This window comes from Erwinia sp. BNK-24-b, assembly GCF_047456155.1.
Taxonomy (GTDB): domain Bacteria; phylum Pseudomonadota; class Gammaproteobacteria; order Enterobacterales; family Enterobacteriaceae; genus Erwinia; species Erwinia phyllosphaerae.
On sequence record NZ_CP179901.1, the window covers coordinates 1,492,265 to 1,607,607 of the forward strand.

The window sequence follows — 115,343 nt, forward strand, 5'->3', positions numbered from 1 at the left end:
TATAAAAAAGATAAGGAAGCGACTAACAGGCCGAGGTATGTCCAGATGCGTAACGGGAAGGTAGAGAAAGACGTAATACCTTCTAAAGCCAGATTCCATAACTTCCAGCCATTGAATTTAGTCGTGCCGGCAACTCTTTCATCACGAATATATTCAACAATATCTGTTTTTCCGCCAACCCAGCTAAGGATCCCTTTCATAAACAGGTTGCGTTCTTCCAGCAGCTTAATATTTTCTACGACTTCTCGTGAAATGAGGCGAAAGTCTCCTACGTTCTCTTCAATTTTTGGCGTACTTATTTTATTATGTAAATGATAAAACCATTCGGCTGTCTTTCTTTTAACATGACCGTCAGAGCTACGATCGATTCTTTTAGCAAGCACCACATCCGCGCCGTTTTGCCATTTTTCAATAAGCTGTGGAATCACCTCTACAGGATCCTGCAAATCAACATCTATCGGAATAACAACATCCCCTGTAGCATGTTCAAGGCCTGCAAAAAGCGCGGGTTCTTTGCCAAAATTGCGAGTGAAATTTATCAGCTGAACAGCATTGTCCTGCTTCATCAAATCCGCAGCAATATCGGCCGTTTTATCTACACTACCATCATTAATAAAAATGATTTCCAGAGTATATTGCGCCAGCTCTTTCTTTACCGCCGTATAAAAAACAGGAATGGCATCTTCTTCATTATAGACGGGTACAATTAGCGATATTTTCATCAAATAGCTTCCCTGAAAACAACCAGTTTTGAGTATATAAAGCCAGCAATCAGGCTAATCACTGAAAAAGCCACCAGCGTGACGATAAATGGATAATGTAATCGATCGGCAATGTATCCCGTCAGCCAGGCAAGAGACCCCATGAAAATGACAAACAGGAAATAACGGTTTTTTGTCGCCTGCTTTTTAAACGTCCATTTTGCGTTGATAATAAAACTAAAAGTGACAGCAATAAGAAACGCCACCAGATTGGCAAAGGATTGTGGGCATGCCAGCGCATACACAAGCAATGAAAAGGTCAGCCAGTGAAGCAGCGTGTTAAGCACGCCTACCGATACATATCTTGTAAATAACTGCCACATAACATATCCTTTTGCGAAATTTTAACGATCCTATCATTTCCAGCGGTTGAGGAAAATATAGGTTTGTATCAACCTTAGAAAAACAAATAGATTCGATTAGTAGTCAGATATGCATGCACAATATGCAACAATACATTGGGTATATAGTTAAACCCCCAGCCGATCCCTTAACGCATACCAGGCCGCGCCGAGGGCCGTTAAAGGTACGCGTAAGCGGCGGCCGCCGGGGAAGGGCGCATGCGGCAGGCGGGCAAAAGCGTCAAAGCGCTTTGGCTCGCCTTTTAACGCTTCACAAACCAGCTTGCCTGCCAGATGTGTCCAGGTCACGCCGTGACCACTGTCCCCTTGCATATAGAACACGCCGTTTTCCAGGCGGCCTACCTGCGGCATTCGTGACAGCGTCAGCAGGAAATTGCCGCTCCAGGCATAGTCAAATTTGATGCCGTCCAGCTGCGGAAACGTTTTTAGCAGCTTTGGACGAATCAGCCCGTCTATGTCGCCAGGCGTACGCGCGCCATAGGTGACGCCGCCGCCGTATAGCAGCCTTCTGTCAGCGGTAAGCCGGTAATAATCGAGCAGATAGTTACAGTCTTCCACGCAGTGATTATCGGGCAGTAAAGAGAGCGCTTTATCCGCAGAAAGTGGTTCAGTCGCGATAATTTGTGAACCGCAGGGCAGGCTTTTACGCGCCAGCCTGGGTTCCAGGTGCGGCGCAAGGTAGGCGTTACCGGCAAAAATCACGTACTTCGCCGCAACGCTGCCTTTAAGAGTACGGATAAGATGAGGCACGCCATAGCGAACGGCCGTCACTTCGGACTCTTCATAAATGCGGCCACCATGACGGCGAATCGCTTCTGCTTCGCCCAGCGCCAGGTTCAGCGGATGCAGATGACCGCCGCTGTAATCCAGCAGGCCGCCGACATAGCGCTCGCTGGCGATCTTCCGCCGGATGCCCAGCTCATCAAGCAGTTCAAGCTGATGGTTGCCATACTGCTGCCAGCGCTTGTGCTGCTGCTTTAAATGAGCAAGCTGGCGACGGTTGAGCGCGGCAAAAATAGCGCCGTGACGATAATCACAGCTAATAGCGTAGCGATCGATCCTGTCGCGGATAACCGCCGCGCCTTCAAACATCATGCCGCCCAGCAGTTGCGCACTCTCTTTACCGTAGCGCTTCTCAATAACGTCGATATCGCGGCTGTAAGAGTTCACCACCTGGCCGCCATTACGCCCGCTGGCGCCGAAACCAATTTTTGCGGCTTCCAGCACAACCACGTCATAACCCGCTTCGGTCAGCAAAAGCGCCGAAGAGAGCCCGGTAAAGCCGCCGCCGATAATGCAAACATCGCACTGAATATCGTCGTTAAGCTGAGGCCAGGCATCGTGTGGATTGACGGTAGCGGCGTAATAACTCGGCACATGTTCCATAAATCCCTCTCGCCGCTATAGCGTGGCTGGCGTATGCGCGCTGACAATGCGGCACGGCTGGGTGGACGTATTGGTAAAGCTGTGAGGATGTCCGGTATCAATAACGTAGCTCTGACCCGCATGAAGGTGATAGCTTTGCCCATCAACGGTCAGCGTGATTTCGCCCTCCAGCAGCGTACCGGTTTCCTCACCCGGATGACGAACCTTTTCCCCGGTTGTTGCGCCAGGTTGATAAGTTTCCAGCAGCATTGCCAGCGTGCGATCGGGCCTGCCGTTATGGATCAACCGTAGCGACACGCCCTGGCTGCCTATGTCAATCAGCTCGTCAGCCTCAATCACCACTTTCGGCTGTGTCACCTTCACCGGATCGGAGAAAAATTCGGACAGCGAAAGGTTATATACCTTTAATAGCTTTTGCAGCGTACTTACCGCCGGGCTGACCTTATCCTGTTCAATTGTACTGATAGCGCTGTGCGTCAGGCCGGAGAGTTCGGCGACGCGCCGCTGCGACAATCCCAGTTGCTGCCGGATCTCTGCCAGCCGACGTCCGGGAGCCAGGGAAACTTCATTCATAGCCTTAATTCCTTGTGATGCCTGTAGCAGGCTAAAAAAAATCCGTTAAGCGGTCGACGGGCTGCCGACAGCCGTTGCCACAATAGTACGTCAATCAATGGGTTGTTCGAAATAATGCCCGGCCGGCCTGTTCAATATATCAACCAGAAAAGCCGTCAGGAGGGCAGTCGCGTGCAATATATTGTCAATCTGACAGCGCATGCAACAATATGCAAAAGATTTTGCCGCAAAAATAATCTTTCTCATAACATTTGCCGCGCTTAAATGTTAGCGCTATGTTAGAAGAGTGGCGGTTATTTTGAGCAATGCTCAACAACTCAATACAGGCGGGCGGCATCATGACCAATATCGTCGAAGTAGAAGATTTTACCAGGCACACCGAAGAGAAACGAACCAGCGCGTTCCAGCATGAAGTAGAAGCCTATCTGGAACGCTATCCTGAAACGCAAAATGTCGATGTTCTGCTTAACGATTTAAATGGTGTTTTCCGCGGTAAGCGCATTCCTGTCGCTAACCTGTTCAGGCTGGAAAAAGGCTGTTATTTTCCCGCCTCTGTCTTTGCAATGGATATTCTGGGCAACACGGTAGAAGAGGCGGGCCTTGGCCAGGCGCTCGGCGAACCGGATAACCTCTGCGTCCCGGTTGAAGGCACGCTCACTCCCTCAGCAGCCGACCCGCAACATCTGGCGCAGGTTTTATTGACCATGCGTAATCAAGATGGTACTCCCTTTGACGTTGAACCCCGAAATGTCCTGAATCACCTTTGGCAGCAGTTGCGCAATCGGGGATTATTTCCGGTGGTAGCGGTAGAGCTGGAGTTCTATCTGGTGGATAAAAAGCGTGATGCCGAAGGCTATATCCAGCCGCCGTGCTCGCCGGGCAGCGAAGAGCGCAACCGGCAAAGCCAGGTCTATTCAGTCGATAACCTTGACTGCTTCTCTGAAGTATTAAACGACGTCGACAGGCTCGCTAAACAGCAGGGCATCCCGACCGATGGCGCGCTGGCTGAGGCCTCGCCAGGCCAGTTTGAAATCAATCTGCATCACACCCGCAACGTTCTTAGCGCCTGCGATCACGCTATACAGCTTAAGCGCCTGATCCGCCAGACCGCAGAAAATCACGGGATGAACGCGACTTTTATGGCCAAGCCATACGAGGAATATGCCGGAAGCGGTATGCACGTGCACGTTAGCCTGCTGGACGCCGCCGACCATAACGCGTTTATTACCGACGACGGAAGCGATTCGCCGCTGCTCAAGCGCGCGCTGGCAGGCATGATCGACCTGATGCCGGCCTCGATGGCGCTACTGGCACCGAATGTTAATGCCTATCGTCGTTTCCTGCCCGAAGCTTTTGTGCCGCTGCAGGCTTCATGGGGACATAATAACCGTACCGTTGCGCTGCGCATTCCCTGTGCCGAAGCGGAAAATCATCGGGTGGAATATCGTGTTGCGGGGGCGGATGCTAACCCTTATCTGGTGGTTGCGGCGGTGCTGGCGGGTATCCTGCACGGTATCGATAACCAGCTGCCGCTACCGCCAGCGGTAACGGGCAATGGCCATCAGGCGGAAGGCCTGCCCCTGCCGGTGCGGCAAAGCGACGCGCTGTATGAATTTGCGCAAAGCTATCCGTTGCAGAAGATGTTAGGTGAACGTTTCGGTTTTGTCTGGCACAGCTGCAAGCACCATGAACTGATGCATTTTGAACGCCTTATCACCGCGACGGAAATTGACTGGATGTTGAAAAACGCCTGAAAGCGTCAGCAAAGAAATGGCCAGCAAGGGGCCAAAAAACTTGTATTCTGTTTTACAGCCAGGCAAAATATGTCCCCTGTAATTGATAACCGGCGTTCAACGCGTCGGTTATTTTTTTTTGCACGAAAATTTTTAAAGAGGCCGGTTCAATACCGGACAGATACACGCTTACAGCGTCATTTTGAGGAAAGTAAAGATGGGTCAACATTTCATTACCCCGGCCGCAGCCGGTAAACATCTGCGCGACGACTACGGCGCAGCGGCAGCGAATCCCTTCACTCCTGCCTGTTTTACCCTCTCTACAATGAAAAGCGCTCGCATAAAGCGAAGTTTCCCTGTGGTTCAGCCCAGAAAGGTTGATGCTATGGGGAGGCTGAATCATGTCGCATAATCCAGCTTCTGCGCCGCAGTCACGCGCGCACCTGAAAAAAACGCTGACTCTGATGCCTGTAGTGATGATGGGCCTGGCTTATATGCAGCCAATGACCCTGTTCGATACCTTTGGCATTGTTTCCGGCCTGACCGATGGTCATGTAGCGACCGCCTACGCCTTCGCGTTGATCGCGATCCTGTTTACTGCGCTGAGCTATGGCAAGCTGGTTCGCCGCTTCCCGTCTGCCGGCTCGGCCTATACCTATGCCCAGAAAGCTATCAGCCCACACGTTGGCTTTATGGTTGGCTGGTCATCGCTGCTGGATTATCTGATCATGCCGATGATCAATATTCTGCTGGCGAAAATTTATTTTGAAGCGCTGGTGCCGGGAATTCCTTCATGGATTTTCGTGGTGCTGCTGGTTGGTTTTATGACGCTTTCTAACCTGAAAGGCATTAAAACCGTTGCCAACTTTAACAGCGTTATTGTGATACTGCAGATGGTAGTGATGGTGGCTATCACCGGTATGGTGATTTATGGCGTGGCGCACGGTGAAGGCACCGGCACGCTGGTCAGCAGCAAGCCATTCTGGTCTGAGCAGGCTCATGTTGTGCCGATGATTACCGGCGCGACGATCCTGTGCTTCTCGTTCCTTGGTTTTGACGGCATCAGCTCGCTGTCTGAAGAAACCAAAGATGCAGGCCGTGTTATCCCGAAAGCGATCTTTTTGACTGCCCTGATTGGCGGCGTGATCTTTATCGTGGTTTCCTACTTCCTGCAGCTCTATTTCCCGGACATTTCGCGCTTTAAAGACCCGGACGCGTCGCAGCCGGAAATCATGCTTTATGTGGCGGGTAAAACCTTCCAGTTCGGCATCCTGATTTTCTCCTGCATTACCGTGCTGGCTTCCGGTATGGCTGCACACGCTGGCGTTTCTCGCCTGATGTATGTAATGGGTCGTGACGGGGTGTTCCCGGAGCGTTTCTTCGGCTATATCCATCCAAAATGGCGTACTCCGGCGCTGAACGTGTTGCTGGTTGGCGTGGTGGCCCTCTCTGCTATTACCTTCGATCTGGTAACGGCGACGGCGCTGATTAACTTCGGCGCGCTGGTGGCGTTTACCTTTGTGAACCTGTCAGTGATTTCGCAGTTCTGGATCCGCGAAGGCCGTAACAAGACGCTGAAGGATAATATTAACTTCCTGATACTGCCGCTGTGCGGCGCGTTAACGGTAGGGGCGCTGTGGATTAACCTGGAAGAAAGTTCCATGATCCTGGGCCTGGTGTGGGGCGCGATTGGTCTGCTCTATCTGGCCGCCGTTACCCATCGCTTCCGCAAACCGGTACCGCAGTGGACTGAAGAGCCGATGTAATCGGCCAGTAATTTGAAAGGGCGCTTCGGCGCCCTTTTTCTTATCGTATGCCAGCGGCCGTACTGAGAAAGGGTGCTTCGGCGCCCTTTGTTATTTATCTACGCGTCAGGAGACCAGCTCGCGTGCATAGTCAAACAGCGCTTTCAGCTGCGCCATCTTCGCCTTATCACCTTCATATTGATTGAACAGCATCTCCAGCTCCTGAATATAATTCTGTACCCGCTCAGGATCCAGCGCCTCACGGCGATGCTGAAGCCAGCGCTTTTGTTCAGCTTCATCCAGCGTGCCGGGGAAATTGCGCGCGCGATAACGGAACAGCAGTTTTTCAATGCGCTTGTCGTTAAAGGTTAAGTCCAGCGCGGGCAGGTTTTCCGGTGTAGTTTGCCGGATAATATTCATCGCGCTGCGATCGGCATCGCTGAAAAAGCCGTCGTAGAGTTGAGCATCTACGTCTTCCGAAGCGGTAAAAGGTTCCGCTTCTGCAAACAGCGCGACTACTTTTTCGCGGATTTCAGGATGCTGACGCAGCAATGCCAGATTATCAAGGCATAGCTGGCGATCGATTCCCAGACGTTCGGCATCTTCCGCGCGCAGCGTGTTTGCAGGCGCTACCACAGGACATTTATTAATATGCACCAGCTTTAGTGGAACAGGAGAAGCTTCACCCAGATCTTCCCGGCGCGTATAGAGCCTTTCACGCATCGCATCCGCGTCCAGCTCCAGCAGCGGTGAGATATCCTGTGCCAGATCGCAGGTAATCAGCGCATTTTTATTAACAGGATGCCAGGCGAGCGGAGCAATCCAGCTGGTATTACCGCGAAATGCGCCAAACATGCCGGAAATATGCATCAGCGGCTTCATCTGCGGAATATCGATCAGCGTCATGATCTTTTGCTTATTACGATGGCTGAACAGGAAATCATACAGGCGCGGCTGTTTCTCTTTCACCAGCTTAGCCATGGCAATAGTGGCATAAACGTCGGACATGGCGTCGTGCGCGTTTTCATGGGCGACGCCATTGGCTTTGGTCAGATGTTCCAGACGGAAGCTGGGGAAACCGTCATCGTTTTCCGGCCATGCAATGCCTTCCGGCCTTAAGGCGTAGCAGGCGCGCATCACGTCCAGCAGGTCCCAGCGGCTGTTGCCGTTCTGCCAGCTCCAGCCGTAAGGATCGTAAAAGTTACGATAGAGCAGGTTGCGCGTAACCTCATCGTCAAAGCGAATATTGTTGTAGCCAACAATGCAGGTGTTTGGCTCGCTAAATAGCTGGTGGATACGTTGAGTAAACGCCGCCTCGCTTAACCCTTTCGCCTGCGCCAGCTGCGGCGTTATTCCGGTGATCATCACGGCTTCCGGCTGCGGCAGATAGTCATCGGCAGGCTTGCAGTAGAACACTTCCGGTTCGCCGATAATGTTGAAATCCATATCCGTACGGATACCGGCAAACTGTGCAGGCCGGTCCAGCGACGGACTTTTGCCGAAGGTTTCGTAGTCGTGGAAAAGGAAGGTGGGTTGCGAAGCATCGTGTTTCACTGACAGGCATCCAATTAGAAAATATTTTTCTAATGGTAGAGCAATTTGCAGGTGGGCTGAAGCCTTTGTCGTAAAGCTGAGGGGTAATCTTTTTTATCCAGCAACTGGCACAAGCACTGAATCTGCACCAGGTTCAAACTTCTTTATCACGATACTTGCAAGCTTACATACTCAAGCGGAGCTAAATAGTCAGGGTAATCTTAATATTTTCTTGCAATTTTTTAACGCGTTACAGCATGAAATCCCGTACAACAGGCAGGTTTTTTTTCACTGCAGATATCGAGGATTTTCCGTTGAAGAAGCGTCAGCTTGCAAGTATCAGCCTGGTTCTGGCCGTTGTTGCCGTGGCCCATGCTGAAGATAACCCCTTAGCTTTTCCCCTGACTCCGCCAGCTATCGACGCCGCTTCCTGGGTTTTGATGGATGCCACAACGGGTCAGGTGCTGACGCAGGGCAATGCCGATGAGCGCCGCAACCCGGCCAGCCTGACTAAACTGATGACCGGCTACGTGGTTGACCGCGCCATCGACAGTAAGCGCATCACGCGTGATGACATGGTCACCGTGGGCAAAGATGCCTGGGCGGCCGGTAATCCGGTTTTTAAAGGCTCGTCGCTGATGTTCCTGAAGCCGGGCGAAAAAGTGTCGGTACGCGACCTTAGCCGCGGCGTGATTATCGATTCCGGCAATGATGCCTGTGTGGCGCTGGCGGACTACGTTGCGGGCAGCCAGGCCGCTTTCGTCGATCAGATGAACCAGTATGTTCAGAAACTGGGCCTGACCAATACCCATTTTGAAACGGTACACGGTCTGGATGCGCCGGGTCAGTATACGACCGCAGGCGATCTGGCAAAGCTTTCGCGCGCGATTATCTATGGCGAGCCAGATTTCTATCAGATGTATGGTGAAAAATCGCTGACCTGGAACGGTATTACCCAGCAGAATCGTAACGGATTATTATGGGATAAAACGCTACACGTTGACGGACTGAAAACCGGCCACACCGAAAGCGCAGGTTTTAATATCATCGCTTCAAGCGTTGACGGCCAGCGCCGTTTAATCGCGGTCATTATGGGTGGCAAAAGCTCTAAAGGCCGTGAAGAGCAGGCAAGAAAACTGCTGATCTGGGGCCAGAATAACTTTGACACCATTCAGCTGTTCCATGCCGGTAAAGAAATTGGTCATGAAAACGTCTGGTACGGCAATCCGCATCAGGTGTCCGTAGGCAGCGATAAAGACGTCTATCTCTCTCTTCCGCGTGAAGACGTGAAGAAGGTTAAGGCGAAGTACGTTATCGATCGCAAAGATCTGGAAGCGCCGCTGAAACTACATGAGCAGGTCGGGACAATTCAACTGGTGGATGGCGATAAGGAACTGGCTTCCTATCCGCTGGTCACCCTGCAGCCGGTGGAAAAAGCTGGAATCATTACGCGTATTACTGATTATATTAAGCGTAAACTGTAAGCAATACCGGCGGTTCTTTGCAGGGCCGCCGATATTAATACGCTTTGTTTAAGCCGCGCTTATCATTACCCGCCATAAGATAAAAGTGACGAGCGTGGCTCGTTGTAAACAGCGAGTTAACACTAAAGGCGAAGACGGTAAAAGTTACGCTATTTCACTTAAGATCTCCCTGACTTCAGGTATGATGCCGGGCAATTAGTCACCGCCTGGAGAGTCTTGTGCGTCCCGACAAGCCGTTATCGGCCTTTGAATTCACCCTTTATCGTAACTATCGCACGGTGCACGGCATCCGCATTGCGCTGGCGTTTGTTCTGACCTTTTTGCTGATACGGCTGTTCGCTATTCCGGAAGGCAGCTGGCCGCTGATTACGTTAGTGGTGGTGATGGGGCCGATCTCTTCCTGGGGCAACGTTTTTCCTCGTGCTATTCAGCGCATTGGCGGGACCATTTTTGGATCGGTCTCGGGGTTTATCGCGTTACGACTGGAACTCTGGTCGATGCCGGTGATGCTCGCCTGGTGCACGCTGGTCATGTTTTTATGTGGTTTTCTGACGCTCGGCAAACATCCCTATATGGCGTTGCTGATTGGCATTACGCTGGCGGTTATCTGCGGTGGCGCACCGGGCGATATGACGATGGCGCTGTGGCGCGGCGGCGATGTGATCCTCGGATCGCTTCTGGCGCTGCTGTTTACCAGCATCTATCCGCAAAAAGCCTATACCCACTGGCGCATTAAGCTTTCCGACTCCTTACTGGAAACCGCAAAAATCTATCATGCCGGCTTCTCGCCTAACCTGGTGGATAAACCGCGACTGACTCGCCCTTTACAGCGACTGCTTACCGGCGTGGTTAAAATGCGTTCGTTAATTGATCCCGCCAGCAAAGAAACCCGCATACCTCGCTCGGTGTTTGAGGGTATTCAAACCCTGAACCGCAATATGGTGTGCACGCTGGAGCTACAGCTGAACGCCTGGTGGTCATCGCGTGAAAGCCATCTGATTATGCTGAATGCGCCAGCGCTAAAGCGTACGCAACAGATGACGGAAGATACGCTGCGCGCGCTGTCGACGGCGATTGTGGAAGGCAGCACGGAAAAAATTGCCGCCAACAGCGGAGAGCTGGCAGAAATTACCCGTGAGCTACGGCAGCTGATCGCGGAATCCAACAGTGACGAGCTGGTGGAAACGCCGATTCACGGTTACGTCTGGCTAAGCCTGGAGATGGCGGCCCAGCTGACAAGGCTCTCCGAACTGATGCGGCTGGTGCTGCGTAAATAAGCGATTAATAACAACTTACTGCGAAAAACGTCGGTTCGCGCTAAGATAACGCCAGTCCGACTCTACAAATTGAAAATTGCCCTCGGCCGCGGCGTGCCGCTAAGCTGAGCGCTATGATAATAATGCCTGCCACGCAGGCCTGAACAGAAGGTGTTTCCATGGAAAATGCAAAGCAATCCTTTCAGGACGTACTGGAGTTTGTGCGGATGTTCCGTCGTAAGAACAAGCTGCAGCGTGAAATTCACGATATCGAAAAGAAAATCCGCGACAACCAGAAACGTGTCCTGCTGCTGGATAACCTCAGCGAGTACATCAAGCCGGGTATGAGCGTCGAAGCCATTCAGGAAATCATCGGCAGCATGCGTAGCGACTATGAAGACCGCGTGGATGACTACATCATTAAAAACGCCGATCTTTCCAAAGAACGCCGCGAGCTGTCGAAAAAACTGAAGGCGATGGGCGTGCCTAAAGGTCAGTAAATAGCAGCGTTGATGAAAGGGCGATCGTCGATCGCCTTTTTTTATTGCTGCAAAAAGCGTTTATTCGCCCCCGATAAGCGCTGGCAAATTTTTGTGACAACCGACCTGTAAAAATTCACCCTTTTGTCAGAAAAAGATTTTGCATATCAGGCAGCCTTTAACCATCATCAGTAGAGTCTTCTCCCTTTCTGGCAGGCATTATCTTGCAAATCTTCAGAGTTTCCCCGTTACAGGCGGTCCGGCGTACGCCGTGGTATCCAAAAAGACGTTCATATCGGGTACTTTTCTGGCGAGAGATTACGCCGCTGGCGGTGCCGATTTTTTTCGAAAACCTCTGTGTTTTGCTGATGGGCGTGCTCAGCACCTTTCTGGTCAGCTGGCTGGGTAAGGAAGCGATGGCGGGCGTCGGGCTGGCCGACAGCTTTAACATGGTGATCATCTCTTTTTTCGCCGCCATCGATTTGGGTACGACGGTGGTGGTGGCGTTCAGCCTTGGTAAACTTAACCGCGAACGCGCGCAGGCGGCGGCTCGCCAGTCGCTGGTGCTGATGACCATTTTTGCCGTGCTGCTGGCGATCGGCATCGAATTTTATGGCGAATGGATTATCGATCTGATAGCGGGTAGCGCAGAACCGCAGGTTAAAGCGCTGGCGCAAACTTACCTTAATATCACCGCCTGGAGCTATCCAGCCGCGGCAATTGCGCTGATTGGCTGCGGCGCTCTGCGTGGGGCGGGCAACACGAAAATCCCCATGCTGATCAACGGCGGCATGAACATCCTGAATATTATTATCAGTACCGTCCTGATTTACGGCTGCTTTTCCTGGAAAGGCATGGGCTTTGTCGGGGCAGGGCTGGGATTGACTATCGCGCGCTATATTGGCGCAATCGCGGTAATTTACGTGCTGGCTATCGGCTTTAATCCACGGCTAAAAATCACGCTCAAAAGCTACTTTAGCAAGCTTAACACCAATATTCTGATGGAGGTGTTGGGCATCGGCGTGCCGGCCAGTATCGAATCTGTATTGTTTAACGGCGGCAAACTGCTGACTCAGGTTTTTGTCGCCGGGATGGGCACCGATGTTATCGCCGGGAATTTTATCGCCTTTTCTATCGCCTCAATGATTAACCTGCCGGGCAACTCGCTGGGCTCCGCCTCCACTATTATCGTTGGCACGCGGTTGGGAAAAGGGCAGCTCGGGCAGCCGGAAAGGCAGCTGCGGCACATTTTTTGGCTCTCAACCATTGGTCTTTGCGCGCTGGCCGCGCTGACGGTGCCTTTTGCCGGGATTCTGGCTTCGTTCTATACCCGTGATGCAGATGTTATCCATGTGGTGAAAGTTTTAATCTGGCTGAACGCGCTGTTTATGCCGTTCTGGGCCGCTTCCTGGGTGCTGCCTGCCGGGTTAAAAGGCGCGCGCGACGCCCGGTTCACCATGTGGGTTTCGCTACTGGGGATGTGGGGATGCCGCATCGTCGCCGGTTATGGGCTGGGCGTGGTGCTGGGCTTTGGCGTCGTCGGGATTTGGCTGGGCATGTTTCTTGACTGGATTGTGCGTGGTATCTTCTTTTACCGTCGCATGACCAGCGGCCGCTGGCTGTGGAAATATGCCCCGCAGCAGGCGTCACCTGCGCAAGATCTGGCGCTGTCAAAAAAATAAAAAATCAGGAAATGCTATGCAATCGCCCGCTTCCGGGGAAACAGAATCGCTGTTTCACCATCGTTCTTTTGTCGCTTTCTGGCTGGCGCGCACCAGCTCCAGCTTTGGTTTTCAGATGCTTTCTATCGCGGTGGGCTGGCAGATCTACGCCATCACCGGTCGCGCTTTCGATCTTGGCTTAATCGGGCTGGCACAGTTTCTGCCTGCGGTGCTGCTGGCGCTGCCTGCCGGACACGTCGCCGACCAGTTCGATCGTCGTCTGGTCACGCTGCTGGGACAGTTAACCGAGCTGCTGGCCATTGCCGCGCTCGCTGTACTAACGCTGCTGCATCTCACCAACGAGCTGGTGATTCTGGGGTTGATTTTTATCCTGTCGATTGCCAGAACGCTGGAAGCGCCTTCGCTACAGTCCATGCTGCCTGCGCTGGTGCCGCCCGGCATCCTGGCGCGAGCGACGGCAGCTAATGCGGCCTCAATGCAAACGGCCTCGATGCTTGGCCCGGCGCTGGGCGGCTTTCTTTATGTTGCAGGGCCAGCAGCCGTCTACGTCACCACCGGCGTGCTTTATCTGATTTCCGTTGTGATGGTGAGCCGGCTGCGTTACGACCATGCGCCACCGCCGCGCCAGCCGGCTACCTTTGCCAGCGTCTTTGCTGGCGTCAAGTTTATCCGCAATCGGCCAGACGTACTTGGCGTAATCTCGCTGGATCTGTTTGCCGTATTGCTGGGCGGCGCTACGGCGCTGCTGCCCATTTTTGCCAAAGATATTCTGCATACCGGGCCGTGGGGATTAGGCTTGCTGCGCGGCGCGCCTGCAGTCGGCGGCCTGCTGGTGGGCTTTTGGCTTAGCCGTAATTCGCTTGAACGCAACGTTGGCCGCATTATGTTTGCTTCCGTGGCGGGTTTTGGCGCAGCCACGCTGGTTTTTGCCTTGTCGAAAGAGCTGTGGCTTTCGCTGCTGGCGCTGTTTGCGCTGGGCGGTTTCGATATGGTCAGCATGGTTATTCGCGGCGCGCTGGTACAGCTGGATACGCCAGACGAGATGCGAGGACGCGTCAGCGCGGTAAACTCTATTTTTATTAACACTTCTAACCAGCTCGGCGAATTCGAATCCGGCATGCTGGCTGCGTGGATGGGCGCGGCCCCGGCGGCAGCGCTGGGCGGTATCGGCACGCTGATAGTGGTGGGGCTATGGATGGCCTGGTTCCCTGGCCTGCGCCAGCGTCAGCGCCTGCACGATCCGGCTGCGGAGCAAAACTAACCCAGCAATAAACCTCGCACCGTCGGTGCGAGGTAAAGTGCCAGCCGTACTTTAACTTTTCTGCAATCCAGCGTCGCCAGCTATCAACGGCGCTTATCTTTTTTACTGCCCTTATTTTTTCCTTTCCTGTTTCTTAAGGTCGCCTTACCCCCTGCTTTACCGCTATTCAGGCCAGATCATAGCCGCCTTTCCTTGCTAATCCCTTGAATTTATATGGCTTATGTTAAAGCCGTCCGTGGCGCCAACTCACCGGTTCGTCACCTTTTCTTATTGCAAATGAAAATTATTATCAATAAAATTGACGCCGTTCCGGTTTTACCTCTTATATAAGGCAATGATATGGCTGGCAGTTTAGAAAGCGATCCTGTTGTAGCCTGGCCGCAAAAGCCTGGCCTGGTTTCGCCTTCAATCGTGACGGAGGGCGATATTTGCACCGTGACGTTTTACTGGCAGGACCCGGCCGGTGGGGAGCTGACTTCACCGGTTAAATGGGTCTGGATCTATATAACCGGCGTGACCGATCACCATCAGCCGCGCGCGCCGCAAAGCTTACAGCGTATTGACGGCAGCGACGTCTGGCAGTGGCAGGTTCGCCTGAACGCCAGCTGGCGCGGCAGCTACTGTTTGATTCCTTCCACCAGCGAAAACGACTTTTCCGCCGCCGCGCTGCAACAGCCGCCGGATCGCACGGCGCTGCGCGAAGGCTGGCGCAAATTGTTGCCGCAGGCCATTGCCGATCCGCTTAATCCCAACAGCTGGCAGGGGGGACGTGGTCATCCCGCCTCCGCGCTGCATTTACCGCAGGCACCCGCGCAGCCGGGCTGGGACAAAAATGAAACCGAATTTACCGCGCCTCGCTGCATCCAGTGGCAAAGCCAGCGCCTGGGCAATCAGCGCCGGGTATGGCTTTTCACCACCGGCGAAAGCCCGCAGCCGCTGCCGCTCGCCATTTTGCTGGACGGCAAATTCTGGGCAGAACAGATGCCGGTATGGCCAGCGCTACAGGCGGAAACCAACTGCGGCCATTTGCCGCCAGCGGTCTATCTGCTCATCGACGCGATTGATACGCAGCATCGCGGTCAGGAACTTACCTGTAATCCCGATTTCTGGCTGGCCGTCCAGGAAGAGCTGCTGCCGCTGCTGTCCACGCAGGTTAGCTGGCGCGACGATGCCACGACAACGGTGGTTGCCGGGCAGAGTTTTGGCGGCCTTTCCGCGCTTTACGCTGGCCTGCACTGGCCGCAGCGCTTCGGCTGCGTGCTGAGCCAGTCCGGCTCGTTCTGGTGGCCGCATCGTCAAAAGACGGGCGAACCTGGCTGGCTGGCAGAGCAGCTTACCAAAGGTTTAGGCAAGGGTAGCCCGCTGCGCATTTATCTGGAAGCTGGCCTGCGTGAGCCGGTTATTTTACGGGCTAATCAACATATTTATCCGCTACTGCAAAGGGCACATCCCTCGCTGCACTATCGCCTTTTCGACGGCGGGCACGATGCGCTTTGCTGGCGCGGCGGTTTGATCAACGGCCTGACCACGCTGTGGCAACCTTTTCACTTATCCGGAGTTTTCGATGGAACAGAGTAATCCTTTCGATCGCCCAGAGGGCCCGTTTTTCATTTTGCAAAACGGCAAGCGTTACAGCCTCTGGCCTGAACACTGTACGTTGCCGGCAGGCTGGCAGCGGGTGTATGGCCCGGCTACGCAGCAGACCTGCAACGACTGGCTGGCTGGCCGCTGGCAGAACCTGACCCCGGATTGCGCCGCAGCGGAGAAAACATCATGACTATTGAAACAGGCGAAACGCTGGTGAAGAAAATAAAACAGCAGGTAATGCCGCTGGTTGCCGCGCAGCCAGGCATCTGGATGGCGGAGCAGCTTTCGCCGCAGGTCAACGCCTGGAGCGTGGCGCACTACGTCGAGCTGAACGGCGAACTGAACGAGCCGCTGCTTTGTCAGGCGGTAGTCAGCGGCATGCAGGAGGCCGACACGCTCCGCATGCGTTTTGATGAGCAGGATGGCGTGCCGGTGCAGTGGGTTGATAACAACGCTGTTTTCGCCGCGCCGCGCTGTGTCGATCTCCGTCAGGAGGCCGATCCGGTTGCTTCGGCGCTGGCCGCAATGCAGCAGGATCTCGATCAGGATTTACGCATCAGCAGCGGCAGCCCGGTTTATTGCCATATCATTTTCCGCTTAAGCGACACGCGCTGGTACTGGTATCAACGTTTCCATCATCTGGTGGTCGACGGCTTCAGTTTTACCGCGATTACCCGCCGTATCGCGGAAATTTATACGGCGCTTTGCGCAGGGACGCCGCCGCAACCAACGCCGTTTGTGCCTTTTAGCGAAGTAGTGGAAGAGTACGATCGCTACAACGCCTCGGCGACCAGGCAGCGCGATGCCGCTTTCTGGCAGGAGCAGGCCAGCCAGTTACCGATGCCGGCCAGCCTCTCGGTGCTGCCGCTGGACGGGCAAAGCGCCACCACGCGGCTAATCCGCCAGCACTTACGGCTCGACAGCAAAGATTTTCAGACGCTGCTGGCGCAGAGCAGCCTTAACGCGGCGGAACTGGCGCTGGCGCTGGTAACGGTGTGGCTTGCGCGCCTTAGCGGAAGGAGTGAATACAGCGCCGGATTTATTTTTATGCGCCGTCTGGGATCGGCGGCGTTAAGCGCGACCGGACCGGTACTGAACGTCCTGCCGATGGCGGTGCGCATTGAGCCCCACACCACGCTGCCGCAGCTGGCCGAGCGGCTCCAGCAGCAGCTGAAAAAGGTGCGTCGCCACCAGCGTTACGATGCCGAGCAGATCCAGCGCGATATTGGCCAGCTTAGCCCGCTGTTCGGGCCGGTGATCAACCTGAAGATGTTTGATTACCGCCTCGATTTTGCCGGGATGGAAGGCGTGACGCATCAGCTGGCATCCGGGCCGGTTCGCGATCTGGAAATCGCGCTTTATCTTGACGAGCAGGGCAACGTATCGCTGGAAGTGCTGGCGAACGCCGAACGCTATCAGGCACAAACGCTGCGCGCGCATCTGGACAGGCTGCCGTTGCTGCTTAACCAGTTTGCGCTCAATCCGCAGATGGACTGTGGCCGCGCAGACCTGCTGCATCCTGGTGAGAAACAGCTCTTGCAGCAGGTTAACGATACGGCAGTTGACGTTAAGGTGACGACGCTGAGCAGCCTGATTATCGAACAGGCGCGGCGCACGCCAGACGCGTCGGCCCTGGCCGATGAACACTATCATTTTACCTATCGTGAAATGCGCGAGCAGGTCACGGCGCTGGCGCATGAGCTGAAGAAAAAAGGCGTTCAGGCGGGGGATATTGTGGCCGTGGCGCTGCCGCGCTCAGTATTTCTGTCACTCTCGCTGCAGGCGATTGTCGAGCTGGGCGCCGCCTGGCTCCCGCTGGACACCGGTTATCCGACAGACCGACTGAATATGATGCTGGAAGATGCCGCGCCGCGCCTGCTGATTACCACTGAAGAGCAGCGAAGCCGCTTTGATGCTGGCGTGCAGAGCTTCTGCTATCACGCGCCGCTTGCTTTATCCGCTGGCTCCATCGAGCAGGATCTGTCGCGTCCGCACCATACCGCCTACGTCATCTATACCTCTGGCTCAACCGGCAGGCCAAAAGGCGTCATGGTCGGGCAGAAAGCGATTGTTAACCGACTGCTGTGGATGCAAAACCACTATCCGCTGGGCGCAGATGATGTCGTCCTGCAAAAAACGCCGTGCAGCTTTGACGTGTCGGTCTGGGAGTTTTTCTGGCCGTTCCTGACCGGTGCGCAGCTGGTGATGGCGCCACCGGAAGCGCATCGCGATCCGCAGGCGCTACAGGCGCTGTTTAGCCGCTATCGCGTTACGACCACGCACTTTGTTCCCTCAATGCTGGCGGCTTTCGTGGCGGCGTTGCAGGATGACGGCGCGTGCGCCTCTCTACGTCGCGTTTTCTGTAGCGGCGAAGCGCTGCCGACCGATCTCTGCCGTCAGTGGCAGGCCAAAACCGGCGTGCCGCTGCACAACCTGTACGGCCCGACCGAGGCGGCGGTGGACGTCAGCTGGTATCCGGCTTACGGCGAAGCGCTGCAAAAGGTGACCGGCTCCAGCGTGCCGATTGGCTATCCGGTATGGAACACGGGGCTGCGCATTCTCGACGGCAACATGCAGCCGGTTCCGCCAGGGATCGCAGGCGATCTTTACCTGACCGGCGTGCAGCTGGCCCAGGGTTATCTGGCGCGTCCGGATCTGACCGCCAGCCGCTTTATTGCCGATCCGCAAAGCGACGGTGAAATAATGTACCGCACCGGCGACGTGGCGCGCTGGCTCAGCGATGGCGCGGTGGAATATCTGGGCCGCAGCGACGATCAGCTTAAGATCCGTGGGCAAAGGATCGAGCTGGGTGAGATCGATCAGGCGCTGCTGTCGCTGGATAACGTAGCGCAGGCGGTGACCAACGCGTGCGTGCTGGGTAACGCCAGCGCAGGCGGCGATCAGCGCCAGCTGGTCGGCTATGTGGTTTCCGCAGCGGGCGGGCTTGATCTGGCCGTGCTGCGTGAACAGCTGAGCGAACGTCTGCCCGCGCACATGGTGCCGGTGGTGCTGGTGCAGCTGGAGGCTTTCCCACTCAGCGCTAACGGCAAGCTGGATCGCAAAGCGCTGCCGCTGCCGCAGCTGGCAAGTGCAGAAGGGCGTGCGCCAGCGGAGGGCGTGGAAACCATAGTGGCCGACGCTTTCGCCCGCCTGCTGGAATGCGAGGTGCGTTCGGTTAACGACGATTTCTTCGCGCTCGGCGGCCATTCGCTGCTGGCAATGCGGCTGGCGGTCGATCTGCGCCGCCGCCTCGATCGTCCGGTGACGGTCGGGCAGGTGATGGTTGCTTCAACCGTCGGCGCGCTGGCCGCTCAGCTCGCGCAGCAGCAAACGGAAGAGGAAGCGAGCCGTGCAGGTATGGAAACGATTTTACCGCTGCGCCGTACGGACGGCCCCACGCTGTTCTGCTTCCATCCCGCTTCTGGTTTCGCCTGGCAGTTCAGCATCCTGCAACGCTATCTGGATGCGCGCTGGTCGCTAATCGGCATTCAGTCGCCGCGTCCACGCGGGCCAATGCAGCAGGCAGATAATCTGGATGAGGTATGCGACCACCATCTGGCCACGCTGCGCCAACAGCAGCCGCATGGGCCTTATTATCTGATGGGCTACTCGCTTGGCGGCACGCTGGCGCACGCCATTGCCGCACGTTTGCAGGCCGCAGGGGAACAAGTGGCGTTCCTTGGTTTGCTGGATACCTGGCCGCCTGAAACGCAAAGCTGGGGAAGTACGGAGCAGCTGGACGAAGAGGTGCTGGCGGAAATCAATCGCGAGCGCGAAGCCTTTATGGCGGCGCAACAGGGGCTGCGTCAGTCGCTGGAAGCGGCGGCGAGCAACGATTTGTTCAGCACTATCGAAGGCAACTATGGCGACGCCGTACGACTGCTGGCCACCGCAAAAAGCCGTCATTTTGCGGGCGAGGCAACGCTTTTTGTGGCGCAAAAAACGCTTAAGCCCGGTCAGGATGCGCAGACGGCCTGGGCGCCCTGGCTGGACAGCCTGCAAACCTGGCCAGTTGAGTGCGCCCACGTCGATATTATTTCGGCGGAAGCGTTCACCCATATTGGCCCACGCCTCAACCAACTTCTTAACCAGGCGACCGGATGAAAAAACACGCTTTTATGCTCAGCCTTAGCCTGCTGAAAACGCATCCTGCTTTTCGGGCGGTATTTATCGCCCGCTTTATCTCGATCCTGGCGCTGGGCCTGCTGGGCGTCGGCGTGCCGGTACAGATCCAGGCGCTGACCGGTTCTTCGTTGCAGGTTAGCCTTGCGGTCACGCTGACCGGCCTGGCGCTGTTTACCGGCCTGATGTACGGCGGCGTGCTGGCAGATCGTCACGAGCGCCGCCGCCTGATCCTGTTCGCCCGTTCTACCTGTGGGCTGGGCTTTATTGGGCTGTGCATCAATGCCGCGCTGCCGTCGCCTTCACTGACGGTGATTTATCTGCTGGGGCTGTGGGACGGCTTCTTCGGCGCGATTGGCGTAACGGCGCTGCTTGCCGCCACGCCCGCGCTGGTGGGGCGCGAAAACCTGATGCAGGCTGGTGCTATCACTATGCTGACGGTCAGGCTGGGCGCGGTAATTTCGCCCATGGTGGGCGGCGTGCTGCTGGCTTCCGGCGGCGTCTTCTGGGACTTTGCGCTGGCGGCGGCGGGTAGCTTTATTACGCTAATCCCGCTGCTGCGTTTGCCGCAGCTCCCGCCGCCGCCGCAGTCGCACGCCAAACCGCTGCATGCGCTGCTGGAAGGCCTGAAATTTTTGTTCAGGCATCCACTGATTGGCGGCGTGGCGCTGGTGGGCGCTTTGCTGACTATGGCGACGGCGGTGCGGGTGCTCTATCCGGCGCTGGCAGTGCGTTGGGATTTGAGCGCGCAGCAAATTGGCTTTCTCTACGCGGCTATCCCTTTAGGTGCGGCAGCCGGGGCGTTAACCAGCGGTAGTCTGGCACAGCATCCACGCCCCGGGCTGGTGATGCTGCTGAGCGCTATTGTGGCTTTTGCGGCGGTAGGGCTATGCGGGCTGATGCCTTACTGGCAGGCGGGCGCGCTGTGCCTGATGCTGTTCGGCTATCTGAGCGCGCTAAGCGCATTGCTGCAATACACGCTGATCCAGAATCTGACGCCGGACGCCATGCTGGGCCGCATCAACGGCCTGTGGACGGCGCAAAACGTGATGGGTGATTCTCTGGGGGCGCTGCTGCTGGGTGCCATGACCACCGTCATGCTACCTGCCGCCGCTGCCAGCAGCAGCGGGCTGGGACTGGCGCTTATCGGCGTCGTACTGGCCTGTGCTTTCGGCTCCCTCAGGCGCTATCGCCAGCCGGTTCCCGAGCCGGTAGAAAGCGTCGCAAAATAATCTTGCCCTGCCAGCTTCTGCGGGCAGGGTACACGCTTAGTTTAAAGGCGCTAATACTGCGCCAGGTCGCGGCGTGAGGTTTTCCGCTTCTTTAAACTGTGATACGGCGCTTGACATCACAAAATATTTACTTAAAGTTACGCGTTGATAATGCAAATGATAATCATTATTAACCTTATTATCGCTGTGGCTGGAGGCCGATATGGAGACGCTTTGTGCTGATGACGTTAAAACATCAGTTCCTCTCTCAACCGAGAGCTTTTTCTTCGGATCCGCGTGGAAAAGCTTAATCACTCAGGGTCGCTTCGCCGAAGTCACCTGTCCTGCCGCCGACGGCGACAATTTGCAGGGCGCGTTTCAGCAACAGGTGCGTAGCGCCTTTGCAGCGGCAAAAGAGAAGGGGATCGCGCGTCCGATACTGGTTGGCGCTATTCCGTTCGATACGCGGCAGCCTTCCGCTCTGTTTATCCCCGAACGCGCGGAAACCTTTTCGCGCCAGCAGCAGATTGCCGCAGCCCAACGGGCCAGCGCTACGCCAAATCCGGTTATTACAGGCCGCCGGGCCATTCCCGAGCAGGCAGAGTTTCAGGAGATGGTGGCGCGAGCGGCAGAAGCGACCGCTCAGCCAGGTTTAGACAAGGTGGTGCTATCGCGCCTGATCGATATCACGACGGAAGAGCCGGTCAACGCCGCCGCGCTGATGAACAGGCTGGTGGCGCTCAATCCCACCAGCTATCACTTTCACGTTCCGCTGGCGGATGGCAGTACGCTGCTGGGTGCCAGCCCGGAGCTGCTGCTGCGTAAATCTGGCGAGGCCTACTTTTCGCTGCCGCTGGCCGGTTCCGCACGCCGCGACCACGGCGACAAAGAGCGGGACCTGGCCGTTGGCGAACAGCTGATGTTTTCACAGAAAGATCGCTATGAACACCGCCTGGTCACCAGCGCGATGCACGACGTGCTGAAGCCGCGCAGCAGTCACCTGAACGTGCCGGACAAGCCTGAGCTGATTACCACCTCAACGCTGTGGCATCTGGCGACCGCGATTGAAGGCAAAACCAGCTCGGCGCAGGAAACGGCGCTTTCGCTGGCCTGCCTGCTGCATCCTACGCCTGCGCTCAGCGGCTATCCGCACGTTGCGGCCCGCCAGTGGATTGAAAAGCTGGAGCCGTTCGATCGTCAGCTGTTCGGCGGCATCGTTGGCTGGTGTGACGACGAAGGCAACGGCGAATGGGTGGTGACCATCCGCTGCGGCACCCTGGCCGGAAAAAATATCCGCCTGTTCGCCGGGGCGGGCATTGTTCCGGCCTCGTCGCCAGAGTCGGAGTGGCGCGAAACCGGCGTCAAGCTCAGCACCATGCTGCACGTATTTGGACTGCAATAAGGACATTTCCATGACGATTTCCTATTCCCGCTGGCCAGCCGATTTTGCTGCCCGCTACCGTGAAAAAGGCTACTGGCTGGATCTGCCGCTGACGGACATTTTGTCGCGTCAGGCAGATAATTCCTGCACGGCGCTGATTGAAGGCGACCGCGAATACAGCTATCAGCAGCTTGAAGCGGCCAGCAGCCGTCTCGCTGCTGCCTTACAGCGTCGCGGCCTGAAGTGTGGCGATACCGCGCTGGTGCAGTTAGGCAACGTGGCGGAATTTTATATCGTGCTGTTTGCGCTGCTGAAAATCGGCGTAGCGCCGGTCAACGCGCTGTTCAGCCACCAGCGCCAGGAGCTGGATGCCTACGCCAGCCAGATTGAACCCGCCTTGCTGATCGTCGATCGGCAGCATGCGCTGTTTGCCAGCGACGACTATCTACAGCCGCTGCGCCAGCGCTATCCCTCGCTGCGCGAAGTGGTGCTGCGTAATGCCCGCGAGGATGATATCTCGCTGGAAGCGTTGATCGCTGAAGCGCAGGGCGATTTTGTTGCCGCCCCTTCAAAGGCTGACGAAGTGGCATTTTTCCAGCTTTCCGGCGGCAGTACCGGGACGCCAAAGCTGATCCCACGTACGCACAACGACTACTATTACAGTATCCGTCGCAGCGTGGAAGTTTGCCGGTTTAACGAAAAAACTCGCTATCTCTGCGCGCTACCGGCAGCGCATAACTATCCGCTCAGCTCGCCCGGCTCTTTAGGCGTGTTTTACGGCGGCGGCTGCGTCGTGCTGGCGAGCGATCCAAGCGCCAACCTCTGCTTTCCGCTCATTGAAAAACATCAGATTTCGGTTACGGCGCTGGTGCCGCCAGCGGTCAGCCTCTGGCTACAGGCGATTCAGGAGTGGGGCACCAGTCGTGCGCTCAGCTCGCTGCAGCTGCTGCAGGTTGGCGGGGCGCGGTTAAGCGAAGCGCTGGCAGCGCGTATTCCGGCGGAAATCGGCTGTCAGCTTCAGCAGGTGTTTGGCATGGCGGAAGGGCTGGTCAACTACACGCAGCTGAACGACGACGCCTGGCATATTTGCTCAACCCAGGGCAAGCCAATGAGCCCGGATGACGAAGTCTGGGTCGCGGACGAGCAGGGCAATCCGCTGCCGCCGGGCGAAACCGGACGGTTGATGACGCGCGGCCCGTACACGTTTCGCGGCTACTATCGCAGCCCGGAGCACAACGCCAGCGCCTTTGACGCCAACGGCTTCTACTGCTCTGGCGATCTGATTTCCATTACGCCGGACGGCTATATCTGCGTGCAGGGTCGCGAGAAAGATCAGATCAATCGCGGCGGTGAAAAAATAGCGGCGGAAGAGATCGAAAACTTACTGCTGCGCCACGAAGCGATTCTGCACGTCGCGCTGGTCTCCATGGAAGACAGCCTGCTAGGTGAGAAAAGCTGCGCCTTTATTGTCGGCAAGCGCCCCGTGCGCGCCGTAGAGATCCGCCGCTATCTGCGCGAGCTGGGCGTTGCGGATTACAAATTGCCCGACCGCATCGAAACGGTTGACGAGCTGCCGCTGACGCCCGTTGGCAAAGTGGATAAGAAACTGCTGCGTCACCAGCTGGCCGCGCAAACTAACTGAATTCTGGAGAAAACATGTCTATTCCTGCACTAAAAGCCTATGCACTGCCGACCGCAGCCGATCTGCCTGAAAACAAGGTGAAGTGGGCGTTTGACCCTTCGCGCGGTGCGCTGCTTATTCACGATATGCAGAACTACTTCATCAATTTCTGGGGCGAAGATTGCCCGATGATCAAACAGGTCATCAGCAACATCGCGGCGCTGCGCAGCTACTGCCGTCAGAACAATATTCCGGTTTACTACACGGCGCAGCCGAACCATCAGAGCGATAAAGACCGCGCGCTGCTGAACGATATGTGGGGGCCGGGCCTGAACAAGCATCCGGAGCAGCAGAAGGTAGTCGCCGAACTGGCGCCGGAAGAGGGCGACGAAGTGCTGGTAAAATGGCGTTATAGCGCCTTCCACCGTTCGCCGCTGGAGCAGCATCTGAAGGAAACCGGCCGCGACCAGCTGATTATCTGCGGCGTGTATGCCCATATCGGCTGCCTGACCACCGCTATCGATGCCTTTATGCGCGACGTGCAGCCTTTTATGGTGGCGGATGCGCTGGCCGACTTCAGCCGCGACGAGCATTTGATGGCGCTGAAATACACCGCCGGGCGTGCCGGGAAAGTCGTCATGACCGAAGATCTGCTGCCGGTGCCGCAGAGCATTGAACAGCTGCGCGCGCTGGTACAGCCGATGCTGGACGAGGACGAAACGCCGGAAGATGACGAAAACCTGATCGACTACGGTCTGGATTCGGTACGCATGATGGCGCTGGCGGCACGCTGGCGCAAAGCGTTCGACGATATCGACTTTGTCATGCTGGCTAAAGAGCCCACGCTGGCGGCCTGGTGGCGTCTGCTGACGCGGGAGCGCGCATGAGTTTCGATTTTACGGACAAACACGTATGGGTAACCGGTGCCGGAAAAGGCATCGGTTATGTTACCGCGCAGGCTTTTCACAATGCGGGCGCAAAGGTAATCGGGCTGGATCTGGCGTTTCCGCAGGCTGACTATCCGTTCCAGACGCACGAGCTGAACGTGGCCGATGCGCAGCAGGTCAAAGATGTTTGCCAGCGGCTGCTGCTGGAAACGCCACGGCTGGATGTGCTGGTGAACGGCGCAGGTATTTTGCGCATGGGAGCCACCGACGAGCTGGACGTGGCTGACTGGCAGGCGGTGATGGCAGTTAACGTCGGCGGTGCGTTTAACCTGTTTCAGCAGACGATGCCGGTATTTCGCGCCCAGCGCGGCGGCGCTATCGTCACTGTTGCATCAGATGCGGCACACTGCCCGCGCATTGGCATGTCTGCCTATGGCGCTTCCAAGGCGGCGTTGCGCAGCCTTAGTTTGACCGTTGGCCTGGAGCTGGCGGGTTACGGCGTGCGCTGCAACCTGGTATCGCCTGGCTCTACCGATACGGATATGCAACGCACGCTGTGGCACAGCCCCGATGCGAAGCAGCAGCGTATTCGCGGCTTTGCGGAACAGTTTAAGGTCGGTATCCCGCTGGGCAAAATCGCCCGGCCGCAGGAGATCGCCAGCACTATTCTGTTTCTTGCGTCCGATCAAGCCAGCCATATCACCATGCAGGATATCGTGATTGACGGTGGAAGTACGCTGGGGGCGTAATGCAAAAATCAATCTGGAAACGCCAGCTGAGCCTGGACGAGCTGAATCGCATGGGGGACGGATCGATGGTCGCCCATCTTGGCATGATTTTCACGCGGCTGGATGAGGTGGAACTGGAGGCATCGATGCCGGTCGATGCCCGCACGCAGCAGCCGTTTGGCCTGCTGCACGGTGGCGCTTCGGTGGCGCTGGCGGAAACGCTGGGCTCGATGGCGGGTTTTCTGACCAGTCAGGAAGGACAGTGCGTGGTTGGCACCGAGATTAACGCCAGCCACCATCGTGCCGTGACCGGCGGCACCGTTCGCGGCGTCTGCCAGCCCTTGCATCTGGGGCGCAGCCAGCAGGTCTGGGAAATCGCTATTTTTGACGAGCGGGATCGGCGTTGCTGCACCGCGCGGCTGACAACAGCCATCTTAGGATAAGCATTCGCGGCTGCTGTAGCTTCTGCGGCCGTCCGCCGTTTTCATAACGTTAATTACATGGAGAGAATATGAATTTTAATTTCAGCCGCGGAAAAGGGTATCTTCTGACGCTGGCGATGTTTGCTGCCGCGCTGCCGGCCCACAGTGAAACCACCGATCCGCTACGCCAGCCGGTAGGCAAAGGCGCTTACGAAATGGCTTACAGCCCGTCTCAGCAGGCGCTTTATGTCTCTACCTCGCAAAGCCGCCAGCTGGACAAGGGCGGCATCGTTTATCGCCTGAACCCGCAGACGCTGGCGATTACCCAGGCCATTCACAATGACCTGAAGCCTTTCGGCACCGCTATCAATACCAAAACCGACACGCTGTTTATTGGTAATACGCTGAACAGCGCAATAACGGCTATTGATGCAAAAAGCGGCGACGTTAAAGGACGTCTGGTGCTGGATAAGCGTCCGCGCAGCGAGACCTTCCGTCCGCTTGCGCCGCGCGAGCTGGTGGTAGATGAAAGTACCAATACCGTTTACGTCAGCGGCGTGGGCGAAGAAAGCCAGATTTGGGCGGTGGACGGCGACGCGTTGACGCTGCGCCATACCTTTACCGGCTTAGGCAAGCGTTCTACCGGTCTGGCGCTGGACGCGCAGGCGCACCGACTGTATGCCACGGGCGGTGATAACGAGCTGTTTACCTTCGACACCACCAGCAACAAGCTGTTATCGAAGGTAAAACTGGCCGAAGGCGAGCATTTCTTCCTGAACATCAGCCTGGATACGGCTGCGCATCGTGCTTTTATCACCGACTCTAAGCAGGCTGAGCTGCTGGTGGTAGATACCCGCGACGGTAAGGTTATGCAGAAAGTCGCCGTGCCAGAATCGCTGGCGGTCTTGTTTAACCCGCAGCGCAACGAGATCTACGTGACCCACCGCGACGCGGGCGAGGTCAGCATTATTGACGGCAAAACCTATAAGGTGCTGAAAACCCTTAAAGCGCCGACGCATCCAAATAGCCTGGCGCTGTCGCCGGACGGCCAGACCCTCTATATCACCATCAAGCAGGCTTCTTCCCGCAAGCAGGAAGCCACCGCACCTGACGACGTTATGCGCGTCGCGCTGTAACCCTTTCCCGGAGGCCTGGCTTCCGGGATTTTTCTTTCCGCGTAGTGAACAGCTCCTGTCAGCTATTGTTCCCTCGCCGTATTAGTTCCTGTTAGCGCTGCCGCTTTTGCTTTAAAATCCTCCGGTGCTTCAATCAATTGCTGTTAAAACCTGCCGTTTTAAAAAGGATGAATGCAATGAAAGAAAGGTTTCCGCAAGGCTTTATGTGGGGCGGAGCGACCGCCGCGAATCAGGTTGAGGGCGCTTATGATGAGGAAGGTAAAGGACTCTCAATCGTCGATGCCATTCCCGGCGGCAAAGAACGCCTGGCTATCGTGTCCTCTCCCGACTTTGATTTCACCGTTGATCCCTCTCGCTATACCTATCCCAACCATAAAGGCATCGATCACTATCATCGCTTCCGCGAAGATATTGCGCTATTTAAAGAGATGGGTTTCAAATGCTATCGCTTCTCAATTGCCTGGACACGCATCTATCCCAATGGCGTAGAGTTGCAGCCTAACGAAGCGGGCCTGCGTCATTATGACGAGGTTATTGACACCTGCATCGCGCACGGCATCGAGCCGGTTATCACTATCTCGCATTATGAGATGCCGCTGCATCTGGCCACCGAATTTGGCGGCTGGAAAAACCGCGACGTTATCGGCCACTTTGAGCGCTTTGCCCGCACGGTGCTGGAGCGCTACGGCCAGAAAGTAAAATACTGGATGACCTTTAACGAGATCAACAGCGCGGCGCATTTCCCGATGATGAGCCAGAGCATGACGGTAAAAACCGGCGCGCTGGATCCGCAGGCGAAGTTTCAGGCGTGGCACAACCAGTTTGTCGCCAGCAGCCTGGCGGTAAAAATTGCCCACGAGACCAATCCCGCTATTCAGATTGGCTGTATGGTGATTTTCGCTACCGCCTATGCGTATGACTGTAACCCGCTGAACCAGCTGGCCACGCTCCAGGAAATGCAGTCGTTTAACTACTACTGCGCCGACGTGCAGGTTACCGGCAAATATCCTTACTACGCCAAAAGCCTCTGGCAAAAGCTTGGCGTGAAGCTGGATATCCAGCCGGGCGATCTGGCGTTAATTAAACAGCACACGGTGGACTACATCGGCTTCAGCTATTACATGTCTACCACCATCAACAAAACGCATACCGACGCGGCTGGCACCCAGGGAAATCTGCTGGGCGGCGCGCGCAATCCGTTCCTTGAAGCCAGCGACTGGGGCTGGGAAATCGATCCGGTTGGCCTGCGTATTGGGCTGAATCTGCTGTACGATCGCTATCAAAAGCCGCTGTTTATTGTCGAAAACGGCCTGGGCGCGGTGGATAAGCCGGATGAACATTTCAACGTCGAGGATGACTATCGCATTAACTATCTGCGCCAGCATATTGAAGCGATGGCAGAGGCGATTGAGGATGGCGTAGAGCTGATGGGATATACGCCGTGGGGCTGTATCGACCTGGTCAGTATGTCCACCGGCGAGATGAGCAAGCGCTACGGCTTTATCTATGTCGATCTGGACGACACCATTTCCGGCACCGGTAACCGCTACAGGAAAAAATCGTTTTACTGGTATCAGAAAGTGATTGCCGGTAACGGCAGCGACCTGAGCTAAGACCTTTTCCTTTATTCAGCCTGCCCGGCAGGCTGAAATCGTCTTATGGCTTCGTTCAGGTCTTATAGCTTGTCGGGGCGGAAATAAATTAAGGCCTTAGCTTTCTTTTTGCTGGTCGCTGACCTTGTCCAGCGGCCAGGAGTCAAACAGATAGCCGTCAAAATCGATGTCGTCCACGTCAGAAAACTGCAGCAGGCGGCGCTTTACGTTTTCCAGATGCTGCCACATGGCAAGCTTTGCCGCGCGGGCATCTTTTTTAATCAGCGCGACCAGAATTTTTTTATGATCGCTCAGCCACTCTTTACGGTAGTGCGTATTGGCCAGATGCCGATGCAGCTGGCTCCACATGGTATTGTTCTCGCGCCACTGCCAGGACTGTTTAAACAGCTCCACCAGCATGCTGTTATGCGTCGCCTGCGCTATCGCCAGGTGAAAGTTCATATCGCCGTTTTCGGTTTCATTAACCGCGCCGGAAGCCAGCTCTCTCTCTTCCAGCTCCAGCGCCTGCCGCATTTTACGGATATCGTCACGCGTCGCCTGAATGGCGGCGAATTCGGCGATGTTGCTTTCCAGCAGCTGGCGCGCCTGTAGCATTTCAAAAGGGCCGGCATCGTTGCAGCTGCTTGCTTCATGGGCAACAGGCTCCGGCGTCATACGCTCGCCGAGGACAAAGATCCCCGCGCCGCGCCTGACCTCAATTAATCCTTCCAGCTCCAGCATGATCAGCGCTTCGCGTACCAGAGTGCGGGTTACGTTCAGCTTCTCGGCGATTTCGCGTTCAGGCGGCAGACGCTCCCCGATAGCGTAAGGTTTTTGCGCAATCAGCTTGCGCAGCATTTCGCCAACTTCCTGATAGGGACGCTGTTGAGAAGAGTTTAATTTCATCATGTTCTTATGCTGGTTAACCTGCCGGGTGCCGCTATGTAAAAGCGGACTATAACATACCGGTACGAAGTATCGGACCTGTTGCTGGCCGCGCCTTTTCTCCGGAGCGGCCGAATCAGGCTAAGATGCCGCGGCAAAATAGCGCTGCGCATTATTAAAACAGATATCCTGCACCATGCTTCCCAGGAGCTTCCTGTCATCAGGCACGCTGCCTTCCATGACCCATTCGCCCAGCATATTACAGAGAATACGGCGAAAATATTCATGGCGAGTATAGGAGAGAAAGCTGCGAGAGTCGGTCAACATGCCGACAAACTGGCTGAGCAGACCCATCTGCGCCGTCTGCTCCAGCTGGCGCAGCATGCCGTCTTTCTGGTCGTTAAACCACCAGGCGGCACCAAACTGAACCTTTCCGGCCACGCCTTCCTGCATAAAATTACCGCTCATGGTCGCCAGCACTTCGTTATCTCTGGGATTCAGGCAGTAGAGAATAGTTTTCGGTAGCTGGTTGTTGACGTCCATGCAGTCAAGCAGGCGAGCCAGCGGCAGGGCGATAAGGCCGTCGCCAACAGAATCAAAGCCGCAGTCCGCGCCAAGCTGACGGAACATCCGGGTATTGGTGTTGCGCAGCGCGCCAAGGTGATACTGCATTACCCAGCCGCGCCGCGCGTATTCACTCCCAAGCCAGACCAGTACCGTGGTGGTAAAACGCGCGATATCCAGCTCTGCCAGCGGTTCGTTGCGTCGGCGCTTCGCCAGGATGGCATCCAGCGTGGCGTCATCTACCGGCTGGGCAAAACGTAACGTTTCAATACCGTGATCGGCAGCCCGGCAGCCGTGCGCGGAAAAATGGTCGAGACGACGGAGCAGGGCGCGGCGCAGCGCGTCAAAGCTGTCGATAGCCACGTCCGCTGCGGCTTCCAGCTTTGTCAGATAGGCGGTGAATCCGTCGAGTTCAATTTTAAACACTTTGTCCGGCCGCCAGCTCGGCGCGACGTCGATATCAAAGCTATCGTCTTCGGCAATCTGGCGATGTGAGGCCAGCGAATCAACAGGATCGTCAGTGGTGCCAACCATCCGCACGTTCATCTGTCGCATAATGCCGCGCACCGAAAATTCCGGCGTCGCCAGCTTTTCCCGGCAGCTGTCCCAGATAGCCTTAGCGGTATCCGGCCCCAGCAGCGTATCGGTAATGCCAAAGGGACGGCGCAGCTCCAGATGCGTCCAGTGATACAGCGGATTACCCAGGGTTTTGGGCACGGTATGCGCCCACGCCAGGTATTTTTCGTAGTCCGTGCTGTTTTTCCCGGTGATTAACGCTTCGCTCACGCCCGCGGCACGCATCGCCCGCCACTTATAGTGATCGCCATCCAGCCAGAGCTGACCGGGATTATCAAAGCGGCGATCGCAGGCGATCTCCTGCGGATTTAAATGGCAGTGAAAATCATAAATGGGCATAGCCGCCGCGTAATCGTGATAGAGCTGGCGGGCGGGCTCGCTTTTTAACAGGAAATCGGCGTCCATAAATTTGTGCATCGTAAGGCTCTTGCGTTAAGGATTAAAAGAAAGCGCGATGGATGGCCAGTTCAACGCCGCGCACTTCCGCCAGGCCCTTCAGGCGACCAATAGCCGAATAGCCGGGGTTGGTCTTTTTCTGCAGATCGTCCAGCATCTGATGACCGTGATCGGGCCGCATCGGGATAAGATCTTCTTGTCCGGCGGCTTTACGGCGATACTCTTCGCTGGCAATCGCCTTGACGACCGCAAACATATCGACGTCGCCCGCCAGATGCGCAGCTTCATGAAAACTATTAGGATTTTCCTCGCGTTGGGTTGCTCGCAGGTGGGCAAAGTAGATTCGTGGCCCGAACCGTTCAACCATAGCGGCCAGATCGTTGTCGGCGCGGACGCCCAGCGAACCGGTACAGAAGGTAAAGCCGTTCGCCATGCTTTTGACCGTATCGATCATCCACTGCATATCGTCGGCGGTAGAAACGATGCGCGACAGGCCCAGAATAGGGCGCGGCGGATCGTCCGGATGCACCGCCATGCGCACGCCCACTTCTTCCGCTACCGGAATAATGCCGTGCAGGAAATGGCTGAAGTTTTCGCGCAGTCTGGCTTTGTCGATATCGGCATAACGGCGTAGCTGTTCGCGCAGCTGGTCAAGGGTATAGCCTTCTTCAGCGCCCGGCAGGCCAGCAATAATGTTGTTAATCAGCCGCGTTTTTTCTGCTTCGCTCATGTGGGTAAAGCGCTGTTGGGCCTGGGCGATCTCTTCGTCCGTATAGTCGGCTTCTGCGCCGGGACGCCGTAAAAGATGCAGCTCAAACACGGCAAAAGCAATCTGATCGAAGCGGAGCGCCTTTGCACCATCCGGCAGTTCCCACGCCAGATCGGTGCGCGTCCAGTCAAGGATCGGCATAAAGTTGTAGCAAACGGTTTTGATACCGCACGCCGCCAGGTTACGCAGCGTCTGCTGATAGTTTTCGATCCATAACTCACACTGCCCGCTGCGGGTTTTAATCTCTTCATGAATCGGCACGCTTTCCACCACCGACCACACCAGGCCGGCGGCTTCAATTATCGCCTTGCGTTCGCGGATGGCTTCCTGCGACCAGACTTCGCCATTAGGGATCGAATGCAGCGCCGTGACAATGCCGGTTGCGCCAGCCTGCCTTGCATCGGCAAGAGAAACGGGGTCGTTGGGGCCATACCAGCGCCAGGTTTGTTCCATTTTTTAACCTCCAGAGAGAGCGAAGCGGCGGCTAATTGCCAGCGCTCGTCGCCAGTAGAGGCAGAATCGGACACCGCCGGAAATAAGTCAACCAGAACACGTAATTTGGTTAACCACGTCACAAATGTAAAACGACGCTGGCGACCCGAAAACGGAACTGTGTTTCACTCCTGCTCGTGATGCCAGTGCTGTTTCGCTGATGTAAGTCCCTGCGACAGCTTATCCTTACGGACTGTGGGCGCATCCTTGTCCTGTCTTTTTCGATGGTGAAACGATAAATAATGACGATAGCCCTGGCTTTAAATTGGTTGACCAATTTAATCTGACCGACATGCCGGACGCCAGGCGGGGCACGCTCGTGAACATGGAGACACAGATGAACCGCAGTTTAGAAAGACAAATAAGCGCCACAGGCAGTAAACGTATTTTCCTTAACCTGCGATGGTGGGTACTGATCCTGTTTTTAACCGGCGTTACGGTTAACTATATCACCCGTAACTCGCTGGCGATTCTGGCGCCCGAGCTGAAAACCAGCCTGGGGATCACCACGGAACACTACTCCTGGATAGTGGGCGCTTTTCAGCTTGCCTATACCCTGTTCCAGCCGATTTGCGGCTGGCTGATTGACGTCATCGGCCTGAAGATCGGCTTTATGATCTGCGCGACGATCTGGGCGCTAACCTGCCTGCTGCATGCGGGCGCCGGAAGCTGGCTACAGTTAGCCATTCTGCGTTTTATCATGGGCGGCGCGGAGGCCGCGGCAACGCCAGCTAATGCCAAAGTGCTAGGCGAATGGTTTCCTAAAAAAGAGCGGCCGATAGCGGCAGGCTGGGCCGGGGTAGGCTTTTCCATCGGCGCGATGCTGGCTCCGCCCATTATCTATTTTGCCCACGCCTCATTTGGCTGGCAGGGCGCTTTCCTGTTTACCGGTTTTCTGGCGATGTCCTGGGTCGGCCTCTGGGCGCTTTTCTATCACAATCCGGCGACGCATCCCAACCTGGGCGCGCAGGAGCTGGCGCTGATCCAGCAGGATAATGAGCCGCCAGCCGTCAAGCAGAGCTTCTTCCGCGCGCTCAAATCGGTGGCAAAAAACAAACGCTTCTACGGTATTGCGATCCCCGCTTTTATGGCTGAGCCAGCCTGGGGCGTTTTAAGCTTCTGGGTACCGCTTTATCTGGCCAACGAGCTGGGGATGGATTTAAAACAGATTGCCATGTTCGCCTGGCTACCGTTTCTGGCCGCCGATCTGGGCAGCGTTGCCAGCGGCTATCTGACACGTCTTTATACCCGGCTGTTTGGCTGTACCCAGGTAAACAGCGTCGTGGCCAGTTCGATTACCGGCGCATTTTTAATGCTGTCGCTGGCGCTGGTTGCCGTAACCAAAGACCCTTATGTCGCCATTGCCTTAATCTCCGTTGGCGGCTTTGGGCACCAGATTATCTCCTGCATGCTGAGTGCGCTGGTGGTAGAGAAATTCGATAAAGGAGAAATGGCGACCGTCAACGGCATGCGCGGCTCCTTCGCGTGGATATCCAGCTTTCTTTTTTCCCTGCTTATCGGCATCACGGCGGACAAAATTGGCTTCAATCCGTTGTTTATCGCGATGGGCTTTTTCGACCTGATCGGCGCACTGTTTCTGATTGCTTTTATTGCTGAACGCCGCGCCATGCGCGCCTGAAGAGAAGATAACGATGAAAACGCTTAAGCACTGGACCTTAAACGCCTCGGACAACAATAGTATTGAACTGCTGGTGGATAACCGCCATTTGCTCACTCTGGCCGTGCTGGAACAGCAGTTGATACGGGTGACGCTTAAACGTCACGGCGAGCTGGCGCTGGACCGTACCTGGAGCATCGCGCCGAAAGAGGATGTGCCGTGGGAGGGGCGTCCGCGTGCGAGCCTGGCCGGTTTTTCCCTGCCTGGCTACTCGCTTAGTGAACAGGATGACCGGCTGGTTATCGCCACGGCGCGGCTCAGGGTCACGGTGCATCAGCCGCTGTGGCTGGAATGGCACTATCGTAACAATGACGGTGAATGGACGTTGCTGGCCAGCGATCGTCCCAGCGGTGCCTATCTGGTCAACGCACACGGCGATGGCGTTGCCCACTATCAGCGCCGGATGAGTGACGAACGCTACTATGGCCTGGGCGAAAAAGCCGGTGATTTGCAGCGCAACGGCAAGCGTTATGAAATGCGTAACCTGGACGCGATGGGCTATAACGCCGAGTCAACCGATCCGCTTTATAAGCACATTCCGTTTACGCTGACCCACCGGGGCGAAGCCAGCTTCGGCGTTTTTTACGACAACCTGAGCAGCAGCTGGTTTGATTTGGGTAACGAGCTGGATAACTATCATCAGCCTTATCGCCGCTGGCAGGCGGAAAGCGGTGATATCGACTACTACTTTTTTGCCGCTGCGCGCATTGTTGACGTGACCAAAGCTTTTGTCCGACTGACCGGGAAAACCTTTTTTGGACCGAAATGGAGCCTGGGCTACAGCGGCTCTACCATGCATTATACGGACGCGCCAGACGCCCAGGCGCAGCTGCTGAATTTTATCAGCCTGTGCCAGCAGCACGCGATCCCCTGTGACTCTTTCCAGCTCTCCTCCGGCTATACCTCGATTAACGACAAGCGCTACGTGTTTCACTGGAACAGTGAAAAGGTGCCGCAGCCGGAAGCGATGAGCCAGGCTTTCCACGAGGCCGGTCTGCGGCTGGCGGCAAATATCAAGCCCTGCCTGTTGCAGGATCATCCTCGTTACCAGGAGGTGGCCGAACAGGGGCTGTTTATTCAGGATTCAGAAAGCGACGCGCCGGAACGTTCTGTGTTCTGGGATGATGAAGGTTCCCATCTGGATTTTACCCATCCTGGCGCGATAGCCTGGTGGCAGGAAAACCTCACCAGCCAGCTGCTGGCAAAAGGAATTGATGCCAGCTGGAACGACAATAACGAGTATGAGGTCTGGGACGGTGAAGCGCGCTGCCACGGCTTCGGCAAGCCGCTGGCGATTAAAAATATTCGCCCGGTAATGCCGCTGTTGATGATGCGCGCCTCAATGGAAGCGCAGCAGCGTTTCGCGCCGGAAAAACGACCTTTTTTAATCTCCCGTTCTGGCTGTGCCGGGATGCAACGCTATGTGCAGACGTGGAGCGGCGATAACCGTACCAGCTGGCACTCGCTGCGCTATAACATTCGTATGGGATTAGGCATGAGCCTTTCCGGGCTATACAACGTGGGGCACGACGTTGGCGGTTTTTCCGGCGACAGGCCGGACGCGGAGCTCTTTGTGCGCTGGGTACAAAACGGCGTTATGCATCCTCGTTTTACTATCCATTCCTGGAACGATGACGGCACCGTTAACGAACCCTGGATGTATCCCGCCGTGACGCCTGCCGTACGCGAGGCTATTGCGTTACGCTATCGTTTGCTGCCCTACCTTTATACGCTGCTCTGGCAGGCTTATTGTGACGATGAGCCAATGCTGCGCCCGACCTTTCTTGACCATGAGCACGATGCCCAGACCTTTAATGAATGCGACGAGTTTATGCTGGGTCGCGATCTGCTGGTGGCAAGTGTGGTAGAGCCGGGACAGCGCGAGCGTCGCCTGTGGCTGCCGGATAACCAGAGCGGCTGGTATGACTTTTATAGCGGTCAGTGGTACGGCGGCGGACAGTGGATCTCACTGCCCGCGCCGCTGGAAAGGCTGCCGCTGCTGGTCCGTGCCGGAGCCGGACTGCCGATAAGCCAGCGTCTGCAACACGTTGACGTCAGCGCCGATAATTACCGCGAGCTGCGACTGTTTCCGCTACAGGGTGCCGGAACGGCCAGCGGGTCGCTCTTTGAAGATGATGGTGAATCCTGGGGCTACAAAGAGGGCAATGCGCTGCTGGTTGACTGGGAAATGCAGTGCGACGCCGACGCGGTACGATTAACACTCTCTCGTAAAGGGCATTTTAAACCGGCCTGGCAACAGCTGGCCGTTCTGCTGCCCAAAGGGGAACGGCGTCGCCTGTTTATTAACGGCGTAGAACAGGCCGCCGGGGCTGCGGCTATCGTGGCAGAACTGCCAGAAAAAGCGTGGGAAGCAGAGTAAGTTCGCTACAGAGTAAAATCGCCACGGACTTTATAAGTTCGTGGCGTTATTTTAACTATGCGGGACAGGAACGACTTCTTCCATTATCTTAGCTAAAAATAAAAGCTGGCACTGAAGCCAGCTTTTTTGTGTTCCTCAACATCCGGCGGCGATAAAGTCGCCGTTAGCGCTGACCGGGATAACGGTGGTAAATAACACCAGCGCAAACAGGATCAGGATAAGCCCGCCCAGCGTCATCGTCAGTTTTGTCAGCGCGGTCGCATACCGCGTTGCCCATTCTGCATTGGCAGTCAGTACCCATTCTCTGGCGTGATGAACAACGGTTGCCAGAATCGTAATCGATAGCGCGGTTCCCAACGACATGACCAGTACCGCAGCCACGCCCCAGCTAAACATGCCGATTGCGTTGGCAAACAGCAAAATCATCAGCGCTCCGCTACAGGGTCTGATACCAATAGTGGCAATCACCCAGAGCGCGTTGCGCCAGCCGCCGGTTAGCTCGTCGGCCGTCGGTTGATGCTTATGGCTACATCCGCACTCCGCATGATGATCCGAATGCGCACGTCGGCGCAGTAGCGATAACGGGTTAATGCCTGCCGCGCGAAAAAGTAAGGCCAGACCGAAAACCGCGATGAGCAAAGCGCTGGCTTTCTCTATCCAGTAACGGCTGCGGCTGAGATCGCCCGTTGACAGGTTAAACAGTATTGCCAGCACCACGATAAAAACGATGGCGACAACGCCCTGCATCAGGCTGCCCAGTAAGGTGATCGCTCTGCTTATTTTAAGGTGCTGGCGATGGGTAGCCAGATAGGTCGTGATAACAAATTTACCGTGTCCTGGTCCGACAGAATGCAAAAAGCCATAAACGAAGCTGCCAAAGATCAGCATCAGTCCGCCGCTTATCTGGTGATCGCGCTGTTGCAGCATGTAGAGCACCAGATAACGGTGCAGGGTGATTTGCAGCGCCAGGCAATACTGCACAACGTCGCCCCAATGACGGGCAAACAGATAAAGCAGCGCAAGACAAAGCGCGCCGCCAGCGCTGAGCAAGGCTATTTGCGGTGGCTTATTAAGAGAGTGTGCCTTCATCTTTTCCTGCTTAGCGGCTTTATGACAGCTGCGTGAAACCAATAAAAGCGGGGGCACGAGGATTGCCCCCGTTACTTCTGCCAAATTTAAACAATGAGTTTTAATAAGCTGAAATTCAAAAACATTGTTCCAGGTGTTATTCCGCCTGGCTGTTATCGGTAAAATTAATGCATAGACGGCAAGAAGCCCGTTTAAACTTCCTTAAACGGGCTTCTTAAATTCGATTGTACCGAACAGTGCGGCCCTCGTCGGTAAGCTAATCATCTAACTACCCTCTGTCAAGGCTCCTGAAACGGCCATCGTTCAGGGCCAGTGAAAAGTATATATGGCTAAAGAATTTTGGAGAAGGCTATGTCAGGCTTACAGGATAACTATCCTGCTGGTATACGCATTCAGAAAGCAAAAAGAAGAGTTATATTCGGCAGTAAAATTTATTACGCCCGCAAATAAACTATTGGATAATCATAATCTTTGCTTAATATAAGCATGCTTTTTTTTACCCTATGTGATTACGCAAAGTAATATTTGTCGGCAGAGGCCGAATGCTCTACTGTTTGATTGTACGTATGTATGCGTACTATTTAACTGAGGGTTACTTATGTTCAACGCAAACCAATCCCAATCAGTCCGACGTGGATGTCTGGCGCTTCTGGCCTTTGCTCAACTTATCATTTCACTTGATATCAATATCGTTTTTGTTGCGTTACCAGAAATAGGAAAAGGCCTCCATTTTTCCGGACAGTCGCTTCAATGGGTAGTTAGCGCCTACACGGTTTTTTGCGGGGGTTTTCTATTGCTGGGAGGCCGGGCTGCTGACCAGATTGGCCAAAAGAGAATGTTTATTTTTGCACTGTTTCTTTATGCCGCTTCATCTTTAATGGGGGCGATTGCATGGACACCGGAGATGATAATCGTCGCTCGCGCGGTTCAGGGCACAGGCGGCGCGTTCCTTTTTCCGGCTACGCTTTCTTTACTGAACCGGTTATTCACAGAGGGCTCAGAAAGAAACCGTGCCTTAGCTATCTGGGGAGGCGCAGGCGCCAGCGGGCTGACGCTGGGTTCGCTTTCTGGAGGAATACTGACGGAATATGCCGGTTGGGCATCCGTTTTCTATATCAACGTCCTGCTGGCTGGTATAGCAATTATTCTTGCCGTTGCTCTTCTGCCCGCTGATAAGAAAAGAGCGGTCAGACAAGGTTTCGATATGCCGGGAGCATTGACGGTGACGGCCGCTTCAACTTTACTGGTTTTTTCTCTGGTACAAGGGCCTGAAGAGGGGTGGCGATCGGTGACGGTTCCGTTTACCTTATCCGTGCTCAGCCTTATCCTTTTTGTCGTCATTGAGCTTAAAAGCCGGACACCTCTGATGCCGCTGACGCTATTAAAGAATCGTTATCTTCTGTCAGGTGTAGTTATCACTTTTATTTATATGGGCACGTTTGGCGCGCTGCCTTATTTTGAAACTATCCTGTTCCAGGACGTGTTGAAATATTCAGCTTTAAAAACGGGGCTCGCTTTTATCGTGCCATCCGTATTTATTTTTGCCGGTACGCAAGCAGGTGCCAGGCTGACCGGAAGCTTCGGAACGCGTAGCGCTATGATGGCAGGATGCCTGACGGGTATCGCCGGAACCTTGATGATGATGTATGGAGCAACGGTCACCGGAACATACCTGATGCTGCTGCCGGGATTGATCGTTTCAGGTATTGGACAGGGGATTGTCTGGACGACCATGTGGATCTCAGCAGCAACGGGTGTACGGCATGATGAGCAGGGGATTGCATCCGGCATGGCATCGACAACGCTAAATGTAGGCAACGCCATCGGGCTGGCGATTTTGATTGCCGTGGCGACTTCACTTTCCCGGCATAGCGGCGAAGTTCATGACGCTTTCTTTCTGGCCACCATGGCAAAATACGCATTTATGTTAGCGGCGGCGGGCATGTTTATGGCGTTTTTGATAGCCTGTTTTCTTCCTTCAAATACCCCATCTGCGCTGGACAACAAGACGTTAACGCCAGCTGACTGAGTAGAGATCCAGAGTTAAATAAGCGCCTGACGGCGCTTACCTGCTTACTTTACTCGGCACAATAGGTGGCAATTATCGAACTGGTCTGCTCATCCTGCGTAGCAGCCTTAAGAAACGAATCAAGAAGTCCAGGGAATCGCGAATCCAGATCTTCGCGCCTCAGGCTAAGAAGGTTTTCTCTTCCTGAAGGGATCTGCCAGATAATGCCGCCGTCACGGAGAGTGCGCCAGTGATGGGTAAGCGTAGATTTGGAAATACCTTTCAGCAGTGAGCCACAGGTATGTTCCTTTCCGTCTGCCAATACTTTCACCACGCTCATTCGGACAGGATGCCCAAGAGCGGCCAGAATGCTGTCCAGCCGTAGCTGTTCACGGTTTGGATGATGCTTCATCATAGAAAAATAACCTTATTAAAAGGTATACAAACAATCGTACAATCATACTATAGATTTCATGATCCGCAGTTATTCGTCATGGTGTTATTGCATCGTTTTCAAATCTGTTAGCGCTGACGCAATCGTAAAATTAACTTTCGCTCCAGTATCATCCAGCTATCAGGAAGCTTTGAAACAGATGTCAGGATAAATCTTGATAATCGTCATAATTCAAGCCAGCTTCTGCTGCTTCATAAAGGGATACAGAAGGTTTGCTCTCCTGATTCCAGGAAAAAAGAACCAGATGCCAAAGACCTGGCGCTTTTCGGGAAGGGTCTATTAATCCGTTTATGCCATATGATTCCAGACGATTACGGACTCTCCATGACTCGGGGATACTGCCCTGACTTACAGTTTCCTGCCATGGGGCAAGCGCATCGTTGATATCAATATTGGCTGCCTGCAATCCAGCTAAATTTCGTAAATCAAAAATTTTATCAGCGATAACGCTGACCTTGATAATTTCAAGCCTGTCACGCCTGGCGCCGTTATGGGCTTTCAATGCCGCCTCTACGCCTTCTGGTGATGAACTAAGATACAGCGTGGGCTGATTGCTGTCTGAATAGCGGCCCGGAACCCTTGAGCCTGATAAAGCAACATCCCGATAAAGCGGATCTATTGCCCGATAAAAAATCCCCTTAACATTGATTAAATAGTTGGTTATTTCCATGAAGCCTCTGGACTCTGTTCTCAATAATTCAATGCTTAACAATAGTTGATTATTACTCAGGTCTGCCAGTAATCTGGCGAATGATGAAAACCATCATCCACGCGTAAAACGCGCTTTATAAGCATAAATAATTACGATGTTTCGTAGGGTCGATAACGGCGCTTTATAAGCACTGATAATTACAATGTTTCGTAGGATTGATAACGGCACTTTATAAGCACAGATAATTACAATGTTTCGTAGGATTGATACCGACGCAGCAACGCTAAGATGACTCTGGCAGACTTTTCGCCTCAATCTTTTACAACAGGTAAATAAAATGACGGGATGTTACGACATCAGCAGGACCAGCTCTCAGCCATAAAATCAATAAAACAGCGTATCCGTGGAGAAAGGTAGCGGCTCGTTGGCCACAGCGCTGAAAAACTGCCTGTTTTTATGCAGTGACCGGCTAACACTTCCTGCAACGCTCCCTGATTAAAAGCTTCCCGTACCACAAAATCAGGAACGTAACTTATCCCCAGTCCTGCGGTGCTGATATGGATTACCGCTTCAATGTTATTGGCCGTTAGTACAGAGACGGGATTAAAATCGCCTGTAATACGCATCCCCTGTAGTTCCCATGGCTGAACAAGCCCCGTTGAAGGAAAACGAAAGAGAACACATTTGTGATTTTTCAGATCTTCTGGGGAGTCAGGGGAGCCGTATTCGTTCAGATAAGCGGGACTCGCGCAAAGGACAAAGCTAAAATTCCCGAGCGTTTTCGATGTTAGCCTGGAGTCGGCGATCTCTCCGCTTCGTATAGCTACATCAAACCCTTCATCAATAAGGTTTACCAGTCGATCGCTGAAGTCCAGTTCCAGTTCGATAGCCGGATAGCGGCGAGTGAACGATGGAAGAAGAGGGAGCAGCAAGCGATAGCCTATTACCGGCAGTGAAACTCTGAGTTTTCCGGCAGGCTGTTCTACGGTGCGGGTTAATTCTGCTTCGGCTTCTCTCAGCTGCTCAAAAATATGCTGACAGCGTGCCAGTAACGTGATCCCTTCTGCGGTCAGGCTGACGTTTCGCGTACTGCGGTTAAAAAGTCTTATGCCCAGCTTATTTTCAAGTCTGGCAACGTTCTTACCCACGGCGGATGCGGAAATACCCAGGGATCTTGCTGCCTGTACAAAGCTGAGTGTTTCCGCCGTCCGTACAAAAGAAGTTAACAGAGTAAAACTGTCCATAGATTATAAACTTTTTGTCGCGTCAGAAGGTATAGCCAGTCTATTTATCTTATTAAATATCCGCAATAGGATGGGCAGACATTGTTTTTAACTTCTTAAAAAAGCCGAATATCAAAGGTAATCTAATGACCTTCACCATTGCATCTCCTTCACGGTATGCCAGAGCTATTGCCGCTCTCTCAATTTTCCTGGCGGCCATGCTGTTACCGCTAAGCTTTACCGGTGGCGTGATTACCACTCCGGCTATCAGTCATGCGCTGGGTGGCTCTCCAGCAGTTCTCGCCTGGCTAACAAATGGATTTATGCTGACTTTTGGCAGTTTTCTACTAACAGCCGGCGTTACTGCTGATATTACCGGCCGAAAGCGTATATTTATTGCTGGCTTAATTACCTTTTGCTTTAGCAACTTGCTTATTGTTGTTTCTGAAAGTACTGGCGTAATCGGGCTATTGAGGGGGATTCAGGGTATCGCAGCAGCAATGACGCTGGCTGGAGGCAGTGCGGCACTGGCCCAGCTCTATGACGGAAATGCACGAACCAGGGTATTCAGTATGCTCGGCACCATGTTTGGCGCCGGATTAGCTTTCGGGCCTCTCCTGATTGGGCTGATTACCGACGCTTTCGGCTGGCGCTGGGTTTACGCTGCAATGGCAATACTTGCAGGTATCCTGATGCTAACGGGCATGGCATTTCTACCACCTTCAAAAAAGCAATCGCAACAGAAAATGGATATACCGGGCATAGTGCTTTTTACCGTGGCGCTTGTCCTGTTTACTCTGGCAGTTATGCTTATGCCAGGATGTGGGTGGTTATCATTTCCTGTGCTGGCTTTATTTATTGCCTCCATGCTGCTTATTCGACTATTTCTGACTCGCTGTCGGAAAGTAGAACATCCTGTTTTTGACCTCTCTCTTTTGCGCTATCCACGTTTTACTGGCGTGTTGTTATTACCGATAGCGACCTGCTATTGCTACGTTGTCCTGCTGATTATTATTCCGCTGCATTTTATGGGTGGGGAAGGGTTGAACGAGACGCAAAGCGCCGTTTATCTTATGGCTTTGACCGGTCCGATGCTGATATTTCCCTCGCTTGCTGCCGTACTCACCCGCTGGTTTAAACTGGGGACAGTATCAGCAGCGGGGCTAATCCTGTCTGCCGTAGGATTACTGATGGCCGGGCAGGCATTACAAAGCAGCAGCCTTAGCTTGCTTATGGTATCAATGCTTATCACTGGTACAGGTGCAGCGCTTCCGTGGGGGCTGATGGACGGGCTGGCCGTCTCTGCTGTGCCGCTGGAAAAAGCTGGCATGGCAGCCGGTTTGTTTAATACGGTGCGCGTGGCCGGTGAGGGGATTGCTTTAGCGATAGTTACAACATTTTTAGTAGAAATAAACAAACTGAATCTTGAAAAGGCAGCTTCTGCTTATAAACCCGATCTAATTAAGCAGGCTGCTACCTGGCTGGGAGGAGGGAATCTTAATCAGGCAGCAAAGGTTTTACCCAACCTTCCGCGAACGCTACTCCGTGAAAGTTACGATGATGCCTATACATTCTTATTTCAGGCTCTGGCGGTCATTACTGTTTTGTGCGCGTTTCTGGTGTGGATGACGTTAAGTAACAGCGAGGTGAGATCTCAAACCTTACCTGAATGATGACTGTTTTTGCATAGCGAGAAAAAAGTAAAAGACGGCAGGAAAGTAAAGAATAGAAGCCAATGCCCATTTAAAAATGGATATTGGCTTTCTGGTTAAAATTCATATTTTATGCTGCCGCTTCGTGTGCGGATTATTGACATGATAATATTCTTATTAATACAGTTTTCAGGTGGTTTCATGTCTGAAAAACAGCGTCTGTCTTCTTTTCCTTCTTCTTTATATCCGTCACCAAAAGCATAGATACTAATTAAAAAAGGGCTATTCTTACCTGATGGGATGTTATACTTTTCCATGATACTTTCTTTATTTTTAACCCAACATGCAATTTTATCAGATTCCAGAAAGGGCAATCCATCAACAATAATCTGTGCAGTGCTGCCGTCATAATGGGCATTAATAACAGAGACATCTTGCTTTTTGATAACCAAATAGCTAAAGAAGCATAGCAGTAACACAAGTGTTGAAATCACAAATCTACGCATTATCTTTTTCCTTCTAAATTAATTGTAGCTTCCATATTGGTCAGGAATGGCCGAAAACCAAATCTGTTAAACCTTTGAAAAATAAACCCTATTTTGAAAAACTGGAACTGATTAAACTTCTGCTTACGTATATCGCTAACGTCTAAACCAAAATGATCCTGGCCTGTAAACCTGATACTTGCTTTCCAGCCATACTCATTAACGTCAAGGCGAAGAACTTCAATTTTTGTTGCATAAACGTCATGAACGGTAATTCCCATCCCGTTGATTCTATCAAGCAGTAAGGAATCAAATTTTGGCAGGATAGAATCTTAAATGGCGCTTGTAAGATCTTTTAAGTTATTGTGAGGAAAGCCTTTGTTATTATAGTCAATAAAAAGACCAATATTCTCATGCAAAACTGTTTTTGTCTGTCTCGTAGCATAGTTTGAATACAACTTCTCACGATAAGCCGTATTCAACTGGGGATCGTGAAAGGCTGAACCTCGTGAAAACTGAAAATACCTCAGCATCCGATTGATTAAATGCCTGTGCGGGCCGATGAAAGAATAGGGTAGAGAAGTTACCTGCATTTCCTCAAACAAGAGTTGGGTACATTGCTGCACGCTTAGCTTGCCGCCACGGCTAATGCTGCCATACGCCCCGGCGAACCTTGATTGTGGATTATCAAACGTTGTTAATCGGGTTAAGGCATAGGGATCAACCATATTTGATATGTTGACCAGTCCAAACTCACTTTTTAACCTGTCCTCTGATATATCGCCATAACGCATATCATCGGTGGAAAAATCGTTAAAGCGCTTCTGCGTCGCGAAAATCATCGCTGGAAACTGAGCGTTGCTCATAGATAGTACTCCCTTACTTAGATCCATCCTTATTGAAATGCCAGACTGTCCATTTAGCGCAGTATATCGTAAAAATTTATCGTTGATAGTTATATCATACCGCCAGCAAGCACTGAGGGAACGCTTGATTGAAAGATAGAATGATGAAACGACAGCACTTCCGCTGCTGGTAATCCAGAAAACTATTTCCAATCGAGCATAGTCGTTTTGTTTATCTGAATAGCAATAATCTTTTGCACCGCAAAAGCGTGCTCACTATTCGCCTGAAGAACTGCCGGCCAGGCGGGAGGCCGTTCTTATCTGATATTTTAATATTCTGACCGGGCGCAATAATTTCTCTCACGCACGACACGCTATTGTCGGGTAGCCCAACAGCAAAAAGCCCGCTTCAGTTTCCTGAAGCGGGCTTCTCTAAATATGGCTCCTCTGACTGGACTCGAACCAGTGACATACGGATTAACAGTCCGCCGTTCTACCGACTGAACTACAGAGGAATCGTTTGAACGGGGCGCATAGTATCGAGAGTGCATGGGGAAGTCAAAGCCTGTTTGGTGTTTTTGCATCGACTGCTGAATAAAGCAGCATGCTGTTCCGTTTTTAGCAAAATAAACGGATGCTGACATCAGGGCCGAGGCGAGTACTGACAGTTACACCAGCCCCGCTTTGCGTAACATCTCGCAATTCGCTGATGTATGGCTTTTTGGCGTACAGCAACTTTCGTCAGAACGATCACGTTTGTTTCATTTTGATATTGTTTATGCTGATTTCGAAATATAAATTCCAATCAGATGCCTCATTCACCTGCAAGGAATCTCTATGAAAAAGATCAGAATCGGCTTGATTGGTACAGGTTATATCGGACGCTGCCATGCTATTGCCTATGCGCAAGCCCCTACCGTATTTGCTTTAAAGGGCGAAATAGTGCGCGAAATGGTGGCGGAAATAAATTCGGAAACGGCAAAAGCGCAGGCTGCGGCGCTGGGTTTTTTGCGTTCGACAGGCAACTGGCGCGAACTGGTGGCCGATCCTGCTATCGATGTGGTTGATATCTGCGCCCCTAATTTTTTGCATAAGGAAATGGCGCTGGAAGCGATCCGCCACGGTAAGCACGTTTATTCCGAGAAACCGCTGGCGCTCAACGTTGCTGATGCAGAAGAGATGACGCATGCGGCGCAGCAGGCCGGGGTGAAAACGCTGGTGGGCTTTAACTATATGAAAAACCCGACCAGCCAGCTGGCAAAGGAAATTATCGCCAGCGGTGAGATCGGTGAAGTGGTGCACTTTTATGGCACGCATAATGAGGACTATCTGGCCGATCCGCTGACGCCGCTGGACTGGCACTGTCAAAAAGCGCTGGCTGGCCTGGGCGCCTTAGGAGATTTAGGTGCGCATATTGTCAATATGGCGCATTACCTGGTGGGGGATATTAGCGAAGTCTCCGGTGATATGCAGACGGTGATTAAGCGGCGCCCGGATGCCAAAAATCCGGCTTTACTACGCGAGGTTGAAAACGAAGATCGAGCCAGCGCGCTATTGCGCTTTACCAGCGGCGCACAGGGCGTCATTGAAACTTCACGCATCGCCTGCGGCAGCAAGATGGGACTAACCTACGTGGTCACCGGAACTAAAGGCGCGCTCCGCTATACGCAGGAAAGAATGGCGGAGCTGGCGCTTTATCAACACGGCGATACAGTCGGACGGCAAGGGTTTAAAACAATTCTTACCGGCCCGGCGCATCCTGACTATGCGGCCTTTTGTATTTCTGCCGGACACGGCATCGGCTTTAACGATCAAAAAACGGTGGAGGTACGCGATCTTATTAACGGTATTGCTGCCAACGACCGCATGTGGCCAGATTTTGCCGAAGGGCTACAGGTATCAAAAGTGCTGGAGGCAATAGCCATTTCGGCTCTGGAACGCCGCTGGGTGGGTATCTAATGATGGGGAGGAAAAGGGTAGCAATACTGTAACCTTTGAGGTTTTTCCATCAGGATATTACTGGTTAAATGTGACAAACATCACTTTTCTGCCAGGCTTAAGGAAGGCTAATCAAAAGGGAAAAAATGATGAGTATCAGAGGCATTGAGCATATTGGCATTACGGTTTCTAACCTTGCAGAGGCAGAAAAGTTTTTTATTAACGCGCTGGATGCCAGCGTGCTGTACCGTCTGGTGCCACCAGAAGATCCTGATGCAACCATGGAGGGCAAAGATATCCATTCGGTTAACGGCTTTCCGCCAGAGATGAAGGTGACGGGCGTGGCAATGCTGCGGTTAGCCAACGGCTGCAACGTGGAGCTGTTTCAAACCAGCCCGGAAACGGCAAATGGTCGCCAGGATATCAGTCATGCGGGCGTTAATCATTTCTCCATGTACGTGGATGATATTCATGCAGCAGGTGAGAGAATGAAAAAGCATGGCGCAGAAATGTATGATGGCCCAAATGATGCGTTTTCGCAGGAAGAGGGTAAGGGCAACCAAACCTGGTTCTGTCGCGCGCCTTTTGGTGCGCTGATTGAGCTGATTACGCTGCCTTCTCCTTTGCATTACGACGCTGAAGCGACCGAAAAACGCTGGATCCCGGCGAAGTCATCGTAAAAATTACTCAGGCGTAGAAAATAGCGGTAGCAAGGCAACAGTCGGCCGCCTTGCTACCGCCTGCCACCTTAACGGAAAGGCGGCTCGTTAAAAGTTCTTAATTTACGTGAATGCAGCTTGTCGCCTTCTGCGCGCAGCAGGTCGATGGCGCAAATACCAATCTGCAAATGCTCAGAGATAGCGCCTTCGTAAAAACGGTTCGCCTGTCCGGGTAATTTAATCTCGCCATGAATCGGCTTGTCGGAAACGCATAACAGCGTGCCGTAAGGTACGCGGAAACGATAGCCCTGCGCGGCGATGGTGGCGCTTTCCATATCGACAGCCACGGCGCGGCTAAGGTTAAAACGTAGCGCGGAAGCAGAGTAGCGCAGCTCCCAGTTACGATCGTCCGTGGTAACCACCGTGCCGGTACGCAACCGCTGTTTTACCTCTTCGCCCGGCATACCGCTGACCTGTTTGGTCGCGTCGAACAGCGCGCGCTGTACCTCGGCAATGCTTGGCACCGGAATATCCGGCGGCAATACCGCATCCAGCACGTGATCGTCACGCAGATAGGCATGCGCCAGTACATAATCGCCGATGGTCTGGCTTTCGCGCAGGCCGCCGCAGTGGCCAATCATCAGCCAGGCGTGCGGACGCAGTACGGCGAGATGATCGCAGATGGTTTTTGCATTGGAGGGGCCAACGCCGATATTGACCAGCGTAATGCCCTGGCCTTCTTTCGCGATTAAATGCCAGGCCGGCATCTGGTGATTTTTCCACGCCAGGCCAGAAATGGTTTCCTGAGGATCGGGCGTGTCGGCGGTAATATAAATGCTCCCCGCGCAGGAAAGGGCTTCGTAAGGCGAATCAGGATCGGCAATCTGCTCGCAGCTCCAGCGCACGAACTCATCCACGTAGCGGGTATAGTTGGTAAACAGTACCCACGACTGGAAATGTTCCACCGGCGTGCCGGTGTAGTGACGCAGGCGGGCCAGTGAAAAATCGGTGCGCAGTGCATCAAAATGCGACAGCGGAAACTTTTCGCCAGGCTGATAAAGTCCGTCGGCGTTTTCATCGCCGATTTGCGCCAGCTCGGTAGTGGGAAAATGCTGCGCCAGACCAGCGCTCATGCTGCGATCCAGCCCCAGGCTGGTGCCGTCAATCACATAGGGAAACGGGATCTCCTGCTGTGAAGGCCGTACTTCCAGCGTAACGGGGTATTCGTTGCACAGCATCGTGAGCTGCTCGGTAAGATAATGACGAAACAGCGCGGGACGAGTAATGGTCGTTGCGTAGCTGCCGGGCCGGGTAAAACGGCCAAAGGCGCGTGACAGCTTGTGTTGTGCCGCATCGCCTTGCCAGCTAACGCGCAGCTCAGGATAAACAAACAGGCCGTCGGCGCGGCTGGCGGCGTCCGGCAGCGTACCTTCGTTAACATAGGTAGTGATGGCCTGTCGCAGTGCGCTGACTGCCGCCTCATACAATGAGTCCAGCTTGTCCAGCGCCTCGCTGACAGATAATCCTTGGGGGGCAGAAGGCTGCGTCATGGTCTCTCCTCGGGCGGTTATTGTTTTCTTAACAGCATGTTAGCTGAAATCGCGCGTACGTGCTCAGATGCGGGAGGAATTCTTACAACCTTCATCATTTTGCGCTACGCTGATAACCTGAAAGTCACTAAGGTAAACAATATGGACAAGACAGAGCCCAGGGAAAAAACGGTAGGCGTATTAATTATCGCTGCCGGTGTAGGGCAGCGTTTCAAGGCTGCGGGTGGCGCAACCGACAAGCTGCAGGCGGAATTTACGGATACTGAAGGACGGCGAAGGTCGGTATTCGCCCATAGCTTTTTCGCCGCGCTACAGAGTGGTCTGCCGATATGCGTGGTGACCAGACCTGAACAACAGGCCATTCGCCAGCTTTGCCAGCAGCACCACGTAACCACCGTGCTGGTGGAAAACACGCGCATGGGGGAGTCAATCGCTGCGGGCGTTCGGCAGATGGCCGCCTGGGACGGCTGGCTGATCCACCTTGCGGATATGCCGTTTATCACCGGCGCAACGCTGCGGCTGGTTGCAGATAAAGTGGTAGAGGACGGTATTGTCCGCCCGGTCTGGCAGGCTCGCCAGGGGCATCCGGTCGGCTTTGGCCGCCAGACCTTTAAGGCGCTCAGCACGCTGACGGATGAACAGGGCGCGCGCGGCCTGGCGCTGCATTTTCCTTTATATACGATTGAGCTGGAGGACGAAGCGGTCCTGCGGGATATCGATCTGCCTTCACAGCTGCCAGCGGGAGAAAAACATGCAGTCGCTAAATAGTCGCGTCATCAGCCAGGCGCTTGGCTGGATTGAACAGCAGCCCGTCTGGCTCTGCACCGTCATTAAAACCTGGGGTTCTGCCCCCAGGGCAGTGGGTTCGCTGCTGGTGGCTAATCAGCACGGCAACGTATGCGGCTCGCTATCCGGCGGCTGTGTGGAAGAAGATTTTTTGGCTCGCCTTCAGGCCGGGCAATATCGTCAGGCCAGCCAGGTTATCCGTTACGGTGATGGGGGCTTAGCGCCAGATCGGCCGCTGCCCTGCGGTGGTTCGCTCGAGGTGTTGATTGAATATCTGCCGTCGGACGCACAAAGCCTGGCTTATCTTCAGCGCCATGCCGCCGCGCTTGCAGACGGCAGTGCTTTAAGTAAAGGGCTAACGCTGCCCAATCGCTGCCGCATGCTGGCTGTCAGCGAAGATTCCGTCGCGACCGTTATGCGTGATGGCGACCAGCTGACGCTGACGTTTGCCGCTGCGCCTGGCGTGCTGATTGCCGGACTCTCCGCTGTCGCACTCTGCTGTAGCGAATTTGCGGTGGCGCTCGGTTTTGAAGTTACCGTCTGTGAAAACCGACCCGAAGTGCTGCGCGATTACGCCAGCAGCCTTAACGCGGCTGTCCAGCTTATCGAGCAGTTTCCGGCAAAATTTATCGAAACTCACGGCTGTCGACGTCACTGCGCGGTAGTTTCGCTGACGCACGACCCGCGTATTGACGATCTGACGCTGATGGAAGCCATTCATACCGACGCTTTTTATATCGGCGTTATCGGGTCACATCGCAGCAGCGATAAGCGGCGCGAGCGCCTGAGAACGATTGCAGAATTTACTGAAGAACAGTTGAACAGGGTGCATGCGCCGATAGGCCTGGCGATTGGCAGTAAAACGCCAGCCGAAATAGCGCTGGCGGTGATGGCAGATATTGTGATGCATAAGAACCGCGGGCCGCAGACCAGCCCGCAGGTGCTTACAGCAGTTTGTCCTGGGTAATCGGTAAGTCGCGAATACGTTTGCCGGTGGCGTGCCATACCGCGTTGGAAATGGCCGCCGCCACGCCGACAATGCCTAGTTCGCCCACTGCTTTGCCGCCCAGCACGGTTGCCAGATAATCGGGCTTGCCGACGTCGATAGTAGTCAGCTCAGGAATGTCTGCATTAACCGCCACCAGATAATCGGCCAGGTTAGCGTTGGTGATGCGGCCGTCCCTGTCGTCAATGGCGCCTTCTTCCAGCAGCGCCTGGCCAATACCCATTACCATGCCGCCAATCCACTGGCTTTCCGTCAGTTTTGGATTGTAGATACGGCCCGAGTCAAATGCGCCCACCATTCTTTTTACCCGCACTGTACCAAAATCTTCATCAACCGCGACCTCGACAAAAATGGCGCTCCAGCTGTGGGCAGAAACGCCACCTTCCGTCGGCGGCACCATCATCGAAGAGGTGCTGTCAGCTTTGTTGCGATCGTCCTCGCTGGCCGTTGTTGCAAAGGTGTCCTGATGGGCGATCAGTTTATCGTTACCGCTCAGCCTTAACAGCTCGCTAAAGCTGACGCGCAGATTGGGTTTGTCGCTTAGCCAGAGAAAACCGTCCGCCAGCGCTACCGCTGCCGGAGATTGCTGCCATAACGGCGATTTCTCGGTGCTGACGGCCAGCGTAATCAGCATATCCCTCAGCGCCAGCGCCGTTTTATGTACCGCACCGGTCAGCAGGTTGGCCAGCTGGGAACCGCCCGCGACGGGCGCTCGCGGCAGCAGCGTATCGCCAAGCAAAACGGTAATACTTTCCGGCGCGACCAGCAGCACATCCGCCGCCGTTTGCGCCAGAATGGTATAGGTGCCGGTACCGATATCCACGCCGCTGCTTTGCACTTCAAGACGCCCGTCGGCATACAATACTATCTGCGCTTCGCCAGGCGTGCGGCGCACCGGATAGGTGCCGGAGGCCATTCCCCAGCCAATCAGCTGGCGTCCTTCGCGCAGGCTGCGCGGTTCCAGAGGACGCTTGCTCCAGCCAAACGCGTCGGCACCCTGCTGGTAAGCCTCGCGCAGCTGGCGAGAGCTCCAGGGAATTTTGGCCTGCGGATCCTGCTCCGCGTAGTTTTTTAATCGCAGCGCCAGCGGATCCATTTTCAGCGCCCAGGCCAGTTCGTCCATCGCAACTTCCAGTGCAAAAGCGCTGGGATTCTCGCCCGGCGCGCGCATCCAGCTCGGGTTAACGGTATTAAGATGAATCAGCTTGTGGTGCGAAAGAAAATTTGGCGACGCGTACATTAGCGGCGTAACGGCGTTGCAAGGCTCTTTATGCACATCGTTTAGCGCGGTTTCGTTCCAGCTGTCATGCACAATGGATTGCAGCGTGCCATCCCGGCTGGCACCCAGCGCCAGCTGCTGGTGAGTGCGCGGTCTGCCACCAAACGCGGTAAAGGTTTGCGGGCGGGTTAGCGCCAGCTTCACCGGACGTTTAAGCTCGCGTGCCGCCACGCAGGCCAGCGCGCTGTGTGGCTGAATACCGCCTTTACAGCCGAAGCCGCCGCCAACGTAAGGCGAAATCACCCGAACCTTTTCGCGATCGATAGCCATCCATTCAGAAACAACCTGGCGCGCACCGCCTACCCACTGACTGGGTTCCCACAGCGTCAGGCTGCCGTCCTGCCAGTGCGCGATGCAGCCGTGCGGTTCTATTGGCGAGTTATATTCTCTGGGCGTGGTATAAACGCCGCCGATCTGCACCTCGGCCTGAGCCAGCGCCGGGACCGCATCACCCCATTCAATGGTTAAAGCATCTACCGTTTCGGGCCTGGCGTCAGGATTATCGGGATGGACAATGGCGGCCTGCTGTTCGTATTCGGTTTCGATCAGCGCGGCCGCTTCGGTGGCCTGCTCCAGTGTTTCAGCCACCACCAGCGCAATATGCTGACCGTTCCACAAAACCTTGTCGTCCTGTAATGGCAAAAAGGCCTGAGCGGCCGCGCCGCCCTGACCAAAGGTCTTTGCCGGGTGAATAATCAGGCCGCTATGATGGTTATAGACGGCAAGAACGCCAGGGGACTGGCGCGCCCGTTCAATATTCATGCTGCGGATGCGGCCATAAGGAATGGTCGACTGCACCACCACCGCATAAGCCATATTCTCCAGCGATTTTTCAATCGCATAGGTAGCCAGCCCCTGAATTTTCAGGCGGCCATCGGCGCGATCTAACGGGCTACCCAGCGCCTGTTTTCGGGTTGCAGTCTGCGCTTCTGTCATGCTCATGCCAGGCCTCCCACGGTCATTAACGCTCTGGCGACCACGCGCGGAGCAAGAATAATTTTGTGGCCGTTGTGCTGGCGAGCGATAGCGCCCTCGGTCACTTTTTCAGCCGCTTTACGTAACGTTGCTTCATCCAGCCGCTGTCCGCGTAAAGCCTGTTCAACCTGATAAGCACGCCAGGGTTTTGTCGCCACGCCACCCAGCGCAACGCGGGCTTCTTTGATCGTCAGGTTATCGTCTTCCAGCTCCAGGCCAACGGCGGCGCTGGCGGCGGCGAACTCGTAGGAGCTGCGGTCGCGGACCTTAAGATAGTGCGAGCGAGCTAAAGCCGCGCTGCGTGGCAGCGTCAGGCTCACGATCATTTCGCCATAAGCGAGCTGGTGCTCAAGATCGGGACGATCTTCCGGCAGGCGGAAAAAATCCGTTACCGTGACGGAACGCTGTTCGCCGCGGGCGTTTTGCAGATTTAACACGGCATCAAAAGCGGTCAGCGCCACGGCAAAATCGCCGGGGTAAAGCGCAATACAGCTGTCGCTGGTGCCCAGAACCGCGTGGTTATGATTCAGACCATCCAGCGCGGCGCAGCCAGAGCCGGGCTGGCGTTTATTGCAGGCGGAATAGGCCAGCGGATCGCGGAAATAGCTACAGCGGGTACGCTGCAGGATATTGCCGCCCAGCGAAGCCATATTGCGTAACTGCGCCGAAGCGGCCAGCGACAGGCTTTCCGCCAGCGCCGGAGCAAAGGTTTTTACCGTTTTGCTGTCGGCCGCCTGGCTCATTTTTACCAGCGTGCCCAGCGTCAGCGTGCTGTCGCTTAAGGTGATATCGTTCAGGCCGGGCAGGTGGGTGATATCTACCAGGGCAGCGGGGCGCTCCACGCCGCACTTCATCAGATCTAACTGCGTCGTACCTCCGGCAAGAAAGCGGGTTTCAGGCTGACTGCCCAGCGCGGTAGCGTTGGCAACGTCAGCGGCGCGTTGATAGCTAAATTCTCTCACGATACGATCTCCTGCCTGACTCGCGCGGCGGCATCCTTAACGGCCTTCACGATATTGGGATAAGCGCCGCAGCGGCACAGGTTGCCGCTCATATATTCACGAATTTCATCATCGGAATGCGCATGACCTTCTTTGATACAGGCGACGGCCGACATAATCTGGCCAGAAGTGCAGTAGCCGCACTGGAAAGCGTCGTGTTGCAAAAAAGCAGCCTGCACCGCATGCAGCGTGCCGTCTGCTTCCGCCAGCCCTTCGATGGTGGTAATTTCCCTGCCTTCCGCCTGGGCCGCCAGCGTCAGACAGCTCAGCACGCGCTCGCCGTCAATATGTACCGTACAGGCGCCGCACTGGCCCTGGTCGCACCCTTTTTTAGAGCCGGTTAAGCCAATATGTTCCCGCAGCGCGTCCAGCAAGGTAGTACGTGGATCGATCGTCAGAAGGCGAGTCTCGCCGTTCACGATTAACTGCATGGCGTGATGGTGTGTCATTGTCGTCTCCAGATTGGGGAGGTCACCGACAGCATGCGCAGCGCTATGCCAGCGACACTGTCACATTGCTTTAAAAACAGGTAAGCCTGTAAAGGGGGAACACAAGCGATCGCTTTTTTAGATGAGCGTATCGGAAAGATAAGGATAGTCAGGAACGGCAAAAAAAAGTGAAAGCGGCGTGCTTTAAGCTCGCGTTTAAAAAAGTTTCCCGCGCGTTATAAGTCCAACAAGCGGACGCATAAGCCAAAATCACGCCTGCGCTGACGAATAAATTTTTTCGGCACGCTGAATAAACCGATCTGGCAGCATGCTGACCATCAGACTAAAAAAGGGCGAAAGGGCGAGCTTCAGAAGACGACCAGAGAAGCGATACGTCACGCGGAAAGTGACGATACAGCCAGCCCCCTCGCTGCAAGGCGCAAAAAACCAGTCGCCGGAAAAGGCGGCAAGGAACGATCCGGAAACCAGCCGCAGATGCAGCGATGTATGAGGATGGAAAGTGGCCCGCGTGGTCAGGCTCAGCTGGGGAAGCTGCTGGTAGCGCAAGCCAATGCGTACCAGCTGGCTGTCATCCTGCTGGTTTAAGATTTCGACCTGGCTGCACCAGGGTAAAAACTCAGGATAGGCCGCGACATCGGCAACCAGCTCATACATCTGGCGCTGGCTAAAACTAACCTGGATACGTTTCTCAAAAGTGGTCATTTTTTTAAACCTTTCTGTTGCGACCGGAGCCAGCAGGCATCATTGGCTGATGCTAAGGAGTAACATCCGCAGGCTTATTGATCCGTCGCAACAAATTCATCATGCATCGCCGAAGGTTTTAGGCGGATATTTGCGAGCTACTTTCCACATTAGCCTTAGCGCTTTGTCACATTCATAGAATTTTCGGAAGATATTTCCAGCTTCTTTATAAAGCGAGATGCGTATCGAAAGCAGCAAGCGCATTATCCTGCACTATAGGTTTGCATCTATATAGCCTGGAAGCTATAGTGACAGGGAGTAAAGTATGTGGAAGATTAAAACAACCGATCGGTTTGACTGGTGGTACAGCGCATTGCAGGACAAGGAGCGAGCCTGCGTACTGGCAGCGCTAATGGTGCTGAGAGAAAAGGGACCTGCTGTGCGCGGCCAGAAAAGCAGGGAACGAAAAGCGTTTTTATGACGATCGCTATTGCGGATCGGGAACTGACCGATTATCTCAATAAAACACGAGGTTTATGATGAGAACACTGGAGCATATCCTGGCGGAGGAAAAGCCAGACGTTGTTGCCGAAGCGGAAGTACTGGCAGCCGAACTACGTTTGAATATCCATCTGGCAGAACTGCGCGAACGCGTACAAAAAACCCAAACTGAAATGGCGCAGGCGCTGGGAGTAAAACAGCCCACGGTAGCAGGGATGGAAAAACCGGGACGCGATATCAAGCTTTCTACGCTAAAACGCTATATTGAGGCGGCAGGTGGCAAATTGCAGCTGCGCATAGACCTGCCGGACGGGTCACACTATGGCTTTGTGCTGTAAGAATAGCGTTAATACCAGGTTTAGTCCTGGCCGTTGTGCTGAAGGGTTGCGGGTACCCGCGCTGTGTCCGTGACCCCGAATTTTTCAATAGGGTACCTTGCCCGCAAGAAGTTCCGAATCGTTAACCTGGCAGTTTTTTTATGACAAATACTGTTTGATAAACAATCCTTATATCTGCTGAATCCAGCAGCCTGTTTCTCTGAAGTGTTTAAAAACCCATCGGTTAGCGGAGCAGGAGGCAACCATGATGATTTTCAACGTTTTTGGCCGAACAATGGGGATAAAAGCGATAAATTCTGGCTGGGCGCTATATCGGGTAGATCTTAACGAAAACAAATTTTCCCGTTTATATGATTACTCTGTCCCGGCTGATTTAAGCTCCGACGAGCTGGTACAGTGGCTGGATGATATTTTCCATGAAGCGGCTACGGCAAAAAATCCTGTCGTAAAACGACTGGCCTGACGCTTTTGCCTTTACTGCCTGATTCAGGCCGTTAAACCGCCCCCGCTGACCCGCCGCCATAAAGTGTAAAAAGCTCTGCAATATCATAACGGGCTGTCTGCCCGACCACCAGGCTGGTCTTCTGCCAGCGGCATCTTGTTCATTACCGTCAGCCCGCCGTTTCTGTACCAGAAAATTCACAAAAATAACCCTAATGACGTGATCTGGCGCAAATTACCTGACATTAAATCGTTAACTTCAGAGTAACGATCGGCGTCAGGGGTTGTTTGATGGATACCCCTGCAAGGCTCATACTTTCTGCGTTCGTTATCATGCGAAACGTTAATTCAGGAGGTTAATCATGCCATCAGATCAACAAACGGCGCGCGTCTGGAACAGGCGACGCACGGAAAAGCAGCGGCGAATAGCGTCGGTTCCGGTACAGGGAAAAGTCCTCCCTACAGACGGGATGGTCGAAATGCTGGAGCGGTTGATTTCACCAGAAGATCGCGTAGTGCTGGAAGGGAACAACCAGAAACAGGCCGACTTTCTTTCCCGCATGCTGGCGCAGGTTAATCCGCAAAAAGTTCACGACCTGCATATGATTATGCCCAGCGTCGGGCGCAGTGAACACCTTGATATCTTTGAAAAAGGGATAGCGCGCAAGCTTGATTTTTCCTTCTCCGGCCCGCAAAGCCTGCGCATTTCGCAGCTGCTGGAAGATGACCAGCTCGAAATCGGCGCCATCCATACCTATATCGAACTCTACGCCCGCCTGTATGTTGATCTGGCGCCCAACGTCGCGCTGGTGGCCGGTTATAAAGCCGACCGCAAAGGCAATCTTTATACCGGGCCGGGAACGGAAGATACGCCCGCGCTGGTCGAAGCGGCGGCGTTTCACGACGGCATCGTTATTGCTCAGGTTAACGAACTGGTAGAAGACGAGTGCGACCTGCCGCGCGTTGATATCCCCGGTTCCTGGATTGATTACGTGGTGGTTGCTGATAAACCTTTCTTTATTGAGCCGCTGTTCACCCGCGATCCGCGCCTGATCAAGCAGGAACATATCCTGATGGCGATGATGGCCATTAAAGGCATTTACGCAGAGCACCAGGTCCAGTCGCTCAATCACGGCATTGGTTTTAACACCGCCGCCATCGAACTGCTGTTGCCCACCTATGGCGAACAGCTCGGCCTGAAAGGCAAAATCTGCAAGCACTGGACGCTGAACCCGCATCCGACGCTGATACCGGCTATCGAAAGCGGCTGGGTAGAGAGCGTGCACTGCTTTGGCGGCGAGCTGGGAATGGAAGAGTATGTCCGCGCGCGTCCCGATATCTTTTTTACCGGCGCAGACGGCTCGATGCGCTCCAACCGTGCTATGTGCCAGCTTGCCGGCCAGTACGCTGTGGACATGTTTATTGGTTCAACACTGCAAATTGATGGTCTCGGCAACTCCTCTACCGTCACGCGCGGTCGCCTTTCCGGCTTCGGTGGCGCGCCAAATATGGGCCACGATCCGCATGGTCGCCGTCACGCTACTCCTGCCTGGCTGGCCATGAAAAACGGCCCGGATTTGATGGCGCGTGGCCGCAAGCTGGTGGTGCAGATGGTTGAAACCTTCCAGGCGGGCGTCAAACCCTCTTTTGTCGAAAAACTGGATGCCATCGAAGTGGCGAAAAACGCCAGTATGCCGCTTGCGCCGGTGATGATTTATGGCGATGACGTCACCCACGTCCTGACGGAAGAAGGTATCGCCTATCTCTACCGTGCCGAAAGCCTGGAAGAGCGCCGCGCGATGGTCGCAGCGGTGGCAGGCATCACCGACGTTGGCCTGGGCGTAGATGCGAAGCGCGTAACCGACCTGCGCCGCAGCGGCAAGGTAGTCTTCCCGGAAGACCTCGGAATTCGCCGTGCTGACGCAACGCGCTCGCTGCTGGCTGCCGGTAGCGTTGCCGATTTAGTCGAATGGTCCGACGGACTTTATAACCCACCGGCCAAATTCCGGAGCTGGTAATGAAACGACTCGCGCCGCAATCGGTAGAAACCCGTCTGCAACAGCTGGCGCAGTGCGCGACCGATTGCCTGATTACAGAAGTGAACCTGACGCCGAAGCCGGGACTGGTGGATCGTCGCGGGAGCGGCGCGCATCGGGATCTGACGCTGGCGCTGATGGAGCGCTCTGCCCACAGCCTGACGCCAACGTTTTATGCGCTTGCCCAGCAAAGCTGGCGGCGTCCGGCCGACGTGGCGCTGCGAGAAACCGTAGGTCGTCTTGGCCGTGAAGGTGAGCGCCAGATGATGGCCGCCACGGCGGGCGTCAATACCCATCGTGGCGCGATTTGGGCGCTGGGCCTGCTGGTCAGCGCGGCCGCCATGCTGGACGGCAATGCCGGAAGCCAGCAGCTGTGCGATACCGCCGCCGCGCTGGCTCGTCTGCCCGACCAGGCCGCGCCAAAAACTTTTAGTAAAGGGCTGCGTGCGGTGCATCGTTTTCAGGTGCCGGGCGCACGCGAAGAGGCGCAGCAGGGCTTTCCGCATATTACCCGGCTTGCGCTGCCGCAGCTGCGGCGCAGCCGTCGTGCCGGGGCAGACGAAACCGCCGCCCAACTCGATGCGCTGATGGCGATCATGACTTCGCTAACCGATACCTGCGTACTGAATCGTGCAGGGCTTGCGGGCATGCAGGCGATGCGCACCGGTGCACAAGCGGTGCTGGACGCAGGCGGTTATGCGCAGGCGGCGGGTCGTCAGGCGCTGGAACAGCTGGATAACAGGATGCTGGCGCTGAATGCGTCGCCGGGCGGCGCGGCCGATTTACTGGCCGCCACGCTCTTTATCGACAGGCTGGCATCGCCACTCATTTAAGAGGTTGCTATGGAAAATATAACGTTGTCTTACCCGGCCCGCCGCAAGCTCAGCGGTAAAGCGCTGGCTGGCGTAGTAGGTTCAGGCGATATGGAAGTGTTATACACCGCGGACAGCGGCGCGGCGCTTAACGTGGCTATCACCACCTCGGTGGATAACAGCCAGTCACGCTGGGATGCGCTGTTCAGCCGCCTGGCAGAATTAAGCGACTTGCCTGCCGGAAAGCTGGTTATCCACGACTTTGGCGCGACGCCCGGCGTGGCGCGTATCCGTATCGAACAGGTGTTTGAGGAGGTAAACCATGCGTGATGACAGCAGCTTTATCGAACTGCGCGCCCGTCAGCGTGCCATGACATTGCTGGATGAAGGCAGCGCGCGCGAACTGCTCGATCCCTTTGATGGCGTCATGTCGCCGTGGCTGGAAAAGCAGGGCATTGTGCCGCAGGCCGACGACGGCATGGTGGTAATGAAAGGCACGCTTAACGGCAAGCCCACGGTGGTTATCGCCATCGAAGGTACCTTCCAGGGCGGCAGCATGGGCGAAGTTTCCGGTGCCAAAATGGCGGGCGCGCTGGAGCTGGCGGCGGAAGATAACCGCAACGGCGTGCCGACCCAGGCGATATTGTGCCTTGAAACCGGCGGCGTACGCCTGCAGGAAGCCAACCTCGGCCTGGCTGCGATCGCCGATATTCATGCGGCGATTGTCGATTTGCGCCAGTACACGCCGGTTATCGGCATTGTTGCCGGCACCGTCGGCTGCTTTGGCGGCATGTCGATTGCGGCCGCGCTGTGCAGCCATCTGATTGTAACCCGCGAAGCGCGTCTTGGCCTGAACGGGCCGCAGGTTATCGAGCAGGAAGCGGGTATCGATGAATACGACTCGCGCAACCGGCCCTTTATCTGGAGCATGACCGGCGGTGAAATCCGCTATCAGAGCGGGCTGGTGGATGCGCTGGTGAAGGATGGCGTACAGGCGATAAAAACAGCGGTGAACGATGCGCTGGCGCAAGGCGTTCCGGCACAGCATCGCAGCGAAAATTACGCTTTCTATCTGGAAAGGCTAAGCCGTTTTGATACCGCTCAACAGGCCAGCACCGACACCATTCATCAACTCTTTGCTACGGAGGAAAAATCATGAGCGCATCCAACAGCCGCGGCGATCTGTGGCTTACCAGATTAACCGCCGGTGCCGCACGTCATGATGGCCTTTGCCCTTCGGTACAGGTAGCCGACAGCGAGCTGAATGGCGAAATCGCCCGCTTTATCGCCGTGGTGCCTGATGCACACAATCGCTATCCGCGAGCGGCGCAAGGTGAAGTTGGCCTGCTGGAAGGCTGGACGCTGGCAAAAGTGGTGCAGGAAACCATTGCTGAAGATGCTGACCGTGCGGTTAAGCGCCCGATTGTCGCGGTTATCGACGTGCCAAGCCAGGCATATGGCCGTCGTGAAGAGGGATTCGGCATCCACCAGGCGCTGGCGGGCGCGGCGGGCGCCTATGCCCAGGCGCGTCTGGCCGGGCATCCGGTGATTGGCCTGATCGTCGGCAAAGCGATGTCCGGCGCGTTTCTGGCGCATGGTTATCAGGCCAACCGACTGATTGCTTTTAACGATCCGGCCGTACAGGTGCACGCAATGGGGAAAGCCTCGGCGGCGCGCATTACATTGCGCACCGTTGAAGCGCTGGAAAAGCTGGCCGCCAGCGTGCCGCCGATGGCCTATGACATTGGCAATTACGCGACCTTCGGCCTGCTGTCGTCGCTATTGGATATCGCTAATCCCGATGCGCCAGCCGATGAAGACGTGCAGCGGGTTCAGACAACCTTAGCCAACGCTGTCCGCGATGCTCGTCAAAAACCGGGCCGGAGTGCGCAAACCGCGCCCGAACGCCACGGCTCGACGCTGGTGCGTGAACGTCTTCGCGCCAGCTGGTAACCCTTAAAAAATAATTCAACCTGCCGGCTGTCAGTATGCCGGACGCTCACGGCGTCCGGCCTCTGCGGCAACTGAAAAAATTCGATACATCGCGTCTGCTTTCACTCTTTTAATAACAAACAGGTGATTTATGACTTACGTGATTCTGCACGCGCTTGCCCCGATTTTTATTATCATGCTGCTGGGGTTCTGGGCTGGCAAAGCAAAAATGGTTGATAACAAGAACGTCTCTCTACTCAATATCTTTGTGATGGATTTTGCCTTGCCCGCCGCGCTGTTCAGCGCGACGGTGCAGACGCCGTGGAGCGGCATAGTGGCGCAGACGCCGCTGATAGCGGTACTGACGTTGGCGATGTGGATCGCCTATGCGGTGCTCTATTTTGTGGCTACCGGCATCTTTAAAAAATCACCGCAGGATGCGGCAGTGCTGACCTTGACGGTGGCGCTGCCTAACTACGCCGCGCTCGGTTTGCCTATTCTTGGCAGCGTGGTGGGCGAAGGCTCGGCGACCTCGCTCTCCGTCGCGGTCTCTATCGCCTGCGGTTCAGTGCTGATGACGCCGTTTTGCCTGCTGATTCTGGAACGCGAAAAAGCGCGCGCCGCCGGAGAAACGCAGCGCTCTACGCTGGCAATGCTGCCGGTACTGATGTGGCGCTCGGTTAAAAAACCGATTGTCTGGGGCCCGCTGCTGGGCGTCGTGCTGTCGGCTATCGGCATTAAAATGCCGGATCTGGTACTGACCGCCATTAAGCCGCTTGGCCTGGCGGCAACTGCGGCGGCGCTGTTCCTTACAGGCGTTATCCTCTCTGCGCGCCAGCTTAAAATTAACAGCATGGTGCTCAGCTCTACCGTGACCAAGCTGTTGATTCAGCCCGCGCTGGCCTGGGGCCTTGTGCTGCTGTTTGGCCTGCACGGTACGGTGGCGATTACCGCTATTCTGATGATTGCGCTGTCGGCAGGTTTCTTTGGCGTGGTGTTCGGCAACCGCTTTGGCGTGCAGTCGCCGGATGCGGAAGCGGTATTGCTGCTAAGCTCGCTGTTATCCATTTTATCGCTGCCGCTGTTTATCTCGTTAACCGCAGGAATGTAAATGACCCTTCATCCGCACGATTTACTCTGGCTACGCGCTGGCGCAACGCTCATTAATATCCAGGAGAGCTGGGTGGCGCAGCAGTGGGACAGTCGGCAGCCCGTGGTGGTGCGGAGGGATGTGACAGATAACGGCAAAATCCCGATTGGCGTGCGCGGCAGGGCGCGGCATCAGCGCGCGGCGGGCTGGGTACTGGCGCAGGATATTGAGCGTGTGACAACACCAGAGGAACTGCTTGATACAGCGTTGCCGCAGGATTTTCAGGCGCACGCCACCGTGCAGGCACTGAATACCCTGACGCAGCAGCGTTGGCCATGGCGCTGGGGCGTGACCGGCAGCACCGGTTTCGCGCTGGCGACCTCGCTGCCGGTACTGCATGCCCAAAGCGATCTCGATCTGCTGATCCGCGCACCTCAACCGCTGGTGCCGGATGATTTCATACTGTGGCAGCAGCAGCTGAGCGCTTTACCGTGCCGCGCGGATACGCAGATTGAAACGCCGTCTGGCGGCTTTGCGCTTAACGAGTGGCTTCGCGGCAAAAGCGTGCTGCTTAAAACCGCACGTGGCCCACGCCTTACCGCTTTTCCCTGGGCAGAGGAGAACAGATGAAAACGATGCTTACCTTTCCCGGTCAGGGCACGCAGCGGCCCGGCATGCTGCAGGCGCTGGCTAAGGATGCAACCTGGCAGACCGCCCGCGAAGTGCTGGGCGATGAGATTAGCCAGCTTGATTCCGCCGAAGCGCTCGAGCATACCCGCGCGGTACAGCTGGCGCTGCTGATTAGCGGCGTCTCGGCGGCGCGCCGTTTGCAGGCTGACGGCGTTCAACCCGATATGGTCTGCGGCCTGTCGATAGGCGCCTTTGCGGCGGCGGTCACCTCTGGCGCGCTGGATTTTGCCGATGCGCTGCGGCTGGTGGCGCTACGCGGCGACCTGATGGAGCAGGCGTATCCGCACGGCTACGGCTTAACGGCGATTAGCGGCCTGACGCTGGCGCAGATCGAAGCGCTGGTGGATGAAAAGAACAGCTTTATTGCCAACATCAACGCCGAAACGCAGATTGTGATCGCCGGTAGCGATGCGGCGATGGAGGAGGTGGCTCGCCAGGCGCTACGCCATGGCGCACAGCGCGCGCGGCGGCTGGCGATCAGCGTGCCGTCACACTGTGCATTATTGGCGCAACCGGCACAGCAGTTGAAAACAGCCTTTGAAAACATAACGCTTCAGCGACCGCAGATTGCGTATTTGAGCGCCAGCAGCGCGCGCGTTATCTGGCAGCCTGAGCGTATTGCAGAGGATTTAGCCATGAATATGGCCCGCAGCGTGCGCTGGCACGAGTCGATGGAGGCGGCAAAAGAGCGCGAAGTGCGGCTGGTAATAGAAATGCCGCCCGGTGAAGTGTTGACCGGCCTGACGCGAAGCGTGCAGAGCCAGGGTGAATGTATTGCGCTGGAGCGCAGCGGCGTCGAACTGGCGCAGCGGCTGTTTCAGCGGCTTGCCCACGACTAAGCCATTTTGCTATTAACGCGAACCGCTTTTAGCGGCTGATCACGAGCGCTGAACTTTACCCATGATGTGAACCGCTTTTAACGGCTTGCCAGCGCGCGCTGAGCTTTTTCCTGCAGGCTTAGCGCAAACATACGTCCTTCGGCCACCAGCGCCAGCAGGTTAGGATCGAATTCGCGGTTGCGCGGAAAGACGATAGCAATCTGCTGACGCATCTGGTACGGCTCGGCCAGCCGCAGAAAAAAGAGGTCGTTCTCATACTGCTTACGCATTCTGCCCGGCACCAGCGAATAACCCATCCCCGCCTGCACCAGGCTCAGCATTGAAAAGATATCGTTGACGCGCGTAACGATATTGGGCTCAAACCCCGCAACGTGGCAGGCTTCCTGAAAACCGGCAAAGGTGGCAAACCCTTCCGCCAGTGACACAAAAGGCTGATTGCTGTAGTCGCGCAAATCCACGTTTTCTTCACCGCTCGCGCCGTCGCCATGCGGCACCGCCAGAAAAATATCATCCTGAAACAGCGCTACCTGCTCAAATACTTTGTCATCGATCTCCGCTTCGCTAACCGAAATAATAATCGCATCCAGCTGGCTGTTTTTCAGCGCGTTCAACAACAGCTCGTTAGAACCCATCGTGAGGTTCAGCTCCAGCTCCGGACGGCGTAGCTTCATCTTCATGATCAGCCGCGGCACGGTTTCCAGCGACAGGGAGTACAGCGTGCCGATACGCAGATTGCCCAGCCCAAGACCCGCCGTACGCAGGGCTTCATCAATGCCCTGGCTCAGCGTAGCCAACGCTTCGCGGCTGTACTCCAGCAGCGTTACGGCGGCGGGTAGCGGCACCAGATTGCGGCCTTTGTGCTCAAACAGCGGGCAACGCAGACTGTCTTCCAGCGTATGCAGCGCGCGGTGCACGCTGACGGTGCTGATACCCAGCGTTTCCGCCGCTCTGGCCAGGTTTCCTGTTTCCATATAGCAGCTAAAAATCAGCAACTTGCGTACGGTCAGGTCGTTATCGATAGTCAGTTTCATCGTTATCCGGCTGTCAAATAAGCGTTAAAAAGAGTGAAAGGATAAGACAACACACCAGACGCCGTACTGCATTTTTTGCGGCGTTGCGTTTCGCCATCTTATCGCACAGCTACAGAATGCCAAAACGGCCTGACTCCCCCCTTACGGTACTCCGCCAGGCGGAATTGTCTTGCCTTGTCGCCGGGGTTACGTTATTTATTTAGGAAGCGATCACTCAACAATTGGACGGGTAACGTCATGACAGAGTCTGTTCAGGTTTCACCTCGCGGTCGTCCAAGGCGCTTCAACGAAGAGCAGGTGCTGGATCGCGCGATTGAATTATTCAGTACTGCCGGTTATTCGGCCGTCGGCATCAACGATCTAGCGCGCGTCACCGGTCTTAAGGTCGGCAGCATCTATAAGGCCTGGCAAAGCAAAGAGAATTTCTTTGCCAAAGCGCTCCAGCGCTATATCGCGCTGCGCGAAACGCAGATTTGCCACTCTCCGACCAAGGATAACAATGCGCGAGCGCGTATTGCCGGGCTTCTGCATCTGTATGTTCGCCTGAGCCAGGGTAAGGATGGGGCGCTGGGCTGCATGATGGTGACCGGCATTACGGAGATCCCCAATTTTTCTTTCACTGGCGACATTCTGCGTCAGCAAATCGCCAGCCGTCGGCAATTACTCAGCGACCTGGTGGCGCTGGGCCAGCATGACGGATCTATTACCTGTACCACTCCGCCTGCCATCGTTGCGGACATTCTGATCGCGCTGCTTTACGGCATGCGGGTGTTGGGCAAAGCGGAATCCTTTATTAACGCCAGTGACGCCGATGTTTACGTCGCGGCAGCGCTCAGGATTCTGGACCAATAACGACAACACATTAAGGAAACAGCCTGTGGAAAAATTTGATCTGCCGCCTGCGCCAGCAGGATTCGAGCACCGGTTTGTTCGCGCCGATGGCCTGAGATTTCACTACGTTATTGGGGGAGCAAACGTACCGGAAACGATTGTGCTTTTCGCCGGTTTTCCTGAAACCTGGTATGCCTGGCGGCACGTCATGCCCGCGCTTGGCGAGCGGTTTCGCGTTATCGCCATCGATCTGCCTGGCCAGGGCGACAGCGACAAGCCCTTAGACGGATACGATACGCAAACGGTGGCGGAACGTCTGCATGCAGCGCTCGCGGCAGCGGGCGTAACGCGCTATCACCTTGTCGCCCACGATGTCGGTGCCTGGGTCGCGCTACCGTACGCTTTGTTGTTCGGCGATGAAGTCAGCTCGCTGGTGTTAATGGATGCGGGCATACCTGGCGTCACCATGCCGGAGTTTCTCCCGTCCTCGCCCGATAAGTCCTGGAAGACGTGGCACTTTTCCTTCCATGCGCTGCCGGATCTGCCGGAAATCCTGTTGCAGGGCCGCGAGCGGGAATATCTGACCTGGTTTCTGCGGGAAAAAAGCGCCAGTCCCTACTGCTATTCCGATGAAACCATAGAAATTTATCTCCGCGCTTTCACCGCGCCTGGCGGAGTACGGGCTGGCCTGAGCTTTTATCGCGCGGCGGCAAAGTCTGCGCAGCAAAATAAAGCGCTGCTGGCGACAAACAAGCTGGCAATGCCGGTATTAGGGTTAAGTGCAGACCAGGGATCGATCCCTGATATCGCTGCGGCGGTAAAACCTTATGCTGTCGATATCAGGGGAGAGGTGATTGCAAACTGCGGCCACTTTCAGCCTGAAGAGCAGCCGCAGGCGGTAAGCAACGCGGTGCTTAAATTTATTGATGCGGTGAACCGTCTTTAACGGCGTGCTGGAAAAATTTATCTGTCCGGCTGCTTACTGCGGGCAAACCATTCGACTCCTTTAAGCAGCCCACGCCAGTAAAAAACGGGAAGAAACCGCGTCGTTAAAAACCATGCCAGACGGCTGGGATGGCTGGGTTCTAACGGAAAAGTCGGCAGCAACCTGTTGTTATAACCATATTCTGCCAGCACGACTTTGCCTCGCTTAACGGTAAGAGGACAGGAGCCGTAGCCATCGTAATGGCTAGCCGGTTCTTTTCCCTGCATAACGTTACGCAGATTTTCCGCCACTACCACAATCTGTTTCCTGGCCGCCGCCGCCGTTTTTGAGGCCGGGGCTGAGCAGCAGTCCCCTAAGGAAAAGATGTCAGGATATTTTTGATGCTGTAACGTCGTGCTGTGTACGTCGCACCAGCCATCCACATTAGCCAGACCGCTTTTTGCTATAAAATCTGGCGCGGTCTGAGGCGGTACAACGTGCAGCATATCAAAGCGTTGCTCGACGTGGCGATCGGGCTGTCCCGGCTCAGTAATATGGAACGTGGCGAGGCGCTTTTCTCCATCAACTTTAACCAGGGAGGAAGAACAGGTGACCGTTGCCGTATAGCTATCAAGGTAAGATTTTAAGACGGGAATAAAATAAGGGACGCTAAAAATTGCTTCTCCCGCCAGGTTAAACGAAACGTTGATATCATTTAAGCGGCCTGTTTTCTGCCAGTGTTCGCATGACAGATAAAGAGCTTTTTGCGGCGCGCCAGCACATTTGAAAGGGGGTTTAGGCTGGGAAAAAATGGCATTGCCGCTTTTTAACTCTTTGACTAATTCCCAGGTGTAGGCGGCCAGGCCGGGCTGGTAATTAGAGGTCACGCCATTGCGGCCCAGCGTTTCCTCCAGTCCTGCAATACGATCCCAGCGCAGCACTAACCCGCTGGCGATAACCAAATAGTCATAGTCTATTACTCTTCCTGACTGCGTCGTCACGGCGTGTTGCTCGGGAGAAACGCTGGCAACATATTCCTGAATCCACCGTGTTTCGGCAGGAATAACTTTAGCGAGAGGTCGGGCGGTACGACTATTGTGATAAAGCCCTGCGCCTACTAATGTCCATGCAGGCTGATAAAAATGATTTTCATTCGGTTCAATGAGGGTGATATTAAGGTTTTTAACGCGCTTTTTTAAGCTGGCTATCAGGCCAACGCCAGCCGTTCCGCCGCCAATCACGACGAGATGTGCAGGTTTTTTTGCGTTGCCGGGACCCATCGCTTCACTCCTTTAAAGAGACTTTAAAAACTTATCATAGCTGGATGGGAGCATAGCGCATCCTTATTCATCGTTCGCATCCGATAGCGGGAGGTAATAAAAAGCCCCAACAGCTCAGTATTGGGGCGAAGGGAATAGCGTTATCACTTTGGAGAAGGCGGCGTTTTATTCCGCGACTTTTTCACCCGTGCCGACCACAGGTTTTTGCCATTGGGATTCCAGCTCTTCCAGCGATTTCCCCTTGGTTTCCGGTACAAATTTCCACATAAACAGCGCTGCCAGCACGGCCATTACGCCATACAGCCAGTAGGCGAAGCCGTTATTAAAATGAGCATTAAGCGTGCTGTTTTTATCCATCATAGGGAATGTCCACGACACCAGATAATTGGCCAGCCACTGTGCTGCGACGGCGACGGACATCGCTTTGCTGCGGATGCGGTTGGGAAAAATCTCTGCCAGCAGAACCCAGCAGACAGGCCCCCAGGAAATCGCAAAGGAAGCCACATAAAACAGCATTGCCCCCAGCGCCACCACGGCGGACATTTTCCCGTAGAAGGCGGTGCCCAGCGTAAACATTCCTATAGCCATTCCCAGCGCGCCGATAATTTGCAGCGGTTTACGGCCAAAATTGTCTACCGTCATAATAGCAATGGTGGTGAAAATCAGATTAATGACGCCCACAATAATCGTTTGCAGCAGCGCCACATCGGTACTGGACCCCACAGAACGAAAAACTTCCGGCGCGTAATAAAGCACCACATTAATGCCGACAAACTGCTGGAATACGGAAAGCATAATGCCAATAACAATAATGCCGACCCCAAAAGAAAAGAGCGGCGAACGGCTGGTGGTGCCGGCATTAACCGAGTGAAGAATGGTATGCAGTTCTTTCTGGCCCTGTACTTTACCCAATAGTTTTTCCAGCACGGCAGCAGCCTGCGCCTGCATGCCTTTGGCCGCCAGCCAGCGAGGGCTTTCCGGCACGACAAATAACAGCAAAAAGAAAAGCAGTGACGGAACGGCACCGGAAAGAAACATAAAGCGCCAGCCCATCGTATCCAGCCAGTTCGCACTGCCTGAAAGCGCAATGCCGTAATTAACGCAGTAAACCAAAAGCTGGCCCAGAATAATGGCAAACTGATTACAGGCAACCATGCGGCCACGAATATTTGCCGGCGTAATCTCCGCAATATACATAGGGGAAATCATAGAAGCCAGGCCAACGCCAATGCCGCCGATAATACGAAATATAACAAACTCGCTAAGGTAGCCGGAAAGATAATAAGGTACGCCGCCGTCAGCGCTGATAGCGCGATGGCCAATCTCAGGAAAAGCCGAACCTAACGCCGACAGAAAGAACAGGACGGCAGCAATCAGCAGCGTCTTCTTTCGGCCCAGGCGGGCGCTTAACGGGCCGCCCAGCATGCCGCCGATAATACAGCCGATGAGCGCGCTGGCCACACAAAAACCCAGCAGCGAGTTCGCCGCCGATTCGCTTAGTCCTCTTGGGCCGATAAAGACTTTCTCCAGCGAAGAAACGGTACCGGATATTACCGCCGTATCATAACCGAATAATAATCCGCCCAGCGTTGCCACCAGCGTGATAGAAATAATATAGCGATTGTTGGCTTTTATTTCAGTTGCTATTGCCATAACAAACCTCTTGAGAAAGGGAATGCCGGAAAGGCCCGTTTTTATCTTTAATAATTGCAGGCTGATAATTTAACGTCGCGGCCAGGAACTATGTTCGATCGTGAAAATGATTGTCGCGAGACAAAACATAATCTTCCGGATGGGCTAAGGGAATTACAATTTTTTGTAATCAATAGCGGCATTTTGCTTTTCATGATGACGATCACAGGTTGTTGTTTTTCTTCACGGCTGCGGTTAAATGCGGCTTTGTGATCGCCGTCATAGTTGGGATTTTACAGCATGGGCTTGTGAAATTTTATAATTGTCCGGGCGCCTTTGTTATCTGCATAGTGAATCTGCTTTCGTTAATCCATGAAATAAAAAATTAAGGAACGTGCTCATGGCAGATTATTTTGATGGTATCAACAAGATTGCTTATGAAGGCTGCGACAGTCAGAACGACCTGGCCTTTCATTTTTATAATCCGGATGAAATTATCCTGGGTAAAAGCATGAAGGAACATTTGCGGTTTGCTGCCTGTTACTGGCATACCTTCTGCTGGGCGGGCACCGATATGTTCGGCACGGGCGCTTTTGAACGCCCCTGGTTTAAGGGCGGTAACGAGCTGGAACAGGCGAAAGCGAAAGCGGAGATCGCCTTTGAGTTTTTCGACAAGCTTAACGTGCCGTTTTACTGTTTTCACGACGCTGACGTTGCGCCACAGGGTAGCTCCATCAAGGAATACCTCTATAACTTTGCCGTGATGACGGACGTGCTGGCGGAAAAACAGCAGCAGACCGGAGTAAAACTGTTATGGGGGACGGCGAACTGCTTTACGCATCCTCGCTATGGCGCGGGCGCTGCGACCAGCCCGGATCCGGAAATCTTCGCCTGGGCCGCCGTACAGGTTAATGCCGCGATGGCCGCCACGCAAAAACTGGGCGGCGAAAATTATGTGCTGTGGGGCGGCCGGGAAGGTTACGAAACCCTGCTAAATACCGATCTGAAGCAGGAGCGCCAGCAAATTGGCCGGTTTATGCAGATGGTAGTAGAGAATAAACACCGCATCGGCTTTAACGGTACGCTGCTTATCGAGCCAAAGCCGCAGGAGCCGACCAAACATCAGTACGACTACGACGTCGCTACCGTGTACGGCTTTTTGCGGGAATTTGGTCTGGAAAAAGAGATTAAGGTCAACGTAGAGGCAAACCATGCCACGCTTGCCGGCCACTCTTTTCAGCATGAGATCGCCACGGCGGCCGCGCTGGGTATCTTCGGTTCCGTTGACGCTAATCGCGGTGATTTGCAGCTCGGATGGGACACCGATCAGTTCCCGAACAGCGTTGAAGAGAATACCCTGATTATGTATGAAATCCTTAAAGCGGGCGGTTTTACCACCGGCGGGCTGAATTTTGATGCCAAAGTCCGTCGCCAGAGCACCGATCCTTACGATCTCTTTTACGCGCATATCGGGGGGATGGACGTAATGGCACAGAGTTTACGCATTGCCGCTCGTCTGCTTGAAGAAGGCCGGCTGCAACAGGCTTGCGCAGCGCGCTATGCGGGCTGGAAAGGTAAGCTGGGCCAGGAGATCCTTGCCGGAAATTTCTCTTTGCAGGAGCTGGCGCGCTTTGCTGAGGGATCGGCGCTCTTTCCCGAGCACCGCAGCGGCCATCAGGAGCGGCTGGAAAACATTGTTAACCAGGCCATTTATCATAAGTCTTAAGCGGAGCCAGGCCGGAGGAAGCAGCGCATGTATATAGGTATCGATCTTGGTACGTCCGGGGTTAAAGCCGTATTGCTGGATGAAAACAATCAGGTTTTAGCCAGCCATACGGAACAGCTAACGGTTTCCCGACCTCATCCTCTGTGGTCGGAACAGGATCCGGAAGCGTGGTGGCAGGCGACCGACAAGGTCATGCTTGCGCTGGCGGCGCAGCGCTCGCTGCGCCAGGTTCGGGCTATCGGGTTAAGCGGACAGATGCACGGTGCCGTGCTGCTGGGACGCCAGCAGCAGATCCTGCGGCCAGCAATTTTATGGAACGATGGCCGCAGCGCCCGGGCCTGCCAGGAGCTGGAGGAGTGCGTGCCGGATGCCAGAAGCATAACCGGTAACCTGATGATGCCCGGCTTTACCGCGCCGAAGCTGCTATGGGTCAAAGAGCATGAAGCTGATATTTATCGGCAGATAGCGCGCGTTCTGCTGCCGAAAGATTACCTGCGCTGGCGGATGACCGGCGAGTTCGCCAGCGACATGTCGGATGCGGCGGGCACGATGTGGCTGGATGTCGCCAGGCGTGACTGGAGCGACAGGTTGCTGGCCGCCTGTGGTCTCTCGCGTGAGCAAATGCCGACGCTGTTTGAAGGTAATCAGGTGACGGGGCAGGTAGCCGCGGCGCTGTGCCAGCGCTGGTCGCTTCCTGCCGGGCTTGCCGTCGTAGCGGGCGGGGGCGATAACGCAGCCGGGGCGATTGGTGCAGGGATCTGGCAGCCGGGGCAGGCAATGCTGTCGCTGGGGACGTCCGGCGTTTACTTTGCCGTCAGCGAGCGTTTTCTGAGTAATCCCGAGCGTGCGGTACACAGCTTTTGCCATGCGTTGCCCGACAGCTGGCATCTGATGTCGGTAATGCTCAGCGCCGCTGCCTGCCTGGACTGGGCGACGCGGCTCACCGGCCAGCCTTCCGTGGCGGCCTTGCTCGCCCTGGCGGAAAAGGCACGGCTCTCAGATCGCTCGCCCTGTTTTCTGCCCCACCTGTCCGGCGAGCGCACGCCCTATAATAATCCCGCCGCCACCGGCGTCTTCTGGGGGTTTACTCATCAGCACGGGCCGGAAGATTTGGCCATGGCGGTGCTGGAAGGCGTAAGCCTGGGACTGCTGGAAGGTATGGAGGCGCTGCACGCCAGCGGCATCCGGCCTTCTGCCATCACGCTGATCGGCGGCGGCGCGCGCAGCGCTTTCTGGCGACAGCTGCTGGCGGATATATCTGGCGAAGCGATGGATTACCGGACGGGCGGCGACGTCGGCCCCGCGCTGGGTGCCGCCCGGCTCGCCCGCATGAGCTGCTATCCGGGCGTCTCTCCGGCTGAGCTGTTGCCAGAACTGCCGCTGGAATCGCGCTATAGGCCTCGTGCGGGGCAGCTGGATTTTTACCGGCAGCGCCAGGCACTGTTTAAACAGCTTTATCAGCAGACCGCTGCTTTATAAGGAATGCTACCGCGCTGCTGTAAAAATGTCAGGATGCCGTACTGATTGAGTCTGTCAGCAGTCTGGGAAACCGCCCCGCGCGGTTTCTTTTTTTCTCGTTTTGTTGATCGCACCGACAGGCTTGTCTGCTGCTGCCTGCCATCCCTTGTCTTTAAGCAAAATTTCTTCATATTGAATCCATCGCGTCCGTTGCAGAGATTGATATGAAAAAAAACGACTACGCTCCCGCGAAGCGGGCAAGGATTTCGTTGCTGTTTAATGCCAACAAAGCCTATGACCGCCAGATTATTGAAGGGATCGGCGAATATTTCTATGCCTCCCAGTGCGACTGGGACATCTTTATCGAAGAGGATTTCAGCGTGCACGCCCTGAACGCGGATATTCTTTCCAGCAACGGAATTATCGCGGACTTTGATGATGAGCATTTGGCTTCCCGGCTCGGTCAGATCGCCGTGCCCGTGGTGGGCGTGGGCGGCTCTTATCGTCGCCGCGAGGACTATCCTCCGGTCAGCTATGTTGCCACGGACAATGAAGCGCTGGTGGCCAGGGCCTTGCATCATCTGATTGAAAAAGGCATTGAGCGCTTCGCCTTTTTTGGTTTGCCAGCCGGGGCAGGGAAGCGCTGGGCGCAGGAACGTGCCTCGGCATTTTTGCATCTGACCAGCGCAATGTCTTATCCCGGCGTCGTCTACGAAGGCATGGTGACGGACAGCAATACCTGGGAGACCGCCCAGCAAAAGCTGGCCGAGTGGCTAAGTTCGCTACCCGATCACACCGGGATTATTGCCGTGACGGACGCGCGCGCCAGGCACATCCTGCAAACCTGCGACTATCTTGGCATTGCGGTGCCGGAGAGGCTGTGCGTGATAGGTATTGATAATGAAGAGCTGACCCGCTATCTGTCGCGTATTTCGCTCTCGTCGGTGGTGCAGGGCACGCGGAAGATGGGGTTTGCCGCCGCCAGGCTTCTTGACGACAGGCTTTCAGGCCGCCGCGTTACTACCGAGCCGGTGATCGTTCCCCCTGAAAGCGTTATTGCCCGCCAGTCGACCGATTACCGTTCAATTATTGACGCAATGGTGGTGAAGGCGATGTGGTTTATCCGCAAGAACGCCTGCCGGGGAATTACCGTTGAGCACGTGCTTGATGCGGTTGACACTTCCCGCTCGAATCTCGATAAAAAATTTATGGGCGAGCTGGGAACGACCATTCATAAAGTGATTCAGGATGCAAAATTTGCCAGGGCAAAAGAGCTGCTGGAAACGACCACGCTACCGGTTGCCGAAATCAGCCGACTATGCGGCTACAGCACGCCGCAATATTTCTGCACCGTTTCCCGGCAAAACCTGCTGATGTCGCCAGTCAAATATCGCAGCAGCCTGGCAGGTGGACAGCGTAGCGCGGCCGATATGCGTCAGGCAGGCGAGGTTCAGGCTGAGGCAGAGTAAAGGGTATCAGGCAAATGCCGAGCGGTCAGGATCCGTTCTCTGCTTAACGTTATCCAGGTTAGCTTTTTCGACTCTGGCTGCCGGGGAATATAATCGGAAGAGATTTTATTCCGATAAGTCTGGCTGCTTTAATAAATAGCTAAACTCACAATAAATTAAAATAAGCCTGGCGCAAATGGTGAATGTGCTATGGTACTCATCAATAATGGTTAAATTCACTTATCGTTATTGCGGTATGGTGGTACGGTAAGGTTCATGCAGAACTGCAAAAAAATCCTTCTTTAAAAATTACGCTCTCCATATAGTCGCAACATTTAATACTTATGGCCACACTCTTTGTGCGCCAGATAAAACCGTTTGCTATATCATCGCCCTTTTGTTTATAAAAAGAGCCAGAGGTCTGGAATTGCACTATTTGAAAAGCGGCCTATTTAGCAATAAACTCGTTGCCAGACTAACGGGCGCCGTTCATTCTGCCTGGAGAATAACGCCCACCCAGACCCTTGATAAACAAGAAAGCCTCGTTACGCTTCGGGATGCGGATGCGGATGCGGATGCGGATGCGGATGCGCAGCCGGTTAACCGGCTGCCTTTTTTATATCTGGCCGCTATTGTATTTTTCTGGACGCTGCCGGCACTGGTTGGTCACGAGCCATGGAAGCCTGACGAGGCTTACTCATTTGGCTTAATACTCCATATTTATCATACCGGGGACTGGGTTATTCCCACGCTCGCGGGTGAGCCCTTTATGGAAAAGCCGCCAGTCTATTACATCGTGGCCGCTCTGTTTATGCGGCTGTTTTATCCTCTGCTTACCTTGCCTGATGCGGCCAGGCTGACATCGGGATTGTTTATTATCTGGACGTGTTTGATGGTCGCCCTGGCGGCCCGGCATGCGTGCCGTAAAGGCTATGGCCGCTGGGGAATTTTGATTTTTATCTCCTGCGTTGGCCTGGCCGTCCGGTCGCACCAGATGATTACCGATCTGGCGCTTCTTGCAGGCTGCGCAACGGGATTGTACGGCATACTTCTGGCAGAAAAACGCGGCGTGACCGGGGGTTTATTAACGGGAGCCGGTGCCGCGCTGGCCATGCTGGCGAAGGGCCTTCTCGGCCCTGGCCTGTTGTTTGTGAGCGCGGCAATAAGCTTCTGCGTACTCAAAAATTACAGAACGCAAAAGTTTCTGGCGTCCAGCCTGATTGCCACAGCCATATTTACGCTGATGGTTTCCCCCTGGCTTTATTCCCTCTGGCACTTGTCGCCCAGGCTGTTTTATGTCTGGCTATGGGATAACAATCTTGGCCGCTTTTTAGGGCAGAATAAGCTTGGGCCAAAGAACAGCCACTTTTTCTATTTATATACGCTACCGTGGTATGCTTTTCCGGCACTGCCGCTGTCGGTTTTTTTCCTGCTAAAAGGAAAGCTCAATAGCAGCATTCGGGTATGCCTGATTTTTTTTGCGGTGGCTTTTTGCACGCTATCACTTTCCAGCGATTCCCGCGAACTTTACGCGCTTCCTTTACTTCTACCGCTGGCGATTATTGCCGCAGGCGCAGCGCCGTTATCTGTTTTTCCTCGGGTTTCTACCTTCATACAAATTCTGATTGTCGCAATAACGTTAATCCTGCTGTTTGTCGGCATGCTGATCAATGTTCCGGAGCCTTTTCCCCTGTTTAAAGAGGCGATTAACTATTATGTTCCCGGCTATCAGCCTCACTTTCATCCGGGGCTGATAACCCTGGCCTTAGCCAGTTCTTTGGCAACCTTCTGCATTGTGCTGAATATAAAAAAACAGAGAACGCCATCCGTCCTCTATTTTGCCTGTTTGATAACCGTTGTCTGGTCATTAATGATGACGCTGGGCCTGCCGGTCATGGATTATTCTAAACGCTATTCCGATGTGTTTACGCAGCTACGTCCTTATCTCTCTGGTAAAACCTGCATCGTCAGTCAGGGGCTTGGTGAGCCTCAACGGGCGATGCTTCAGTACTATGCGGGCACGGTCACCCTGAGAACGGAAAACGGCTACGCCAGCACACAGTGTCGCTGGTTTCTGGAGCAGCATTCTCATCCCGGTCTCCGGAAAACGGCAGGGAAAGTAATCTGGAGCGGCAGCCGGCCCGGGGATAACGCAGAGTTCTATACGCTGTATGAACAGCCTTTAGATCCGTGACGTGCAGCTATTTCCTGAAACAGCAGTGGCGTAACGCACTACTGTTTCGGGACTTAAATCAGCCAATTGGCAGGGTGATAATAAATTTTGCGCCACCGTGACGGTTTACCTTACAGGCGATGCTGCCGCCATGCGCCTTCACAATAGCCCTGACGACAGAAAGACCGATCCCGGAAGAGGAGACGACATCCGCCGCATTACTGCCGCGTATGAACATATCGAAAATCTTTTCACGTTCGCACTCCGGCACGCCTGGCCCTTCGTCTTCAACGATAATTTCCAGCTTATCTCTGGTTGCCACACTCCTTACGGCAACGGTGCCGGGCACCGAATAAATAAGACTGTTGTTAAGCAGGGCCAGCACAGCCTGTCTGATGCGCACGGCATCTATGAAACAGGCAACGGATCCTCCGTGCAGCATCAGCGCTTTTCCATGCTGGTGGAATACGGGTAGCAAAGGGGTAGTAACCGCTTTCAGTTCCTCGTACAGATCCACCTCTTCACGATAGAGCGCCAGCTGGCCGGAGTCGGCCAGGCTGACCAGCTGCAGATCGTTGATAAGCAAAGAAAGACCTTCAATCTGCTTCATTAGCGCGTCAAGATTGGCCTGGTCTGCGGGCAGGACACCTTCAGCGATAGCCTGCACGCCGCCTTTGAGTACGGTCACGGGTGTTCTGAGCTCGTGAGCGATGGCGGCATTCCACTTTTTCATATTCTTTGATGCCACCTCAAGCCGGGATGCCATCACGTTAAAATCGTCAATCAGCTCTTTTAGGTCAGTAAAATGGATGCCTGAATATTCAGCGCGCGAGGTTAAATTACCTTCTGCTATTTCTCTGGCGCTGTACGCAATGGTTTTCAGCGGCCGGATAAGATTTTGCGCAAAGCGCCAGGAGCAGTACATGGCAAAGCAGAGCGCCAGCAAGATAGAAAATACCAGCTGCAGTATATCGTTGAGGCTGGGAAGCAATGCCTCGTTATCCTGCGTGGAGGGAAAGAGGATGACCGCTACGTAGTAAACCAGTACTGAGAGGATCAGGCTCATAAACGCGATAAAAGCGGTCATATTTGATAGCCTGCGCGTCAGGCTTTTTACCGGTGTCGTTTCCATCTTAATCACCCAGCCGGTAACCAAAGCCCCGGATGCTCTCCGGAACATATTTCAGGCCGACAGCATCCAGTTTTTTTCTGAGCTTGCTGATATGGCTGTCCACCGTCCTGTCATTGACTTCGCCTTCAGGCAGGCAGGCTTCTATCAGCTCCTTGCGGGTAAAAACGCGCTTGGGAAAGCGCACCAGATGGAGAAGAATGCGGTATTCGGTGGTGGTCAGACAAGGCGAAATATCCTGCATTGATTCGCCTATAAAAACCTGGTGCGCCGTGACGTTCAGCTCAATGTTCTTCGTCTTATAGACGGTCAGATTTTCATTAAACTGATGATGGTTCATCCTTTTAAGAATAACCAGCACTCGCGCTACCAGCTCGGATGGATTGAAAGGTTTGATCATATAATCATCAGCGCCCGTACGTAGCGCAAAAACTTTGTCGATGTCGGTATCCACAGCCGTCAGCATAAGTACGGGGACATCACTTACTTTTTTAATGGTGGACAGCACTTCCCAGCCATTTTTCTTCGGCATAGTGATGTCAAGAATTACAAACTCCGGCAGGTGCTGGCTGAAAACTTCCAGAGCCCGCTCGCCATTTTCGGCGGTTAAAACCTTAAAACCTTCTCGCTCCAGATAGGCCGAGACAATTTTCGTGATGGCTGAGTCATCTTCTGCAACCAGAACGGAGAGGGGAGCGTGCGTTTTACCCATAAAGTCAATCCTGAAAAATAATCTGCGTCTTTAATATAAAAGTGGTGCAAAAGTAACCATAAAAGCGACCATTCCAAACCGGCAGGTACGTTTACTTAACCGGGCCTGAGTTCTGGCAATCATTGTAGTGAAAGACCATTTAATCGTGCTTTCAAGATGTGCTTTTGCTGAAGATGAGTTAAACGCTTCGACAACGATTAGCAATAATATTGGTAGAGAGGGGATACAATACGCCAACGGTAGCTTTCAAGCTTTGGGCAGGATCTGCGGGCCCGGGTCGTTATCTGAAGGAGTGTATGGCCATCACGGGACGATAAAGATGAGCCAGATAAAATAATGAGTACGTAGGTTAATCCAGAAAAGTCTATTAAAATTCGCACGGTTTGTTAAATGATTACTTATTGATTTTTTTTGCCTTTAAATTTTTGCAGCGGCCTGAAATTTATGTTGCGAATTTATGGGTTTAGCCGATAAACCGCTGGATTTAAATACCATTGATTATATAATCCGCCCGCTATAAAAAGAAGCTCTCGCAAGTATTAATAAGGGTTATTTCTATTTTATTATTATGGTTTTTAATTAGTAAAAATAAAGTGATATTAAAGGTATCGCCATTAAATAAAACTTTCATCTGTGATTATCCTATTTTACAGGGCCATCTATGACTAAGCTCCCCTCTTTTACCAGAGACCTTTTTGCCCCTCGTTATTGGCTGTACTGGTTAGCCATAGCCATGCTGTGGCTGATAGTATTAATGCCTTACCCGTGTATTACCCGGCTGGGTAATCGGCTGGGAAGAATATCGCTAAAGCTAATGAAAAAAAGAAGGAAAATTGCAGAGAGGAATCTGGAACTTTGCTTTCCAGAACTTACGTCTGCTGAACGCCATAAGCTACTGGTTCGCAATTTTGAATCGGTCGGCATGGGCGTGCTGGAAACAGGCATGGCGTGGTTCTGGCCAGACAGGCGCGTCAGAAAATGGTTCACCGTTACTGGCTATGAGAATATGGAACAGGCGTTGAGCAGTAGCCGAGGCGTATTGCTGATCGGGATGCATTTTCTTACTTTGGAGCTGGGAGCAAGGATATTTGGTATTTTAAATCCCGGCATTGGGGTTTATCGACCGAATAATAATAAACTGCTCGACTGGTTACAAACATGGGGCCGTATGCGCTCTAATAAGTCCATGCTTGACAGGGGCGATCTGAAAGGGATGATTGGAAATCTTAAAAGCGGTGAAATATTATGGTACGCGCCCGACCACGATTATGGCCCGCGCAACAGCGTATTTGTTCCGTTCTTTTCGGTAAGAGAAACAGCGACCACAACGGGTAGTTATATGCTCATGCGCAGCGCCAGGCCAGCAGTTATTCCTTTTGTTCCAAAGCGGCTCGAAGGGAATAAGGGATATGAACTTATTATTCTTCCTGACATTTCAGAGGAAATGCCGGTAGAAAATAAAGAAAACTCTGCCGCCTACGTCAATAAATGTATTGAAGGAGCTATTTTAATGGCGCCAGAGCAATATATGTGGCTGCATCGTCGTTTTAAAACGCGTCCTGAGGGAATAGCGTCCAGATACCAATAGCGTTGGGGATTAAGTTAGCGTTATAAGCAAATTGTAGCGGCAGACGCTGTCGACTGGTGCGATAGAGCGTATCTATCGCAAGATATTATCAAACAATTGGACGCTTTTTTTGTTAATCCATAGGCTAAATAACGTTACCGATAAGTAACTTAAATGTTTAAATCAGGCCTAAGGACGTACTATGTCAAAAATTTTATGTGTACTGTACCCCGATCCGGTTACTGGCTTTCCACCGGTTTATGCTCGCGATACCATCCCGGAAATTCAGGCTTATCCAAACGGCCAGTCTGCACCGACTCCGTCAGGCGAGCTGGGTTTTAAACCCGGCGAGCTGCTTGGCAGTGTTTCTGGTGAACTTGGCCTGCGTAACTATCTGGAAAGCCATGGCCACGAACTGATCGTTATCAGTGATAAAGACGGCGCAGACTCGGCTTTCGATCGCCACCTTCCAGATGCCGAGGTCGTGATTTCGCAACCGTTCTGGCCTGCTTATCTCACTGCCGAGCGTATCGCCAAAGCCCCTAAGCTAAAGCTGGCCTTAACTGCAGGCATCGGCTCTGACCATGTTGATCTGAAAGCCGCTGCCGAGCGTGGCATTACCGTAGCCGAAGTCACCTTTTCTAACTCTATCAGCGTGGCGGAACACGTGGTGATGACCGTGCTGGCACTGGTGCGTAACTATCTGCCATCGCATCAGATAGCGAAAAACGGAGGATGGAATATCGCCGACTGTGTAGCCCGCAGCTACGATATCGAAGGAATGCACTTCGGCACGCTGGGTGCCGGGCGTATTGGACAGGCGGTACTTCGTCGTCTTAAGCCCTTCGATATGCAGCTTCACTACTATGATCCACACCGCCTGCCGGAAGAAGTAGAGCAAGAGCTGGGTCTCACTTACCACGAAACGCCGGAATCGCTGGTTAAAGTGTGCGATGTCGTTAACCTGCAAACGCCGCTTTATCCTTCTACTCAGGGATTCGTTAACGACGAATTTTTAGCTAAGTTCAAACGTGGAGCCTATCTGGTCAATACTGCACGTGGCGCATTATGCGATCGCGATGCGGTCGCCCGGGCATTAGCATCGGGACAGCTTGCTGGTTACGGCGGTGACGTATGGTTCCCGCAGCCCGCGCCGGTGGACCACCCATGGCGCAGCATGCCGCATAATGGTATGACGCCGCATATTTCCGGAACATCTCTCTCGGCGCAGACTCGCTATGCAGCGGGAACGTTGGAAATCCTGCAGAATTTCTTTGAGGGCAAGCCAATCCGTAAAGAGTATCTAATCGTTGACGGCGGTAGCCTGGCGGGAACGGGCGCAAACTCGTATAAGCTCAGCTAAGTTCGCTGCACAATGCGGTGGCAATGGACTGCCGCATTGTGTTTACCAGCAGGCACAACAGCAAAAAGCCCGCTTCAGTTTCCTGAAGCGGGCTTCTCTGAATATGGCTCCTCTGACTGGACTTGAACCAGTGACATACGGATTAACAGTCCGCCGTTCTACCGACTGAACTACAGAGGAATCGTTTGAACGGGGCGCATAATAACGAGGTCGACTCTGGCTGTCAAAGGGGTAATGCAAATTTTCAGTGCAACTGGCTGAAATGTGATCGCTGCCGGTTGCGCCAGCCGTCAGGAGCCTGTCACTGCGTTATTACTGACCTCATTACTGGCCCGTTTGTTGCCGATATTCGCCTGGCGTTACGCCAGCAAAACGTTTGAATGCCCGTCCCAGCGTGATGGCGGAATCGTAACCGACGCGCTCAGCGATGGCGGCAAGCGTTAACCGGGGATCGCGTAGGCATAGCAAACTCTTCAGAATGGACGATAAGTCAGTATAAATATCTTTTTAGTCATTCAGAGTCCAGCTGAAAAAGATTAGGTTAAAAGGGCATCTTTACTAACCGAAAGAGAAATCATTATGCAAAGCTATCGTCTTGAGCATTTCGGCAGCCTTGATGGCTTAAAACGGGTCGAGGAGCCGCAGCCTGTCCCTGGAGCAGATGAGGTTTTAATCAAGGTTCGTGCCTGTAGCCTCAATTACCGGGATTTGGCGATCCTGTACGGTACCGGTACGCTTTCGCCTAAAGAAGGATTGATCCCCATATCTGATGGCGCGGGCGAAGTGGTCGCGACCGGCGAAGCGGTAAGCCTGTTTGCCGTCGGTGACAGGGTAGCGGGAAGCTTTTTCCCTTACTGGTTTGGCGGTGCGCAAAATAGTGCCGCCGGACGTGGCGCATACGGCACGCAGGCCGATGGCTGGCTAACCCAGTATAAAGTGGTCAACCAGGAGGGGCTGGTCGCCATTCCTGATTATTTAAGCTGGGAAGAGGCGGCAACCTTGCCGTGTGCGGGCGTGACGGCATGGAACAGCCTGCAACAGTCCAGACCGATAAGGCCGGGCGAAACGGTACTGACACTGGGCACCGGCGGGGTAGCGCTGTATGCGGTGCAGTTTGCTAAGTTGAGCGGGGCGCGGGTTATTGCGCTGACGTCAAATGATGAAAAAGCGCAGTTGCTAACCACGTTGGGCGCGGATCACATCATTAACTACCGCCAGTATCCTGAATGGTCGGGCAAAGTACGTGAACTGACTGACGGCGAAGGCGTCTCACGAGTTGTCGAAGTTGGCGGGCCGGGTACGCTGCAACAGTCGTTGCTTTCTACCGCGCCGGGCGGAGAAATTGCACTGATAGGATTTGTTGCCGATGGCAATGCACCCATTGATTTTATGTCGTTGCTCAAAAGCAGCGTGACCGTCAGGCCTTTTAGCGTCGGCAGCCGCGCAGATTTTATTGCCATGAACCGCGCATTAAATTTCAGCAAGCTGCGGCCCGTAGTTGGCCAGGTGTTCAGCTTTGAGCAAACGGCGGAAGCCTGGCGATATTTTGACAGCCGTCAGCATGTGGGTAAGGTAGTGATTACGGTTAACGAATAGCTGCCCGGAGCATCTGACCATCATAATCGGTTTGGGCCACGATGGGTTGTGGCCCGACCCTGTTTAACCAGCAAGCGGGAAAATCAAAATAAACTGATATTCACTTAAACGCGGAAGGTATTTACCATTCCCCCTAAAGCGTGTACCTGCTCTGCCAGAGATTGCGAGGCGGTAGTGGATTCTTCCACCAGCGCGGCGTTACTCTGGGTTACCCCATCCATTTGGCCGACTGCCACGCTTATCTGGGAAATGCCCTGCATCTGCTCGTTTGAGGCCAGAGCAATTTCATCCATCGCTGCAGCCAGCTCGCTGACCTTGCCGGTTACGCTCATGATGTTTTCCGCCGTACCGTCGGCTACCGCGACACCCGCGTTAATCTGAGAAACCGCGTTTTCAATCAGGACTTTAATATCCCGTGCGGCCGTGGCGCTGCGCTGCGCCAGCGTACGAACTTCACTGGCTACTACGGCGAATCCTCGGCCTTGTTCTCCGGCCCGTGCAGCTTCAACGGCTGCGTTCAGCGCCAGGATATTAGTCTGGAAAGCGATGCCCTCAATCGTGCCGGTAATATCTTTTATCCTGGTCGCGCTGGAAGAGATGTCAGCCATCGTTTTGGTCATTTGACGAACATTTTTTTCACCGTCACGGACCAGTGCAGCCGTCTCACGGGCCGAGCTGGCCGTAAAGGTGGCACCCGCAGTGTTGCTTTTCACCGTGGCGGTTAACTCTTCCATACTTGCAGCGGTTTCCTGCAGGGCAGATGCCTGCTGCTCGGTACGGGACGACAACTCCGTATTGCCTCGGGCAATTTCATCGGAGGCCAGCGCAACTGAAGTTGAAGCATCTTTAATTTTTGATACCAGCTCACAGAGGTGACTTTGCATCCGGGCCAGTGACGCCAGCATGCTGGTGGTGTCTCCCGGACGGAGCGCTACCTGAGAGGTAAGATCGCCGCCAGCAATCGCTGCCGCCAGCTCCTGCGCCTGCACCGGCTCGCCGCCTAACTGACGCATTAGAATTCGTAAGGTCATAAAACCGGTCCCTGCGGCAATCAGCAGCGATAAGAAAACCAGAACAACCAGCAAAAAGCTGGTCCGACGGCTCTCCTCACTGCTTTTTTCTACGGCATTCTGGACATTGTGCACCTGCACATCCGTCATATCGTTAAGCGCAGCCTGCAATGCCCGTTGCGTTGGACGAGAGACATTCATCAGAAAAGGAACCACTTCAGCCTGTCGGTTCTGAAGACCAAGCTGGCCTGCTTTTTCAAAGTCGGCCATGGCGGGGCCTTCTCTCTCGATAATGGCTTTGAAAGCTTTACGTCCCGCCGGGGTAGAATCAATTTTCATTAGCTGGGCCAGCGCTTCCCGATTTTTGATAAACAAATTCTTCTGGGTTTGAACGCGTTCCCACTCAGGCTGCATCTGTTTTGGATCGGTTAGCAGCGCCAGGTTACGCACCGCGATGGAGAGATCGCGTACGCTGCCCCGCATATCAAGCGCCAGCTTATACTTCTTCATTTTGATGTTTGCCACATCATTCATGCTATCCCTGGCATGGTTCAGAGCATTAACAGCTACGCCAGCACACACGGCCAGCAGCAGCACCATGAGGCCGTAGCCGATAACAATACGCATTGATATTTTCACGATAATTTACCAGGGTAACTAATGAGTGTGTTTACTATCGGCAAAGTGAAGAAATATTTGAGTGTAAGCTGGATTAATTTTGGGCGGACTGAGGAGGGGGAATGGGACAAAAAGGTGTTTCGGATGGTGCTTCCTTTGCCTCAGCCTCACCATCAGCCTGCTGGTTATGCTCCCTGGGGATAATCTCGCCGTAAAGCCATACTGCATACCCGAAAACTAATGGTGTATTAACATTGGGCAGATGATAAAGCGTCGCGCCTGCCAGGTTGACGGAAAAATTATCAGGAACCACCATCGGGCCTTTAATATACTATTAGCGCTCTGAGATAAGAGCGCTAATATCTACTTTTTAAATTTATAGAAAAACCAAAAAAACACTATTCCGGATGATGATGCAATGGCGGCTTTTTGATATTGATATGTCGTGTTAGAACAGTAAGCCATAGCAGCCATTACTACAGATAATAATACAGAGGCTATTATTATCCTCATTACACGAGGAGTTACCACCAACAAGTGCCTCCATATAAGATGCCATTAAGACTTCCCGCCCCAAGTACGCCTGCTAACCATCCGGGGACAAAGCCTGTTCCCGGAACAGCAACGCTCCCGGCGGTTGCCCCTGATAAACCACCGCTTATAGCACCCTTAATAAAATCCCTGGACATGTCGTTCATATTACAGTTTTGCAATCCTGCACCGGATATTATGTTTATTTTATTGGGTTTCAGGGTTTTCATAATATCTCCTTTTTGTTTGCATATCCTTGCGAGACATATTAACTAAATTTACCCCTTCCATTGTGATTAATATCACATAATTAAATTGCTGGTTATTTTTGATCTCTATCAGTATCGTTGCTGTTTCTCAAGTGTAATCCTTTGCCTCTTTGATATTCCGGTAGTGGATAATTATATTGAGAACTCAGGTATCTTTTAAGACGCAATGAGCGCTTTCACAATCTCAAGGCAGGCAAGCAGGTAACTCATCAACAGAATAATGCCCTTTGCGCAATCAATCGTATGCCGGTATCCCCCAGAGTCACTAACCTGTCCGTATGGAGTAAATATCATGGTAGAGGATAATGTTGCTGATAAATTATCCATTTTTTTTTAACTAAAGTGGCCAAATAAGCCCCTTCAAAAATAGTGGGGCTTACTGTCATATATCAGCCAAACCATTCAGCCGGGCACTTCACTTAACCGTTCAAGATTGTCCGGCAGTGGTTTATTGCGGCACTAATGGCCATCAGTTTTACTTTCTATGAGTCCCAGATGGCTCCGTACGCCGCGCGGCCACGTGCCTCACATCCGTCCACCACATAGTCAGTGAGCTTGCGGTTTGCAATGCATACCACCGCTTCCGCCTCTATCCGTTCTGCTTCCTGCCAGGCAAGCTCCAGCAGATCGGGTTTTCCTTTCGCATCGGTGTCCCAGATAATGACGTCCGGTACCACGGCCAGCACCTCGTCCACAAAAGCATCGCCGTAGGTAAGGCGGGGATTGCGCGTTGACCATATCAGGCAGTGGCGCGCCTGGTTAGCCACCAGGTGGGGTAACAGAGGGCCAATCCCGCTGCCCGTGGCGACAAACACCACCGAATGAAACAGCTGATGCACACTGCCAACGCCAGGCGTGGGAATGCCGCGAAACCAGACATGGGTTGGCGGATTATCGATGAACGAACTGGTCCAGTCGCCTGCCCGTGAGACCAGCATCCGACAGCCAGGCCCCTCCAGCACCGGGATGTTAGCAAACGGGTGCCATTCACTTAGCGGATGACGGCTAATAGTCAGCGACGAGCCGGTAAAGGGATCGCGCGGCAAGTGGAAACGCAGCAGTACCGCATGCTCTGAAGGACGGGTAAAGGTCACCGGTATGCGGCGCAGATGGAACCACGGCAACAGCACACTGATGGTGATGGTGAGCAGCCCCCAGAAAGCGGGCAGCAGACAGACCGGATGTTGCGTATCACGGGCAAAACAGCTCACCTGGGCCCATGAAAGAAACAGGGCCAGCCAGCCAACGTAGCGATGAACGTGTTCAAACTGGTTATGATAACGCGCCCGCATTTTTGGCAGAGCCATCAGGCAGATTAACGCCAGCAACAGCCCCAGCATAAGGTTGAGCATGACCAGCCGCAGGGAAACACCCGGCAAATGGTGCATATAGTTCCAGCAAACGCCGGCAGTAAATAGCAGCGTCCATACCGTGGCAAATAATGCACAACCTGAATGTATTCCGCCAAAGTGATAGACTTTTGCCACATGACGTCGCACCCTCAGCGGCCAGCTTTTTGGGGTTTTCCAGACGAGGCGAAACAGCAGATTAATTAAATACTGCTGACGAATAAGCACGGAAGCTAATAAATTACCCAGCGCCATATGCGCCATTGCAGCCAGATTTAACTGCTGAGGTTGCCACCAGTTGCCGATCGTCAGGGCATAATAAAGCCACAGAAGATTAATAGACATCATCAGAATAAACAGGCGCTGATAATGGCTTAATGGATATAACTTGCTGCGCTTCAACCAGAAAATAGTTCGACTGTTGCCTGGCCAGACAGCGATCGTTCGTGACTCTTTCAAAAAATTACCCCACAGGAATGGAAGGACAGGACGCTCTGAATTTTGGATAACGCCCTGACAAACGCGGGTAATATAGGGGGTAAACAGATAAACAGGATTTGAGAATAATCTAAAATGCACGGCTGGCGAAAAACTTAGGGCCAGCCTTAGCCATAATCCATCAGTAGAAAATGCTACATCCGCTTTATGCGCAGCAGCGTGTAGCCGTCGCCGTCAACAGTAGCTGGTTGCTAAGAATACTCTGTATAAAGAACCTCACCGGCTGTTCATAAGCAATGTGCAGCCGGCTGATAAAAATATTTAATATCGGATAAAAATTTTATTTAAGCATAAGGCTATGTCGGAAAGCGCAAATTAAAGCTGGGAAGTAAAAAGTGCTGCAATAAGCAATGATGAAAAATAAACTTTGGCCCTGTCGTGATAACAACAAAATAGCGGTGCCGGATGAACAGGGAAAAAAGAATCACGGGTCTGTCAACTTTGCCCGATCATAAAATATCCTGGCAGGAGGGTGAAATAAGGCCACGCGCTTGCAGACATCGCGGCCTGGGTTTAAAAATCTTTACTCCAGGGGCATTAGCTTCATTGGCTTACCGCCCAGTTTCGGCGCAATACTTTGCTGAACTGCGACAACGGCTGCAAGCGGCCGCCATGCCATAGTTATAGCGTCGATAAGACCCGCATCGTTTAAATGTAGGCGATCCATACCGTCAATGGTGTGATCGCCAAACCTGATAGTAAAAATGGCGACAAAATCCGCCTCGTTGCGTAACAACAGCTGTAAATCAAAGGCTTCTATAGTGTCCAGCAGCTGGGTAAGCACCTTACTAACCTGTTCCTTCCCTTCGAAGGGAACAGGAATGATTGGGCTGCGGAACGTGACGTTATCCGCCATTTGGGCCATAGCGCCTTCAACGTGACGCTTGCCCAGGGCGGCAAGCCAGGCATCAAGATGTGCAGTAACGATCATGGCATAGTCCTTCTTATTCATTGATTTCAACCGCTGGCTGGCAAGGGCCAGCGCACCTTTCACGTTCATCCTAACGCCATTGACCCGGCAGCATTAACGGGGGTAGTGTTCATTTCAGAAGTGACAAAACTGTCATTAACAGGAATTTTTGGGGAGCAGGCGGTGGAAAGTTTCAGTGCGCTGGGAGGGATGGCGGTCTTTGTGCAAGCTGCACGGGCCCAGAGCTTTGCAGAAGCAGGCAGAAATCTTGGCCTGTCTGCATCTGCCGTCAGTAAAAGTATTTCCCGGCTGGAGGAGCGTACAGGCGTGCGGCTCTTTCAGCGCAGTACGCGCAGCATCCATCTTACTTCAGAAGGTGAAATGTTCTTCGAAAGGTGCAGGCGAATTTTTGGGGAAATTCAGGCTGCGGAAGATGAACTCAGCGCAATGACACAGCACCCGCACGGGCGACTTAAGGTGGGGCTGGCACTGGCGGCAGGGCTACCGCTACCCGTGCTCGCCGCATTTATGGCGCACTATCCCGAGATAGAGCTGGATTTAGATTTTACCGACCGGCTCGTCGATGTGATCGATGAAGGATTTGATGTGGTCATTCGGGGGAGTTTGCTCCGGGATTCGCGCCTGGTATCTCGCCCGCTGGGGCCTTATCGTACATGTCTGGTAGCTGCACCAGCGTATCTGAAAGAGAAAGGGATCCCGGCAAAACCGGAAGATCTTTTAGATCATGCGTGCCTGCACTACCGTTTGACGTCGGGCGGGAAAGCATACCAATGGCCGCTGCAACCCACTGCTTTTACAACGGGATTTTCGCTACCGTTAACAGTGATATGCAACAGCGTAGATGTGCTGCTTTACATGGCGCTTGCCGGACGCGGTATCGCGTGTATGCCCGACTTCGCTGTCAAAGACGCGGTTGCAGAAGGGCGGTTAAGCATCGTGCTGGCTAACGACATAATCGACGCCAGCACGCTGCATATCGTGTGGCCCAGCAACCGGAAAATGACGCCAAAGGTGCGCGTCTTTGTTGACTTTATGCTCGCCCATTTTAGCGATTACCTGGTGACTTAACGCCGTTCCTGCGGTTAATCAGCCTTGCGAAAAAGCAGTACGGGCTACCTCATTTCTCCCGTCGATCCCCGCACCACCAGCCAGCTATCAAATTCCGGTAACGCGCCGGCAGGCTGCTGGCGGATATGGCAGATCAATCTGCGCGCGGCTTCCCGGCCCATCTCATAAACCGGCTGAGCCACTACCGTCAGCGGCGGGGCCACCAGTTCCGTCCAGGGGAAATTATCATACATCACAAACGAGATATCTTCGGGCACCCGCAGACCGCGTTTTGCCAGTTCGCGCAGTAAACCCATGGCGATAAGGTTATCTGAGGCGATCAGCGCGGTAGGCGGCTCGGGTAGCATAAGCAACTCGGTCAATATCTGTTTGATATTCTCATCGTTGATGGCATTAAGCCGCACCAGTGCCGGGTCCAGTGTTATTCCCGCCGCCTGATGTGCATCGATCATCCCTTTCACACGTTGCGCGACGGGCGTTGGCCCTAACGCCATCGAGTGGGAATAGGGCGTGGCAATACGCATACTGGAAAGATAAGCGATACGCCGATGGCCGGCGTTCAGCAATAGCCGTGTGGCGTCTTTTGCTACAGCCAGAAAATTTGCCTGAATAGTTTCCACCTCCAGCCCTTCGACCGCACGGTCAAAGGTCATCAGAGCGCGTCCTTCCGCCAGCACCTGTTTCAGGTGATCGTTATCGCGTGCCAGAGAACTACAGGGCGCAACGATGATCCCGTCAACGCGCTTGTCCAGCATCACGCGTACGGCTTCCCGTTCTTCCTCCACGGTTTCATCGCTGTTACTGAGCAGCAAATGAAACCCTGCCTGGCGAGCGACGTCGGCCATACCGCGTAAGGCAAGACCAAAGTGGGGGTTTTCGATATCGCCAACGATTACCCCAATGGTATTGGAACGCCCGGTATTCATGCTGCGCGCCAGCTCGTTTGGCCGGTATCCCAGCGTTTCAGCAGCGTGAGTGACGCGGGTTTGCACTTCTTCGCTGACGGAACCATATCTGCCTAAGGCTCTGGCAGCCTGGGCTTTTGACACGCCTGCCAGCTGCGCGACATCGGCTACCGTCGGGCTTCGCAATTGATTTTTTGTTGTCATAATTATTTCGAATCACAAGTTGATAACATCGAAATTGACGCTGCTTAAAGCGTGTGCTTAATATGAGTATATCCACTTGAGACCGGTCTCACAACAAGCACCGGTTTCATTTTGACTCCCATTGAGACCGGTCTCAATTATAACTCACCGGCTCGGTGGTCCCTAAAGTTTCACCTGCAAAGACGGAAGGGCCTTATGACATCGCATAACCGTTTTACCCATCTGACCGCCGCGTTCTTCGGCGCCGCGGTCATCCTTTCAGCCAGCTTCAGTGCTCAGGCGGCTGATAACAATCCCTATGGTTTAATTGAGCCGGGCCATCTGCGTGTGGCCAGCCTGGGAGACGCAAAGCCTTATACCTTCACCGATAAAAGCGGCAATTTTACCGGTTTTGACGTCGAGTTCTTCAAAAACGTCGCCCACCGTATCGGTATCGATCAGGTCGATTTTGTTGGTCAGGATTTCTCCGCCATCCTTCCTGCCGTGGCTAACGGGCAGTACGACGCTGGCGTTTCGGCTATCGGCATTACGCCCGCCCGCGAAAAGACGGTCGATTTCTCTACGGGCTATCTGGCTGGTTATCTGACGGTGTTAACCCGCAGCGATTCCGGCGTGAAAAACGTCGAGACGCTGGCCCACAAACGGCTGGGCGTGATTCAGGGAACGCTGCAGGAAAGCTATGCGCTGCAACACTTCAAACAGACGGATCTGGTTCGCTTCCCTGATAACAACGCTGCCGTCTCCGCGCTGAACAACGGCACTCTTGATGCCATGTTTCTGGATTACGAAGCCGCCAAAGATTATGCCACCCGCTTTAAGCTGACGACGGCCGCCAATATCCCTTCTTTTGATGCACCAGCAGGGGTGGCGATAGCCAAAAACAAACCCGCTTTTAAAGCCGCGCTGGATAAAGCCATCAAAGATGCCATGCAGGATGGGACCTGGAAACAGCTCTACGAGAAGTGGTTCCCCGGTTCGCCAATGCCTGAACAGTATCTGCCCCAGCACCATTAATTCCGCGCGCTGTGCGTGTGCCTGCATCCGGTGATGGCTTCTCTCCGTCACCCGCAACAGAGAATCGGCTATGGATCTGATAACTATTCTTTCGCGTACCTTCTTTGATATCCCGGCGATGATGGATGTACTGCCGCAGCTGCTGGCAACCGGGCTGGTCAATACGATTATTATCTCGGTGGCGGCCACGGTGCTCGGGACCTTTTTCGGTCTTATCCTGGCGCTGATGGGGATTTCCCCTTCGCGCTGGCTGCGCGTGCCCGCCCGGCTTTATACCGATCTGTTTCGCGGCCTGCCTTCCATCCTTACCATTTTGCTGATTGGTCAGGGCCTGGCGCGTTTCAGTTACCAGCTGTTTGGACCCACACCTTACCCGCTCGGCATCTTTGCCCTGAGCCTGATTGCCAGCGCGTACATGGGCGAAATCTTTCGTTCAGGTATTCAGAGCATCGAACAAGGCCAGATGGAAGCCTGTCGGGCGCTGGGCATGAGTTATAACCGGGCAATGCGGCTGGTGATTATTCCGCAGGGTATTCGCCGCGTGTTACCCGCCATCGTTAACCAGTTTATCGCCATTATTAAAGACTCTTCGCTGGTCTATTTGCTGGGGCTGATGACCGGTCAGCGCGAACTGTTCCGGGTCGGCCAGGATGCGGCGGTACTTAGCGGCAACCTGTCGCCTCTGATGCTGGCCGGACTGTTTTATCTGGTTATCACCGTGCCGTTGACGCACGCGGTGAACTACATCGACATCCGTTACCGGACCGGTCGTCGACGCGCGACGGCTCCGCAAAGCGGCTTGAAAGAAGTTGATGAAGTAGATGTCAAACGCGCCGTTGCGCCCACCGTCTCCCTGACCAGCGAACAAGGACACTGATATGGCAACTTCCTCTACGTTTCACGGTGCAAGCCTTGAGCTGCGCAACCTGACGCTGGCGTATGGCCCAATCGAAGTACTGCGCAATGTATCGCTGAATATCGCTCCCGGCGCGACCACCTGCATCATCGGTCCTTCCGGGTCAGGCAAATCAACCTTATTGCGCGGTATCAACCGGCTGCATGAACCCAAAAGCGGCGATGTATTGCTGGCAGGCCGTTCGGTGTTGAAAGACAAACCCGACGCGCTGCGGCTGCGCATCGGCATGGTGTTTCAGCACTTTAATCTGTTTCCCGACCATAGCGCGCTTGAAAACGTGGCGCTGGCACCCTGGAAAGTAAAAGGCCGTTCTAAAGCCGAAGCGCTGGAGATTGCCCGCCAGCGTCTGGCCGAAGTGGGATTAGCGCAGCGCGCCGATCATCGTCCGCGCGATCTCTCCGGCGGCCAGCAGCAGCGTGTGGCCATTGCGCGTGCGCTGGCGATGGAACCGGAAGTAATGCTGTTTGATGAAGCGACCTCTGCGCTCGATCCCGAACTGGTAAAAGGCGTGCTGACGCTGATGGCCGAGCTGAGTCAGCGCGGCATGACCATGGTAGTGGTGACGCATGAGATGGGATTTGCCCGGCGCGTTGCCGACCAGGTGGTGTTTATGGACGAAGGTGAGATCGTGGAAGCGGGTACGCCAGAGCAACTGTTTGAACGCCCGCAGTCAGCCCGTTTACAACGTTTTTTATCGGAGGTGCTCTGATGGCACATCGCAAGGTTTCAGGCCCCGTTCGTACGGCTCTGGTGGGTTTTGGCGTTGCCGGAAAGGTCTTTCATGCACCGCTGATTTCACACAATAAAGATTACCTGCTGGAGGTGATTGTCAGCCGTGACGAACAGCGAGTGGCATCGGCACAGCATCTCTACCCACAGGCGCGAATTGTGCCGGACTGGTCATCACTGCTGCAGCTGATCGATAGCGGTGAAATCGCAATAGATCTCATCGTGCTGGCCACGCCACCCGCGCAGCATCTTGAGCAAGCTTTGCAGGCCAGCCAGCGCGGCATCCATCTGGTAGTAGATAAACCTTTTGCCCCGGATGTGGAAGCGGCTCAGGCGATGATTAGCGCAGCCCGCCAGGCCAATACTTTGCTGACGGTGTTTCATAACCGCCGCTGGGATGGGGATTTCCTTACGCTTCAGCGCCTGGTGCAGGCAGAGGCCTTTGGCACGGTCAGAAGTTTCGAATCCCGCTTTGAGTGGTGGCGACCTGAAGGCTTTGGCAACTGGCGTGACAAGGTAACGATTGCGCAGGGCGGCGGCCTGCTGCTGGATCTGGGGAGCCACCTGATCGATCAGGCTATACAGCTATTTGGCCCGGTGCAGGAAGCCAGCGCGGAGCTGGCGCGGCATTCGGGCAAGCAGTCCGACAGTGACGAAGACTGCTTCGTCTCACTTTTACATCAAAACGGAGTGCGATCGCGGCTATGCATGAATGGCCAGGCCGCATTAAACGCGCCGCGCTTTCATCTGCTGGGCAGCAAGGGCGCTTTTACCCGCTTCGGGCTGGATAACCAGGAGCCGCAGCTTGCCGCAGGAATGTCGCCAGCGGACAGTCGGTACGGCGTTACGCCATCTGAACAGTCTGCCCGGGCAGGCACAGTGGATGAGTTCCATGACGTTCCTCTACAGCGCGGCGACTATCCCGCCTTTTATCAATTGCTGGCCAGCGCGCTGTTGCACGGCGCTCCGCCTCCCGTAGCGGCCGATGAGGCGCTGGCTGTACTGCAGCTTATCGAACAACTCCATCGGCAAAACCGCGTGCGTATTGCCTGACCGGCGTAACTCTTTAACAGAAGGAATGAATGATGAGTGAAAAATCTGTGGCTAAAACCGTTGTCGTGTTGGGCGGTGGCGTGCTGGGCGTGTCAACCGCATGGCAGCTGGCCAAAGCCGGTGCCAGAGTGACGCTGGTAACGGAAGCGGAGCTTTGTTCTGGTGCATCGGGACGTTCGCTTTCCTGGCTTAACTCGGCCGGCGAACGTTCACAACCTTATCATGCGCTGAGAATGGCAGGGATTGACCGTTACCGCACGTTGTTTGCCCGCCATCCCGATCTCGACTGGCTGCGTTTTGATGGTGCGCTGTGCTGGGCCGCTGACGATGAAGCAGGGACGAAAGCGCGGCACGCTTATGAAAAAGCGCTTGGCTATGACTCGCACCTTGTCGATCAGACTACAGTCAGTCATGTCGATCCAAAGGTAAACGCAACCGCGCTCGCCAGCGTCGCTATTGCCAATCCGGGCGAGGGCTGGGTCAGCCTGCCGCATCTGGTCGAGCATCTTGTTCAGGAGCTAAAAGCAGCGGGTGGCGAAGTGATTGAGCATGCGGGAAAAGCGAGTGTGATAGTTACCGCCGGACGTGCGGCTGGCGTTCGCAGCGAGAAACGCGGTGAATTCATCGCAGATCGAGTGCTGGTGGCCTGCGGCCCATGGACACCCGAGGTTGTCGCGCCGCTCGGTGTACATATCGCTAACGGTTCTCCGGTTTCTATGCTGGTTACCAGCACGGTACAGGATCGTGGTTTGAAGGTGGTGATGAATACGCCACGCGCGGCGATTCGCCCTAATCCCGGCAATACGCTGGCGGTCGATCATGACTGGTACGAAGAAGATATTGTGGCGCATGCTGACGGCCGATACAGCATCGATGAAGCGGTGGTCAGTCAGTTAATGGTCGAAGCGGGGCGCCTGGTTGGCGATGGTTCACCGCTGGCGGCACAGAGCTGGAAAATTGGGTTAAAGCCTGTTCCGGGCGATGGCGAACCGGTCGTCGGGGAACTAAAGAACGTACCCGGCTGCTTTGTGGCGTTTACCCATTCAGGCGCAACGCTGGCGCTGATCCTTGGCGAACTTCTTACGGATGAAATGCTTACGGGTGCGAAGCATCCGATGCTCACCACTTTCCGGCCGGAAAGATTTAGCTAAACGTTTTTCCAGCGCCACGAGGGTTGTGGCGCTGGGTAGATATAATCATTGTAATCAACCCATGACATTTGCCGATGGAAAATATACGATTTATATATGAATCGTAACGGAGTATAGGCTTATGGGTATCGTTAAAATCTCAGACCTGCTGCATGAAGACGTCCGCGATGCCAGCAAGGCCATGTCACGTTCAGTTAACGCACAGGCTGAATACTGGATCCGCCTGGGTATGATGAGCGAGCTTTATCCCGAACTTAATTATCAGCAGATCAAGCTAATGATGTTGAAATCGGGTTCTGACCGTTTAATGGAGGTGATTGATGCCATCAATTCCCATTAAAAGCACAGATGAACTTGCTCGCCAGCGTCATGCCGGAGCATTACTCGCTTCCGTCTTTGAAATGCTGGATACGTTTATTGCTCCGGGAGTCACCACCCTGGACATCAATAACCGGGCAGAACAATTTATTGTCGAGCAGTTGCAGGCTCGCCCGGCCAGCAAAGGACAATATGATTATCCCTACGTACTGAACACCTCAGTCAATGAAGTCGTTTGTCACGGCATCCCTAAAGCTAGCGAATACCTGAAATCCGGTACTATCGTTAACGTAGACATTACCCTGGAAAAGGAGGGTCTGATTGCTGATTCCAGCAAAATGTATCTAATCGGGGATGTCTCACCGTTAGCTCGCCGTCTGGTGAAGAAAACCTGGGAAGCCATGTGGTCAGGCATTAGAGCAGTAAAACCGGGTGCGACGCTGGGCGATATCGGGCACGCCATCCAGACGCATGTTGAAAGTAGCGGCTATACCGTTGTCAGGGAGTATTGTGGGCACGGTATCGGTAAGGAAATGCATGAAGAACCCCAGGTGTTGCACTATGGCCGACCAGGGACGGGCGAAATATTACAGGAAGGAATGGTGTTCACCATCGAACCGATGGTAAATCAGGGTGCCAGCAAAATAAAAAAGAAAAAAGATGGCTGGACTGTGGTGACGCGCGATAAAAAGCTTTCGGCTCAGTGGGAACATACCGTAGCGGTGACCGCTGACGGTTTTGAAGTATTAACCCTGCGTAAAAACGAAATCATACCGGGCCATATCGCCTTGTAGTGGCTTTCACTGAAGAACAGGCTGAAATAAAACCGGCAAGCTCCTCCGGTTTCCTTCAGGAAAGGTTTCCCACAGATAGTCGAGAAAAGCAGATAAGCGGGCGTTCAGTAATCGCCTTGAAGGATAAATATCCATTCATAACCAACGCATAAGGCATAGCACGTTGACCTTAGAATCTACCGAATGGTTCAGCCGAAATGGCATTGAATGCTCCAGGGTAAAAGCCTGTTATTCCGGCTTTCCCAGGCATTTACATGATGAGTATGTTATTAGCGCAAACCTGACGGGGATTGAAGAGATCTGGCTAGCTGGAAAGACGACTTACGTTAAAAGTGGTCAGGTTACCTTATATAATCCCGGTACGATCCAGGCATCGCGCTTCGACAGTCAATGCGTGGAATTTGTTAGCGTGCACCTGCCGCAGGCTATGGTAAAAAACCTGGTTAATAAAGAAAATTTGCGGGGCGATCGTGAGGCACCGGCATTGCATGAAGGCGTCATTAACAATCCCCGGTTGTTTAATGTGCTGTGCCGCTATGCAAACTCGGCTCGTCAGGATAACGGCATCTGTCAGGAGCAAGAGCTGATGCTGCTTTGTGGTGAATTGCTGGAAAAAGATGTTTCTGTGAAGGGAAGGGATGAACAAAGAATAGAATGGGTTATTGAATATTTGCGCGAGCATAGTAACGTAAAGCCGCAGCTGGAAAGCCTTGCTCAAATTGCCGGGCTGAGCAAATACCATTTTGTTCGTCTTTTTACGCGGCATACCGGCATGCCACCCTTGCAGTATCATATGCAGTTGCGTCTGCACCAGGCGCGTAATTTATTACGCAGGAAGGTTCATCCTCTTGACGCGGCCATAGCCTTAGGATTTTACGATCAGAGCCACTTTATTAATGCTTTCCGCAAGGTAATGGGGACCACGCCCCATTACTATTTTTCACAGGTGGGATCAGGAGGTGATAAATTCCCGATAACCTGACGCGATAACATAAATGGCGAAATAGCTAAAAATGAGTGCCGAGGCAATGTAAGAGTATTTAAGCAGGCGGTGACCCAATAACTTACCGCCGAAACTCCCCACCAGACACAGAATACAGGTCCAGAATACGCCGGCGATAAAGAAGCCGCTCAGAAACCAGGCCGAGGCCGTTACGCTGTGCTGTCCCATGCGGGAAATGAGCGCGCCTCCGACCGTAGCAAACCATAAAATAGCCGTAGGGGAGGACAGAGCCAGGACTATTCCTCGCCTGAACTCACGTAGCAGAGAACGATACTGATGCGTTTTATTTACATCCAGTTCAGATGCTTTGCGGAAAGCGGCAACCAGCATTTTCCCGGCGAACCATAAAAGCAGGGCGCCCCCTCCAGTCCACAATACCCAGCGGACGGCTTCGTACTGCAGCAGCACGGTCATTCCCGCCAGCGCCAGTAGCGCATAGGCTAAGTCTCCTACACAGGTGCCGACCCCCAGCCAGAAACCATGAAAATAGCCCCGCTGCATGGCCAGCGTAATCATGGCGATATTAGCGATACCAATATCAAGACACAGCGAAAGACTGAGTAAAAAGCCGTTAGAAAACTGCATCATAAAGTAAAACCTTAATTGGCTGCTCGTGCCCAGGCATGTTCAGGTTCTGCCCAGGCGGTTAGCAAATCGGCTTTCCCACGCTGGCGGCAAGGTGAAGCATGGCCCCGGTCCGGCATTGTTGACTGCGACAGGCGTAAAAGCTTACTAAACACTCGCTCACGTTATATGTATTGGAAATAATTGCGCAGGGGAAGACGTTTGCTAATGCAAAATCATATCTTTGAAAGCAAAAAGCCCGCTTCAGTTTCCTGAAGCGGGCTTCTCAAAATATGGCTCCTCTGACTGGACTCGAACCAGTGACATACGGATTAACAGTCCGCCGTTCTACCGACTGAACTACAGAGGAATCGGTTGATGCAGCGCATAGTAGCGAGGTCGCCCGGCAGTGTCAAAGAGGAAATCGCGTTTTGCCGTGCGTTCGTCTGCAAAATCAACAGCCCGCTCTGTTTTTCGCCCGTTCGGGCAAAATTCAATCTCTTGCGCCAGATCCCACTTTGCTGCGAATGGCCGCTCGATGTTAGAGGTATGTCAAAATTTTGTTATTTGGTGTTTTTAAAACGCCTGTTTCAATGCTTTTATATGTAAAGTTTCAAAAAAATAAATATGAAACAAACGAACCGATAGCGAGCATGCCTGGCGGGTGTCCGAAAGGGAAAAACAGGCATCATTAATTAACCAATTGATTTATTGCAATTAATGACAAGGAGAGACCAACGGCAGTCCGTTTTATCGATAGCTTTGCCTTTACCGAACTTTAATCAACGCGCTGGTGAAGTTGAATGAATGTAAAAAATTTCTTTCATTCAGGTCCAACCCAGCCACCAATGCCAGAAGGGCTTTAGCATGCACAAGAAGATGATCGTATCGCTGTTAGTTTTACTGCCGTTTTTCAGTATGGCCAAAGATATTCAGATCGGGGTCTCAATGGCGCTGTTTGATGACAATTTTCTGACTATTGTACGTAACTCCGTACAAAAAGAGATGCAAAAAGAAGGTGTTAAAGGACAGGTAGAGGACGCTAAAAACGACGTTTCCCAGCAGCTTCAACAGGTACAAAACTTTATCGGCCAGGGTGTGGACGCCATTATCGTTAACCCGGTCGACACCAACGCGGTCAAGCCAATTATGGCGCAGGCCAGCAAAGCAGGTATCCCGCTGATCTTTATTAACCGTCGTCCCGCAGCAGAGTTAACCGGAAAAATGGCCTATGTCGGCTCTAACTCCGAGCTGGCAGGAAAACTGCAAATGGAAGCGCTGGCAAAAGACATGAATTACAAAGGCAATGTCGCCATTCTGCTTGGCGATTTAGCTAATGAGTCAACCCGTGAACGTACCAAAGGCGTGAAAGAAGTGGTTGCTAAATATCCCGGCCTGAAAATTACCCAGCAGCAGACGGCGAAGTTTATGCGCAACGACGCCGTAGACGTTGTCAGTAACTGGCTGACCGCAGGCGATGATATTCAGGCTATCGCTTCTAATAATGACGAAATGGCCATTGGCGCACTACAGGCGCTTGGCAAAAATGAAAACCATGTGCTGGTCGCCGGAGTCGATGGGACGCCAGATGCGCTACAGATGATCAAAAACGGCAAAATGGTCGCCACGGTTTTCCAGGATGCAAAAGGTCAGGGTGAAGGCGCTGTACAGACGGCGGTGAAGCTGGCAAAAGGCGAAACCGTTGAAAAAGACGTCGATATTCCTTTCCAGCTGATCACCAAAGAAAACATGGCGAAGTTCACCAGCCTGAATCAAAAATAAGCCTGGAGATGCAACATGACTGCATACGCACTTGAAGCCGAAGGTATCAGCAAATTTTTCCCGGGCGTGAAGGCATTAAGCAACGTCTCATTACGCGTCAGGCCGGGAAGCGTGCACGCGCTAATGGGCGAAAACGGCGCGGGCAAATCAACGCTAATGAAATGCCTTATCGGTATCTATCGGCCTGACGAAGGGCTGATCCGCGTAAAAGGCGAGCCGGTCGCGTTTCAGGACACGATGGATGCGCTGCATTCAGGCATCTCCATGATCCATCAGGAACTTAACCTCGTCCCCCACATGACCGTGGCGGAAAATATCTGGCTGGGGCGCGAGCCCATGAAGTATGGCTTCGTCGATCATCGCAAGCTCAATCAACAAACGCGCGATCTGCTGAGCAAGCTAAAGATCCGCCTTTCGCCTGACGATCTGGTGGGCGACCTAAGTATCGCCTCCCAACAGATGGTCGAAATCGCGAAAGCGGTTTCCTGGAATGCCGACGTGGTCATTATGGACGAGCCTACGTCGGCCCTGACCGAAACCGAAGTGTCGCATCTTTTCGCCATTATTCGCGACCTGCGGGAGCAAGGCAAAGCCATCATCTATATCAGTCATAAAATGGATGAAATCTTTACCATCACCGATGAGGTCAGCGTTTTTCGCGACGGTAGCTGGGTCGGCAGCAACGCAACGGCAGACTATACCCGCCAGTCGCTGATCACCCAGATGGTGGGCCGCGAGCTGACCCAGCTTTTCCCGAAATTCAACAACGATATCGGCACGGAAGTGCTGACCGTGCGCAATCTTCAGCGTAATGGCGTGTTTCACGACATCAGTTTTGGCGTACGCCGTGGTGAGATCCTCGGCGTGGCGGGGCTGGTTGGCGCGGGCCGCAGCGAAGTGATGGAAAGCCTGTTCGGCATGACCAGCACCGACGGCGGCGAAATTCTAATAGATGGCGTGCCGGTAAAGATAGATTCACCCTCAACGGCGATTGAAAAAGGACTGGCATTTCTTACCGAGGATCGTAAAAAGTCCGGGCTGTTTCTGGTGCTGTCGGTGATGGAGAACATGAGCATCGTCAACATGCCGGAATACAGCAGCAAGGCCGGTTTTGTCAGCCATATCCAGATGGCGAAAGACTGCATGGAGCAGATTCGGCGACTGAATATTAAAACCCCGACGATGGACCAGATTATCAATAACCTCAGCGGCGGCAATCAGCAGAAGGTCTTGATTGCCCGCTGGCTGCTGGCGCAGCCAAAAGTGCTGATTCTGGATGAACCCACGCGCGGCATTGATGTGGGTGCCAAAGCGGAAATTTACCGTTTAATCAGCGAACTGGCGAACCGCGGCGTCGCCATCATTATGGTCTCTTCCGAACTGCCGGAAATTCTGGGCATGAGCGATCGCGTGATGGTCATGCACGGTGGCCGTATCACCGGCATCCTCAGCAAAGAAGAAGCGGATCAGGAAACCATTTTGTCACTGGCGTCTGAATAAGGACTGAAACCATGAGCGATGTAAAAATGAACAGCCAGCAGCTTTCGAAGGCGAGCCGCTTTAGCAGCCTGAAGGGAAAAATGCCGAAAGATACCGGTATTTTTATTGTCATGGTCGCCATTGCGCTGATTTTTGAAATAGCGGGCTGGTATGTACGCGATCAGTCCTTTTTGCTGAATCCTAATCGACTGGTACTGATTGTGCTGCAGGTGGCAATTATCGGCATCATCGCGGTGGGCGTTACCCAGGTCATTATCACTACCGGTATCGACCTGTCGTCCGGTTCGATTATTGCCTTAACGGCGGTCGTCGCGGCAAGCCTGGCGCAAACCTCCGACAGCCTGTCACCTATGTTTCCGTCGCTGGTGAATATGCCAGCAGTGGTGCCGATTGTCGCCGGTATCGGCGTGGGGCTGCTTTGCGGCCTGGTCAACGGCGTTCTGATCACCCGCACCGGTATTCCACCTTTTATTGCCACGTTAGGCATGATGGTTTCCGCACGCGGCCTGGCGCAGTACTACACGCAGGGGAATCCGGTCAGCTTTCTTTCCGACAGCTTTACCTCTATTGGTCAGGGTGCGATGCCGGTCATTATTTTCCTGATCGTTGCGGTCATTTTTCATATTGCGCTCAAACATACCCGCTACGGCAAATATGTTTATGCCATCGGCGGCAATATGACCTCGGCTAAGGTTTCCGGCATCAAGGTTAATAAATACCTGGTAATCGTTTATACCATTGCCGGCGGCCTTTCTGGTCTGGCTGGCGTGGTGCTGGCGGCTCGGGTAAGTAGCGGTCAGTCCAGTATGGGCGTCTCTTACGAGCTGGATGCAATTGCGGCTGCGGTCATCGGCGGCAGCAGCCTGATGGGCGGCGTTGGACGCATTACCGGCACGCTGATTGGCGCGGTTATCCTTGGACTTATCAAAAGCGGCTTTACCTTCGTCGGCGTCGACGCCTACGTTCAGGACATTATCAAAGGCATTATTATCGTCAGCGCCGTTGCGGTCGATATGTACCGTAACCGTAATAAACGCTGATCCCCCGCCATTATTGTCTGCACAGCCTGACAACATGGGCTGCACCTCCACGGTGCAGCCCGCACTCCCGGCCCGGGCTATGAGCCTTTGTGATTACGCCTTTAGAGGTAATCAGATTCTCTTATTTTACCGTCTGTTAGCCATAAACCCTGTTGATGACGCCTTAACAAGAAATTTCTGGCACGTCGCTTGCAATTCTTTCACAGCAGCAAAATGAATATCTGTTTCTTACCGCCAGCGACTCTGGCATTTGGGATCCGTGACGGAGGCAAAATGAACTTAAGACGACTGAAATATTTTGTAAAAATCGTCGATATCGGCAGCCTGACCCAGGCAGCAGAGGTCCTGCACATTGCGCAGCCCGCGCTTAGCCAGCAGGTAGCGACGCTGGAAAATGAACTGGACCAGCAGTTGCTTATCCGTACCAAACGCGGCGTAACGCCAACGGAAGCGGGTAAGATTCTTTATGCCCACGCTCGTACTATTCTGCGCCAGTGTGAACAGGCGCAAACGGCAGTTATCAATGCTGGTCAGACCTTAACCGGGCAGGTTTCTATCGGGCTGGCACCGGGCACGGCCGCGTCGTCGCTAACCATGCCGTTACTGCAAACTGTTCGCGAACAGCTGCCGGAAGTGCTGGTCTATCTGCATGAAAACAGCGGCAGTTCATTAAATGAAAAAGTGATGAATGGACAGCTGGATATGGCCGTCCTTTACGATCGTGCTCCGGGCGCTGGCGTGACCAGTATTCCCCTGATGAAAGAAGAGCTTTACCTGGTTGGCACCAGCGATTGTCCGGGACAAAACATTGACCTGGCTAACGTGGCCGAAATGAATCTGTTTTTGCCGCGCGACTACAGCGCCGTACGTAAACGCGTGGATGAGGCTTTCTCTCTCCGCCGCCTCAGCGCCCGCATTATCGGCGAAATCGAATCCATCGCCACGCTGACTGCGGCCGTTGCCAGCGGCATGGGGGTAACCGTACTGCCGGAATCTGCCGCTCGTGCGCTGGTTAGCTCCACCAATGCCTGGATGGCGCGCATTAACAGCCCAACGCTGAATCTGCCTCTGTCGCTGAACGTCTCCGCGCGTTTGCCGCTTTCGCCTTCTGCTCAGGCAGTTAAAAATATTCTGCTGTCTTTGCTGAACAAACCCGCCGTTGAAGGCCGCGAGCTGATGCTGGTCGGCTAACTCCTGCCACGGGCGCGTGCAGGCGCGCCTCGTTTCTATATCGCTAAAAAGCATATAAAACCTCTTTTTATTATTTGTTGCTATCAATCAGCCTTATTAACATGTCTGAAATGAACAAATAACAGAGGGAGGAGCGCACGTGAATTTTCAACAGCTTAAAATCATCCGGGAAGCGGCGCGCTGCGAGTTTAATCTTACCGAAGTCGCTAATGCGCTGTTTACCTCCCAGTCTGGCGTCAGCCGCCATATACGCGATCTGGAAGATGAACTGGGCGTAGAGATTTTTATTCGTCGTGGCAAACGTCTGCTTGGCATGACGGAACCCGGCAAAGCGCTGTTAAACATTGCTGAACGCATACTGGATGAAGCCGGAAAAGTCCGTCGCCTCGCCGATGTTTTTACCAATGAATCCAGCGGCGTTTTAACCATTGCCACCACGCACACCCAGGCGCGCTACAGTCTGCCAAAAGTCATCAAAGCTTTTCGCGCGCTCTATCCCAATGTCCGGCTGGAATTAAATCAGGGCTCACCGCAGGAGATCGTTTCGATGCTGGTGGCAGGAGAAGCCGATATCGGTATTGCCAGCGAACAGGTGGTGAATAATCCTTCCCTGGCCGCGTTTCCCTGGTTCAGCTGGCATCACGCGCTGCTGGTGCCGAAAGGACACGAGCTGGAGCGCGAGCAGCCCGTATCGCTGGCGGCGCTCAGTCGCTATCCGTTAATCACCTATCGCCAGGGCATTACCGGTCGTTCCCGCGTTGACCGCGCCTTTTATGCCGCAGGTCTGACGCCCGATATTGTCTTAAGCGCGCAGGATTCCGACGTAGTAAAAACCTATGTGGAGCTGGGCTTAGGCGTTGGCGTGCTGGCAGATCAGGCCTGCCAGCTGGATGCGCACTCTTCTTTAACAAGGTTAGAAGCCAAACACCTGTTTGAATCGAATACCGTCTGGCTGGGCTTAAAACGCGGGCAGCTACAGCGCAACTACGTCTGGCAGTTTCTGGAATTATGTAACGCTAATCTGTCGCTGGAAGAGATCAAACGACAGGCGCTGTCCACGCACGACGCGGTAGAGCCAGTGCTGGACTTTCAGATTTAAATTTTTTGGAAGACGGCTCGAAGATTTTATCGCTTATTTTGCTTTAAAAGCGGAGCAGAGAGCGACGCCGGTTGAGCCGCAGGTTATAAGGCCGCCGCGCGTTGTTTAGCACGCACCCACCGTGCAAAAAGGGCCGTCCTGGCCCTTTTTTAATCCACAATTGCTATTGAAAAACCGTCCCAGCCTTTTGCGCCGACGGTCTGTATCGCCGTTGCGGTCAGCCTGTCATCTTCTCCCTGCTGTTGCAGAAACTCGCGAATGCCCGCCACATGTTCATCCTGATTACCGGCATCGGCTACGCGGCCGCTGCGCACCACGTTGTCGCCAATAATAACCGAGCCTTTACGGGAATATTTCAGCGCCCATTGCAGATAAGCCGGATTATTTTTCTTATCGGCATCGATAAAAATCAGATCGAAAGGCGCGGAGTGGGCCAGCTTCGGCAGGCTTTCCAGCGCCGGGCCAACCAGGATTGTTACGCGGCTTTCCAGCCCGGCGTGGCGAATGTTTTGTGCGGCAATCCCGGCATGGCGCGGTTCAAATTCCAGCGTAATAACTTTGCCATCCTCAGGCAGCGCCTTTGCCAGCCAGAGCGTGCTGTAGCCGCCAAGCGTGCCGATCTCCAGGATGCGCTTTGCGCCCATCATTCGGGCAAAGATATGCAGCAGCTTGCCCTGATTGGGCGAAACGTCAATGGCGGGCAGGTTTGCTTCACTGTTTACGGTCAGCGCCGCCAGCAAATCCTCATCCTGCTTCACCAGCGTTTCGATAAAAAAATCATCCGTCTTGCTCCAGCTAAGCTCACTCATAATTTTTCTCACGATGGCAGGTAGACCTAAAATATAGCAGGCTCGTCAATAAAGGCCCTGCCTGTTACGCGTGCTCCCGGTCCCAACTATAACCATAGCCACGCCCGTTCTGCTGCGACACGACAGACGGTAAATCATCCCCGCAGCATAAAATGCCGTTTCGTTCGTCAAATCTTTCTGCCGCCGCATCCGGCCGGGGCTGTAACGCAGCATCCGCTGCGGCGCTTCCTTTAAAGTAAAAATAATTAACCAGAGGGGCAAAGATGATGATGCAACGCTTGAAGGAGCCGCAGCTGTTGAAGCAGCTGGCTTGTTTTGCTGGTCGCTGGCAGTCGGCAGACAATGGCGAAACGCTGCCGGTTATCAATCCGTCCAGCGGCGAAGTGCTGGCAACCATCCCCGCGCTGGGCGCGGCAGAGACGGAGCGCGCTATAGCGTTTGCCGAATCGGTACGCAAAAGCTGGGGGAAAACGCCCAACGCACAGCGGGCGCAGCTGCTGGAGAAGTGGCATCAGCTGATTCTGGCTAACGCTGACGATCTGGCCGCCATTATGACGGCCGAGCAGGGCAAGCCGCTGGCGGAAGCGAAAGGTGAAGTGCTGTACGGCGCCAGCTTTGTGAAGTGGTTCGCGGAAGAAGCCCGCCGCGTCTACGGCGAAACCATTCCGGCACCGAATGACGACCGCCGGATCCTGGCAATCAAGCAGCCGGTTGGCGTGGCGGCTGCGATTACGCCGTGGAATTTTCCCATTGCGATGATTACCCGTAAAGTTGCGCCCGCGCTGGCGGCAGGCTGCCCGATTATCGTTAAGCCCTCTGAACTGACGCCGCTCTCGGCGCTGGCACTGATGGCGCTGGCGGAGCAGGCCGGTTTTCCGCCTGGCGTCGTGCAGGTGTTAACCGGTTTGCCACAGGAGATTGGCAAAACGCTGACCGGCAGCCGCACCGTGCGCAAAATTTCTTTTACCGGCTCTACGCGTGTCGGTCAGCTGCTGATGCAGCAAAGCGCCGACAGCATTAAACGGCTTAGCCTGGAGCTGGGCGGTAACGCGCCGCTGATCGTTTTTGACGATGCCGATCTTGAGATTGCGGTGGCGGGCGTGATGGTCAGCAAGTTCCGCAATGCCGGTCAGACCTGCGTTTGCGCTAACCGCATTCTGGTGCAGCGTGGGATCAGCGAACGCTTTAGCCAGCGCCTGCTGGAAGAAGTGGTAAAGCTGAAGCCTGGCGACGGTTTTGCGCCAGACAGTACGCTGGGGCCGCTAATTAACGCGGCGGCGGTCAATAAGGTTAATGCGCATATTGATGACGCGGTCAGCCAGGGCGCAACGATCCTTACCGGCGGTATCACTCGCGGTGAGGGGACCTTTGTGGCACCAACGGTGCTGGCAAATGTGACCACCGCTATGCGTATTGCGCATGAAGAAACCTTCGGGCCGGTCGCGCCGTTGTTTATTTTCGATACGGAAGAAGAGGCGCTGTCGATGGCAAACGATACGCCTTACGGACTGGGCGCTTATTTCTTTACTGAGGATCTCCGTCGCGCCTGGCGCGTGGGCGAGGCGCTGGAATTTGGCATGGTCGGCCACAACACCGGCGCCATTTCGCTGGAGGTTGCGCCGTTCGGCGGCATTAAAATGTCGGGAATTGGCCGCGAAGGCTCCCGCCACGGCATTGAGGAATATCTGGCAATAAAAGCTTTTCATTTTGGCAGCCTGAATTAAATAGCCCTCGCTTTTTATTAAAACGCCCGCGCTTTGCAGCCGGGCTTTTTTTATGTCCTCAGAAAACTTTTATGGAAGAAATTATTTAAACGCGGTTTTGAACAGAAGGGTAACGAGCCGTAATGGTGCAAAAAGCTGTCCGTTAGCTCTGCGCTGGTGCGTTAATAATTGATAGAAAATCAGTCAGTTAAAAACAGCGGCCGCGTGCGATTTTTACCCGTAATTACGGCATAAAATTTTTTTCGCAAAGCTTATACGCATTTTTATTTTTCCGGCGGCTGGCATACTTTCTGCATAAGTTAAATTAATCCGGGACATCTTCCCATAATTAACTGACTTAATACCGCGTCACAGATGGAGTCGCCCATGCTGAGCTTCGATCCCGATAAAATTGCTTTACCGAAAGGGCACTATATTAACGGCGAGCACTCTGCGCCCTCCGGCAGTCTGTTTACCGTTCATCGTCCTTCGGATGGACGAATCGCAGGTGAACTGCCGGAAGCTGACGCGGCAGTGGTAGACGAAGCGGTAAAGGTGGCTGAGCGCGCCGCCAGGGAGAGCGGCTGGGCAAGCTGTCCGCCTCGCCAGCGCGGTGCCGTACTGCGGCGCTGGGCCGATCTGATCCAGGCCGACACCCGGCTTCCGCTGCTGGAGGCTCTGGGATCTACACGCCCGATTTATGACGTTCTCCATCACGAGATCCCTTTTACTGCCGAAGCCATCCGCTTTTACGCGGAGTGTGCAGATAAATATAGCGGCGATGTGTTACCAACGCGTGACGCCAGTTTAGGCATGCTGATCCCGGAACCCTACGGCGTGATCGGCGCGATTACCCCGTGGAATTTCCCGCTGTCCATGGCCTCCTGGAAGTGCGGCCCTGCGCTGGCGGCGGGCAATGCGGTGGTGTTAAAGCCTTCCGAGCTTACGCCTTATTCCACCATTCGTTTTGCCGAGCTGGCGGTGGAAGCCGGGTTGCCCGCTGGCGTACTGAATATCGTTCAGGGCAGCGGTGCGGTAACCGGTAGCGCGCTGGTTGCGCATCCGCTGGTGCGCAAAGTTTCCTTTACCGGCTCGACGCTGACCGGCGCGCGCATTATGAGCGATGCGGCGCATCACGGCATGAAGCCGGTCACGCTGGAGCTGGGCGGCAAAAGTCCCCAGCTGGTTTTTGACGACGCAGGCGATGTGGCAGAAGTGGCGGGACGCATTCTGCGCGGTTTTACCGCTAACGGCGGCCAGGCCTGCGTGGCCGGAACCCGCCTGATTGTTCAGCGCGGCATTGCGGATGCGCTGATCGCTCAGCTGATGACGCTCTGCCTGGGCTTTCGTCCCGGCGTAACCTGGGATGAAAACAGCCGCTACTCGCCGCTTATCGACCGCCGTCAGGCCAGCAAAGTTGAACAGGTTATCCATGCCGCCGTGGCGCTGGGCGGCGAAATTCTCATTGGCGGCCAACGCTTTGCAGGCACGGGCGATGGCTACTTCTGGCAGCCCACGCTGCTGGCTAACGTAGCGGCCGACAGTCCCGCCGTGCAGGAAGAGATCTTCGGCCCGGTGCTGACCGTGCAGGTTTTCGACACGGAAGAGGAGGGACTGTCTTTGGCTTCCCATCCGACTTATGGCCTGTGCGCGGGCGTCCACACCAAAAATCTCGACCGGGCGCTGCGCGCTATTCGGGGGATTGCCTCGGGCACGGTCTGGGTTAACCGCTATGGCCGCTCGGGCGACTTTATTATTCCTACCGGCGGCTTTCACGGCTCCGGCATCGGTAAAGATCTGGGACGGCAGGCTTTCGAAGCCTGTCAGCGCTACAAGAGTGTCCTGATCGATTTCTGACTCACCCGCTATCAAGAGGATCTATCATGAGCGTGTTTAAACCGAAATTTATCACCTTCGACTGTTACGGTACCTTGATCAACTTCGATATGGCTGGCGCGGCGGCAAAACTGTTTGCCTCGCGCATCCCTCCGGAAAAAATGCAGGCTTTTACCGACGACTTTTCCAGCTATCGCATGGATGAAGTGCTGGGGGCGTTTAAGCTCTATCCCGAAGTGGTGGCGAATGCGCTTTACCGCACCTGTAATAAATGGGGCGTGGAGTGCACAGACAAAGATTGTGCCGACGTCATGGCCGCCTGCGCCACCTGGGGGCCACATCCTGACGTCCCGGCAGCCCTGGCAAAAGTGGCGCAGGAGTTTCCGCTGGTGCTGCTGACAAATTCAACCAATGAGCTAATCAAAAATCATGTGCCGCGCCTGGGCGCGCCAATTCACATGACGATTACGGCGGAAGAGGTCGGTGCCTATAAGCCGCAGATGAAAGGCTTTGAATATATGCTCAGCAAGCTCAACTGTGGCCCGGAAGAGATCCTGCACGTCTCCAGCAGCCTGCGCTACGACCTGATGACCGCCTTCGATCTGGGCATTACCCACAAGGTCTACGTTAACCGCGGCCACGGGCCGGGCAACCCTTTCTACGGCTACAGCGAAATCAGCGGTATTGACGGCCTTCCGGCCATTGTGGGTCTCTAATCCGCTACGGGAGCAGTGCGATGAAACTGGAATCCTTCTGGCAGGCAACCGCGCCGGTTTTTACCGGGGCGGCAGGCAAGGAATTGCCCAAAACGGCGGATGTTGTGGTCATCGGCGGCGGCTTTACCGGCATTTCAGCGGCGCTGAACCTGGCGCGCAGCGGGCTGAACGTGGTGGTGCTGGAAGCGGCAGGCGTAATGAGCCAGGCGTCGGCGCGCAACGGTGGGCATTGTAATACCGGCGTATCGCAAAATTTTGCCTCGCTGGTGGCAAGCCTGGGCGAAGAACAGGCTAACCGCTACTATCGCGCCTTTGCCAGCGCCGTGGACTATGTGCAAAGCGTGGTGGCGGACGAGCAGATCGACTGCGATTTTTTGCGCTGCGGCAAGCTCAAGCTTGCCAGCAAGCCGTCGCATTTTGCCGGACTGAAGGCAACCTATGACGCGTTAAGGCGCACCGTAGACCGTGACGTGGAGCTGATAGGCGCGGATGAGATTCGGCGCGAAATAAATTCGGACGCATTTCACGGCGGTCTGATCCAGCAACGCGGCGGCCAGATGCACATGGGCAAATTTGGTATCGGCCTGGCCGAGGCGGCGGCACGCAGCGGCGCGGAGATTTATGAACATACGCCGGTCACCAGCCTGACTCGGGTGAAGGGCTATCAGCATCGGGTTGGCACGGAAAAAGGGGAGATCCTCGCGGAAAAAGTGTTGATGGCGACGGGCTGCTCCAATATCGGCCCGTTTGAATGGTTTCAGCGGCGCATCATTCCGGTCGGCAGCTTTATTGTGGTTACGGAACCCTTACCGCAGCAGCAGTTGCGCGAGCTGCTACCGGAAAACCGTACCTGCGTGACCTCGATGAATATCGGCAACTACTTTCGCACCACGGCGGATAACCGGCTGGTCTTTGGCGGTCGCGCCCGCTTCGCCATCAGCAGTCCGACTTCAGACGCGCGCAGCGGCAAGGTTTTACAGGCTGCCATGCACAAAATTTTCCCGACGCTGAAAGAGACCCGCATCGACTACTGCTGGGGCGGGCTGGTCGATATGACGGCCGATCGCCTGCCGCACGCCGGTGAACATGAAGGCGTCTTCTATTCGCTGGGCTACAGCGGTCACGGCACGCAGATGTCGGTGTGGATGGGCCGCGTGATGGCTGACCTGATAGCCGAAAAGCGCGTGGAGAATCCGTGGCAGCGCGAAAGCTGGCCAGCCGTGCCGGGCTATTTCGGCAAGCCGTGGTTTTTACCCGTGGCGGGACTCTATTACAAAACACTGGATCGGATCTCCTGAACATGACCTGAGGGCGTGCAGATGAGTAAATTTCGTAAAGCGTTCACCAGCGTAAACCCAGCGTTAACCCAGGCCATCACGGACGTGGCGATATCCCGGCGCGGCATGATGAAGCTGCTGTCGGCAGGCGCGGTGATGAGCACCGGCCTGATCGGCTTTCCTGAACTCGGCTTTGCTGCCGAAGCGCCAGTCAAAGGCGGCAAGCTGCGTGCTGCCGTCGCCAACGCTTCCGCCACCGATACGCTCGATCCGGCGAAGGGCAGCAACAGCGGCGACTACTGCCGCCAGTTTATGTTTTACAGCGGGCTGACCGAGCTGGATAAAAACCTGGCGGCGCAGCCCGCGCTGGCAGAATCGGTAGAGAGCAGCGACGGCATCACCTGGCAGATTAAGCTGCGTCCCGGCGTCACTTTTCACGACGGTAAAAGCCTGACGGCGGACGACGTCATCTGGTCGTTAAACCGCCATAAAGATCCGGCCGTCGCCTCAACCGCTATCACCCAGGCGAAACAGTTCAGCAGCCTTACCGCCGTCAGCCCGACGGAAGTGACGCTGGTGCTGACGCAGCCTAACTTCGATATCCCGGTGGTGCTGGCCACCAGCCAGTTTTTAATCCTGCAAAAAAACACCACCGACTTCAGCAAGGCGATCGGCACCGGCCCGTTTGTACTGCAAAAATTCACCCCGGGCGTCAGCACGGTCGGCACCAAAAACCCGCACTACTGGAAGCCAGGCCTGCCGCACCTGGACGAGGTAGAGCTGATGGGCGTCACCGATCAGGCCGCTCGCGTTAACGCGCTGATGTCCGGCGATGTCAATCTGGTGGCCACCATCTCGGCTAATGACGTGAAGCGCCTGCGCCAGTCCGGGCAGTTTGGCGTGCTGGAGAGCAAGTCCGGCATGTATACCAACCTGATTGTGCGTACGGACATCAGGCCGGGCAGCAACGAAGATTTTGTGCTGGGTATGAAGTATTTGCAGCCGCGCGAAATGATGGTGAAAACCGTGATGCAGGGCTTCGGGCAGGTCGGCAACGATACGCCGGTGCCGCCGTGGCATCCGCTGTTTAACAAAGAGATCCCGCAGCGCCCGCTGGACGTTGAAAAGGCGGCATTCCACTTCAAAAAAGCCGGTATGGCCGGAGCCACGGCCGAGATTATCACCACGCAAAACATTGAAGGCTCGGTGGAGGGCGGTCAGCTTATCCAACAGTTTGGTCACGCCGCCGGCATGAATTTCAAGGTCAGGCGTGTGCCTTACGACGGCTACTGGTCAACGCACTGGATGAAAGATCCGGTCGGCTACGGCTCGATCAATCCGCGCGCGACGGTAGATCTGCTGCTGTCGCAGTTTTACCTTTCCGACGCGCCGAATAATGAGTCGGGATGGAAAAATGCGCAGTTTGACCAGCTGGTCGTGGCCGCGCGCGGCGAACGTGACCAGGCGAAGCGCAAGCAGATGTATGGCGATATGCAGCAGATGATCTATGACCACAGCGGCACGCTGATCCCGACATTTATCAGCTCGCTGGACGGCCACAGCAACAAAGTCAGGGGGCTGGAAGCCTGGCCTTCGGGTCTGATGATGGGCTATCGCTTTCACGAGTTCGCCTGGCTGGCGGCCTGAATGTTGCGCGGCCGCCGGGCGTTTATCGCGCTGCCTGGCGATTTTATCTGGCCCGTTGCCCCATCCAACCGGAGAACGGCTATGAACCGCTACCTGCTTTTTCTGATTGCCCGACGCTGCGGCTCGGGCCTGCTGACGCTGCTGATCGTCTCGGCGGTGGTCTTTTTTGTCACCAGCCTGCTGCCGGGCGACGCGGCGCAAATGGTGCTGGGACAGAGCGCCACGCCGGAAACCGTGGCGGCGCTGCGTCAACAGATGGGGCTGGATCAGCCGCTGCTGCTGCGCTATCTGCACTGGCTCGGCGGCCTTTTGCACGGCGATTTCGGTACATCCTTCGCCAGCCATCTGCCGGTAGCGCAGCTGGTAGCCCAGCGCATGCCCGCTACCTTCGAGCTGGCGGCCATAACCACGCTGGTTTCGGTGCCGCTGGCGCTGCTGATTGGCCTGGCCGCCGCAATGAAGCGCGGTTCGCTGTTCGATCGCGGCCTGATGCTGGGCACCATGGCGGTGGTGGCGGTGCCGGAGTTTCTGGTGGCGACGATTGCGGTGATTGTCTTTGCGGTGAAGCTGCACTGGGTGCCCGCTATGTCGCTCGGCACGCCCGCGCTCAACTTTGCCAGCTATCTGCAAACCTATGCGCTGCCGGTATTAACGCTGTGCTGCGTGCTGGTGGCACAGATGGCGCGCATGACCCGCTCTGCTTTGATCAACCAGATGGACAGCCCTTATCTGGAGATGACGCTGCTGAAAGGCGTTTCGCCGCTGCGCGCCATGCTGCGCCACGCGTTACCTAACGCCGTCGGGCCCATTGCCAACGCCATCTCGCTTAGCCTGTCGTATCTGTTTGGCGGCGTGATCATTATCGAAAGCATTTTCAGCTATCCGGGACTGGCCAGCCAGCTGGTCGATGCGGTCAGCAACCGCGATCTGCCGGTGGTCCAGCTCTGCGTGATGCTGTTTGCCGGGTGTTATCTGCTGCTGTTGCTGCTGGCCGATATCCTCACTCTCGCCTTCAATCCCAAATGGAGAAGCTGATGAACGCACTCACGCTCCCCGGCCGTTTCTTTCTTTCGCTGACCACGGCGGGAAAAACCGGCCTGCTGATTACGCTGCTGTGGATAGCGCTGGCGATTTTTGGCTCTGCGCTGGCACCGTACAGGCTGGAGGATATCGGCGCTGGCCCAATGTTTGGCGGCTTCAGCAAGGCTTTCTGGTTTGGCACAGATTATCTGGGCCGCGACATGTTCAGCCGCATTCTTTACGGCGCGCGCTATTCGATTGGCCTGGCGCTTGGCGCGGCGCTGCTTGCCAGCCTGACCGGTACGCTGCTGGCGCTGTTAGCGGCGGTCGCCGGGCGCTGGCTGGAGGAAGTTCTGGGCCGCATTAACGACGCGATGCTGGTCTTGCCTGGCAAAATCCTGGCGCTGATGATCGTGGCGGTGTTCGGCTCTTCGTTACCGATGCTGGTCATTACCGCCGTCTTCACCTATTGGCCCGGCGCGTTCCGCATCGCATGGGCAATGGCTTCCAGCCTGCGAACGATGGACTACGTTCGCGCCTCCAGGCTGCGTGGCGAAAGCCGCTTTTATATTGCGGTACACGACATTTTGCCCAACATGCTGCATCCGATGCTGACCGATTTCGGCCTGCGCTTTGTTTATATCGTGCTGCTGCTCAGCGGCCTGAGTTTTCTGGGGCTTGGCGTACAGCCGCCTTACGCCGACTGGGGCACGCTGGTGCGGGAAAATTTGCAGGGATTGTTCGACGGCTCTCCGGCGGTGCTGATGCCCGCGCTGGCCATCGCCAGCCTGACTATCGGCGCTAACCTGTTTATCGACAGCCTGCCGGCCATGCGTCCGCTCAGCCCGGCGAAGGAGGTGGTATGACGGTCACTCCACACACTGCCCGCCCCACGGTGGCGGTAGAAAATCTTCGCGTGATTGCGCATGGCGAAGATGGTCGGGAAATTCCGCTGGTGGACGATATTCGTTTCACCGTGCAGAAAGGCGAGGTGCTGGCGCTGATTGGCGAGTCCGGCTCCGGCAAAACCACTATTGCGCTGGCGCTGATGGGCTATGCGCGGCACGGCTGTCGGATTGCGCAGGGCACCGTTCACGTTGCCGGTATCGACGTAACATCGCAAACGCCCGCGCAGCTGCGCCAGTTTCGCGGTAACAAAGTCGCCTATATCGCGCAGAGCGCCGCCGCCTCTTTTAATCCGGCGATGAAAATCCTCGATCAGGTAGTAGAGCCGGTTGTAATCCACAAAATTATGAGCCGCGCCGAAGCCGAAAAAAAGGCGGTCGAGCTGTTTCGCGAGCTGGCGCTGCCGGAACCGGAAACGATCGGTCTGCGCTACCCGCACCAGGTTTCCGGCGGCCAGCTACAGCGCCTGATGACCGCGATGGCGCTGATTGGCGATCCGGAAGTGGTGATTTTAGATGAGCCGACCACCGCGCTGGACGTTACAACCCAGGTCGAAGTGCTGAAAACCTTTCGACGAGTGGTGCGGCAGCGCGGCATGACCGCGATTTACGTCAGTCACGATTTGGCCGTGGTGGCGCAGATGGCCGACCGCATTCTGGTGCTGCTGAAAGGGGCGATTGCCGAATACGGCAGCACGGCGGATCTGCTGCGCGCGCCGCAGACGGAATACAGCCATCAGCTGCTGGCCGCGGCACAGCAAAAGATGCGCCCCAGCCCGTGGCGGCCGGAAGAGGCCGCGCTGCAACCAATGCTGGAAGTGCGCGACCTCTTTGCCGGTTACGGCCCGACTAATGCACAAGGGCAGCCGAAGATCCCCGTTCTGCACGATATCAATCTGCGGCTCTACCGCGGTCAGGCGCTGGGCATT

Annotated in this window: 98 protein-coding genes, 3 tRNA genes and 3 pseudogenes (2 of these 104 running past the window's edge); 68 read left to right on the forward strand and 36 right to left on the reverse strand. The window is 54.5% G+C overall.

Annotated features, from left to right (window positions below):
- The 4 genes from ACMGGR_RS06735 to puuR all read right to left on the reverse strand — a co-directional run.
- Nucleotides 1-722, reverse strand: partial view of a glycosyltransferase family 2 protein gene (locus tag ACMGGR_RS06735; protein ID WP_414148456.1) — the 5' portion only. Its footprint begins 217 nt before the window's first position; the window shows 722 of its 939 coding nt (coding positions 1-722); the start codon lies at nt 720-722; the stop codon falls past the left edge of the window.
- On the reverse strand, nt 722-1,084 hold the full coding sequence (locus ACMGGR_RS06740; RefSeq protein ID WP_414148457.1) for a GtrA family protein: 363 nt from the start codon (nt 1,082-1,084) through the stop codon (nt 722-724). Before ACMGGR_RS06740 ends, ACMGGR_RS06735 begins: the two co-directional genes overlap by 1 nt.
- Nucleotides 1,085-1,231: 147 nt before the next feature.
- Nucleotides 1,232-2,509, reverse strand: coding sequence for an NAD(P)/FAD-dependent oxidoreductase (locus ACMGGR_RS06745; RefSeq protein ID WP_414148458.1), 1,278 nt, complete (start codon nt 2,507-2,509; stop codon nt 1,232-1,234).
- A gap of 15 nt (nt 2,510-2,524) precedes the next feature.
- A complete protein-coding gene (gene puuR / locus ACMGGR_RS06750) occupies nt 2,525-3,082 on the reverse strand; it encodes an HTH-type transcriptional regulator PuuR (protein WP_246757789.1) in 558 nt (185 codons plus the stop codon).
- 335 nt (nt 3,083-3,417) lie between these two features.
- Between puuR and ACMGGR_RS06755 the strand changes: the two genes are divergently transcribed.
- The gene (locus ACMGGR_RS06755; protein WP_246758072.1) at nt 3,418-4,836 is read left to right on the forward strand and encodes a glutamine synthetase family protein; all 1,419 of its coding nucleotides are present in this window, start codon (nt 3,418-3,420) and stop codon (nt 4,834-4,836) included.
- A 52-nt stretch (nt 4,837-4,888) separates the two neighbouring features.
- On the opposite strand, the gene ACMGGR_RS06760 is transcribed toward ACMGGR_RS06755, so the two are convergent.
- Nucleotides 4,889-5,218 carry a hypothetical protein gene (locus ACMGGR_RS06760; protein ID WP_246757788.1) on the reverse strand — a complete coding sequence of 110 codons (330 nt, stop codon included), beginning with the start codon at nt 5,216-5,218 and terminating at the stop codon, nt 4,889-4,891.
- On the opposite strand from ACMGGR_RS06760, the gene ACMGGR_RS06765 reads away from it, so the two are divergent.
- A complete protein-coding gene (locus ACMGGR_RS06765; RefSeq protein WP_246757787.1) occupies nt 5,217-6,581 on the forward strand; it encodes an APC family permease in 1,365 nt (454 codons plus the stop codon). The two genes, ACMGGR_RS06760 and ACMGGR_RS06765, sit on opposite strands and share 2 nt — an antisense overlap.
- Nucleotides 6,582-6,686: 105 nt before the next feature.
- On the opposite strand, the gene sbcB is transcribed toward ACMGGR_RS06765, so the two are convergent.
- The gene (gene sbcB / locus ACMGGR_RS06770; RefSeq protein ID WP_246757786.1) at nt 6,687-8,114 is read right to left on the reverse strand and encodes an exodeoxyribonuclease I; all 1,428 of its coding nucleotides are present in this window, start codon (nt 8,112-8,114) and stop codon (nt 6,687-6,689) included.
- A gap of 236 nt (nt 8,115-8,350) precedes the next feature.
- On the opposite strand from sbcB, the gene dacD reads away from it, so the two are divergent.
- The 16 genes from dacD to ACMGGR_RS06850 all read left to right on the forward strand — a co-directional run bounded on the left by dacD (nt 8,351) and on the right by ACMGGR_RS06850 (nt 28,963).
- A complete protein-coding gene (gene dacD / locus ACMGGR_RS06775) occupies nt 8,351-9,577 on the forward strand; it encodes a serine-type D-Ala-D-Ala carboxypeptidase DacD (RefSeq protein WP_414148459.1) in 1,227 nt (408 codons plus the stop codon).
- Between the two features lie 218 nt (nt 9,578-9,795).
- Complete coding sequence (locus ACMGGR_RS06780) at nt 9,796-10,854, forward strand: FUSC family protein (protein ID WP_246757784.1); 1,059 nt, start codon at nt 9,796-9,798, stop codon at nt 10,852-10,854.
- Nucleotides 10,855-11,012: 158 nt separating this feature from the next.
- Nucleotides 11,013-11,333, forward strand: a complete 321-nt coding sequence (locus tag ACMGGR_RS06785) for a DUF496 family protein (RefSeq protein WP_246757783.1) — start codon at nt 11,013-11,015, stop codon at nt 11,331-11,333.
- A 203-nt stretch (nt 11,334-11,536) separates the two neighbouring features.
- On the forward strand, nt 11,537-12,994 hold the full coding sequence (locus ACMGGR_RS06790) for an EmmdR/YeeO family multidrug/toxin efflux MATE transporter (protein ID WP_246757782.1): 1,458 nt from the start codon (nt 11,537-11,539) through the stop codon (nt 12,992-12,994).
- Between the two features lie 16 nt (nt 12,995-13,010).
- Nucleotides 13,011-14,255, forward strand: coding sequence for an MFS transporter (locus ACMGGR_RS06795; protein WP_414148460.1), 1,245 nt, complete (start codon nt 13,011-13,013; stop codon nt 14,253-14,255).
- Nucleotides 14,256-14,594: 339 nt separating this feature from the next.
- Nucleotides 14,595-15,833, forward strand: a complete 1,239-nt coding sequence (fes, locus tag ACMGGR_RS06800; protein WP_414148461.1) for an enterochelin esterase — start codon at nt 14,595-14,597, stop codon at nt 15,831-15,833.
- Nucleotides 15,820-16,032 (forward strand): MbtH family protein, encoded by a 213-nt coding sequence (locus tag ACMGGR_RS06805; RefSeq protein WP_246757779.1) that lies wholly within the window; start codon nt 15,820-15,822, stop codon nt 16,030-16,032. The genes fes and ACMGGR_RS06805 overlap by 14 nt, the downstream gene beginning before the upstream one ends.
- On the forward strand, nt 16,029-19,946 hold the full coding sequence (locus tag ACMGGR_RS06810; protein ID WP_414148462.1) for an enterobactin synthase subunit F: 3,918 nt from the start codon (nt 16,029-16,031) through the stop codon (nt 19,944-19,946). Before ACMGGR_RS06805 ends, ACMGGR_RS06810 begins: the two co-directional genes overlap by 4 nt.
- A complete protein-coding gene (gene entS, locus ACMGGR_RS06815; RefSeq protein ID WP_414148463.1) occupies nt 19,943-21,196 on the forward strand; it encodes an enterobactin transporter EntS in 1,254 nt (417 codons plus the stop codon). Before ACMGGR_RS06810 ends, entS begins: the two co-directional genes overlap by 4 nt.
- A gap of 202 nt (nt 21,197-21,398) precedes the next feature.
- Nucleotides 21,399-22,577 (forward strand): isochorismate synthase, encoded by a 1,179-nt coding sequence (locus ACMGGR_RS06820; RefSeq protein WP_414148464.1) that lies wholly within the window; start codon nt 21,399-21,401, stop codon nt 22,575-22,577.
- Between the two features lie 10 nt (nt 22,578-22,587).
- Nucleotides 22,588-24,198 carry a (2,3-dihydroxybenzoyl)adenylate synthase gene (locus tag ACMGGR_RS06825; RefSeq protein WP_414148465.1) on the forward strand — a complete coding sequence of 537 codons (1,611 nt, stop codon included), beginning with the start codon at nt 22,588-22,590 and terminating at the stop codon, nt 24,196-24,198.
- Between the two features lie 14 nt (nt 24,199-24,212).
- Nucleotides 24,213-25,064: an isochorismatase gene (locus ACMGGR_RS06830; protein ID WP_246757774.1), complete on the forward strand. Its 852-nt coding sequence runs from the start codon at nt 24,213-24,215 to the stop codon at nt 25,062-25,064.
- Complete coding sequence (gene dhbA / locus ACMGGR_RS06835) at nt 25,061-25,813, forward strand: 2,3-dihydro-2,3-dihydroxybenzoate dehydrogenase (protein WP_414148466.1); 753 nt, start codon at nt 25,061-25,063, stop codon at nt 25,811-25,813. Before ACMGGR_RS06830 ends, dhbA begins: the two co-directional genes overlap by 4 nt.
- A complete protein-coding gene (gene entH / locus ACMGGR_RS06840) occupies nt 25,813-26,235 on the forward strand; it encodes a proofreading thioesterase EntH (protein WP_414148467.1) in 423 nt (140 codons plus the stop codon). Before dhbA ends, entH begins: the two co-directional genes overlap by 1 nt.
- 116 nt (nt 26,236-26,351) lie before the next feature.
- The gene (locus ACMGGR_RS06845) at nt 26,352-27,350 is read left to right on the forward strand and encodes a YncE family protein (protein WP_246758071.1); all 999 of its coding nucleotides are present in this window, start codon (nt 26,352-26,354) and stop codon (nt 27,348-27,350) included.
- A 176-nt stretch (nt 27,351-27,526) separates the two neighbouring features.
- Nucleotides 27,527-28,963 carry a glycoside hydrolase family 1 protein gene (locus tag ACMGGR_RS06850; RefSeq protein WP_414148468.1) on the forward strand — a complete coding sequence of 479 codons (1,437 nt, stop codon included), beginning with the start codon at nt 27,527-27,529 and terminating at the stop codon, nt 28,961-28,963.
- Nucleotides 28,964-29,059: 96 nt separating this feature from the next.
- On the opposite strand, the gene uxuR is transcribed toward ACMGGR_RS06850, so the two are convergent.
- The 3 genes from uxuR to uxuA form a co-directional block, all read right to left on the reverse strand.
- The gene (gene uxuR / locus ACMGGR_RS06855) at nt 29,060-29,848 is read right to left on the reverse strand and encodes a Uxu operon transcriptional regulator (RefSeq protein ID WP_414148919.1); all 789 of its coding nucleotides are present in this window, start codon (nt 29,846-29,848) and stop codon (nt 29,060-29,062) included.
- Between the two features lie 120 nt (nt 29,849-29,968).
- Nucleotides 29,969-31,384 carry a glucuronate isomerase gene (uxaC, locus tag ACMGGR_RS06860; RefSeq protein ID WP_414148469.1) on the reverse strand — a complete coding sequence of 472 codons (1,416 nt, stop codon included), beginning with the start codon at nt 31,382-31,384 and terminating at the stop codon, nt 29,969-29,971.
- A gap of 22 nt (nt 31,385-31,406) precedes the next feature.
- Nucleotides 31,407-32,585 carry a mannonate dehydratase gene (gene uxuA, locus ACMGGR_RS06865; protein ID WP_414148470.1) on the reverse strand — a complete coding sequence of 393 codons (1,179 nt, stop codon included), beginning with the start codon at nt 32,583-32,585 and terminating at the stop codon, nt 31,407-31,409.
- Between the two features lie 376 nt (nt 32,586-32,961).
- On the opposite strand from uxuA, the gene ACMGGR_RS06870 reads away from it, so the two are divergent.
- Together ACMGGR_RS06870 and ACMGGR_RS06875 are read left to right on the forward strand one after the other, a co-directional pair.
- Nucleotides 32,962-34,263: an MFS transporter gene (locus ACMGGR_RS06870; RefSeq protein WP_414148471.1), complete on the forward strand. Its 1,302-nt coding sequence runs from the start codon at nt 32,962-32,964 to the stop codon at nt 34,261-34,263.
- 13 nt (nt 34,264-34,276) lie between these two features.
- The gene (locus tag ACMGGR_RS06875) at nt 34,277-36,682 is read left to right on the forward strand and encodes a TIM-barrel domain-containing protein (RefSeq protein ID WP_414148472.1); all 2,406 of its coding nucleotides are present in this window, start codon (nt 34,277-34,279) and stop codon (nt 36,680-36,682) included.
- A 135-nt stretch (nt 36,683-36,817) separates the two neighbouring features.
- Here ACMGGR_RS06875 and ACMGGR_RS06880 read toward each other — a convergent pair whose 3' ends face one another.
- On the reverse strand, nt 36,818-37,771 hold the full coding sequence (locus ACMGGR_RS06880; protein ID WP_414148473.1) for a nickel/cobalt transporter: 954 nt from the start codon (nt 37,769-37,771) through the stop codon (nt 36,818-36,820).
- 598 nt (nt 37,772-38,369) lie between these two features.
- Between ACMGGR_RS06880 and ACMGGR_RS06885 the strand changes: the two genes are divergently transcribed.
- Nucleotides 38,370-39,800 (forward strand): MFS transporter, encoded by a 1,431-nt coding sequence (locus ACMGGR_RS06885; RefSeq protein WP_414148474.1) that lies wholly within the window; start codon nt 38,370-38,372, stop codon nt 39,798-39,800.
- A gap of 49 nt (nt 39,801-39,849) precedes the next feature.
- Here the strand turns inward: ACMGGR_RS06885 and ACMGGR_RS06890 are convergent, their stop codons facing one another.
- The 3 genes from ACMGGR_RS06890 to ACMGGR_RS06900 form a co-directional block, all read right to left on the reverse strand.
- Nucleotides 39,850-40,194 (reverse strand): ArsR/SmtB family transcription factor, encoded by a 345-nt coding sequence (locus ACMGGR_RS06890; protein WP_414148475.1) that lies wholly within the window; start codon nt 40,192-40,194, stop codon nt 39,850-39,852.
- A gap of 181 nt (nt 40,195-40,375) precedes the next feature.
- Entirely contained in the window at nt 40,376-40,903 is a 528-nt protein-coding gene (locus ACMGGR_RS06895) for an RES family NAD+ phosphorylase (protein WP_414148476.1), read from the reverse strand.
- A 338-nt stretch (nt 40,904-41,241) separates the two neighbouring features.
- Complete coding sequence (locus tag ACMGGR_RS06900) at nt 41,242-42,129, reverse strand: LysR family transcriptional regulator (protein WP_414148477.1); 888 nt, start codon at nt 42,127-42,129, stop codon at nt 41,242-41,244.
- A 125-nt stretch (nt 42,130-42,254) separates the two neighbouring features.
- Between ACMGGR_RS06900 and ACMGGR_RS06905 the strand changes: the two genes are divergently transcribed.
- Nucleotides 42,255-43,781, forward strand: a complete 1,527-nt coding sequence (locus tag ACMGGR_RS06905) for an MFS transporter (protein WP_414148478.1) — start codon at nt 42,255-42,257, stop codon at nt 43,779-43,781.
- Between the two features lie 95 nt (nt 43,782-43,876).
- Here ACMGGR_RS06905 and ACMGGR_RS06910 read toward each other — a convergent pair whose 3' ends face one another.
- From ACMGGR_RS06910 to ACMGGR_RS06920, 3 genes and pseudogenes are all read right to left on the reverse strand, one after another.
- Complete coding sequence (locus tag ACMGGR_RS06910) at nt 43,877-44,266, reverse strand: DUF943 family protein (protein ID WP_414148479.1); 390 nt, start codon at nt 44,264-44,266, stop codon at nt 43,877-43,879.
- Nucleotides 44,266-45,138, reverse strand: a pseudogene (locus ACMGGR_RS06915) (DUF3289 family protein). The gene ACMGGR_RS06910 and the pseudogene ACMGGR_RS06915 overlap by 1 nt, the downstream one beginning before the upstream one ends.
- Nucleotides 45,139-45,529: 391 nt before the next feature.
- Nucleotides 45,530-45,605, reverse strand: a tRNA-Asn gene (locus ACMGGR_RS06920).
- A gap of 322 nt (nt 45,606-45,927) precedes the next feature.
- Here ACMGGR_RS06920 and ACMGGR_RS06925 point away from each other — a divergent pair.
- The gene (locus ACMGGR_RS06925) at nt 45,928-47,049 is read left to right on the forward strand and encodes a Gfo/Idh/MocA family protein (RefSeq protein WP_246757759.1); all 1,122 of its coding nucleotides are present in this window, start codon (nt 45,928-45,930) and stop codon (nt 47,047-47,049) included.
- A gap of 125 nt (nt 47,050-47,174) precedes the next feature.
- Nucleotides 47,175-47,708 carry a VOC family protein gene (locus ACMGGR_RS06930; RefSeq protein WP_246757758.1) on the forward strand — a complete coding sequence of 178 codons (534 nt, stop codon included), beginning with the start codon at nt 47,175-47,177 and terminating at the stop codon, nt 47,706-47,708.
- A 68-nt stretch (nt 47,709-47,776) separates the two neighbouring features.
- Here the strand turns inward: ACMGGR_RS06930 and ACMGGR_RS06935 are convergent, their stop codons facing one another.
- A complete protein-coding gene (locus ACMGGR_RS06935; RefSeq protein WP_246757757.1) occupies nt 47,777-49,237 on the reverse strand; it encodes an AMP nucleosidase in 1,461 nt (486 codons plus the stop codon).
- 141 nt (nt 49,238-49,378) lie between these two features.
- Here ACMGGR_RS06935 and ACMGGR_RS06940 point away from each other — a divergent pair, with 141 nt between their 5' ends.
- On the forward strand, nt 49,379-50,005 hold the full coding sequence (locus ACMGGR_RS06940) for a nucleotidyltransferase family protein (protein ID WP_414148480.1): 627 nt from the start codon (nt 49,379-49,381) through the stop codon (nt 50,003-50,005).
- Entirely contained in the window at nt 49,989-50,990 is a 1,002-nt protein-coding gene (locus ACMGGR_RS06945) for an XdhC family protein (protein WP_414148481.1), read from the forward strand. The genes ACMGGR_RS06940 and ACMGGR_RS06945 overlap by 17 nt, the downstream gene beginning before the upstream one ends.
- Here ACMGGR_RS06945 and ACMGGR_RS06950 read toward each other — a convergent pair.
- From ACMGGR_RS06950 to ACMGGR_RS06965, 4 genes are all read right to left on the reverse strand, one after another.
- The gene (locus ACMGGR_RS06950) at nt 50,968-53,250 is read right to left on the reverse strand and encodes a xanthine dehydrogenase family protein molybdopterin-binding subunit (protein WP_414148482.1); all 2,283 of its coding nucleotides are present in this window, start codon (nt 53,248-53,250) and stop codon (nt 50,968-50,970) included. The two genes, ACMGGR_RS06945 and ACMGGR_RS06950, sit on opposite strands and share 23 nt — an antisense overlap.
- Nucleotides 53,247-54,245, reverse strand: coding sequence for an FAD binding domain-containing protein (locus ACMGGR_RS06955; protein WP_414148483.1), 999 nt, complete (start codon nt 54,243-54,245; stop codon nt 53,247-53,249). The genes ACMGGR_RS06950 and ACMGGR_RS06955 overlap by 4 nt, the downstream gene beginning before the upstream one ends.
- Nucleotides 54,242-54,733, reverse strand: a complete 492-nt coding sequence (locus ACMGGR_RS06960) for a (2Fe-2S)-binding protein (protein WP_246757752.1) — start codon at nt 54,731-54,733, stop codon at nt 54,242-54,244. The genes ACMGGR_RS06955 and ACMGGR_RS06960 overlap by 4 nt, the downstream gene beginning before the upstream one ends.
- A gap of 249 nt (nt 54,734-54,982) precedes the next feature.
- Nucleotides 54,983-55,435, reverse strand: a complete 453-nt coding sequence (locus tag ACMGGR_RS06965) for a type II toxin-antitoxin system RatA family toxin (RefSeq protein WP_414148484.1) — start codon at nt 55,433-55,435, stop codon at nt 54,983-54,985.
- Nucleotides 55,436-55,739: 304 nt separating this feature from the next.
- On the opposite strand from ACMGGR_RS06965, the pseudogene ACMGGR_RS06970 reads away from it, so the two are divergent.
- From ACMGGR_RS06970 to mdcH, 11 genes and pseudogenes are all read left to right on the forward strand, one after another.
- Nucleotides 55,740-55,856: pseudogene (locus tag ACMGGR_RS06970) on the forward strand (diaminopimelate decarboxylase); the annotation flags it as partial.
- 94 nt (nt 55,857-55,950) lie between these two features.
- A complete protein-coding gene (locus ACMGGR_RS06975) occupies nt 55,951-56,253 on the forward strand; it encodes a helix-turn-helix domain-containing protein (RefSeq protein WP_414148485.1) in 303 nt (100 codons plus the stop codon).
- Nucleotides 56,254-56,497: 244 nt separating this feature from the next.
- Entirely contained in the window at nt 56,498-56,716 is a 219-nt protein-coding gene (locus tag ACMGGR_RS06980) for a hypothetical protein (RefSeq protein WP_414148486.1), read from the forward strand.
- Between the two features lie 340 nt (nt 56,717-57,056).
- A complete protein-coding gene (gene mdcA / locus ACMGGR_RS06985; protein WP_246757748.1) occupies nt 57,057-58,712 on the forward strand; it encodes a malonate decarboxylase subunit alpha in 1,656 nt (551 codons plus the stop codon).
- On the forward strand, nt 58,712-59,563 hold the full coding sequence (locus tag ACMGGR_RS06990) for a triphosphoribosyl-dephospho-CoA synthase (RefSeq protein WP_414148487.1): 852 nt from the start codon (nt 58,712-58,714) through the stop codon (nt 59,561-59,563). The genes mdcA and ACMGGR_RS06990 overlap by 1 nt, the downstream gene beginning before the upstream one ends.
- A gap of 9 nt (nt 59,564-59,572) precedes the next feature.
- On the forward strand, nt 59,573-59,872 hold the full coding sequence (gene mdcC / locus ACMGGR_RS06995; RefSeq protein ID WP_246757746.1) for a malonate decarboxylase acyl carrier protein: 300 nt from the start codon (nt 59,573-59,575) through the stop codon (nt 59,870-59,872).
- Complete coding sequence (locus ACMGGR_RS07000) at nt 59,865-60,701, forward strand: biotin-independent malonate decarboxylase subunit beta (RefSeq protein WP_246757745.1); 837 nt, start codon at nt 59,865-59,867, stop codon at nt 60,699-60,701. Before mdcC ends, ACMGGR_RS07000 begins: the two co-directional genes overlap by 8 nt.
- Complete coding sequence (gene mdcE, locus ACMGGR_RS07005; RefSeq protein WP_414148488.1) at nt 60,698-61,495, forward strand: biotin-independent malonate decarboxylase subunit gamma; 798 nt, start codon at nt 60,698-60,700, stop codon at nt 61,493-61,495. Before ACMGGR_RS07000 ends, mdcE begins: the two co-directional genes overlap by 4 nt.
- A gap of 130 nt (nt 61,496-61,625) precedes the next feature.
- Nucleotides 61,626-62,585, forward strand: a complete 960-nt coding sequence (locus tag ACMGGR_RS07010) for an AEC family transporter (protein ID WP_246757743.1) — start codon at nt 61,626-61,628, stop codon at nt 62,583-62,585.
- Nucleotides 62,586-63,194 (forward strand): malonate decarboxylase holo-ACP synthase, encoded by a 609-nt coding sequence (locus tag ACMGGR_RS07015; RefSeq protein ID WP_414148489.1) that lies wholly within the window; start codon nt 62,586-62,588, stop codon nt 63,192-63,194.
- The gene (gene mdcH, locus ACMGGR_RS07020; protein ID WP_414148490.1) at nt 63,191-64,093 is read left to right on the forward strand and encodes a malonate decarboxylase subunit epsilon; all 903 of its coding nucleotides are present in this window, start codon (nt 63,191-63,193) and stop codon (nt 64,091-64,093) included. The genes ACMGGR_RS07015 and mdcH overlap by 4 nt, the downstream gene beginning before the upstream one ends.
- A gap of 77 nt (nt 64,094-64,170) precedes the next feature.
- Here the strand turns inward: mdcH and ACMGGR_RS07025 are convergent, their stop codons facing one another.
- A complete protein-coding gene (locus ACMGGR_RS07025) occupies nt 64,171-65,124 on the reverse strand; it encodes a LysR family transcriptional regulator (protein ID WP_414148491.1) in 954 nt (317 codons plus the stop codon).
- 237 nt (nt 65,125-65,361) lie between these two features.
- On the opposite strand from ACMGGR_RS07025, the gene ACMGGR_RS07030 reads away from it, so the two are divergent.
- Complete coding sequence (locus ACMGGR_RS07030) at nt 65,362-65,976, forward strand: TetR/AcrR family transcriptional regulator (RefSeq protein ID WP_246757739.1); 615 nt, start codon at nt 65,362-65,364, stop codon at nt 65,974-65,976.
- A 25-nt stretch (nt 65,977-66,001) separates the two neighbouring features.
- Nucleotides 66,002-66,901: an alpha/beta fold hydrolase gene (locus ACMGGR_RS07035; RefSeq protein ID WP_414148492.1), complete on the forward strand. Its 900-nt coding sequence runs from the start codon at nt 66,002-66,004 to the stop codon at nt 66,899-66,901.
- A 17-nt stretch (nt 66,902-66,918) separates the two neighbouring features.
- Here ACMGGR_RS07035 and ACMGGR_RS07040 read toward each other — a convergent pair whose 3' ends face one another.
- Together ACMGGR_RS07040 and xylE are read right to left on the reverse strand one after the other, a co-directional pair.
- Nucleotides 66,919-68,160 (reverse strand): FAD/NAD(P)-binding oxidoreductase, encoded by a 1,242-nt coding sequence (locus ACMGGR_RS07040; protein ID WP_414148493.1) that lies wholly within the window; start codon nt 68,158-68,160, stop codon nt 66,919-66,921.
- Between the two features lie 165 nt (nt 68,161-68,325).
- Nucleotides 68,326-69,813 (reverse strand): D-xylose transporter XylE, encoded by a 1,488-nt coding sequence (gene xylE, locus ACMGGR_RS07045; protein ID WP_414148494.1) that lies wholly within the window; start codon nt 69,811-69,813, stop codon nt 68,326-68,328.
- A gap of 379 nt (nt 69,814-70,192) precedes the next feature.
- On the opposite strand from xylE, the gene xylA reads away from it, so the two are divergent.
- The 4 genes from xylA to ACMGGR_RS07065 all read left to right on the forward strand — a co-directional run bounded on the left by xylA (nt 70,193) and on the right by ACMGGR_RS07065 (nt 76,618).
- Nucleotides 70,193-71,518 (forward strand): xylose isomerase, encoded by a 1,326-nt coding sequence (gene xylA, locus ACMGGR_RS07050; RefSeq protein ID WP_414148495.1) that lies wholly within the window; start codon nt 70,193-70,195, stop codon nt 71,516-71,518.
- A 27-nt stretch (nt 71,519-71,545) separates the two neighbouring features.
- The gene (gene xylB / locus ACMGGR_RS07055; protein WP_414148496.1) at nt 71,546-72,997 is read left to right on the forward strand and encodes a xylulokinase; all 1,452 of its coding nucleotides are present in this window, start codon (nt 71,546-71,548) and stop codon (nt 72,995-72,997) included.
- A gap of 203 nt (nt 72,998-73,200) precedes the next feature.
- Nucleotides 73,201-74,445 (forward strand): XylR family transcriptional regulator, encoded by a 1,245-nt coding sequence (locus tag ACMGGR_RS07060; protein ID WP_414148497.1) that lies wholly within the window; start codon nt 73,201-73,203, stop codon nt 74,443-74,445.
- Nucleotides 74,446-74,860: 415 nt separating this feature from the next.
- Nucleotides 74,861-76,618 (forward strand): ArnT family glycosyltransferase, encoded by a 1,758-nt coding sequence (locus ACMGGR_RS07065; protein ID WP_414148498.1) that lies wholly within the window; start codon nt 74,861-74,863, stop codon nt 76,616-76,618.
- Between the two features lie 58 nt (nt 76,619-76,676).
- On the opposite strand, the gene ACMGGR_RS07070 is transcribed toward ACMGGR_RS07065, so the two are convergent.
- Nucleotides 76,677-77,729: an ATP-binding protein gene (locus ACMGGR_RS07070; RefSeq protein WP_414148499.1), complete on the reverse strand. Its 1,053-nt coding sequence runs from the start codon at nt 77,727-77,729 to the stop codon at nt 76,677-76,679.
- Between the two features lies 1 nt (nt 77,730).
- A complete protein-coding gene (locus tag ACMGGR_RS07075) occupies nt 77,731-78,438 on the reverse strand; it encodes a response regulator (protein WP_414148500.1) in 708 nt (235 codons plus the stop codon).
- 661 nt (nt 78,439-79,099) lie between these two features.
- Between ACMGGR_RS07075 and ACMGGR_RS07080 the strand changes: the two genes are divergently transcribed.
- Both ACMGGR_RS07080 and ACMGGR_RS07085 read left to right on the forward strand, forming a co-directional pair.
- Nucleotides 79,100-80,026 (forward strand): Kdo(2)-lipid IV(A) acyltransferase, encoded by a 927-nt coding sequence (locus ACMGGR_RS07080; RefSeq protein WP_414148501.1) that lies wholly within the window; start codon nt 79,100-79,102, stop codon nt 80,024-80,026.
- A 181-nt stretch (nt 80,027-80,207) separates the two neighbouring features.
- A complete protein-coding gene (locus ACMGGR_RS07085; protein WP_414148502.1) occupies nt 80,208-81,368 on the forward strand; it encodes an NAD-dependent formate dehydrogenase in 1,161 nt (386 codons plus the stop codon).
- A gap of 104 nt (nt 81,369-81,472) precedes the next feature.
- Here ACMGGR_RS07085 and ACMGGR_RS07090 read toward each other — a convergent pair.
- Together ACMGGR_RS07090 and ACMGGR_RS07095 are read right to left on the reverse strand one after the other, a co-directional pair.
- Nucleotides 81,473-81,548: transfer RNA gene (locus ACMGGR_RS07090), tRNA-Asn, on the reverse strand.
- Between the two features lie 144 nt (nt 81,549-81,692).
- Nucleotides 81,693-81,827: pseudogene (locus tag ACMGGR_RS07095) on the reverse strand (helix-turn-helix domain-containing protein); the annotation flags it as partial.
- Between the two features lie 120 nt (nt 81,828-81,947).
- On the opposite strand from ACMGGR_RS07095, the gene ACMGGR_RS07100 reads away from it, so the two are divergent.
- Complete coding sequence (locus ACMGGR_RS07100) at nt 81,948-82,964, forward strand: zinc-dependent alcohol dehydrogenase family protein (protein WP_414148503.1); 1,017 nt, start codon at nt 81,948-81,950, stop codon at nt 82,962-82,964.
- 104 nt (nt 82,965-83,068) lie between these two features.
- Here the strand turns inward: ACMGGR_RS07100 and ACMGGR_RS07105 are convergent, their stop codons facing one another.
- The 4 genes from ACMGGR_RS07105 to ACMGGR_RS07120 form a co-directional block, all read right to left on the reverse strand.
- Nucleotides 83,069-84,613 carry a methyl-accepting chemotaxis protein gene (locus tag ACMGGR_RS07105; protein ID WP_414148504.1) on the reverse strand — a complete coding sequence of 515 codons (1,545 nt, stop codon included), beginning with the start codon at nt 84,611-84,613 and terminating at the stop codon, nt 83,069-83,071.
- Nucleotides 84,614-85,116: 503 nt separating this feature from the next.
- Nucleotides 85,117-85,353, reverse strand: coding sequence for a hypothetical protein (locus ACMGGR_RS07110; RefSeq protein ID WP_414148505.1), 237 nt, complete (start codon nt 85,351-85,353; stop codon nt 85,117-85,119).
- 521 nt (nt 85,354-85,874) lie between these two features.
- Complete coding sequence (locus ACMGGR_RS07115; RefSeq protein ID WP_246757728.1) at nt 85,875-87,200, reverse strand: hypothetical protein; 1,326 nt, start codon at nt 87,198-87,200, stop codon at nt 85,875-85,877.
- A gap of 562 nt (nt 87,201-87,762) precedes the next feature.
- A complete protein-coding gene (locus ACMGGR_RS07120) occupies nt 87,763-88,239 on the reverse strand; it encodes a nuclear transport factor 2 family protein (protein WP_414148506.1) in 477 nt (158 codons plus the stop codon).
- A gap of 36 nt (nt 88,240-88,275) precedes the next feature.
- Between ACMGGR_RS07120 and ACMGGR_RS07125 the strand changes: the two genes are divergently transcribed.
- The gene (locus ACMGGR_RS07125) at nt 88,276-89,238 is read left to right on the forward strand and encodes a LysR family transcriptional regulator (protein WP_414148507.1); all 963 of its coding nucleotides are present in this window, start codon (nt 88,276-88,278) and stop codon (nt 89,236-89,238) included.
- Nucleotides 89,239-89,282: 44 nt separating this feature from the next.
- Here the strand turns inward: ACMGGR_RS07125 and ACMGGR_RS07130 are convergent, their stop codons facing one another.
- A complete protein-coding gene (locus ACMGGR_RS07130; RefSeq protein ID WP_414148508.1) occupies nt 89,283-90,347 on the reverse strand; it encodes a LacI family DNA-binding transcriptional regulator in 1,065 nt (354 codons plus the stop codon).
- Nucleotides 90,348-90,542: 195 nt separating this feature from the next.
- On the opposite strand from ACMGGR_RS07130, the gene ACMGGR_RS07135 reads away from it, so the two are divergent.
- The 8 genes from ACMGGR_RS07135 to ACMGGR_RS07170 all read left to right on the forward strand — a co-directional run bounded on the left by ACMGGR_RS07135 (nt 90,543) and on the right by ACMGGR_RS07170 (nt 97,304).
- Nucleotides 90,543-91,361, forward strand: coding sequence for an ABC transporter substrate-binding protein (locus ACMGGR_RS07135; protein WP_414148509.1), 819 nt, complete (start codon nt 90,543-90,545; stop codon nt 91,359-91,361).
- A gap of 70 nt (nt 91,362-91,431) precedes the next feature.
- Nucleotides 91,432-92,238, forward strand: a complete 807-nt coding sequence (locus tag ACMGGR_RS07140; protein WP_414148510.1) for an amino acid ABC transporter permease — start codon at nt 91,432-91,434, stop codon at nt 92,236-92,238.
- Between the two features lies 1 nt (nt 92,239).
- Complete coding sequence (locus ACMGGR_RS07145) at nt 92,240-92,986, forward strand: amino acid ABC transporter ATP-binding protein (protein WP_246757724.1); 747 nt, start codon at nt 92,240-92,242, stop codon at nt 92,984-92,986.
- On the forward strand, nt 92,986-94,059 hold the full coding sequence (locus tag ACMGGR_RS07150; protein ID WP_414148511.1) for a Gfo/Idh/MocA family oxidoreductase: 1,074 nt from the start codon (nt 92,986-92,988) through the stop codon (nt 94,057-94,059). The genes ACMGGR_RS07145 and ACMGGR_RS07150 overlap by 1 nt, the downstream gene beginning before the upstream one ends.
- 32 nt (nt 94,060-94,091) lie before the next feature.
- On the forward strand, nt 94,092-95,210 hold the full coding sequence (locus ACMGGR_RS07155; protein WP_414148920.1) for an NAD(P)/FAD-dependent oxidoreductase: 1,119 nt from the start codon (nt 94,092-94,094) through the stop codon (nt 95,208-95,210).
- Between the two features lie 121 nt (nt 95,211-95,331).
- Nucleotides 95,332-95,550, forward strand: coding sequence for a ParD-like family protein (locus tag ACMGGR_RS07160; RefSeq protein WP_246757721.1), 219 nt, complete (start codon nt 95,332-95,334; stop codon nt 95,548-95,550).
- On the forward strand, nt 95,531-96,322 hold the full coding sequence (gene map / locus ACMGGR_RS07165; RefSeq protein ID WP_414148512.1) for a type I methionyl aminopeptidase: 792 nt from the start codon (nt 95,531-95,533) through the stop codon (nt 96,320-96,322). Before ACMGGR_RS07160 ends, map begins: the two co-directional genes overlap by 20 nt.
- A 163-nt stretch (nt 96,323-96,485) precedes the next feature.
- Nucleotides 96,486-97,304 (forward strand): AraC family transcriptional regulator, encoded by an 819-nt coding sequence (locus tag ACMGGR_RS07170; RefSeq protein WP_414148513.1) that lies wholly within the window; start codon nt 96,486-96,488, stop codon nt 97,302-97,304.
- On the opposite strand, the gene ACMGGR_RS07175 is transcribed toward ACMGGR_RS07170, so the two are convergent.
- Together ACMGGR_RS07175 and ACMGGR_RS07180 are read right to left on the reverse strand one after the other, a co-directional pair.
- Complete coding sequence (locus ACMGGR_RS07175) at nt 97,275-97,913, reverse strand: LysE family translocator (RefSeq protein ID WP_246757718.1); 639 nt, start codon at nt 97,911-97,913, stop codon at nt 97,275-97,277. The genes ACMGGR_RS07170 and ACMGGR_RS07175 overlap by 30 nt on opposite strands.
- A 270-nt stretch (nt 97,914-98,183) precedes the next feature.
- Nucleotides 98,184-98,259, reverse strand: a tRNA-Asn gene (locus ACMGGR_RS07180).
- 497 nt (nt 98,260-98,756) lie between these two features.
- On the opposite strand from ACMGGR_RS07180, the gene ACMGGR_RS07185 reads away from it, so the two are divergent.
- The 5 genes from ACMGGR_RS07185 (at nt 98,757) to cbl (ending at nt 104,501) form a co-directional block, all read left to right on the forward strand.
- On the forward strand, nt 98,757-99,671 hold the full coding sequence (locus ACMGGR_RS07185) for a sugar ABC transporter substrate-binding protein (protein WP_414148514.1): 915 nt from the start codon (nt 98,757-98,759) through the stop codon (nt 99,669-99,671).
- Between the two features lie 15 nt (nt 99,672-99,686).
- On the forward strand, nt 99,687-101,171 hold the full coding sequence (locus ACMGGR_RS07190) for a sugar ABC transporter ATP-binding protein (protein WP_246757716.1): 1,485 nt from the start codon (nt 99,687-99,689) through the stop codon (nt 101,169-101,171).
- Between the two features lie 26 nt (nt 101,172-101,197).
- Nucleotides 101,198-102,211, forward strand: a complete 1,014-nt coding sequence (locus tag ACMGGR_RS07195; RefSeq protein ID WP_414148921.1) for an ABC transporter permease — start codon at nt 101,198-101,200, stop codon at nt 102,209-102,211.
- Between the two features lie 273 nt (nt 102,212-102,484).
- Nucleotides 102,485-103,402 carry a nitrogen assimilation transcriptional regulator NAC gene (nac, locus tag ACMGGR_RS07200; RefSeq protein ID WP_246757714.1) on the forward strand — a complete coding sequence of 306 codons (918 nt, stop codon included), beginning with the start codon at nt 102,485-102,487 and terminating at the stop codon, nt 103,400-103,402.
- Nucleotides 103,403-103,541: 139 nt separating this feature from the next.
- Nucleotides 103,542-104,501: an HTH-type transcriptional regulator Cbl gene (cbl, locus tag ACMGGR_RS07205; RefSeq protein ID WP_246757713.1), complete on the forward strand. Its 960-nt coding sequence runs from the start codon at nt 103,542-103,544 to the stop codon at nt 104,499-104,501.
- A 149-nt stretch (nt 104,502-104,650) separates the two neighbouring features.
- Here cbl and ACMGGR_RS07210 read toward each other — a convergent pair whose 3' ends face one another.
- Nucleotides 104,651-105,310: an O-methyltransferase gene (locus tag ACMGGR_RS07210; RefSeq protein WP_414148515.1), complete on the reverse strand. Its 660-nt coding sequence runs from the start codon at nt 105,308-105,310 to the stop codon at nt 104,651-104,653.
- Nucleotides 105,311-105,573: 263 nt separating this feature from the next.
- Between ACMGGR_RS07210 and ACMGGR_RS07215 the strand changes: the two genes are divergently transcribed.
- The 8 genes from ACMGGR_RS07215 to ACMGGR_RS07250 all read left to right on the forward strand — a co-directional run.
- Nucleotides 105,574-107,034: an NAD-dependent succinate-semialdehyde dehydrogenase gene (locus tag ACMGGR_RS07215; protein ID WP_414148516.1), complete on the forward strand. Its 1,461-nt coding sequence runs from the start codon at nt 105,574-105,576 to the stop codon at nt 107,032-107,034.
- A 366-nt stretch (nt 107,035-107,400) separates the two neighbouring features.
- Nucleotides 107,401-108,870: an aldehyde dehydrogenase family protein gene (locus ACMGGR_RS07220; protein ID WP_414148517.1), complete on the forward strand. Its 1,470-nt coding sequence runs from the start codon at nt 107,401-107,403 to the stop codon at nt 108,868-108,870.
- 26 nt (nt 108,871-108,896) lie between these two features.
- Entirely contained in the window at nt 108,897-109,565 is a 669-nt protein-coding gene (locus tag ACMGGR_RS07225) for a haloacid dehalogenase type II (RefSeq protein ID WP_414148518.1), read from the forward strand.
- 20 nt (nt 109,566-109,585) lie between these two features.
- The gene (locus ACMGGR_RS07230; protein WP_414148519.1) at nt 109,586-110,863 is read left to right on the forward strand and encodes an NAD(P)/FAD-dependent oxidoreductase; all 1,278 of its coding nucleotides are present in this window, start codon (nt 109,586-109,588) and stop codon (nt 110,861-110,863) included.
- Nucleotides 110,864-110,884: 21 nt separating this feature from the next.
- A complete protein-coding gene (locus ACMGGR_RS07235; RefSeq protein ID WP_414148520.1) occupies nt 110,885-112,489 on the forward strand; it encodes an ABC transporter substrate-binding protein in 1,605 nt (534 codons plus the stop codon).
- 81 nt (nt 112,490-112,570) lie between these two features.
- Entirely contained in the window at nt 112,571-113,524 is a 954-nt protein-coding gene (locus tag ACMGGR_RS07240; protein ID WP_246757706.1) for an ABC transporter permease, read from the forward strand.
- Nucleotides 113,524-114,375, forward strand: coding sequence for an ABC transporter permease (locus tag ACMGGR_RS07245; protein ID WP_246757705.1), 852 nt, complete (start codon nt 113,524-113,526; stop codon nt 114,373-114,375). The genes ACMGGR_RS07240 and ACMGGR_RS07245 overlap by 1 nt, the downstream gene beginning before the upstream one ends.
- Nucleotides 114,372-115,343, forward strand: partial view of an ABC transporter ATP-binding protein gene (locus ACMGGR_RS07250; protein ID WP_414148521.1) — the 5' portion only. The gene runs 726 nt beyond the window's last position; 972 of the gene's 1,698 nt are visible here — the first part of the coding sequence; its start codon is at nt 114,372-114,374; the stop codon falls past the right edge of the window. Before ACMGGR_RS07245 ends, ACMGGR_RS07250 begins: the two co-directional genes overlap by 4 nt.

Excerpts from the sequence above, each read along its gene's own strand:
- ACMGGR_RS06795 (WP_414148460.1), top strand. The coding sequence starts at position 13,011 with ATGCAATCGCCCGCTTCCGGGGAAACAGAATCGCTGTTTCACCATCGT.
- ACMGGR_RS07175 (WP_246757718.1), bottom strand. The coding sequence starts at position 97,913 with ATGATGCAGTTTTCTAACGGCTTTTTACTCAGTCTTTCGCTGTGTCTT.
- ACMGGR_RS07160 (WP_246757721.1), top strand. The coding sequence starts at position 95,332 with ATGGGTATCGTTAAAATCTCAGACCTGCTGCATGAAGACGTCCGCGAT.
- ACMGGR_RS06810 (WP_414148462.1), top strand. The coding sequence starts at position 16,029 with ATGACTATTGAAACAGGCGAAACGCTGGTGAAGAAAATAAAACAGCAG.
- ACMGGR_RS07080 (WP_414148501.1), top strand. The coding sequence starts at position 79,100 with ATGACTAAGCTCCCCTCTTTTACCAGAGACCTTTTTGCCCCTCGTTAT.
- ACMGGR_RS06805 (WP_246757779.1), top strand. The coding sequence starts at position 15,820 with ATGGAACAGAGTAATCCTTTCGATCGCCCAGAGGGCCCGTTTTTCATT.
- dhbA (WP_414148466.1), top strand. The coding sequence starts at position 25,061 with ATGAGTTTCGATTTTACGGACAAACACGTATGGGTAACCGGTGCCGGA.
- ACMGGR_RS06935 (WP_246757757.1), bottom strand. The coding sequence starts at position 49,237 with ATGACGCAGCCTTCTGCCCCCCAAGGATTATCTGTCAGCGAGGCGCTG.
- ACMGGR_RS07000 (WP_246757745.1), top strand. The coding sequence starts at position 59,865 with ATGCGTGATGACAGCAGCTTTATCGAACTGCGCGCCCGTCAGCGTGCC.
- ACMGGR_RS07195 (WP_414148921.1), top strand. The coding sequence starts at position 101,198 with ATGAACAGCCAGCAGCTTTCGAAGGCGAGCCGCTTTAGCAGCCTGAAG.
- ACMGGR_RS06925 (WP_246757759.1), top strand. The coding sequence starts at position 45,928 with ATGAAAAAGATCAGAATCGGCTTGATTGGTACAGGTTATATCGGACGC.
- ACMGGR_RS07210 (WP_414148515.1), bottom strand. The coding sequence starts at position 105,310 with ATGAGTGAGCTTAGCTGGAGCAAGACGGATGATTTTTTTATCGAAACG.
- ACMGGR_RS06785 (WP_246757783.1), top strand. The coding sequence starts at position 11,013 with ATGGAAAATGCAAAGCAATCCTTTCAGGACGTACTGGAGTTTGTGCGG.
- mdcC (WP_246757746.1), top strand. The coding sequence starts at position 59,573 with ATGGAAAATATAACGTTGTCTTACCCGGCCCGCCGCAAGCTCAGCGGT.
- ACMGGR_RS06825 (WP_414148465.1), top strand. The coding sequence starts at position 22,588 with ATGACGATTTCCTATTCCCGCTGGCCAGCCGATTTTGCTGCCCGCTAC.
- uxuA (WP_414148470.1), bottom strand. The coding sequence starts at position 32,585 with ATGGAACAAACCTGGCGCTGGTATGGCCCCAACGACCCCGTTTCTCTT.
- ACMGGR_RS06990 (WP_414148487.1), top strand. The coding sequence starts at position 58,712 with ATGAAACGACTCGCGCCGCAATCGGTAGAAACCCGTCTGCAACAGCTG.
- ACMGGR_RS06745 (WP_414148458.1), bottom strand. The coding sequence starts at position 2,509 with ATGGAACATGTGCCGAGTTATTACGCCGCTACCGTCAATCCACACGAT.
- mdcA (WP_246757748.1), top strand. The coding sequence starts at position 57,057 with ATGCCATCAGATCAACAAACGGCGCGCGTCTGGAACAGGCGACGCACG.
- entH (WP_414148467.1), top strand. The coding sequence starts at position 25,813 with ATGCAAAAATCAATCTGGAAACGCCAGCTGAGCCTGGACGAGCTGAAT.
- xylE (WP_414148494.1), bottom strand. The coding sequence starts at position 69,813 with ATGGCAATAGCAACTGAAATAAAAGCCAACAATCGCTATATTATTTCT.
- ACMGGR_RS07120 (WP_414148506.1), bottom strand. The coding sequence starts at position 88,239 with ATGAACGTGAAAGGTGCGCTGGCCCTTGCCAGCCAGCGGTTGAAATCA.
- ACMGGR_RS07100 (WP_414148503.1), top strand. The coding sequence starts at position 81,948 with ATGCAAAGCTATCGTCTTGAGCATTTCGGCAGCCTTGATGGCTTAAAA.
- ACMGGR_RS06940 (WP_414148480.1), top strand. The coding sequence starts at position 49,379 with ATGGACAAGACAGAGCCCAGGGAAAAAACGGTAGGCGTATTAATTATC.
- ACMGGR_RS06880 (WP_414148473.1), bottom strand. The coding sequence starts at position 37,771 with ATGAAGGCACACTCTCTTAATAAGCCACCGCAAATAGCCTTGCTCAGC.
- ACMGGR_RS06895 (WP_414148476.1), bottom strand. The coding sequence starts at position 40,903 with ATGGAAATAACCAACTATTTAATCAATGTTAAGGGGATTTTTTATCGG.
- ACMGGR_RS07185 (WP_414148514.1), top strand. The coding sequence starts at position 98,757 with ATGCACAAGAAGATGATCGTATCGCTGTTAGTTTTACTGCCGTTTTTC.
- puuR (WP_246757789.1), bottom strand. The coding sequence starts at position 3,082 with ATGAATGAAGTTTCCCTGGCTCCCGGACGTCGGCTGGCAGAGATCCGG.
- ACMGGR_RS06900 (WP_414148477.1), bottom strand. The coding sequence starts at position 42,129 with ATGGACAGTTTTACTCTGTTAACTTCTTTTGTACGGACGGCGGAAACA.
- ACMGGR_RS06975 (WP_414148485.1), top strand. The coding sequence starts at position 55,951 with ATGATGAGAACACTGGAGCATATCCTGGCGGAGGAAAAGCCAGACGTT.
- ACMGGR_RS06950 (WP_414148482.1), bottom strand. The coding sequence starts at position 53,250 with ATGAGCATGACAGAAGCGCAGACTGCAACCCGAAAACAGGCGCTGGGT.
- ACMGGR_RS07220 (WP_414148517.1), top strand. The coding sequence starts at position 107,401 with ATGCTGAGCTTCGATCCCGATAAAATTGCTTTACCGAAAGGGCACTAT.
- map (WP_414148512.1), top strand. The coding sequence starts at position 95,531 with ATGCCATCAATTCCCATTAAAAGCACAGATGAACTTGCTCGCCAGCGT.
- ACMGGR_RS07025 (WP_414148491.1), bottom strand. The coding sequence starts at position 65,124 with ATGAAACTGACTATCGATAACGACCTGACCGTACGCAAGTTGCTGATT.
- ACMGGR_RS06845 (WP_246758071.1), top strand. The coding sequence starts at position 26,352 with ATGTTTGCTGCCGCGCTGCCGGCCCACAGTGAAACCACCGATCCGCTA.
- ACMGGR_RS06870 (WP_414148471.1), top strand. The coding sequence starts at position 32,962 with ATGAACCGCAGTTTAGAAAGACAAATAAGCGCCACAGGCAGTAAACGT.
- ACMGGR_RS06760 (WP_246757788.1), bottom strand. The coding sequence starts at position 5,218 with ATGATTCAGCCTCCCCATAGCATCAACCTTTCTGGGCTGAACCACAGG.
- ACMGGR_RS07070 (WP_414148499.1), bottom strand. The coding sequence starts at position 77,729 with ATGGAAACGACACCGGTAAAAAGCCTGACGCGCAGGCTATCAAATATG.
- dacD (WP_414148459.1), top strand. The coding sequence starts at position 8,351 with ATGAAATCCCGTACAACAGGCAGGTTTTTTTTCACTGCAGATATCGAG.
- ACMGGR_RS06850 (WP_414148468.1), top strand. The coding sequence starts at position 27,527 with ATGAAAGAAAGGTTTCCGCAAGGCTTTATGTGGGGCGGAGCGACCGCC.
- ACMGGR_RS07060 (WP_414148497.1), top strand. The coding sequence starts at position 73,201 with ATGAAAAAAAACGACTACGCTCCCGCGAAGCGGGCAAGGATTTCGTTG.
- ACMGGR_RS07030 (WP_246757739.1), top strand. The coding sequence starts at position 65,362 with ATGACAGAGTCTGTTCAGGTTTCACCTCGCGGTCGTCCAAGGCGCTTC.
- ACMGGR_RS06905 (WP_414148478.1), top strand. The coding sequence starts at position 42,255 with ATGACCTTCACCATTGCATCTCCTTCACGGTATGCCAGAGCTATTGCC.
- ACMGGR_RS07135 (WP_414148509.1), top strand. The coding sequence starts at position 90,543 with ATGACATCGCATAACCGTTTTACCCATCTGACCGCCGCGTTCTTCGGC.
- ACMGGR_RS07230 (WP_414148519.1), top strand. The coding sequence starts at position 109,586 with ATGAAACTGGAATCCTTCTGGCAGGCAACCGCGCCGGTTTTTACCGGG.
- xylB (WP_414148496.1), top strand. The coding sequence starts at position 71,546 with ATGTATATAGGTATCGATCTTGGTACGTCCGGGGTTAAAGCCGTATTG.
- mdcE (WP_414148488.1), top strand. The coding sequence starts at position 60,698 with ATGAGCGCATCCAACAGCCGCGGCGATCTGTGGCTTACCAGATTAACC.
- ACMGGR_RS07140 (WP_414148510.1), top strand. The coding sequence starts at position 91,432 with ATGGATCTGATAACTATTCTTTCGCGTACCTTCTTTGATATCCCGGCG.
- ACMGGR_RS07215 (WP_414148516.1), top strand. The coding sequence starts at position 105,574 with ATGATGATGCAACGCTTGAAGGAGCCGCAGCTGTTGAAGCAGCTGGCT.
- ACMGGR_RS06930 (WP_246757758.1), top strand. The coding sequence starts at position 47,175 with ATGATGAGTATCAGAGGCATTGAGCATATTGGCATTACGGTTTCTAAC.
- ACMGGR_RS06910 (WP_414148479.1), bottom strand. The coding sequence starts at position 44,266 with ATGCGTAGATTTGTGATTTCAACACTTGTGTTACTGCTATGCTTCTTT.
- ACMGGR_RS06890 (WP_414148475.1), bottom strand. The coding sequence starts at position 40,194 with ATGATGAAGCATCATCCAAACCGTGAACAGCTACGGCTGGACAGCATT.
- nac (WP_246757714.1), top strand. The coding sequence starts at position 102,485 with ATGAACTTAAGACGACTGAAATATTTTGTAAAAATCGTCGATATCGGC.
- ACMGGR_RS06885 (WP_414148474.1), top strand. The coding sequence starts at position 38,370 with ATGTTCAACGCAAACCAATCCCAATCAGTCCGACGTGGATGTCTGGCG.
- uxuR (WP_414148919.1), bottom strand. The coding sequence starts at position 29,848 with ATGAAATTAAACTCTTCTCAACAGCGTCCCTATCAGGAAGTTGGCGAA.
- ACMGGR_RS06965 (WP_414148484.1), bottom strand. The coding sequence starts at position 55,435 with ATGACCACTTTTGAGAAACGTATCCAGGTTAGTTTTAGCCAGCGCCAG.
- ACMGGR_RS07130 (WP_414148508.1), bottom strand. The coding sequence starts at position 90,347 with ATGACAACAAAAAATCAATTGCGAAGCCCGACGGTAGCCGATGTCGCG.
- uxaC (WP_414148469.1), bottom strand. The coding sequence starts at position 31,384 with ATGCACAAATTTATGGACGCCGATTTCCTGTTAAAAAGCGAGCCCGCC.
- ACMGGR_RS07145 (WP_246757724.1), top strand. The coding sequence starts at position 92,240 with ATGGCAACTTCCTCTACGTTTCACGGTGCAAGCCTTGAGCTGCGCAAC.
- ACMGGR_RS07190 (WP_246757716.1), top strand. The coding sequence starts at position 99,687 with ATGACTGCATACGCACTTGAAGCCGAAGGTATCAGCAAATTTTTCCCG.
- ACMGGR_RS06945 (WP_414148481.1), top strand. The coding sequence starts at position 49,989 with ATGCAGTCGCTAAATAGTCGCGTCATCAGCCAGGCGCTTGGCTGGATT.
- ACMGGR_RS06820 (WP_414148464.1), top strand. The coding sequence starts at position 21,399 with ATGGAGACGCTTTGTGCTGATGACGTTAAAACATCAGTTCCTCTCTCA.
- ACMGGR_RS06830 (WP_246757774.1), top strand. The coding sequence starts at position 24,213 with ATGTCTATTCCTGCACTAAAAGCCTATGCACTGCCGACCGCAGCCGAT.
- ACMGGR_RS07075 (WP_414148500.1), bottom strand. The coding sequence starts at position 78,438 with ATGGGTAAAACGCACGCTCCCCTCTCCGTTCTGGTTGCAGAAGATGAC.
- ACMGGR_RS06740 (WP_414148457.1), bottom strand. The coding sequence starts at position 1,084 with ATGTGGCAGTTATTTACAAGATATGTATCGGTAGGCGTGCTTAACACG.
- ACMGGR_RS07015 (WP_414148489.1), top strand. The coding sequence starts at position 62,586 with ATGACCCTTCATCCGCACGATTTACTCTGGCTACGCGCTGGCGCAACG.
- ACMGGR_RS07040 (WP_414148493.1), bottom strand. The coding sequence starts at position 68,160 with ATGGGTCCCGGCAACGCAAAAAAACCTGCACATCTCGTCGTGATTGGC.
- ACMGGR_RS07240 (WP_246757706.1), top strand. The coding sequence starts at position 112,571 with ATGAACCGCTACCTGCTTTTTCTGATTGCCCGACGCTGCGGCTCGGGC.
- entS (WP_414148463.1), top strand. The coding sequence starts at position 19,943 with ATGAAAAAACACGCTTTTATGCTCAGCCTTAGCCTGCTGAAAACGCAT.
- ACMGGR_RS07110 (WP_414148505.1), bottom strand. The coding sequence starts at position 85,353 with ATGAAAACCCTGAAACCCAATAAAATAAACATAATATCCGGTGCAGGA.
- ACMGGR_RS07225 (WP_414148518.1), top strand. The coding sequence starts at position 108,897 with ATGAGCGTGTTTAAACCGAAATTTATCACCTTCGACTGTTACGGTACC.
- mdcH (WP_414148490.1), top strand. The coding sequence starts at position 63,191 with ATGAAAACGATGCTTACCTTTCCCGGTCAGGGCACGCAGCGGCCCGGC.
- ACMGGR_RS07010 (WP_246757743.1), top strand. The coding sequence starts at position 61,626 with ATGACTTACGTGATTCTGCACGCGCTTGCCCCGATTTTTATTATCATG.
- ACMGGR_RS07245 (WP_246757705.1), top strand. The coding sequence starts at position 113,524 with ATGAACGCACTCACGCTCCCCGGCCGTTTCTTTCTTTCGCTGACCACG.
- ACMGGR_RS07235 (WP_414148520.1), top strand. The coding sequence starts at position 110,885 with ATGAGTAAATTTCGTAAAGCGTTCACCAGCGTAAACCCAGCGTTAACC.
- ACMGGR_RS06875 (WP_414148472.1), top strand. The coding sequence starts at position 34,277 with ATGAAAACGCTTAAGCACTGGACCTTAAACGCCTCGGACAACAATAGT.
- ACMGGR_RS06960 (WP_246757752.1), bottom strand. The coding sequence starts at position 54,733 with ATGACACACCATCACGCCATGCAGTTAATCGTGAACGGCGAGACTCGC.
- xylA (WP_414148495.1), top strand. The coding sequence starts at position 70,193 with ATGGCAGATTATTTTGATGGTATCAACAAGATTGCTTATGAAGGCTGC.
- ACMGGR_RS06765 (WP_246757787.1), top strand. The coding sequence starts at position 5,217 with ATGTCGCATAATCCAGCTTCTGCGCCGCAGTCACGCGCGCACCTGAAA.
- fes (WP_414148461.1), top strand. The coding sequence starts at position 14,595 with ATGGCTGGCAGTTTAGAAAGCGATCCTGTTGTAGCCTGGCCGCAAAAG.
- ACMGGR_RS07085 (WP_414148502.1), top strand. The coding sequence starts at position 80,208 with ATGTCAAAAATTTTATGTGTACTGTACCCCGATCCGGTTACTGGCTTT.
- ACMGGR_RS06980 (WP_414148486.1), top strand. The coding sequence starts at position 56,498 with ATGATGATTTTCAACGTTTTTGGCCGAACAATGGGGATAAAAGCGATA.
- ACMGGR_RS07155 (WP_414148920.1), top strand. The coding sequence starts at position 94,092 with ATGAGTGAAAAATCTGTGGCTAAAACCGTTGTCGTGTTGGGCGGTGGC.
- ACMGGR_RS07150 (WP_414148511.1), top strand. The coding sequence starts at position 92,986 with ATGGCACATCGCAAGGTTTCAGGCCCCGTTCGTACGGCTCTGGTGGGT.